At 65.8% G+C, this 113,459-nt stretch carries 105 protein-coding genes, 1 other RNA gene and 2 pseudogenes (2 of these 108 only partly in view); 62 read left to right on the top strand and 46 right to left on the bottom strand.

Features of this window, described 5'->3' with window-relative positions:
* Together LL972_RS01670 and LL972_RS01665 are read left to right on the top strand one after the other, a co-directional pair.
* Positions 1-569, top strand: partial view of a CheR family methyltransferase gene (locus tag LL972_RS01670; protein WP_228326134.1) — the end only. The gene continues 2,983 nt to the left of window position 1, outside the view; only the last 569 of its 3,552 coding nucleotides appear in the window; its start codon lies beyond the left edge, outside the window; it ends in the stop codon at positions 567-569.
* A gap of 265 nt (positions 570-834) precedes the next feature.
* Positions 835-1,407, top strand: coding sequence for a hypothetical protein (locus LL972_RS01665; RefSeq protein WP_228326133.1), 573 nt, complete (start codon positions 835-837; stop codon positions 1,405-1,407).
* 258 nt (positions 1,408-1,665) lie between these two features.
* On the opposite strand, the gene LL972_RS01660 is transcribed toward LL972_RS01665, so the two are convergent.
* Together LL972_RS01660 and LL972_RS01655 are read right to left on the bottom strand one after the other, a co-directional pair.
* Positions 1,666-2,565, bottom strand: a complete 900-nt coding sequence (locus LL972_RS01660) for a manganese catalase family protein (RefSeq protein ID WP_228326132.1) — start codon at positions 2,563-2,565, stop codon at positions 1,666-1,668.
* Between the two features lie 132 nt (positions 2,566-2,697).
* A complete protein-coding gene (locus LL972_RS01655; protein ID WP_016900918.1) occupies positions 2,698-3,204 on the bottom strand; it encodes a ferritin-like domain-containing protein in 507 nt (168 codons plus the stop codon).
* Between the two features lie 545 nt (positions 3,205-3,749).
* Here LL972_RS01655 and LL972_RS01650 point away from each other — a divergent pair.
* Complete coding sequence (locus LL972_RS01650) at positions 3,750-3,944, top strand: hypothetical protein (RefSeq protein WP_228326131.1); 195 nt, start codon at positions 3,750-3,752, stop codon at positions 3,942-3,944.
* Between the two features lie 23 nt (positions 3,945-3,967).
* On the opposite strand, the gene LL972_RS01645 is transcribed toward LL972_RS01650, so the two are convergent.
* On the bottom strand, positions 3,968-5,182 hold the full coding sequence (locus LL972_RS01645) for an FAD-dependent oxidoreductase (protein ID WP_228326130.1): 1,215 nt from the start codon (positions 5,180-5,182) through the stop codon (positions 3,968-3,970).
* A gap of 325 nt (positions 5,183-5,507) precedes the next feature.
* Here LL972_RS01645 and LL972_RS01640 point away from each other — a divergent pair, with 325 nt between their 5' ends.
* The 4 genes from LL972_RS01640 to LL972_RS01625 all read left to right on the top strand — a co-directional run bounded on the left by LL972_RS01640 (position 5,508) and on the right by LL972_RS01625 (position 9,743).
* The gene (locus LL972_RS01640) at positions 5,508-6,803 is read left to right on the top strand and encodes a sensor histidine kinase (protein ID WP_228326129.1); all 1,296 of its coding nucleotides are present in this window, start codon (positions 5,508-5,510) and stop codon (positions 6,801-6,803) included.
* Positions 6,800-7,579: a LytR/AlgR family response regulator transcription factor gene (locus LL972_RS01635; RefSeq protein ID WP_228326128.1), complete on the top strand. Its 780-nt coding sequence runs from the start codon at positions 6,800-6,802 to the stop codon at positions 7,577-7,579. Before LL972_RS01640 ends, LL972_RS01635 begins: the two co-directional genes overlap by 4 nt.
* A gap of 35 nt (positions 7,580-7,614) precedes the next feature.
* Positions 7,615-7,986, top strand: coding sequence for a hypothetical protein (locus tag LL972_RS01630; RefSeq protein ID WP_228326127.1), 372 nt, complete (start codon positions 7,615-7,617; stop codon positions 7,984-7,986).
* Positions 7,987-8,147: 161 nt separating this feature from the next.
* The gene (locus LL972_RS01625) at positions 8,148-9,743 is read left to right on the top strand and encodes an APC family permease (RefSeq protein ID WP_228326126.1); all 1,596 of its coding nucleotides are present in this window, start codon (positions 8,148-8,150) and stop codon (positions 9,741-9,743) included.
* 245 nt (positions 9,744-9,988) lie between these two features.
* Here LL972_RS01625 and LL972_RS01620 read toward each other — a convergent pair whose 3' ends face one another.
* The gene (locus LL972_RS01620; RefSeq protein WP_228326125.1) at positions 9,989-10,618 is read right to left on the bottom strand and encodes a hypothetical protein; all 630 of its coding nucleotides are present in this window, start codon (positions 10,616-10,618) and stop codon (positions 9,989-9,991) included.
* Positions 10,619-11,162: 544 nt separating this feature from the next.
* Between LL972_RS01620 and LL972_RS01615 the strand changes: the two genes are divergently transcribed.
* Entirely contained in the window at positions 11,163-12,089 is a 927-nt protein-coding gene (locus LL972_RS01615; protein WP_228326124.1) for an oxygenase MpaB family protein, read from the top strand.
* 271 nt (positions 12,090-12,360) lie between these two features.
* Here LL972_RS01615 and LL972_RS01610 read toward each other — a convergent pair whose 3' ends face one another.
* The 5 genes from LL972_RS01610 to LL972_RS01590 all read right to left on the bottom strand — a co-directional run bounded on the left by LL972_RS01610 (position 12,361) and on the right by LL972_RS01590 (position 18,424).
* Complete coding sequence (locus LL972_RS01610; RefSeq protein ID WP_228326187.1) at positions 12,361-14,430, bottom strand: M13 family metallopeptidase; 2,070 nt, start codon at positions 14,428-14,430, stop codon at positions 12,361-12,363.
* Positions 14,431-14,580: 150 nt separating this feature from the next.
* The gene (locus LL972_RS01605; RefSeq protein ID WP_228326186.1) at positions 14,581-15,276 is read right to left on the bottom strand and encodes a glycosyltransferase; all 696 of its coding nucleotides are present in this window, start codon (positions 15,274-15,276) and stop codon (positions 14,581-14,583) included.
* Between the two features lie 119 nt (positions 15,277-15,395).
* Positions 15,396-16,391, bottom strand: coding sequence for an aldo/keto reductase (locus tag LL972_RS01600; RefSeq protein WP_228326123.1), 996 nt, complete (start codon positions 16,389-16,391; stop codon positions 15,396-15,398).
* Between the two features lie 473 nt (positions 16,392-16,864).
* Complete coding sequence (locus tag LL972_RS01595; RefSeq protein ID WP_228326122.1) at positions 16,865-17,434, bottom strand: flavodoxin family protein; 570 nt, start codon at positions 17,432-17,434, stop codon at positions 16,865-16,867.
* 96 nt (positions 17,435-17,530) lie between these two features.
* Positions 17,531-18,424, bottom strand: a complete 894-nt coding sequence (locus LL972_RS01590; protein WP_228326121.1) for a LysR family transcriptional regulator — start codon at positions 18,422-18,424, stop codon at positions 17,531-17,533.
* Positions 18,425-18,529: 105 nt separating this feature from the next.
* Between LL972_RS01590 and LL972_RS01585 the strand changes: the two genes are divergently transcribed.
* The 4 genes from LL972_RS01585 to LL972_RS01570 all read left to right on the top strand — a co-directional run bounded on the left by LL972_RS01585 (position 18,530) and on the right by LL972_RS01570 (position 23,392).
* On the top strand, positions 18,530-18,940 hold the full coding sequence (locus LL972_RS01585; protein ID WP_228326120.1) for a DoxX family protein: 411 nt from the start codon (positions 18,530-18,532) through the stop codon (positions 18,938-18,940).
* Between the two features lie 31 nt (positions 18,941-18,971).
* The gene (locus LL972_RS01580) at positions 18,972-19,802 is read left to right on the top strand and encodes a DODA-type extradiol aromatic ring-opening family dioxygenase (protein WP_228326119.1); all 831 of its coding nucleotides are present in this window, start codon (positions 18,972-18,974) and stop codon (positions 19,800-19,802) included.
* A 315-nt stretch (positions 19,803-20,117) separates the two neighbouring features.
* Positions 20,118-21,362 carry a putative DNA modification/repair radical SAM protein gene (locus tag LL972_RS01575; RefSeq protein ID WP_228326118.1) on the top strand — a complete coding sequence of 415 codons (1,245 nt, stop codon included), beginning with the start codon at positions 20,118-20,120 and terminating at the stop codon, positions 21,360-21,362.
* A gap of 590 nt (positions 21,363-21,952) precedes the next feature.
* Positions 21,953-23,392, top strand: a complete 1,440-nt coding sequence (locus LL972_RS01570) for a UdgX family uracil-DNA binding protein (RefSeq protein ID WP_228326117.1) — start codon at positions 21,953-21,955, stop codon at positions 23,390-23,392.
* A gap of 476 nt (positions 23,393-23,868) precedes the next feature.
* Here LL972_RS01570 and LL972_RS01565 read toward each other — a convergent pair whose 3' ends face one another.
* Positions 23,869-24,426 carry a fasciclin domain-containing protein gene (locus tag LL972_RS01565; protein WP_228326116.1) on the bottom strand — a complete coding sequence of 186 codons (558 nt, stop codon included), beginning with the start codon at positions 24,424-24,426 and terminating at the stop codon, positions 23,869-23,871.
* 512 nt (positions 24,427-24,938) lie between these two features.
* On the opposite strand from LL972_RS01565, the gene LL972_RS01560 reads away from it, so the two are divergent.
* The 4 genes from LL972_RS01560 to LL972_RS01545 all read left to right on the top strand — a co-directional run bounded on the left by LL972_RS01560 (position 24,939) and on the right by LL972_RS01545 (position 29,714).
* The gene (locus tag LL972_RS01560; RefSeq protein WP_228326115.1) at positions 24,939-25,691 is read left to right on the top strand and encodes a hypothetical protein; all 753 of its coding nucleotides are present in this window, start codon (positions 24,939-24,941) and stop codon (positions 25,689-25,691) included.
* A 385-nt stretch (positions 25,692-26,076) separates the two neighbouring features.
* Complete coding sequence (locus LL972_RS01555; RefSeq protein WP_228326114.1) at positions 26,077-27,714, top strand: Na+/H+ antiporter; 1,638 nt, start codon at positions 26,077-26,079, stop codon at positions 27,712-27,714.
* Positions 27,715-28,011: 297 nt separating this feature from the next.
* Positions 28,012-28,956 carry an ABC transporter ATP-binding protein gene (locus tag LL972_RS01550; RefSeq protein WP_228326113.1) on the top strand — a complete coding sequence of 315 codons (945 nt, stop codon included), beginning with the start codon at positions 28,012-28,014 and terminating at the stop codon, positions 28,954-28,956.
* Complete coding sequence (locus LL972_RS01545) at positions 28,953-29,714, top strand: ABC transporter permease (protein ID WP_104535170.1); 762 nt, start codon at positions 28,953-28,955, stop codon at positions 29,712-29,714. Before LL972_RS01550 ends, LL972_RS01545 begins: the two co-directional genes overlap by 4 nt.
* Positions 29,715-29,967: 253 nt before the next feature.
* Here the strand turns inward: LL972_RS01545 and LL972_RS01540 are convergent, their stop codons facing one another.
* Positions 29,968-30,234 (bottom strand): DUF3297 family protein, encoded by a 267-nt coding sequence (locus tag LL972_RS01540; RefSeq protein ID WP_228326112.1) that lies wholly within the window; start codon positions 30,232-30,234, stop codon positions 29,968-29,970.
* A 166-nt stretch (positions 30,235-30,400) separates the two neighbouring features.
* Between LL972_RS01540 and LL972_RS01535 the strand changes: the two genes are divergently transcribed.
* Positions 30,401-30,952, top strand: coding sequence for a DUF6630 family protein (locus LL972_RS01535; RefSeq protein ID WP_228326111.1), 552 nt, complete (start codon positions 30,401-30,403; stop codon positions 30,950-30,952).
* Positions 30,953-31,433: 481 nt separating this feature from the next.
* Here the strand turns inward: LL972_RS01535 and LL972_RS01530 are convergent, their stop codons facing one another.
* The 5 genes and pseudogenes from LL972_RS01530 to msrB form a co-directional block, all read right to left on the bottom strand.
* Positions 31,434-31,718, bottom strand: coding sequence for a DUF4031 domain-containing protein (locus LL972_RS01530; protein WP_228326110.1), 285 nt, complete (start codon positions 31,716-31,718; stop codon positions 31,434-31,436).
* A gap of 10 nt (positions 31,719-31,728) precedes the next feature.
* Positions 31,729-32,410, bottom strand: a pseudogene (locus tag LL972_RS01525) (hypothetical protein).
* Positions 32,411-32,755: 345 nt separating this feature from the next.
* Positions 32,756-33,955 (bottom strand): flagellar motor protein MotB, encoded by a 1,200-nt coding sequence (gene motB / locus LL972_RS01520; protein WP_228326109.1) that lies wholly within the window; start codon positions 33,953-33,955, stop codon positions 32,756-32,758.
* A gap of 10 nt (positions 33,956-33,965) precedes the next feature.
* A complete protein-coding gene (gene motA, locus LL972_RS01515; protein WP_024940287.1) occupies positions 33,966-34,820 on the bottom strand; it encodes a flagellar motor stator protein MotA in 855 nt (284 codons plus the stop codon).
* Positions 34,821-35,253: 433 nt separating this feature from the next.
* Positions 35,254-35,718 carry a peptide-methionine (R)-S-oxide reductase MsrB gene (gene msrB / locus LL972_RS01510; protein ID WP_104649337.1) on the bottom strand — a complete coding sequence of 155 codons (465 nt, stop codon included), beginning with the start codon at positions 35,716-35,718 and terminating at the stop codon, positions 35,254-35,256.
* 426 nt (positions 35,719-36,144) lie between these two features.
* Between msrB and LL972_RS01505 the strand changes: the two are divergent.
* Positions 36,145-36,576: pseudogene (locus tag LL972_RS01505) on the top strand (hypothetical protein).
* A gap of 46 nt (positions 36,577-36,622) precedes the next feature.
* On the opposite strand, the gene LL972_RS01500 reads toward LL972_RS01505, so the two are convergent.
* Positions 36,623-37,102: an Lrp/AsnC ligand binding domain-containing protein gene (locus tag LL972_RS01500; protein WP_228326108.1), complete on the bottom strand. Its 480-nt coding sequence runs from the start codon at positions 37,100-37,102 to the stop codon at positions 36,623-36,625.
* 148 nt (positions 37,103-37,250) lie between these two features.
* Here LL972_RS01500 and LL972_RS01495 point away from each other — a divergent pair, with 148 nt between their 5' ends.
* Both LL972_RS01495 and alr read left to right on the top strand, forming a co-directional pair.
* On the top strand, positions 37,251-38,540 hold the full coding sequence (locus LL972_RS01495; protein ID WP_228326107.1) for a D-amino acid dehydrogenase: 1,290 nt from the start codon (positions 37,251-37,253) through the stop codon (positions 38,538-38,540).
* Positions 38,540-39,640, top strand: a complete 1,101-nt coding sequence (gene alr / locus LL972_RS01490) for an alanine racemase (RefSeq protein WP_228326106.1) — start codon at positions 38,540-38,542, stop codon at positions 39,638-39,640. Before LL972_RS01495 ends, alr begins: the two co-directional genes overlap by 1 nt.
* A gap of 216 nt (positions 39,641-39,856) precedes the next feature.
* On the opposite strand, the gene LL972_RS01485 is transcribed toward alr, so the two are convergent.
* Positions 39,857-40,432 (bottom strand): DUF3016 domain-containing protein, encoded by a 576-nt coding sequence (locus tag LL972_RS01485; RefSeq protein ID WP_102583541.1) that lies wholly within the window; start codon positions 40,430-40,432, stop codon positions 39,857-39,859.
* A gap of 250 nt (positions 40,433-40,682) precedes the next feature.
* Here LL972_RS01485 and LL972_RS01480 point away from each other — a divergent pair, with 250 nt between their 5' ends.
* The 5 genes from LL972_RS01480 (at position 40,683) to LL972_RS01460 (ending at position 45,405) form a co-directional block, all read left to right on the top strand.
* Positions 40,683-41,129 carry a hypothetical protein gene (locus LL972_RS01480; RefSeq protein WP_228326105.1) on the top strand — a complete coding sequence of 149 codons (447 nt, stop codon included), beginning with the start codon at positions 40,683-40,685 and terminating at the stop codon, positions 41,127-41,129.
* On the top strand, positions 41,116-41,406 hold the full coding sequence (locus LL972_RS01475; RefSeq protein WP_016903448.1) for a hypothetical protein: 291 nt from the start codon (positions 41,116-41,118) through the stop codon (positions 41,404-41,406). Before LL972_RS01480 ends, LL972_RS01475 begins: the two co-directional genes overlap by 14 nt.
* 107 nt (positions 41,407-41,513) lie before the next feature.
* Positions 41,514-43,547 carry a PAS domain-containing hybrid sensor histidine kinase/response regulator gene (locus LL972_RS01470; RefSeq protein WP_228326184.1) on the top strand — a complete coding sequence of 678 codons (2,034 nt, stop codon included), beginning with the start codon at positions 41,514-41,516 and terminating at the stop codon, positions 43,545-43,547.
* A 127-nt stretch (positions 43,548-43,674) separates the two neighbouring features.
* Positions 43,675-43,983 carry a DUF3247 family protein gene (locus LL972_RS01465; RefSeq protein WP_228326104.1) on the top strand — a complete coding sequence of 103 codons (309 nt, stop codon included), beginning with the start codon at positions 43,675-43,677 and terminating at the stop codon, positions 43,981-43,983.
* 87 nt (positions 43,984-44,070) lie between these two features.
* Entirely contained in the window at positions 44,071-45,405 is a 1,335-nt protein-coding gene (locus LL972_RS01460; RefSeq protein ID WP_228326103.1) for a PQQ-dependent sugar dehydrogenase, read from the top strand.
* Positions 45,406-45,507: 102 nt separating this feature from the next.
* Here the strand turns inward: LL972_RS01460 and LL972_RS01455 are convergent, their stop codons facing one another.
* Positions 45,508-45,768 (bottom strand): hypothetical protein, encoded by a 261-nt coding sequence (locus LL972_RS01455; RefSeq protein ID WP_104535155.1) that lies wholly within the window; start codon positions 45,766-45,768, stop codon positions 45,508-45,510.
* A gap of 192 nt (positions 45,769-45,960) precedes the next feature.
* Between LL972_RS01455 and LL972_RS01450 the strand changes: the two genes are divergently transcribed.
* Complete coding sequence (locus LL972_RS01450; RefSeq protein WP_228326102.1) at positions 45,961-47,028, top strand: class I SAM-dependent methyltransferase; 1,068 nt, start codon at positions 45,961-45,963, stop codon at positions 47,026-47,028.
* Positions 47,025-47,738, top strand: coding sequence for a pseudouridine synthase (locus LL972_RS01445; protein WP_228326101.1), 714 nt, complete (start codon positions 47,025-47,027; stop codon positions 47,736-47,738). The genes LL972_RS01450 and LL972_RS01445 overlap by 4 nt, the downstream gene beginning before the upstream one ends.
* A gap of 76 nt (positions 47,739-47,814) precedes the next feature.
* Here LL972_RS01445 and LL972_RS01440 read toward each other — a convergent pair whose 3' ends face one another.
* The 6 genes from LL972_RS01440 to LL972_RS01415 all read right to left on the bottom strand — a co-directional run bounded on the left by LL972_RS01440 (position 47,815) and on the right by LL972_RS01415 (position 53,172).
* Entirely contained in the window at positions 47,815-48,621 is an 807-nt protein-coding gene (locus LL972_RS01440; protein ID WP_228326100.1) for an SDR family oxidoreductase, read from the bottom strand.
* A 214-nt stretch (positions 48,622-48,835) separates the two neighbouring features.
* Positions 48,836-49,396: a DUF1415 domain-containing protein gene (locus tag LL972_RS01435; protein ID WP_228326099.1), complete on the bottom strand. Its 561-nt coding sequence runs from the start codon at positions 49,394-49,396 to the stop codon at positions 48,836-48,838.
* Positions 49,397-49,550: 154 nt separating this feature from the next.
* Positions 49,551-50,372, bottom strand: coding sequence for an alpha/beta hydrolase (locus tag LL972_RS01430; RefSeq protein ID WP_228326098.1), 822 nt, complete (start codon positions 50,370-50,372; stop codon positions 49,551-49,553).
* Entirely contained in the window at positions 50,359-52,098 is a 1,740-nt protein-coding gene (locus LL972_RS01425) for an ATP-binding response regulator (RefSeq protein ID WP_228326097.1), read from the bottom strand. The genes LL972_RS01430 and LL972_RS01425 overlap by 14 nt, the downstream gene beginning before the upstream one ends.
* Positions 52,091-52,552, bottom strand: a complete 462-nt coding sequence (locus LL972_RS01420; protein ID WP_228326096.1) for a hypothetical protein — start codon at positions 52,550-52,552, stop codon at positions 52,091-52,093. The genes LL972_RS01425 and LL972_RS01420 overlap by 8 nt, the downstream gene beginning before the upstream one ends.
* Before the next feature lie 134 nt (positions 52,553-52,686).
* On the bottom strand, positions 52,687-53,172 hold the full coding sequence (locus tag LL972_RS01415) for a YajQ family cyclic di-GMP-binding protein (RefSeq protein WP_016903460.1): 486 nt from the start codon (positions 53,170-53,172) through the stop codon (positions 52,687-52,689).
* 106 nt (positions 53,173-53,278) lie between these two features.
* On the opposite strand from LL972_RS01415, the gene LL972_RS01410 reads away from it, so the two are divergent.
* From LL972_RS01410 to LL972_RS01385, 6 genes are all read left to right on the top strand, one after another.
* Positions 53,279-54,175, top strand: coding sequence for a DMT family transporter (locus tag LL972_RS01410; protein ID WP_228326095.1), 897 nt, complete (start codon positions 53,279-53,281; stop codon positions 54,173-54,175).
* A 154-nt stretch (positions 54,176-54,329) separates the two neighbouring features.
* Positions 54,330-55,337 carry a methionine ABC transporter ATP-binding protein gene (locus tag LL972_RS01405; RefSeq protein WP_228326094.1) on the top strand — a complete coding sequence of 336 codons (1,008 nt, stop codon included), beginning with the start codon at positions 54,330-54,332 and terminating at the stop codon, positions 55,335-55,337.
* Positions 55,334-56,029, top strand: coding sequence for a methionine ABC transporter permease (locus tag LL972_RS01400; RefSeq protein WP_228326093.1), 696 nt, complete (start codon positions 55,334-55,336; stop codon positions 56,027-56,029). Before LL972_RS01405 ends, LL972_RS01400 begins: the two co-directional genes overlap by 4 nt.
* A gap of 136 nt (positions 56,030-56,165) precedes the next feature.
* The gene (locus tag LL972_RS01395; protein ID WP_024940265.1) at positions 56,166-56,969 is read left to right on the top strand and encodes a MetQ/NlpA family ABC transporter substrate-binding protein; all 804 of its coding nucleotides are present in this window, start codon (positions 56,166-56,168) and stop codon (positions 56,967-56,969) included.
* A gap of 63 nt (positions 56,970-57,032) precedes the next feature.
* Positions 57,033-57,109, top strand: a non-coding RNA gene (locus LL972_RS01390) — sX9 sRNA.
* 25 nt (positions 57,110-57,134) lie between these two features.
* Positions 57,135-57,692, top strand: coding sequence for a DUF1453 domain-containing protein (locus LL972_RS01385; protein WP_228326092.1), 558 nt, complete (start codon positions 57,135-57,137; stop codon positions 57,690-57,692).
* A 193-nt stretch (positions 57,693-57,885) separates the two neighbouring features.
* Here LL972_RS01385 and LL972_RS01380 read toward each other — a convergent pair whose 3' ends face one another.
* The 3 genes from LL972_RS01380 to LL972_RS01370 all read right to left on the bottom strand — a co-directional run bounded on the left by LL972_RS01380 (position 57,886) and on the right by LL972_RS01370 (position 59,900).
* A complete protein-coding gene (locus LL972_RS01380; protein ID WP_228326091.1) occupies positions 57,886-58,479 on the bottom strand; it encodes a hypothetical protein in 594 nt (197 codons plus the stop codon).
* Positions 58,463-59,068: a hypothetical protein gene (locus LL972_RS01375; RefSeq protein ID WP_228326090.1), complete on the bottom strand. Its 606-nt coding sequence runs from the start codon at positions 59,066-59,068 to the stop codon at positions 58,463-58,465. The genes LL972_RS01380 and LL972_RS01375 overlap by 17 nt, the downstream gene beginning before the upstream one ends.
* A 160-nt stretch (positions 59,069-59,228) precedes the next feature.
* A complete protein-coding gene (locus LL972_RS01370) occupies positions 59,229-59,900 on the bottom strand; it encodes an OmpW/AlkL family protein (protein ID WP_228326089.1) in 672 nt (223 codons plus the stop codon).
* A 142-nt stretch (positions 59,901-60,042) separates the two neighbouring features.
* Between LL972_RS01370 and LL972_RS01365 the strand changes: the two genes are divergently transcribed.
* The 6 genes from LL972_RS01365 (at position 60,043) to LL972_RS01340 (ending at position 66,380) form a co-directional block, all read left to right on the top strand.
* On the top strand, positions 60,043-60,606 hold the full coding sequence (locus LL972_RS01365; protein WP_228326088.1) for a DNA-deoxyinosine glycosylase: 564 nt from the start codon (positions 60,043-60,045) through the stop codon (positions 60,604-60,606).
* Between the two features lie 229 nt (positions 60,607-60,835).
* On the top strand, positions 60,836-61,630 hold the full coding sequence (locus tag LL972_RS01360) for a DUF2884 family protein (RefSeq protein WP_228326087.1): 795 nt from the start codon (positions 60,836-60,838) through the stop codon (positions 61,628-61,630).
* 128 nt (positions 61,631-61,758) lie between these two features.
* Positions 61,759-63,537: a dihydrolipoyllysine-residue acetyltransferase gene (locus LL972_RS01355; protein WP_228326086.1), complete on the top strand. Its 1,779-nt coding sequence runs from the start codon at positions 61,759-61,761 to the stop codon at positions 63,535-63,537.
* Entirely contained in the window at positions 63,534-64,181 is a 648-nt protein-coding gene (locus LL972_RS01350; protein ID WP_228326085.1) for a hypothetical protein, read from the top strand. Before LL972_RS01355 ends, LL972_RS01350 begins: the two co-directional genes overlap by 4 nt.
* Positions 64,182-64,197: 16 nt before the next feature.
* Positions 64,198-66,030, top strand: coding sequence for a dihydrolipoyl dehydrogenase (gene lpdA, locus LL972_RS01345; protein WP_228326084.1), 1,833 nt, complete (start codon positions 64,198-64,200; stop codon positions 66,028-66,030).
* A 62-nt stretch (positions 66,031-66,092) separates the two neighbouring features.
* Positions 66,093-66,380, top strand: a complete 288-nt coding sequence (locus LL972_RS01340) for a hypothetical protein (protein ID WP_126942533.1) — start codon at positions 66,093-66,095, stop codon at positions 66,378-66,380.
* Between the two features lie 136 nt (positions 66,381-66,516).
* Here the strand turns inward: LL972_RS01340 and LL972_RS01335 are convergent, their stop codons facing one another.
* On the bottom strand, positions 66,517-67,329 hold the full coding sequence (locus LL972_RS01335) for a hypothetical protein (RefSeq protein ID WP_228326083.1): 813 nt from the start codon (positions 67,327-67,329) through the stop codon (positions 66,517-66,519).
* Positions 67,330-67,859: 530 nt separating this feature from the next.
* Between LL972_RS01335 and LL972_RS01330 the strand changes: the two genes are divergently transcribed.
* The 10 genes from LL972_RS01330 (at position 67,860) to LL972_RS01285 (ending at position 76,003) form a co-directional block, all read left to right on the top strand.
* Entirely contained in the window at positions 67,860-68,225 is a 366-nt protein-coding gene (locus LL972_RS01330; RefSeq protein WP_016901016.1) for a hypothetical protein, read from the top strand.
* Positions 68,226-68,250: 25 nt separating this feature from the next.
* Positions 68,251-69,051, top strand: a complete 801-nt coding sequence (atpB, locus tag LL972_RS01325) for a F0F1 ATP synthase subunit A (protein ID WP_065468439.1) — start codon at positions 68,251-68,253, stop codon at positions 69,049-69,051.
* A gap of 72 nt (positions 69,052-69,123) precedes the next feature.
* The gene (gene atpE, locus LL972_RS01320; RefSeq protein ID WP_002814105.1) at positions 69,124-69,426 is read left to right on the top strand and encodes a F0F1 ATP synthase subunit C; all 303 of its coding nucleotides are present in this window, start codon (positions 69,124-69,126) and stop codon (positions 69,424-69,426) included.
* Between the two features lie 113 nt (positions 69,427-69,539).
* Positions 69,540-70,010, top strand: a complete 471-nt coding sequence (locus tag LL972_RS01315; RefSeq protein ID WP_016901014.1) for a F0F1 ATP synthase subunit B — start codon at positions 69,540-69,542, stop codon at positions 70,008-70,010.
* A 3-nt stretch (positions 70,011-70,013) separates the two neighbouring features.
* Positions 70,014-70,541, top strand: coding sequence for a F0F1 ATP synthase subunit delta (locus LL972_RS01310; RefSeq protein WP_228326082.1), 528 nt, complete (start codon positions 70,014-70,016; stop codon positions 70,539-70,541).
* Positions 70,542-70,588: 47 nt separating this feature from the next.
* The gene (atpA, locus tag LL972_RS01305) at positions 70,589-72,136 is read left to right on the top strand and encodes a F0F1 ATP synthase subunit alpha (RefSeq protein ID WP_115003856.1); all 1,548 of its coding nucleotides are present in this window, start codon (positions 70,589-70,591) and stop codon (positions 72,134-72,136) included.
* A 112-nt stretch (positions 72,137-72,248) separates the two neighbouring features.
* Entirely contained in the window at positions 72,249-73,112 is an 864-nt protein-coding gene (gene atpG, locus LL972_RS01300; protein WP_228326081.1) for a F0F1 ATP synthase subunit gamma, read from the top strand.
* Positions 73,113-73,234: 122 nt separating this feature from the next.
* Positions 73,235-74,641 carry a F0F1 ATP synthase subunit beta gene (gene atpD / locus LL972_RS01295; protein WP_046963369.1) on the top strand — a complete coding sequence of 469 codons (1,407 nt, stop codon included), beginning with the start codon at positions 73,235-73,237 and terminating at the stop codon, positions 74,639-74,641.
* Between the two features lie 143 nt (positions 74,642-74,784).
* Positions 74,785-75,207 carry a F0F1 ATP synthase subunit epsilon gene (locus tag LL972_RS01290; RefSeq protein WP_228326080.1) on the top strand — a complete coding sequence of 141 codons (423 nt, stop codon included), beginning with the start codon at positions 74,785-74,787 and terminating at the stop codon, positions 75,205-75,207.
* Between the two features lie 226 nt (positions 75,208-75,433).
* The gene (locus tag LL972_RS01285) at positions 75,434-76,003 is read left to right on the top strand and encodes a chorismate mutase (RefSeq protein ID WP_228326079.1); all 570 of its coding nucleotides are present in this window, start codon (positions 75,434-75,436) and stop codon (positions 76,001-76,003) included.
* A gap of 166 nt (positions 76,004-76,169) precedes the next feature.
* Here the strand turns inward: LL972_RS01285 and LL972_RS01280 are convergent, their stop codons facing one another.
* Entirely contained in the window at positions 76,170-76,553 is a 384-nt protein-coding gene (locus LL972_RS01280) for a GtrA family protein (protein ID WP_104583250.1), read from the bottom strand.
* Between the two features lie 145 nt (positions 76,554-76,698).
* Between LL972_RS01280 and glmU the strand changes: the two genes are divergently transcribed.
* Both glmU and LL972_RS01270 read left to right on the top strand, forming a co-directional pair.
* Complete coding sequence (gene glmU / locus LL972_RS01275) at positions 76,699-78,063, top strand: bifunctional UDP-N-acetylglucosamine diphosphorylase/glucosamine-1-phosphate N-acetyltransferase GlmU (protein ID WP_228326078.1); 1,365 nt, start codon at positions 76,699-76,701, stop codon at positions 78,061-78,063.
* Positions 78,064-78,175: 112 nt separating this feature from the next.
* A complete protein-coding gene (locus LL972_RS01270; protein ID WP_228326077.1) occupies positions 78,176-79,147 on the top strand; it encodes a NosD domain-containing protein in 972 nt (323 codons plus the stop codon).
* 23 nt (positions 79,148-79,170) lie between these two features.
* On the opposite strand, the gene LL972_RS01265 is transcribed toward LL972_RS01270, so the two are convergent.
* The 6 genes from LL972_RS01265 to LL972_RS01240 form a co-directional block, all read right to left on the bottom strand.
* Complete coding sequence (locus tag LL972_RS01265; protein ID WP_228326076.1) at positions 79,171-80,526, bottom strand: sensor histidine kinase; 1,356 nt, start codon at positions 80,524-80,526, stop codon at positions 79,171-79,173.
* 8 nt (positions 80,527-80,534) lie between these two features.
* Positions 80,535-81,890 (bottom strand): sigma-54-dependent transcriptional regulator, encoded by a 1,356-nt coding sequence (locus LL972_RS01260; RefSeq protein ID WP_228326075.1) that lies wholly within the window; start codon positions 81,888-81,890, stop codon positions 80,535-80,537.
* 437 nt (positions 81,891-82,327) lie between these two features.
* Entirely contained in the window at positions 82,328-83,536 is a 1,209-nt protein-coding gene (locus tag LL972_RS01255; RefSeq protein ID WP_228326183.1) for an ABC transporter permease, read from the bottom strand.
* 59 nt (positions 83,537-83,595) lie between these two features.
* On the bottom strand, positions 83,596-84,888 hold the full coding sequence (locus LL972_RS01250; protein ID WP_228326074.1) for an ABC transporter permease: 1,293 nt from the start codon (positions 84,886-84,888) through the stop codon (positions 83,596-83,598).
* Positions 84,889-84,900: 12 nt separating this feature from the next.
* Entirely contained in the window at positions 84,901-85,620 is a 720-nt protein-coding gene (locus LL972_RS01245; RefSeq protein WP_104583259.1) for an ABC transporter ATP-binding protein, read from the bottom strand.
* A gap of 104 nt (positions 85,621-85,724) precedes the next feature.
* Positions 85,725-86,996 carry an efflux RND transporter periplasmic adaptor subunit gene (locus tag LL972_RS01240; RefSeq protein WP_228326073.1) on the bottom strand — a complete coding sequence of 424 codons (1,272 nt, stop codon included), beginning with the start codon at positions 86,994-86,996 and terminating at the stop codon, positions 85,725-85,727.
* 204 nt (positions 86,997-87,200) lie between these two features.
* Here LL972_RS01240 and glmS point away from each other — a divergent pair, with 204 nt between their 5' ends.
* A complete protein-coding gene (gene glmS / locus LL972_RS01235; protein ID WP_228326182.1) occupies positions 87,201-89,030 on the top strand; it encodes a glutamine--fructose-6-phosphate transaminase (isomerizing) in 1,830 nt (609 codons plus the stop codon).
* 346 nt (positions 89,031-89,376) lie between these two features.
* Positions 89,377-89,850, top strand: a complete 474-nt coding sequence (locus LL972_RS01230; RefSeq protein WP_228326072.1) for a hypothetical protein — start codon at positions 89,377-89,379, stop codon at positions 89,848-89,850.
* 477 nt (positions 89,851-90,327) lie between these two features.
* Here LL972_RS01230 and gloA read toward each other — a convergent pair whose 3' ends face one another.
* The 4 genes from gloA to LL972_RS01210 all read right to left on the bottom strand — a co-directional run bounded on the left by gloA (position 90,328) and on the right by LL972_RS01210 (position 94,691).
* Positions 90,328-90,852, bottom strand: coding sequence for a lactoylglutathione lyase (gene gloA, locus LL972_RS01225; RefSeq protein WP_104583264.1), 525 nt, complete (start codon positions 90,850-90,852; stop codon positions 90,328-90,330).
* 217 nt (positions 90,853-91,069) lie between these two features.
* On the bottom strand, positions 91,070-92,401 hold the full coding sequence (locus LL972_RS01220) for a copper resistance protein B (RefSeq protein ID WP_228326071.1): 1,332 nt from the start codon (positions 92,399-92,401) through the stop codon (positions 91,070-91,072).
* Positions 92,398-94,209, bottom strand: a complete 1,812-nt coding sequence (locus LL972_RS01215) for a copper resistance system multicopper oxidase (RefSeq protein ID WP_228326181.1) — start codon at positions 94,207-94,209, stop codon at positions 92,398-92,400. Before LL972_RS01215 ends, LL972_RS01220 begins: the two co-directional genes overlap by 4 nt.
* 80 nt (positions 94,210-94,289) lie before the next feature.
* A complete protein-coding gene (locus tag LL972_RS01210; protein ID WP_228326070.1) occupies positions 94,290-94,691 on the bottom strand; it encodes a CopL family metal-binding regulatory protein in 402 nt (133 codons plus the stop codon).
* Between the two features lie 132 nt (positions 94,692-94,823).
* On the opposite strand from LL972_RS01210, the gene LL972_RS01205 reads away from it, so the two are divergent.
* Both LL972_RS01205 and LL972_RS01200 read left to right on the top strand, forming a co-directional pair.
* Positions 94,824-95,927: a PLP-dependent cysteine synthase family protein gene (locus LL972_RS01205; RefSeq protein WP_228326069.1), complete on the top strand. Its 1,104-nt coding sequence runs from the start codon at positions 94,824-94,826 to the stop codon at positions 95,925-95,927.
* Positions 95,928-96,026: 99 nt separating this feature from the next.
* Positions 96,027-98,051, top strand: a complete 2,025-nt coding sequence (locus LL972_RS01200) for a M3 family metallopeptidase (protein ID WP_228326068.1) — start codon at positions 96,027-96,029, stop codon at positions 98,049-98,051.
* Positions 98,052-98,148: 97 nt separating this feature from the next.
* On the opposite strand, the gene fabB is transcribed toward LL972_RS01200, so the two are convergent.
* Both fabB and fabA read right to left on the bottom strand, forming a co-directional pair.
* Positions 98,149-99,357, bottom strand: coding sequence for a beta-ketoacyl-ACP synthase I (fabB, locus tag LL972_RS01195; protein ID WP_228326067.1), 1,209 nt, complete (start codon positions 99,355-99,357; stop codon positions 98,149-98,151).
* Positions 99,357-99,872, bottom strand: coding sequence for a 3-hydroxyacyl-[acyl-carrier-protein] dehydratase FabA (gene fabA, locus LL972_RS01190; RefSeq protein ID WP_104649437.1), 516 nt, complete (start codon positions 99,870-99,872; stop codon positions 99,357-99,359). Before fabA ends, fabB begins: the two co-directional genes overlap by 1 nt.
* Positions 99,873-100,210: 338 nt before the next feature.
* Here fabA and dinB point away from each other — a divergent pair, with 338 nt between their 5' ends.
* The 4 genes from dinB to LL972_RS01170 all read left to right on the top strand — a co-directional run bounded on the left by dinB (position 100,211) and on the right by LL972_RS01170 (position 105,776).
* Positions 100,211-101,290, top strand: a complete 1,080-nt coding sequence (gene dinB, locus LL972_RS01185; protein WP_228326066.1) for a DNA polymerase IV — start codon at positions 100,211-100,213, stop codon at positions 101,288-101,290.
* A 182-nt stretch (positions 101,291-101,472) separates the two neighbouring features.
* A complete protein-coding gene (locus LL972_RS01180; protein ID WP_228326065.1) occupies positions 101,473-102,123 on the top strand; it encodes a phosphoglycolate phosphatase in 651 nt (216 codons plus the stop codon).
* 379 nt (positions 102,124-102,502) lie between these two features.
* On the top strand, positions 102,503-104,770 hold the full coding sequence (locus LL972_RS01175) for a TonB-dependent siderophore receptor (RefSeq protein WP_228326064.1): 2,268 nt from the start codon (positions 102,503-102,505) through the stop codon (positions 104,768-104,770).
* Between the two features lie 94 nt (positions 104,771-104,864).
* Positions 104,865-105,776, top strand: a complete 912-nt coding sequence (locus LL972_RS01170; RefSeq protein ID WP_323134199.1) for an alpha/beta hydrolase — start codon at positions 104,865-104,867, stop codon at positions 105,774-105,776.
* A 115-nt stretch (positions 105,777-105,891) separates the two neighbouring features.
* Here the strand turns inward: LL972_RS01170 and LL972_RS01165 are convergent, their stop codons facing one another.
* Positions 105,892-106,284 (bottom strand): TfoX/Sxy family protein, encoded by a 393-nt coding sequence (locus LL972_RS01165; protein ID WP_228326062.1) that lies wholly within the window; start codon positions 106,282-106,284, stop codon positions 105,892-105,894.
* Positions 106,281-106,763, bottom strand: a complete 483-nt coding sequence (locus LL972_RS01160) for a GAF domain-containing protein (protein ID WP_055824820.1) — start codon at positions 106,761-106,763, stop codon at positions 106,281-106,283. Before LL972_RS01160 ends, LL972_RS01165 begins: the two co-directional genes overlap by 4 nt.
* 117 nt (positions 106,764-106,880) lie before the next feature.
* Here LL972_RS01160 and bioD point away from each other — a divergent pair, with 117 nt between their 5' ends.
* Entirely contained in the window at positions 106,881-107,555 is a 675-nt protein-coding gene (gene bioD / locus LL972_RS01155) for a dethiobiotin synthase (RefSeq protein ID WP_228326061.1), read from the top strand.
* A gap of 310 nt (positions 107,556-107,865) precedes the next feature.
* Here bioD and LL972_RS01150 read toward each other — a convergent pair whose 3' ends face one another.
* Both LL972_RS01150 and queD read right to left on the bottom strand, forming a co-directional pair.
* Positions 107,866-108,201: a phasin family protein gene (locus LL972_RS01150; RefSeq protein WP_228326180.1), complete on the bottom strand. Its 336-nt coding sequence runs from the start codon at positions 108,199-108,201 to the stop codon at positions 107,866-107,868.
* Positions 108,202-108,394: 193 nt separating this feature from the next.
* On the bottom strand, positions 108,395-108,748 hold the full coding sequence (gene queD, locus LL972_RS01145) for a 6-carboxytetrahydropterin synthase QueD (protein WP_039529685.1): 354 nt from the start codon (positions 108,746-108,748) through the stop codon (positions 108,395-108,397).
* A gap of 278 nt (positions 108,749-109,026) precedes the next feature.
* Between queD and LL972_RS01140 the strand changes: the two genes are divergently transcribed.
* Together LL972_RS01140 and LL972_RS01135 are read left to right on the top strand one after the other, a co-directional pair.
* Positions 109,027-111,648, top strand: a complete 2,622-nt coding sequence (locus LL972_RS01140; protein WP_266104443.1) for a TonB-dependent receptor plug domain-containing protein — start codon at positions 109,027-109,029, stop codon at positions 111,646-111,648.
* A gap of 108 nt (positions 111,649-111,756) precedes the next feature.
* A protein-coding gene (locus tag LL972_RS01135; RefSeq protein WP_323134197.1) for a transferrin receptor-like dimerization domain-containing protein crosses the window boundary here: on the top strand, positions 111,757-113,459 show its 5' portion. The gene runs 583 nt beyond the window's last position; the window shows 1,703 of its 2,286 coding nt (coding positions 1-1,703); its start codon is at positions 111,757-111,759; its stop codon lies off the right edge, out of view.

Raw genomic sequence — 113,459 nt, 5'->3', positions numbered from 1 at the left:
TGATCACCGTGGTGCAGTCGGTCGCCAAGCAGACCGTACAGACCAGCCACAGCATGCCGGAGTTCGCCGGCAGGTTCGACGACCGGCTCTCTGCGTTATCGCGTGTGCAAGGGCTGTTGTCGCAGTCGGACAACGCGCCCACCACCATCGGTGCACTGCTGCGCATGGAGCTGGATGCGCTCGGTGCCGAGCCCGATCAACGGCGCATCGTGGTGGAAGGCCCGGATGTGGCGCTGCGCAAGTCCACGGTGCAGACGCTGGCGCTGGCACTGCACGAGCTCGCAACCAACGCACTCAAGCATGGCGCATTGGCAGTAGAGACCGGCACCTTGTCGGTGCGCTGGGATGTGGTGTCCCACAACGACGCCTCGGCGCGCCTGGTGTTGTCGTGGATCGAAGAAGGCGCCAGCCAGCAGCGACGCAACGATCGCGACCAGGCAGGCGGATTCGGCCGCCGCCTGATCGAAAAAGCCTTGCCGTACAGCCATGGCGCACAGACGCGTTACGAGCTCAGCGATACACGGCTGGAATGCGAGATCCAGTTGCCGCTGACCTCGCTGCACGATTAGTAACTCGCTGCACGCTCGCGTGCAGTGTCTGCGCACTCTGGCAGGCGCTGCCATGCCCATGTGCGAAAGGCTGTGCATCCCCACGCGCCCTCACGGAAAATCCTGCGCGTGCGTGCAGATGTTGCGACGGATTCGCACCTCGCAGCGCCGCTGATGCCACTGCTGTCACGCAAGACCGTTGCAGCGCGGCTGTGTGCAGCATCGAAAAACTTGGCGCGTATTGTGCGTAGCTCCTGCAGTCATCAAGCTGCACAGTGGAGTCAACATGATTACGCGCATTCTTCAGTTGTCAGGCCGCGTTGCGAGCAATGCCTGGGTCGAGATCGGTGTCGGTGCCGATGCCGACATTCTGGTTGCCGACCGTGGCGGCAAACGCGAGGAGCGTGCAACCTTTGGTCGACGCGCGCCGGGACAGCAGCGCTCGATCAATACCCAGGAGCCGGAATGGCTGGGGCGCGTCGACCTTGCCATCTGGGAAACCCAGCGCTGCCTGATCCCGCTGTGTGGATTTGTCTGCACTGCATCGACAGACGGCGCCACCTCGGCAACCTGGTTGAGCCAGGACGGTGGTGCGCTGTACGCCGCAGGCCTGCGCAATGTCATGGATATCGGCGGCCGCCTGCAGATGGGGTTCTCGTTGCTGGTTGCCTCCTCGACCAGCCTGCCTACACAGCGTCCGTTATGCGTCGAAGGCGATGCCACGCAATGGCTGCAGGTCAGTGGCGAGGAGGCGATGCGTCATCTCCTGCCATGGCGGCTGGAGCGTTGCACCACCGCAGCAGGCGTGCGGCCCGAGTGGGCCACTGAAGCGCAGGCCAAGCAGGCCGCGCCGGTGTGAGCCGCGTTGACAGGCAGTGACAGGAGGCCCGTCGGGCCTCTTTTGCTTTCAGTCGTCCGGTAACACGTTGCACACGCATCGTTTTTTTTTTTGCGAGCCATCCGCATTGCTTGGCCGCAGGTGGCGGCCGCCCTCACTGCGAAGGCCATCTGCAACATGACCAACTGCATGTCGCCTGCTGTCCACAGCAGGTCGCGCATGAAAAAGCCCGGATCGCGAACGACCCGGGCCAGTGTCAGCAATCGCTGCCGATGACGATCAGCGTTGGATGTCGCCAGTGGTGGAGCCGGCACCCGGGCCTGCGCCCAGGTCTGCACCGGTGACCCGATCCAATTCCGGATTCGACAGCAAGCGTAGTGACATCGCATCCAGTGCCTCGGTCTGGGTCGCATCCAGCGCAACCGTGGCCGACCCATCGCCGCCGTCGACCGCGGACTGCAGGTCACGGTCTGCCACTACGTCCCACTGCTCGCCGGCATTCCACGGGCCGACCGTGTCGCCTTCGCCCTGCGACATGTTGTAGTAGATGTCGGTGAAGCGCGGGTCGCCCGGCAGCTTGCCCGGCGGGAAGTTCGGCTCGATCGAGTACAGCGCCTTCTCGAACGACTTCTGATGCGCCACTTCGCGCGTCATCAAAAAGCGCAGCGCATCCACGATGCCCGGATCGTCGGTGACAGTGATCAAACGCTCATAGACCAGCTTGGCGCGTGCTTCGGCAGCGATGTTGGAACGCATGTCCGAGGTCGGGCAACCGATCGAGTCGACATAGGCCGAGGTCCACGGCACGCCGCTGGAATTGACCAGCGCCGGACCACCGCCATACAGGATCTGCTGGGTGTGGCTGGTGCTGTTCTGGGTCATGGAGCGCATCTCCATGGCCTCTTCCATGCCTTCGGACAACACGGCCTTCGGCCCCTTGTTGAGCATGGCGATGATCGAGCCGATGATTTCCAGGTGGCTCAATTCTTCAGTGGCGATATCGAACAGCAGATCCTTGCGGCCCGGATCGTCTTCGCCCAATGCCTGGGTGAAATACTGCATCGCTGCGGCAAGTTCGCCCTGCGGCCCGCCGAACTGCTCGAGCATCAACGTGGCCAGGTCCGGATTGGGTTCGGCGACGCGAACGGTGTACATCAAACGCTTGTTATGCATGAACATGGATCATGTTTCCTGGCTGGCGCCCGGGGACAACTGCAACGCGGCATGCGCGCAGAAACCCGAGGCTGGCGATGGGGGAGTTGCCCGCGAGATGCGGGCGAACGCAGGCGGCGGTGCCGCCTGCGCACTGCATCAGGCCGCTTTGCTGGCCTTGGATGCCTTTTGATTACCACCTTGCTCGGCAAGCAGGGTCAGCTTTTCATCGGTGGCCTTTTCTTCTTCCAGCGTCGACAGCAGCAAGCTGACCGCGTCGGTATAGCCCAGCTGCTTTGCGATCGCCGCGATGGTGCCGTACGAGGCGATCTCGTAATGCTCCACCTTCTGTGCGCCGCCGATCAGCGCTGCATCGCGAACCGGACCTTCTTCGATCTCGTCGATCACCTCACGGCTTTCCTCGACCAGACCTTCCATCGCGGCACATTTGATGCGCTTGAGCTTGATGCCGAGCAGTTCGACGATCTGATCGATACGCTCGATCTGGCCCTGGGTTTCTTCCAGATGCAGCTTGAACGCCTCCACCAGCTTGGGCTCGGTCGCCGCACGTGCCAGACGCGGCAGAGATTTGGTCAACTGCTTTTCTGCACTGTAGATGTCCGACAGCTCGTGGACGAAAAGCTCTTCAATTGTCTTGATCGCCATGGGCGGCTCCTTTGGATGGATAGATGGAAAAACAGTGCGGTGCACCGTATATGCGTGTTGCGGTCGATTGCGTGCGAGCCAGCTACCGCGTCATCTCGGCATCGCAGTACCTGATGTAACGCCAGGCCTGCAATGCGGCGTTGTTGTCGTGGTTGCTCATGCTGTCTCGCATGGTCGCTAGGCTAGTCGTCGGCGTGTTAGCGCGATCGGTGGATGCGGTGATCCCGATGCGATGACGACCTGTGCCGTAAGCCGCGCGCTGACGTCTTGCGGGCGGTCGATGCAGTAGCGCCGAGCCGTGGCGGTCGCACTGGACTGACCGAGGCTGCCGCCGGCTTCTTGAGATGCGTGCGTACAACGCGCATGGCCACTGCCAGCACGCGGCATCACTGACGCGCTTGCACTGATGTCGATTGCGCTGCCCGGATGTCGATGCTGACGAGCCGCGATTGCACCGGCACCGTGCAGCATGCACGACGGGGAATGCACCGCGTTGCGGACAGTTGCGCTACAACCGATGGCTCGTCCTTGCCCCGGAAGTTGCCATGACGCCGTTGGACAAACCGCTACGCCGCGAGCTGCAGATCGGCGATCAGGCCTATACCTTGATCATCGACCCGCAGGGATTGAAGCTGGTTGAAAAAGGGCGACGCAAAGGCGTGGCATTGCGGTGGGACGAGCTGGTCAGCGGCCATGCCGCACTGGCCCGCGCGCTGCAGGCCTCGCTTGGCGAGTCCTGATTGCAGCACGCAGGCGAGGCGACTCAGGCCTGAGGAAACAACCGTGCCAACTCGCGGACCGCTGCTGCAGATGCGGCGTGATCCGGCGTGGCATCGGGGTTGTTGAAATCGTTGGTGCCTTGCGCCTGCACCAGCACGCCATCGCGGCGTGGCACCACATTGAGATTGTGGCCGCGCCAGACCAGCCCGTAGGTCACTTCCGGTTGCGGAATCAGGCGCGCGGTCTGCCCGCGCACCGGGATGACGCTGTAGTCGCCAAGCAACGCGCGCGCACCATAGCCGGTGGCATTGACCAGGATCTTTTCGCGCAACTGGCCGAACTGGCGCGGATGCTCGAAGCTGCGCGTAGTCAGCTCGCCACCGGCCTGCAGAAAGTCGTCCATCAACAGCCGCGCATACGCACTGAGGTTGAAGGTCAGCTGGCTGTAGCGACGCACGAACGGCACCGGAAACGGATGATTGCCGGGGGCGACCGGCTGCGAGCGCGGGCCCAGATCACCGAGCAATTCGCGCTCCAGCGGCGGGTAGTCCGGCTCATGCGCTTCGGCCGATGCGCTCGGCTGGTCGAACGGCACATCCGACAGCGCGTAACCATCGCGCCATTCGATCGGCTCGCCCGGCAGGCCCAGCAGGGTCTGGTAGCGGCGGAACGAGATGCGCGCCATCTCTTGCCAGCGGGTCTTGAAATCGGCGCTGGCGTATTCGCTGGTGCACACCCGCGAGTCCGGCGACCACACGCCGGTGGCGTAGAACGAGCGCACGTCCGGCAGGCGCTCGCGCGCATAGATGCGCACGCGCAGGCCTGCGCGTTGCGCGACCAGCGCGGTGGTCAGCCCGATCGCGCCGCAGCCGATCACCGCCAGCTCGCGCACATCCGCATCGGCCGCGCGCACCAGCCGCAGCGCATGCTCGGCCGCGCCCCACGACAGCGACCATCCGCTGCCGCCATGTCCATAGTTGTGCACCACCGTCTTGCGACCGATGCGCTCGGCCTCGATCCGCGGTCCCTGCGCACGGAACGGGCGGGTGCAGCCGTTGATCGCAATGATGCGATCGACCGCCGCACGGATCGGCGCCAGCGGCAGCGATGCGGCGAACTGGTCGGGCGAGGCACCCGGCGGCATGGCGGGCAATGGCGAAGACGGCGCAGCGGCGACCTTGCCGGTCGCGGCCCAGCTCCCGCTGGAAGCGGCCGCAAGCGCAAGACCGGCGCTGTGCAGGAAATGACGACGGTGCATGCGACTCCTGAGCGATGCGGAGGAAATGATCGGGACCACGGCGCCTGTGCGACCTGCCCCACTGCGCACGCCACGCAGCATCCGTATACGCCAGGCCCTGCGCTGCGTGGCCGCGAGCGACGCCCGACGCCTGATGGCCGCCGGGTGCCGGTCACGGACGTCGAGCATACCGCGCGCGTCTGCACCTGCCACTGCCGACCAGGCCGGGTTTCGCACCGCGATCCGGGCAATTGGGGCCGCGCTGACGGCCATTCGTCGCCCGGGGCTTTCGTCCGATCGCTTGCCGGCTATGCTCGCCGCGTCCCTACCCGACGAGTCGCCCCCCGTGTCTGCCAGCGTCTTCCTGATCGTGCGTATCGTGTTCGCCTGGGCTGCGGCGTTGGTGGTGGCCGGGATCATGTGGGCGCAGCTGTTCGGCTCGACCGGCGCGTTCTTCGGGCTGATCTGTGTGGTGCTGCTGACACTGGCCCTGATGAGTGCGATCACGCATGTGCGGCGGGTGCGCCTGATCGCCGGGCGGCTGGATCACGACACCTTGTCGACCCGGCAGCGGCGCCAGATCGAAGTGCCGCTGGACGTGCAGGCCAGCTTCGCGGTGGTCGAAGAGGCGGTGCGCGTGCTGCCGCGCGTGCAGGACATCGAATGCGCGCCCGGCAGCCTGCTGATCCGCGCCAAGGTGCGCCGCATCGACCCCTACGAAGGACGCCAGCCCTCGCGTTGGAACCTGTTCGCGCGTTTTGCGATCAAGCGCAACCAGGTGCTGGTGACGATCACGCCGGGGCAGGGCACCAGTAGCGTCACGGTGCTGTGCGAGCCCGACGCCGGTGCCTGGGTGGACCTGTTCGCGGTGGACGAAGGCAGCAATTACGAGAACGCCGAGGCGATCAACCGTGCGGTGGTGCGTCGGGTCGGCGAGCAGCGCCGCGACGAGCAGGCCGCGGCCGAGCAGTCGGTGATGGAAAAGGAGCTGGCCGTGGCACGCCTGAATCTGCTGCATGCCCAGGTCGAGCCGCACTTTCTCTACAACACGCTGGCCAGTGCGCAGGTATTGGCGCGCACCGACCCGCCGCGCGCCGACATCATGATCGGCCATCTGATCCAGTACCTGCGCAGCTCGCTGCCCAGCGCCGACGGGGCCATCTCCACCCTGGGCGAGGAACTCGAACGCACCCAGGCCTATCTGGAGATCCTGCGCATCCGCATGGGCACGCGGCTGGCCCTGCAGGTGGAAGTGCCGTACGAGCTGCGCGCACTGCAACTGCCCTCGATGATGTTGCAGACCCTGGTGGAGAACGCGATCAAGCACGGGCTGGAACCCAAGCCCGGCGGCGGCACGATATGGATCCTGGCGCGTCGCGTCGACGACCATGCCACGCTGACCGTGGCCGACGACGGCCAGGGCTTCGGCACGCATACGCAAGGCACCGGCATCGGCCTGAAGAACGTGCGCGAGCGCCTGCAGCTGATCTACGCCGGCAAGGCCAGCTTTGCCATCGTGTCCAATTTCCCCAGCGGTGTGGCAGCCACCATCAGCCTGCCGCTGCCGGCGCAGATGCTGGCCACCCGCATGCCGCCGCCGTTGCCCGACGCGCACACCCGGCCCGCGCAGGTGCAGGCATGAACGCGCTGCGTGCGGTGATCGCCGAAGACGAGGCGCTGCTGCGGCAATCGCTGCTGACCCTGCTGGCCCAGGTGTGCCCGCAACTGGACATCGTGGGCGAATGTGAGGACGGCGCCAGCGCGCTGGAGACCATCGCCACCCAGCAACCGGATGTGGTGTTTCTGGATATCCGCATGCCCGGGCTCACCGGCATCGAAGTGGCGCGTGCGCTGCGCGAGGTCAGCCCGCGTACCCAGGTGGTATTCGTCACTGCCTACGACCAGTACGCCATCGATGCGTTCGAACACGGCGCGGTGGACTATCTGCTCAAGCCGATCAGCCGCGAGCGCCTGCAGGCCACCTGGCAGCGCGTGCAACAGCGCGCCGCCGCCGCCGGCCAGCCGGATGGCCAGCTGCTGGAGGCCTTGTTGCAGCGCCTTTCCGCGCGCCCTGCCGCCGCCGGCGCCGCGCCGCCGTTGGCCTGGCTCACCGCCAGCAGCGGCCGCGAGACGCGCCTGATCGCGCTGGACGAGGTGGCGTATTTCCAGGCCGACCAGAAATACACCACGGTGATGACCGCCGCCGGCGAGGCGATCCTGCGCACGCCATTGCGCGAGTTGCTCGACGTGCTGGACCCGCAGGTGTTCAAGCAGATCCACCGCTCCACCATCGTCAACATGAAGGCGGTCGCCTCGGTGGTGCGCGAGGACACCGGCAAGGGCCGGCTGGCGCTGCGCGGGCGCAGCGAAACGCTCACTGTCAGCCAGCCCTTCATGACCCTGTTCCGCGGCATGTAATTCCCCCGATCGCATCGACTGAAAGGATTGCTGATATGCGCCTGATCGCCTCCCTCGTGTATTGCCTGCTGGCATTGGCCGGTTGCCATGACCGCAACGGCACCACCTCCATCACCCGTGCCACCAGCAATGGCCAGGACGTGATTTTCAGCAAGACCCTGGCTACCGCCACCGACATCCATGTGCACTGCCTGGCCAGCAGCAGTGGTCGCTGCCATTACCTGGTCTACGAGGAGCACTGCGCCGCGCCTGCCGCAGGCGCGACGGCGCGCCCACCGGCCTGCGCACGCAGGACCCTGGACAGCTTTGCGCTGACACCCGGGCAGGTGCGCGAGCTGCGCGGCATCCCGCGTCAGGCGCACACCTGCGTGGATACCAGCGCCCCCGGCGCGGATTGCCATGGCTAAGCGGGTGTTGCAGGCCTGGCTCGGCGGAAACACGTTTCAGCTATGTAGCAAGCCATGCTGCAACCGGGCACAAGCCTGAATACGCACTGACGATCCGCGGCCGCTTCTGCGATCATTGCCGGCTTGTTGCCGGTTCACGGCGTCCTCACAGTCAGGCTCTCATGTCCGAACAATCGCTACGCCGCGACGTTGGCCCCTTCGCCCTCATGCTTACCGGCCTGGGCTCGATCATCGGTTCCGGCTGGCTGTTCGGCGCCTGGCGCGCCGCCGGCTTGGCCGGCCCCGGTGCGATCTGGGCCTGGATCCTGGGCGCGGCGATCATCACCACCATCGCGCTGTCCTACGCGGAACTGGGCGCGATGTTCCCCGAGTCCGGCGGCATGGTGCGCTACAGCCATTACTCGCACGGCTCGCTGGTGGGCTTCATTGCCGGCTGGGCCAACTGGATCGCGATCGTCTCGGTGATCCCGGTCGAGGCCGAGGCCTCGGTGCAATACATGGCGTCCTGGCCGTGGGCCTGGGCGCAGGGCCTGTATGTGCAGGCACCCGGCGGGGCGGGGGAGTTGTCGGTGCCCGGCCTGCTGATCTCGGCGGTGCTGGTGCTGGTGTATTTCTTCCTCAATTTCTGGAGCGTCAAGCTGTTCGCGCGCTCCAATACCCTGATCACCGTGTTCAAGCTGGTGGTGCCGGCGGCGACCGGCGTGGCCCTGATCGCCAGCGGCTTCCATAGCGAGAACTTCAGCGTCGGCATCCACGGCGATGCGCACGTGATCGACCTGGCCGCGGTGCTCACCGCGGTGGCCACTGCCGGCATCGTCTTCAGCTTCAACGGCTTCCAGAGCCCGGTGAACCTGGCCGGCGAGGCGCGCAACCCGGGCCGCAGCATTCCGTTCGCGGTGCTGGGCTCGATCGCGCTGGCCACGGTGGTCTACGTGATCCTGCAGGTGGCCTACATCGGCGCGGTGCCGCCGGACCTGCTGGCCAAGGCCGGCTGGCACGGCATCGACTTCCGCTCGCCGTTCGCTGAGCTGGCCATCATCGTCAACCTGCATTGGCTGGCGATGCTGCTGTACATCGATGCGTTCGTCAGCCCCAGCGGCACCGGCATCACCTATACCGCCACCACCGCGCGTATGGTCTACGGCATGGAAAAGAACGGCACCATGCCGTCGGTGCTGGGCAAGCTACACCCGGTCTGGGGCGTGCCGCGCATGGCGATGTTCTTCAACCTGGCGGTGTCGTTCGTGTTCCTGTTCTTCTTCCGCGGCTGGGGCACGCTGGCGGCGGTGATCTCGGTGGCGACCATCATTTCCTACCTCACCGGCCCGATCAGCGCGATGGCGCTGCGCCGTCATGCGCCCGAACTGCACCGCCCGCTGCGCATCGCCGCGCTGCCGGTGCTGGCCGGCGTGGCCTTCGTGATGGCGACCGAGCTGCTGTACTGGGCGCGCTGGCCGCTGACCGGCGAGATCATCCTGCTGATGGTCGTGGCGCTGCCGGTGTACTGCTACTACCAGGCCAAGCAGGGCTGGCCGGATCTTGGGCGCAACCTCAAGGGCGCGGCCTGGATGATCTGCTACCTGCCGACGATCGCACTGCTGTCCTGGGCCGGCAGCAGTGACTTCGGCGGGCATGGCTACCTCAACTACGGCACCGATCTGGCCGTGGTCGCGGCGGTCGGGGTGGTGTTCTACATCTGGGGCGTGCGCAGCGGTTGGCGCACGCCGTCGGTGGAGAAGGCCGTCGCGCAGGCGTAAGCGCCTGATTGCTGATGACGGATCGACCGGGCTCCAGCAGGCGCCGCAAACAACGACGGCCGGTGCACTGCACCGGCCGTTTTTGTTGGTCGCCACGCACGCCGTGATGTGCAGCGATTGACACTGTCTTGGCAGCGTACGCCGTGTTGCGATCGGGCATCGGGCGGATCAATCGGTCCGTTTTTTCGCCCCGCACGCGGTGTTGCCGACGCCTCCCGGCAAGCACCGTGTCCATCGTTTGCCCGCTACGCCAGCGTCCCCGCCGCGCTATGGGTGTTGGTACTGGTCACCAGGCGCGGCGCACCATCGAAGCGGTCCAGATCGCGCAACAGTTCGGTATAGCGGCGCAGCCGACCCATCTCGCGCATGTTGACGATGTCCTCGTGGCGCAATTCGCGCCTGGAACTGACCTCCTGCTTGTAGCGCAGCACTTCCGGGTAGCGACGGGTCATGTCCAGTGCATCGGCCACGCACTCGACCGAGTCGGCATCCGGTGTGAGCCGCGCGCGGCTGTTGAAGGCGCGCAGCCAGCGTTCGAAACCGGCGCTGTGGTCGAACAGATCGGCGATGTACCACATGACGAACAGGATCGAGGCCCACGAGGTAAAGATGATCACCACGCGGCTGAAGGTGAGGTGGTAGTCGTTCTGCCACAGCTGATGGGTGATCACGCCCAGCAACACCAGCGAGATCGCCTGCCAGCCGATGATCGAGGCGATCACCCACTGTTTCTTGGCCACCTTGAGCAGATTGAGCTCCTGGTCGAGCTGTTCGTCGGTCTTTTCGCGCCAGTGCGCGACCTGCTCGTCGAAGGAGAGCCGATGGAGTGCGTTGTCCTGCAATAGCAGGCCCAAACCCTGGAACAAAGCGATCATGACAAGCTCCTGACGGATGGCTGGTACGAACGACTTGCTGCACCCGGCAACACGCCGGTGCCCTGGAGCGACCGGGCAGATGCCTGACAGTGATGCAAGCCTGCGCTCGGACGGCCCTAGTTCTAGCACTTTCGCTGTGCATGGCAATGCCTGCTGCCACGCGATGGCTGGCCAATCCTGCGTACCCGCGCACAAATCGCGGTATTCAGGCGCTTTGCAGCGTTTGCCGAACGACTGCAGCGCTAATGCGTGGCCATTCTTGCTGCACTGCACACGCGCGCTTGCGTGCGTGCATCCGTAATCGAGGCGGTTGCGACCGGCGCGCAATCGATTCCGGCGTGCAGATCGCGTGAGCGCCGCGCAAGCATCCATGCCGCGCAAGGTCCGGCGACAGGCTGGCAAGCACCCGTCGAGACGGTCGATGCGCATGGGGGCGAGCAGCGAACACAGAGCCGCCTTTCGCCAATCCCAAATCCCAAATCCCAAATCCCAGCCCTTCACGGCCACGACGCGGTCTTGCAGCGGGCTCGGTTTGCTCGCATGCATGTCAGCCGTCCTGCGTACCCTCACCGCCCCTGCCGCCAGGCAGATCCACCGCTGGGTGCTGGGCGCGTTTCCGCGTGGCCAGAGCTCCATCGACTACGACCAGCCGCTCGGCGATCCCGGCATCTTCGGGCCCGACAGCGTCACCTGGCGGGTGCATTCGGAATTTCCCGGCATGTTGTCCGGCGGACTGTGCGCATTGATGCTGCAGCTGCTGCACCCACGCGCGCTGGCCGGGGTCTACGACCATTCCAACTTCCGCGCCGACCTGATCGGGCGGCTGCGGCGCACCACCAACTTCGTCGCCGGCACCACCTACGCCCCGCGCGCCGAAGCCGAGCAATTGATCGCCCGCGTGCGCAGCATCCACTCGCATATCCACGGTCAAACCGCCGACGGCATGCCCTACGACGCCAACGATCCGCAGTTGCTGACCTGGGTGCACGTCACCGAGGCCTACGGTTTTCTGCAGGGCTGCCGACGTTATTGCCGCGACGTGCCGGCAAGCATCGCCGACCGTTACTACGACGAAGCGCGACGCGTCGCCGAAGCGCTGGGCGCGGCCGATGTGCCCGCCAGCGAGGCGCAGGTCGATGCCTATTTCGCCACTGTGCGCGGGCAGCTGCGCATGGACACGCGCTCGCGCGAGGTGCTCGACATCCTCACCAGCATCCAGTTGCCGGTGCCGGCGGCCGGTCTGTCGCGCGGCGTGTTCCTCGGTGCCGGTACCGCCCTGTTGCCGGGCTGGGCCAGCGACATGCTTGGCCGCACCACCACGCAGCGCGCGCAGGCGCATGCATCGGCGCGGCTGCTGCGCAGTCTGTCGCCGCTGTTCCGCACTGCACTTCGCGACGGGCTGTCCGCACGCGCGTGCCGCCGCATGCAGCTGCCGCAGACGATGTTGCTGGAGTGGCCCGGGGCGCGATGAGTGCGCGTGCTTGCTGGTGTGCAGTGCGGTGGTGTGACGCGGGGGCTGGTGCACTGTGTGGCCGTCCCCTCACCCCAACCCCTCTCCCGGCGGGTCTCCCGGCGGGAGAGAAGGCCAGCCTGCTGCGCGTGTCGAACCCTGCTAAATCCTGCTCTCAAGCCCCTCTCCCATCGGGAGAGGGGTTGGGGTGAGGGGACGGTAGAGAGGAAGTGCTCTGGCCCATGGATCCAGCTCTACGTCACACGCAGCAGCCATCACCGCGAAACACCAGCTACCAGATCCGCACCCGCTGCTCGGGCGGCAGATACAACTGCTGGCCTTGCTGCACATCGAATGCCGGGTACCAGGCATCGAGGTTGCGCACGGTCTGCGCGCGGAAGCGTCCGGGTGCGTGCACGTCGGTGAGCACGGCGTTGCGTAGCGCCGCGTCGCGGTACTTGCCGCGCCAGGCCTGCGCAAAGCCCAGGAAGAAGCGCTGGTCCGGGCTGAACCCGTCGATGGTCTGCGGCTGCTTGCCCTGCAGCGACAGCTGATAGGCGTCGTAGGCGGTCGCCAGGCCTGCGACATCGGCGATGTTCTCGCCCAGCGTCAGCTTGCCGTTGACGCTCAGATCGTCGAACGGCTTGTACGCACTGAACTGCGCTGCGAGCGCATTGCCGGCAGCCTCGAATTTTTTCAGGTCCTGCGGCGTCCACCAGTTGTGCAGCTCGCCATGTTCGTCGAACTGTGCGCCCATGTTGTCGAAACTGTGGCTGATCTCATGGCCGATCACCGCGCCGATGGCGCCGTAGTTCACCGCATCGTCGGCTGCGGGGTCAAAGAACGGCGGCTGCAGGATCGCCGCCGGAAACAGCAGGCGGTTTTCCAGCGGCACGTTCAGCGCGTTGACCTCCTGCGGCAGCAGGTACCACTCGCGGTGATCCACGGCCTTGCCCAGCTTGGCCAGATTGCGCCGGTACTCGAACAGCTCGGCGCGCTGCACGTTGCCCAGCGCGTCGTCGCGGCGCACATCCAGCCCGCTGTAGTCGCGCCAGGTCTCCGGATAGCCCACCGCGACGGTCAGCCCGGCAATCTTGGCCTTGGCATGCTGCTTGGTCTCCGGACTCATCCACTCCAGCGCATCGATGCGTTTGCCGAAAGCGGTGACGATGTTCCTGACCATCTCCTCGGCACGCGTCTTGGTCTGGGCGCTGACGTACTTCTGCACATAGCGCTGGCCCACCGCTTCGCCCAGGGCCGCGTTGGTGGCGTCGATGCCGCGCTTCCAGCGCTGGCGTTGTTGCGGGGTGCCTTCCAGCGTGGTGCCGTAGAACGCAAAGCGCTCATCGGCAAAGGCCTTGGACAAATACGGCGAGGCGCGGTCCAGCGCGCGAAAGCTCAGGTAATCCTTCCAGGTCTGCAGCGATTCGGAGCGCACCAGCGCCGACAGCCCGGCCACCGCGCCAGGCTGCCAGACAATGAAATCCTGCTGCGCCTTCAGGCCGGCCGCTTCGAAGAACGGCGCCCAATCCAGGCCAGGCGCATTACGCGCGAAATCGGCCTGTTTCCAGGCATTGGCGCCGGCCTGCACGTTGTTGGTCTGTTCGGCGGTTGCATGCACGCGCGCCATCGCGGTTTCCAGGGCCAGGATGCGCTCGGCCCTGGCCGCCGCGTCGGCGATGCCGGCCAGTTCCAGCAGTTTGACGATGTGCGCGCGGTAGGCCTCGCGCATCTGCGTCATGCGTCCGTCGTCCAGATAGAAGCTGCGGTCCGGCATGCCCAGGCCGCCCTGCACCAGATACGGCACGTAGCGGCCGGGGTGATGCAGGTCCTGCGAGATCCACAGACCGAACAGCCGGTCGGTGTAGAAGTTGGTGGAGTTGAGCAGATCCACATCGGCGCGCAACTGGCCACCCAGGGTGCGCGCCAGCGCCTGCTTGTCGTCCAGCTGCGCGATGGCGTCCAGTTCCGGTTGCACCGGACGCACGCCCTTGGTCTCGATACCGGCTTCATCCATGTAGGCCGCGTAGTAGTCGCCAATCTGCTTGTATTCGCCGGTGACGCGGTCGTTGGCGGCAGCGCCTTCGATGATGTCGCGGCTGTGCTGCTCGGTCTCGATCGCGATGCTGACGAAGCTGTTGAAGCTGGAGCGGTCGTCCGGAATCTGGGTGGTCTTGACCCAGTTGCCGCTGGCGTAGCTGAAGAAGTCGTCGCCCGCTGCCACGCTGCGGTCCATGCCCGCCGCATCGAAACCGAAATCACCCAGCTTGGGCGTGGTGGGTGTGGCCTTGGCGTGCGTCGTCGTTGCCGGTGAGGCGCCATCGCGGTGGCACGCGGCGGTACTCAGCAGGGCAGCCGACAGCGCAGCGATCAGGACAGGACGGTGCAGAAGAGCCATGCGGTGCAACTCGGAAACGAAAAACAGACATACCAGTGTAAATTGCCACCGTCGCCACGTCCCGACGCGAGGGCAGGGTGCAGCAGGCACAGCAGCCCTGCGGACACGCGCGGTTCAGCGCCGGCGCTGGTACCAGAAGCCCAGTGCATCGCGGGTCTGCAGCATGCGGCGCCCACGCCACAGGAAGCGCAACAGCAGGCCCAGGTGCTCGCGCTTGGAAAAGCTGCGCAGCTTGCGGTCGGAGGTGTGCACGGTCTGGCGCAGGATCACGAACCGTCCGCAGCGTGCCAGCGCGCGACTCAATGCCACGTCTTCGCCGGCGTAGTAACGCGTATCGAAGCCGCCGGCGCTGACGAATGCGGCGCGCGTGCAGAACAGGAAGCAGCCCGGTGCGATGCCGCCGAGACGGAATAACCCGCCGAACATCGCCTGCGCCATGCGCTCGAACCACATGCGCCTGCCCTGCAGATGCACCTGCGCGCCACCGCCGACGGCGCCGGCATCCAGCGCCGCCAGCGCGGCGCCGACCACCTGCGGGTTCACCAGCGTATCGGCGTCCAGAAACAGCAGGCGATCGCCTTGCGCCTGCTGCGCGCCGGCATTGCGGGTGGCGGCGATATGGCGCAATTGCACCTCCAGCACCTGCGCACCGGCCGCGCGCGCGATGGCGGCGGTGGCGTCCTCGCAGGCATCGGCCACCACGATCACCTCGTAGTCCAGCTGCAGGCTCTGCGCACAGGCGTGCAGGCACTGCAGCGTCTGGCCGATCAGCGCGGCCTCGTCATGGGCGGGGATCACGAAGGACAGCATGGCAGGACGCGTCACTCGGGATGGCGGTGAGGCCCAGTGTGCGAGCCATGCCGGTGCGATGGCGTGAGCGCACGCCATCGCCGGGCCACCGCGGTGGCGTGGGCTTCCACGCGCACCGCTCAGCGGCTGAGCGCGCCCATCATCGCTTCCGGATAACGCGTACCGGACGCGGCCTGTAGCGGGAAGATCGCATCGATCCGTGCGAGCTCGTCCGGCATCAGTGCCACATCGAGCGCGCCGAGGTTTTCTTCCAGGTAGGCCAACCGCTTGGTGCCCGGGATCGGCACCAGGTCCTGGCCCTGCGCCAACACCCAGGCCAGCGCCAGCTGCCCCGGCGTGATGCCCTTGTCGGCGGCGATCGCCTTGACCTGCTCCACCAGTTGCAGGTTGCGGGTGAAGTTCTCGCCCTGGAAACGCGGCGAATGGCGACGGTAATCGTCGGCCTCGAAGTCGTCCGGGGAGGCGAAGGCGCCAGTCAGGAAACCGCGGCCCAGCGGCGAATACGGAACAAATCCGATCCCGAGCTCGCGCACGGTTTCGAAGACGCCATTGTCCTCGGGCTCGCGCGACCACAGCGAATATTCGGTCTGCACCGCGGTGATGGGATGCACCGCATGCGCGCGGCGGATGGTGGCTGCGGCGGCTTCCGACAGCCCGAGGAAACGCACCTTGCCTTGTTCGACCAGGCGCGACATCGCACCCACCGTGTCTTCGATCGGCACGTTGGGGTCCACGCGGTGCTGGTAGTACAGGTCGATATGCTCCACGCCCAGGCGGCGCAGGCTGGCTTCGCAGGCCGATTGCACATAGTCCGGGCTGCCATCGATGCCGCGCACCGACGGGTCGTTGGGATCGAGCTTGATGCCGAACTTGGTGGCCAGGAACACTTCGTGCCGGCGCGCGGCGATGGCCTTGCCGACCAGGATTTCATTGGTGTGCGGGCCGTACATGTCGGCGGTGTCGAGCAGGCTGACGCCGTGATCGAGGGCGCGATGGATCACCGCGATCGAGCCGGCCTCGTCGCTGCGATCGCCGTAGAACGCGCTCATGCCCATACAGCCGAGGCCGAGCGCAGAGACGGTGGGGCCGGAACGGCCAAGCGTGCGGGTTTGCATGGTGGGGAGAACTCCGAGCGGCAAGGAAGGCAGGGGGAGGATGCGGCGGTGCGCGTTAGCGCGATGTGGCCCGTGCGATGACGCGCTTTGGAGGCTGGCGTGCTGCGGCGGTGGCGCGTGGCGGCAGGGTGGGAACGGACGAGCGCACCAGGCGACAGGATCGCTGCCGAGTCGCTGCGGCATCCGGAAGTCGCCATCCAGGCGTTCGGCATCTTTCGGCGGGTGCACGCGCCTGCGCGGCGGAAGGACATTGGCGCAGCTTAGCCAGACCGCATTGGCCGCCAAGCGGCTTACGGCCAGTCAGGTCACAGGCAAGCGGCTCACTGGCAAGCACTCGGCATTACATCGCGCAAACCCGATTGCGCAAACCCGATCGCGTGTGCTGCGACCCCACGCAACACCCGCGCATGTCGGCAGACCAGGGCCCACCGCCATGCGCGGGTGTTCTTATACGGACATCAGCGCCCGCCGCTTCAGCCCTTGAGCTTGCCGGCGAACTCGGCCACCCGCTTGCCGAGCAGCTTGGCGGTTTCCAGATCGCCGCTGCGTGGCGCTTCTTCCGGCGAGGCATCGGAGGGCGAGATCGCCAGCGCGCCTGCCGAGCCGGCGGTCCAGTTGATGTCCTGCGGACCATGCGCCTTGGTGTTGGCCGGCAGCAGGCCGGTACCGACCCAGACCTGGCCGTGCTGCTGCGACAGCGTCCAGAAATACTGGATGGTGGCGTACTTGTCGCCGTTCACCGAGGCCGAGTTGGTGAAGCCGGCCGCGATCTTGTCCTTCCAGGCCTGCGCAAACCACGGCTTGGAACTGGCGTCGGCAAACTTCTTGAACTGCCACGCCGGCCCGCCCATGTAGGTGGGGCTGCCGTAGATGATGGCGTCGGCGGCGCCGATCGCCTCCCAGGCATCGTCGGGCAGGTTGCCGTCCTGATCGATGCGGTACAGCGTGGCCTCGCCGACACTGGCGGCGCCGGCGTGCACGGCTTCGGCCAGTTTGACGGTGTGGCCGTAGCCGCTGAAATAGATGATGGCGATCTTGCTCATGCGCAGTCCTGTTGGTCTGGGGGGGGACCCCGATTGTGACCACACAGGCGGCGTCAGGTTAATGACCATCGACGGGACGTACTGTTGCCGGCCTCATCAGCGCCCGGGATCGCCCATGCGCTCGACCAAGTAATCGATGAAGCTGCGCACCTTCGGGGCCAGGTGGCTGCGGCTGGTATAGACGGCGAAGATGCCGATCTCTCCCAGCGCGTACTGCGGAAGGATGCGCACCAGCCGGCCGGCAGCCAGATGCTCGTCGGCCAGGAAGTCCGGCTGGATCGCGATGCCCAGGCCGGCCACCGCCGCCGCGCTCAGCACATGCCCGTTGTTGGCACGCAGGTTGCCGTGGAGGCGCACCTCGCTATCGCCCTCGGGCCCATGGAAGCGCACCTCGTCGCCGTTGGGCGAGTAGTGGTATAGCAGGCAGTCGTGGCCGGCCAGGTCGGACGGATGCATCGGGGTGCCGGCACGGGCCAGGTAGGCCGGCGCCGCGCAGGGCACCAGGCGGACCGTGCCCAGGCGCCGGGCGATCAAGGTCGGCGCCGGCTGACGGGTGATGCGGATGGCCACATCGAAACCTTCCTCGACCATGTCGACCAACCGGTCCGACAGCGACAGGTCCAGCTCCACCTGTGGGTAGCGCGCGCAGAAGTCCGGCAGCAGCGCGGCCAGACGCTCGATGCCATAACTCACCGGCGCGTTGACGCGCAGCACCCCGGCCGGCTCCAGCGCCTGCGCGCCGACCGTGGCTTCCAGATCGTCCAGGTCGGCCAGCAGTTGCAGACAGCGCTGGTAATACGCGGTGCCGGCGCTGGTCAGGCTGACCCGCCGGGTGGTGCGGTTGAGCAGGCGCGTGCCCAGCCGTTGTTCGAGCGCGGCGACCTGCCGGGTCACGCTGGCGGTGGAACGGTCCAGCGCATCGGCGGCGGCGCTGAAGCCGCTGCGTTCGGCCACCGCGGCAAACACGCGCATCGCATCGAGGGTATCCATCAGCGTCCGATTGTTGCCTTGATCGCAATAAATTATCCGAATTAAAACTATTTATCAGAAATTTGTAAGTAATAGGCTGTGCAGGTCCTCACTGGAGTCCGTCCAATGTCCACCTCCCTCGCTTCCCCGCGTACCGCTGCCTATGGCGCCGCCTTGCTGCGCATCAGCCTGGGCGCGCTGTTTCTGGCGCATGGCCTGACCAAGTTGCTGGTGTTCACCCCGGCCGGCACCGTGGCCTATTTCCAGTCGCTCGGCCTGCCGGGCGCGCTGGCCTACCTCACCATCGCGCTGGAGCTCGGCCTCGGCCTGTCCCTGCTGCTGGGCATCTACGCGCGCTGGGTCGGGCTGCTGGGCGTGCCGCTGCTACTGGGCACCATCGTCAGCGTGCATGGCGGCAACGGCTTCGGCTTCTCCAATCCGGGCGGCGGTTGGGAATACCCGGCGCTGTGGGCGGTGTTGCTGGTCGTGCAATCGCTGCTTGGCGAGGGCGCGTTGGCGCTGAAGCCGGCGCGTTGAGGCTACCTGTCGTTCTTCTGAGGAGTGAGCCATGACCCGTTTGCCTTCCCTGTACATCTCGCACGGATCGCCGATGACGGCATTGCAGCCGGGGCAGGTCGGCGTGCGCCTGGCCGAACTCGCGCAGACCTTGCCGCGGCCGCGCGCGATCGTGGTTGCCTCCGCGCACTGGCTGGGCCGTCGCCCGCTGGTCAGCGGCGCGCTGCGGCCGCCCACCATCCACGACTTCGGCGGCTTTCCGGCGCCGCTGTACGAGCTGGACTATCCCGCGCCCGGCGAGCCGGTGTTGGCGCAGCAGATTGTGCGCCGGCTCGAGCAGGCCGGCCTGCATCCGCACCTGGACCCGCAGCGCGGCTTCGATCATGGCGTGTGGGTACCGCTGCGCCTGCTGTATCCGGCCGCCGGGATCCCGGTGGTATCGGTGTCGATCCAGCCCGAGCTGGGGCCGGCGCATCAGTTTGCGGTTGGCCGCGCGCTGGCGCCGCTGCGCGAGGAAGGTGTGCTGGTGATCGGCTCCGGCAGCATCACCCACAATCTGCACGACTTCCGCCATGGCTATAGCGCCGAGCGCGAGGCGCCGTATGTGCGGCCCTTCATCGAGTGGACCGAGCGCAAGTTGGTGGAGGACGACATCGCCGCGCTGCTGGACTATCGCCGGCAGGCGCCGCATGCCGCGCGGGCGCACCCCAGCGACGAGCACCTGTTGCCGCTGTACGTGGCGATGGGCGCGGCCGGCGGGGACCGGCTCGGCGCACAGCGCATCGATGCCGGCATCGATGCGGGGTATCTGGCGATGGATATCTACCGGTTCGATGGCGATCCGGACGGCGATCGCGCGCTTGCGGGCCCGGTCGCCGCATGAGCCATGGCGACCGCGGCACGCCTGCACCGTAGCCGTCACCGACGGTGCAGGCGGCATGCCGGCCCTGCAATTCCGAGGCACTGCCCAGCCGCCTGCAAGCCAAGGCATGTGGCCAGTTAGTGCCGCTGCAAACCGGTGTGGTGCGGTGGCTACACCAAGCAAGACCCGCAACGACACGGCTCGGTGCCTACGGCGCACCGGCCCGCAGCCAAGGCAAGCTGCCCACAAGAGCCGGCAGCGCAGCGCTCTGAAGCATTCACGATAAGGTGTCGTGCAGTCTCATAGGCTGAGACGCCTTCACGACATGCTGCTTGCGTGAAAATCCTCGACAAACTCGCAGTGCTGGCCGATGCGGCCAAATACGACGCGTCCTGCGCCTCCAGTGGCGCAAACAAGCGCAATTCGCTCGGCACCGGCGGGGTCGGCAGCACCGAGGGCATGGGGATCTGCCACTCGTACACACCCGACGGCCGCTGCGTGTCGCTGTTGAAGATCCTGCTCACCAACTTCTGCGTGTTCGATTGCGCGTATTGCGTCAACCGTGTCTCCAGCAACGTGCGCCGCGCGCGCTTCACGCCGGAAGAAGTGGTCACGCTGACGCTGGACTTCTACAAGCGCAATTACATTGAAGGCCTGTTCCTGTCCAGCGGCATCATCCGCAACTCCGATTACACGATGGAGCAGCTGGTGGAAGTGGCGCGGCAGCTGCGCGAGGTGCATCACTTCGCCGGCTACATCCATCTCAAGACCATTCCCGATGCCGCGCCCGACCTGCTGGCTGCCGCCGGCCGCTATGCCGACCGCCTGAGCATCAACGTGGAACTGCCGACCGAGCAGGGGTTGACGCTGCTGGCGCCGGAAAAAAGCGTCGGCGGCATCCGTTCGGCCATGGGCGAGTTGCGCTGGCGCATCGAAGAAAACCAGCTGGAGCGCAAGGCCGAAAAGGTGCGCCGCGCCAAGCCGCCGCGGTTTGCGCCGGCCGGGCAGAGCACGCAGATGATCGTCGGCGCCGACGATGCCAACGACCGCAGCATCCTGGACACCAGCCACAATCTCTACGGCAATTACCGGATGCGTCGGGTGTATTACTCTGCCTTCAGTCCGATCCCGGATGCCTCGTCCAAACTGCCGCTGCAGGCGCCGCCATTGCAGCGCGAGCACCGGCTGTATCAGGCTGACTGGCTGCTGCGCTTCTACGAGTTCAGCGTGGAGGAAATTGCGCCGGCGCAATCCAGCGGCATGCTCGATCTGGACGTGGATCCGAAGCTGGCCTGGGCGCTGCGCAATCCGGAGCGCTTTCCGGTGGACTTGAACGCAGCGCCGCGCGAGATGCTGCTGCGGGTGCCAGGCCTGGGCACCCGCAATGTGGAGCGTCTGTTGTTGTCGCGCCGGCATGCGCGGTTGCGGGTGGGCGATCTGGCGCGGTTGCGGGTGCCGATGAAGAAGCTGCTGCCGTTCGTGAGTGTGCTGGACCACCATCCGCGCCAGCGCCTGGACGATCCGGTGCGCTTGCGCGCGCAGTTGGCGCCGGCACCGCGACAGGCAAGTTTGTTCGATTGACGCCTGTCCCTTCTCCCGTCGGGAGAAGGTGCCCGAAGGGCGGATGAGGGTACGGTTGCGCGCGATCATGGGTGCTTGTGTCTTGTTCGACTCATCAAGTGCAGAGCTTTCGCGCCTGTCGGCGCGAGTCACTTTTGTTTCGGCAAAAGTAACCAAAACCATTTCGCCTGACGCGATCCGGTGCGATACAGCTGCACCGGTGCCCTGTGCTCCTCGCCATGCGCGGCACGGCGCCCAAACTCGCTGCGCTCAGACAGGGCGCCTCTTCGGCCACGCATGGCTGCGGTGCTCGGCTCGCTCTAAGGCGACTTGGTGCAGCAAAATCAACGGCGACAAGCGACAAGCGACAAGCGACAAGCGACAAGCGACAAGCGACAAGCGACAAGCGACAAGCGACAAGCAACCAGCAACCAGCAACCAGCAACCAGCAACCAGCAACCAGCAACCAGCAACCAGCAACCAGTAACCAGTAACCAGTAACCAGTAGCAGCAATAGCCGCAAAAGCCCGCGAAAAAATCGCAACAACGCAACGATAGTGCCGCCAGTAGAGCGATGGCGAGATCGGAAATCTTGAGGTCAGGTGTAAGCGATGTTCAGCGCTGAAGTTGAGCCAGGTTGGAGTCTTGATGCATGGCGTGCGCTGGCGCGGGCGGGGTGGTGTGCGCAGGTGGAGCCTGACTCCATCGCGTGGAATGGGGGGGAGCAGGGTGGCTTGTTGATGGGGCAGGGGCTGCTGGACTTGCCGGCCGTGGTTGCGGCGCCGCGGGTGTCGGCGGAGTTCCTGCAGATGGCGGGAGCGGTGCTGTGTCATCGCGATCCGCAGCGCTATGCGGTGCTGTATCGGTTGTTGTGGCGGGTGGCGTGCGGAGAGCGCGCGCTGCTGGAGCGGGCCACCGATGTCGATGTGCTTCGGGTGACGCAGTGGCAAAAGGCGGTGCAGCGCGACACGCACAAGATGAAGGCGTTCGTGCGCTTTCGGCGTTTGCCGGTGGAAGAGGAAGACTTCGTGGCGTGGTTCGAGCCCGAGCATTGGATCGTGGATCGGGTGGCGCCGTTTTTCGCGCGCCGCTTCGCCGGGATGCGCTGGGCGATCCTCACCCCTTATCGCAGCGTGCGCTGGGATGGCGAGGCGTTGACGTTCGGCGAGGGCGCCGTGCGCACCCAGGTGCCGGCCGACGATGCGCAGGAAACGCTCTGGCGCACCTATTACGCGCATATCTTCAATCCGGCGCGGCTCAATCCGACCATGATGCGGCAGGAAATGCCGCAGAAATACTGGAAGAACCTGCCCGAGGCGAGTCTGTTGCCGGAACTGATCCGCGAGGCCGGGGTGCGCGTGCGCGAGATGGCCGAGCGTGCGCCCGAGCCGGTGCGGCGGCGCGTGCCGGTGGCACCGGCGCCGGTTGCGGGAGTGGCCACGCAAAGCCTGGCGCAGTTGCGCGTGGCCGCGCGCGATTGCCGGCGCTGCGCGTTATGGCAACCGGCAACGCAAACGGTGTTCGGCGAAGGGCCGAGCGATGCGTCGGTGATGGTGATCGGCGAGCAGCCCGGCGACGAAGAGGATCTGAGCGGGCGTCCGTTCGTCGGGCCGGCCGGGCGTTTGTTCAACATGGCGCTGGGCGAGATCGGGATCGATCGCGCCACGGTCTATGTGACCAATGCGGTCAAGCATTTCCGTTTCGAGCAACGTGGCAAGCGGCGTCTGCATCGCAACCCGGAACGGTCGCATGTGCAGGCCTGCAGTGGCTGGTTGCAGGCCGAACGCGCGCAGCTGCGTCCGGCGCAGATCGTCTGCCTGGGCGCAACCGCGGCACAGGCGGTGTTGGGAAACGGCTTTCGCTTGATGCAGCAGCGCGGCCAGTGGCAGCGGCTGGACGACGGCACGCCGGTGCTGACCACCGTGCATCCCTCGTGGGTATTGCGGCAAGGCTCGGAGGCCGCGCGCGAAGAAGGCTACCGCGGATTTGTCGCCGATCTGCGCCAGTTGCTGGATGCGCCGAGCGCTGCAGATCGCGCTGTCCGGACATAAAAAATGCGCGTGCAAGTGCACGCGCACGGTGTCGGAGAACGAGACACCAAGTGGGACCACTGGCGAGCCAGTGATCCCCTCACCGCCGCTTCGCGGTGTGGTGGCGCTGCCTGGACCCTGTTTCCAGGCACGCGCGGATTCGCAATTCAACAATGTCTGCACGTCGTAACGTGCAGCCGATGCGCTGGCGTTGTAGTGCAACGCCGGCGCAGCCAAACACGTCAAGCAAGAACGGCCCGCAGGACGACTGCTACATAGCCGTCAGGCAGGCGCGGCCAGTGTTCGAAATCGGCATGTACCGCCGGTACGCCCGGCTTCGAGCGCAACGTCGGCACTTACCGGAGTGCTTGTCATGCCTCATCTCCACGCTTAAACCGTCGGCTTGCGCAAATCGTTGTCGATCCACCGACGGAACGGGCTCCGTTCCGCCGATGGAGGCATGTGCATGCAACCGCCTGCTTCACTGCAAGACCCAGTTACGGCATCAATACCTTGTCGACCACATGGATCACGCCATTGCTCTGCATGACATCGGCAATGGTGACGTTGGCGGTGTTGCCCTTGGCGTCGGTGATGGTGACCTTCTTGCCGTTGAGCTTTGCGGTCAGCGCCTCGCCCTGCACCGTGGTCAGCGTCGCGCTGCCGCCACCGGCTTTGATCTTGGCGATCAGCGACGCAGCGTCGACCTTGCCCGGCACCACGTGGTAGGTCAGCACCTTGGTCAGCGTGGGCTTGGATTCGGGCTTGAGCAGGGTTTCCACCGTGCCGGCCGGCAGTGCGGCGAATGCGGCATTGGTTGGAGCGAACACGGTGAACGGGCCCGGCCCCTTCAGCGTGTCGACCAAGCCGGCGGCCTTGACTGCGGCGACCAGGGTAGTGTGATCCTTGGAGTTGACTGCGTTGTCGACGATGTCCTTGGTCACCAGCATCGGCGCGCCGCCCACGGTCGGGTTCGATGCGGCATAGGCGGGGGCCATTGCACTGGTGAGGGCAATGGCAGTGGCGACGGCAAGCGACTGGAATGAGGTCTTCATGAGGCATCGATCCTTTGGGTAGGCGACTGCCTGGATGGCAATCGTAGTGCTGGATACGCGGGTAGATGCAGCGCGGATGCATCACGCAGTCTTTACACCGGCATGCCCGGCACCGCATCGCTCGAGATCGCCATAAGGCAGGCGTCGACGCCGCTTGTTGCGGTCGCTGCGCTCAGGCGGCAACTGCAATGCCAGTATCGGCCGGTTGTTGGATACAAGTGCTGCAGGTCGCGCTGCTATTGCAGATGGAGCGCGATCGACCTGCCGCTATCCCGGCAGTGCGGAACCAGCGGCAGGCGTTCTCAATGCGTTGCGAACCACGGTTATCGGCAAACGGGGAGATGGTTGGGCGGATTATCCACCGCGCTGCAGCATGATTATCGGATGGATGATTTCGTGATGGTTTTTGCGACATAAGTTCGTGCGTGAAGCCGGACTAAATAACCGCGGATAAAGTACGCTTCTGCCCGTGATCTACCACTTGCGTCATGTAACCTTCCGCCAATGCTCCAATGCTCCAATGCTCGTTGGTGACGCGTGTAGATAATGACTTTGAACGTCGTTGTCCGGCATCCGTATTCGATATGACTCCCCGAATCACGCAGAAAAGTTGTAGATACATGACGCAGAAAAAAATTGAAGTCACTCGGCTGGCGCTGGGAGCATGGTTGGCTGCAAGCGCGCTGACGCTGTGCAGCATCGCGCAGGCCTCGGACATGGCGCCTGCCTCCACGCCAATGCCGTCAAAGGCCGTTGCTTCGTCCAGTGAAAGCTATCGGCCAGGGCAGCAATGGATTGTTCCGGGCGAGTGGGAGTTCACTGTCACTGCGGTGCGCCCGGCCAAGGTGAACATCCACGATGATGGCGGTGGTGCCTGGCGGCCTACGCAGGTGCTGCTGGTAAGTTACAGCTACAAGAACATCGGGTTCGATGACAGCGCCAACTACAAGGACGGCGGGCCCTCGACGCTGGCGTTTTCGAAGGCCCACATCGATGTGGTCGACGCCAACGATGCGGACAATGGCGGCGCAGGCAATTACCCGGTGCACCTCAAGCTGGTGCAAGACACCAACGGCCAGAAGATCGGCCAGCAGATGGTCGGTGCACAGTGGCCGTATGCCTTCAAGAAAAAGCCCAAGGCAGTCAAGGTGACGGTGAGTCACTACGATTCCAGGCTCAAGCTGCACGAAGCAACCTTCATCGTCCCGGTCGAGACCACGCGGCAATCGACGCCGCATGCGAACAGGCACGTTCGCCACACCTGATTGCGTTCTGCCGGTGAGCTGCCTGGAAAGCGGCTAACGCAGCAACTGCGCCCCTCCGCAGGCGGTGTGTGCGGTGGGCAGCTTTCCCGTTGCTGGCGTTGCAGCGGCCGACCAGCGTGTCAGGCCGTGGGCCTCGGCAGGGCACTCCGGCACCATCGGGTCCGTGTCCATTCGCTGGCGTATCCAACGGCCTCGGGTCGATGCTGATCGGCAACGGTGTGGCATCGACAGGCCCTCATGGCAGATCTGCCGCGCCGTACCGCAAGCCGGGCGAGGTGGCGCAAAGGTTTCATCGCCGAGTGCAAACCGGTATGTTCCCGTTGGCACGTGATGGTGCGTTGCACTCTGCGATGCCGCGCGCACTGTTTCTTCTTCCGGGTTTTCCATGCATTCGATCGATGTCGTCCTCGCCATGTTGCTGGCGGTCGCGGCCAGCGGTTATCTGATCCGCATCCTGCCGTTCTCCTTGCCCCTGCCGTTGGTCCAGATTGCGCTTGGCGCAGTGGTCTCGGGCGTGTTCGATGCCGGGCATGAGCTGGAACCGGAGCTGTTCTTCCTGCTGTTCCTGCCGCCGCTGCTGTTTCTGGATGGCTGGCGCATTCCCAAACAAGGCCTGTTCCGCGACAAGGCGGCCATCCTCGAGCTGGCGCTGGGTCTGGTGGTGTTCACCGTGGTCGGCGCGGGCCTGTTGATCCATTGGTTGATCCCGGCAATGCCGCTGGCGGTGGCCTTCGCGCTGGCGGCGATCATCTCGCCGACCGATCCGGTGGCGGTGTCCTCGATCGCCTCCAAGGTGTCGATCCCCAAGCGGCTGATGCACATCCTGGAAGGCGAGTCCCTGCTCAACGACGCCTCCGGGCTGGTGTGCTTCCAGTTCGCGGTGGCCGCGGTGCTGACCGGCAGCTTCTCGATCGCCACCGCCTCGCTGACCTTCCTGTGGGTGGCCTTGGCCGGGTTGGCCCTGGGCGTGGCGACCACCTTCGGCCTGAGCCGCATCCAGGCCTGGATCTGGCGCCACTTCGGCGAGGAGCCGGGTTCGGCGATCCTGGTCAATCTGCTGACCCCGTTCGCAGCCTATCTGCTGGCCGAAGCCTTCCATGCCTCCGGCATCCTGGCCGCGGTGGCGGCCGGGGTCACCATGAGCTACGTGGAAATGGCCGGCAACGCGCCGGGCAATATGCGCCTGCAGCGCTCGGCGGTGTGGGACACGGTGCAGTTCACCTTCAACGGCATCATCTTCGTGCTGCTGGGCGAACAGTTGCCGGGCATCCTGGACGGGGCGGTGCGCAGCGTGCAGGAAGCCGGGCACCTCAATCCGTGGTGGCTGGCGGTGTACGTGGCCACCATCAGCGCCAGCCTGATGGCGTTGCGCTTCGTGTGGGTGTTCCTGTCGCTGCGCTGGAACATCTTCAAGGCGCAGTGGCGCGGCGAGCAGCATGTCAGCCCGCCGTGGCGCATCGTGGTGGCGGTCTCGCTGGCCGGCGTGCGCGGCGCGATCACGTTGGCCGGCGTGCTCACGCTACCGTTGATGCTGGAAGACGGCTCGCCGTTTCCGGCCCGCCAGCTGGCGATCTTCCTGGCCGCCTCGGTGATCCTGGTGTCGTTGCTGGTGGCCAGCGTGGCCTTGCCGCGGCTGCTGCGCGGGCTGGAATTGCCCGAAGAGGAAGACGAGCAGCTCAAGGAAGATCTGGCGGTGAAGGCGGCCTCGCAGGCGGCGCTGGAAGCGGTGGAAAAACTGCGTCAGCGGCTGGTGGACGGCAGCAAGCACGCCGAGCGCTACAACGCCGCCGCCAACCAGGTCAGCCAGCGCTATCAGCGCAAGCTCGGCGCGGTGGACATGGCCGAGACCGATCCGGAAGAGGCCGGCGCCTACGAACAGGCGCTGCGCCAGTTCCGCCATGCCGCGCTGGTGGCCGAGCGCAACGAGTTGTTCAAGCTGGCCCGGCGCCGCGAGATTTCCGACGACCTGTCGCGCCGGCTGGTGCGCAACCTGGATCTGATCGAGTCGCGCAAGCGCGCTTGAGCGCGCTGGCGCGCGGGAATCGGGAATCGGGATTGGGGAATCGCAAGGGCCACAGCGGTCGTGCCGCCTGGGTGTAGGAGCGCGCTTGCGCGCGATGGCGCTTTCCCGCAAACGCCCCATCGCGCGCAAGCGCGCTCCTACAGAAAGATGCGCCAACACACAGACGCAACGTGCGTGCGCAGCTGAGTTCGCTGACGGTCCCCGGCGCGCGTCGGGAGACACCATCCCATCCGCACTGCTCCCATCTTCATGGCGCACGGCCTACCCTGTGCGGCTGATCGTTCCAGTGCAGAAGACATGACTCCAATCGTTTCCATCCAGGGATTGAGCAAGACCTACGCTGGCGGTTTTCAGGCGCTCAAGCAGGTGGACCTTCAAATCCGGCGCGGCGAGATCTTCGCGCTGCTCGGTCCCAACGGCGCCGGCAAGACCACGCTGATCAGCATCATCTGCGGGCTGATCAACCCCAGCACCGGCACCGTGCTGGCCAATGGCCACGACATCGTGCGCGACTACCGCGCCGCGCGTGCCAGCATCGGCCTGGTGCCGCAGGAGCTGGCCACCGACGCGTTCGAAACCGTGTGGGCCACCGTGCGCTTCAGTCGCGGGCTGTTCGGCAAGCCGGCCAATGCGGCGTATCTGGAAACGGTGCTGCGCGAGCTCTCGCTGTGGGACAAGCGCCACAACAAGATTTCCACGCTGTCCGGCGGCATGAAGCGGCGCGTGCTGATCGCCAAGGCGCTGGCGCACGAGCCGCGCATCCTGTTCCTGGACGAACCCACCGCCGGCGTGGACGTGGAACTGCGTCACGACATGTGGCAGATGGTGCGGCGGCTACGCGAGCAGGGCACCACGGTGATCCTGACCACCCATTACATCGAGGAAGCCGAAGACATGGCCGACCGGGTCGGGGTGATCAACCGCGGCGAGCTGGTGCTGGTGGAAGACAAGCACACGCTGATGCGCAAGCTTGGCAAGAAGCAGCTCACGCTGAGCCTGCAGGGGCCGCTGCAGTCCATCCCGGCCGCGCTGGGCGATCTGCCGCTGGAACTGTCGGCCGACGGCAACAGCCTGGTCTACACCTTCGACACCCAGGCCGAGCAGACCGGCATCGGCGCGTTGCTGCGCCGGCTCAACGAGCAGGGCATCGATTTCAAGGACCTGCATTCCAGCGAGAGTTCGCTGGAGGAGATCTTCGTCAACCTGGTGCATGGCGCCCGCAACGTGGAGGTGCGCGCATGAACCGGCATGCGATCGCGGCGATCTACCGCTTCGAGATGGCGCGCGCCTTCCGCACGCTGACCCAGTCGATCGCCTCGCCGGTGTTGTCGACCTCGCTGTATTTCGTGGTGTTCGGTGCGGCGATCGGCTCGCGCATGGGCGACATCGACGGCATCAGCTATGGCGCCTTCATCATTCCCGGGCTGGTGATGCTGTCGCTGCTCAACGAGAGCATTTCCAACGCCTCGTTCGGCATCTACATGCCGCGCTGGGCCGGCACCATCTACGAGGTGCTGTCGGCGCCGGTGGCGTGGTGGGAGATCGTGATCGGCTATGTGGGCGCGGCGGCGACCAAGTCGGTGTTGCTCGGCTTGCTGATCCTGCTTACCGCGCGGCTGTTCGTGCCTTACCAGATCGCGCATCCGCTGTGGATGCTGGGCTTTCTGGTGCTCACCGCGCTGACCTTCAGCCTGTTCGGTTTCATCATCGGCATCTGGGCCGACGGCTTCGAAAAACTACAGGTGATCCCGCTGATGGTGGTGACGCCACTGACCTTCCTGGGTGGCAGTTTCTACTCGATCAACATGCTGCCGCCGCTCTGGCAGAAGGTCACCTTGTTCAATCCGGTGGTGTACCTGATCAGCGGGTTCCGCTGGAGTTTCTACGGCAAGGCCGACGTGCACATCGCGGTGAGCACCGGCATGACCTTCCTGTTCCTGCTGGTGTGCCTTGGCGTGGTGGCGGCGATCTTCCGCAGCGGTTATCGGCTCAAGGCCTGAGTGGTGAGTGCAGTGGTGTTGTCGGCCGCATGCTGGTGGATTCCGTCGGAAGTCCAGATCAAACGCTAAGTGGGTCGAGTGCGCGGTGCCCTCGCCGCTCGCGGGACACGCCGTGAACCCATCCCTGGGGGCTCGGTGGTGGCATCCATGCCGCTTAAGGTCCCGCGATCGTGGGCGGGCAAGGACCCTGCAGCCAGGGCACAGATCAGCCGGCCTGCAGTCGCCTGGCGTGAAGTGGTGTTGTCAGCCGCTCTTACTCGGCAGCAGGCTTGGCGTCGTTCTTGGTGTCCAGGAAGTAGGCCACCACCTCGCCCTTGATCTTCATCGTCATCGGGTTGCCGCGACGGTCGCGGGCCTTGCCGACCTGCACCTTGATCCAGCCTTCGCTGACCGAATACTCCTCCACGTTGTCGCGTTCGACACCGTTGAAGCGCACGCCGATGCCGCGGCCGAGCGCATCGGCATTGTGGAACGGGCTGCGTGCATCGATGGCCAGATGATCGGGAGGGGTATCGCTCATGGGAAAGGCGTCATGGCGGCCGGGATGGCCGTCTTCGGTCGCACAGGATACGGGCCCGCGCCGCGAAGATCAGCCCCGGCGCTGCATGCGCATGCGCCGACCGGTTTGCTTGCGCGCCGCCAGGCCTCCACACTTCACGCCTGCATTCCTGAGAACCCAGACCGCCATGCCTGACAACAGTGCCGATTACGAAGACGACGAAGGCCTGCAGCCCGAGGGCGACGAAGACGATGTCGACGACCACCCGGCGCGGGTGTGGAATCTGCTGGTGCTGATCAACCCCGGTGATGAAGACACCGCATTGGGCCAGTTCGATACCTGGCGCGAGGCGCAGGCCGACCTGGACGACGACGAGGGCGACGATGCCTGGTTGTGGGCCTTGAAGGATGCGATTGACTGGCGCTCGGGCTTCTTCGTGGACTGGAAGGACACCGACTCGTTCATTGCCGCCATCGACGAACTCAGCGCGCGCTGGAACCTGCGTATCGATTGGGGTGGCGACCTGGATGACGAGGAATTTTCTCGCGATCTGAGTGTGCCCGACCTGATGGCGGTGGCCTTCGATCGCCTGCGCGAGCACGGCTACTCGCTGTGGAACTGGAACACCGGCGGCGACGCCTATGCCGGCTGGATCGCGCTCAGCCGCGACGACGACGCCATGCTGGCGCTGACCTCGCTGCTGGGTGTCGAGGTGCGGCTGGGGAATGAGGCGTTCTGAGGGGCCGGGATTGGGGAGTTGGGAATCGGGAATCGGGAATCGGGAATCGTAGGAGCGATCTGTGGGTGTGGTTGTGTCGAGCCGCGGTGGTGCGTGCTGCTGCGGCAGCACGCCAAGCGCGTGGTAGCCGCTAGGGTCTACCGCGCAGGCATTGTCCACGGCCCGGCGATTGCCACGTAGGAGCGTGCCTGCGCGCGACGGGCGTTACCGGGACGGCTCCTCGCGCTCGGGCGCGCTCCTACAACGGCGTGCCGTCATGTGCAGAGGGATGCCGCCATTGCGCGTGCTGAAGTTGCAGGCCTCCTCCAGGCCAGAACACGTGCCACGTGCCACCAGCTGCCACGTAGGAGCGCGCTGGCGCGCGATCGGGCGTTACCGGGATGGCTCCTCGCGCTCGGGCGCGCTCCTACAAGGGCGTGCCGCCAATCAGGTTGCGGCCACTGCCGTGCGAATCCCCAATCCCGACTCCCCGATCCCCGCCTCAAGGCACCTCGCCGCGCGCCTGCGCACGTGCATTGGCGATCAAGGCCTTGAGCAAGACACGGTCGGTGTGACGGGAGATCGCAATGGCACCGAGTGCGATCGCCTCGGCACGTAATGGCGCCGGCACATCGTAGTGCGCGCCGCTGAGTTTGTTCTGGAAGGCGCGGCGGGGAATGCCCAGCCGCGCCGCCATCGCATGCAGCTCGTCCAGCGTATCGCCGAGCAGATGCGCCCAGCGCTGCTCGCGCCACGGATGCACCGCATCGTCGACGTAGACGGCCACCGGCAGGCCTTTAGGCCTTCTTGCCCTTCTTTTTCTTGCTGCCGTCGCTTGCGTCGTCGGCATCGTCCTGCGGCGTGTCGCCTGCGGTGTCGGCAGCGGCGTCTTCGGCGCTGGCGTCAGCGTCAGCATCTGCCTGGCCATCGCTTGCCTCGGCCTCTGCGTCTTCGGCTTCGCCGTCGTCGCCTTCGGCGTCGCTGTTCTCGAACTCGGACACCAGCGTGGTCAGGTATTCCTCGGCGGTCTTGCCGTCTTCGGCGGCCAGGTCGTCGATCATCTGCTGCAGCTGGGTGGAGTATTCCAGCGAGATGGTCTTGCCTTCCTTCTCCTGCAGATTGGCCAGGTGCTTGAGCATGGCCAGCATCGGCACCGGATTGTCGGCGCTGCCCATGGTCTGGCCGCCGATCGACAGCAGCCATTCGCTGTCGTTCTGCAAACCGATCGCCGCGACCACGCGGCCGTCGGCATCCTGCAGCACGGCATGGTTGGCGATCTGCGGCGCCTGGCCCAGACGGACGATCGGGCGCTTGGGTTGGGACTTCTTGCGCTTGTCGCGCTTGGCCTTGGAATTGCGGGACACGGTGTTCTCGACGCTGGGAATGGCCGACCATTCTAGGCGCTTGCGCGCGAGCCGGCTCGGGTACCGCCGCCAGGCCAGTGAATGCCGGCCGCGCCGGTCGACGCTTCTGTCGGATATTCCAGAGTTCCGCAGGTCACTGACGCCGGTAGTTCGGACAAGCCACAGACTGGCACCGCGCGTCTGCGCGCCGACAGACGCGCGAATGCTGGTCAGGATCGGAATAGAGGACTACAAGCAGCCCGACGAGCAGCCTGCCGGGCGGCCAGATTCGGTATGCAAGTCAGATTCGACATGTAAGACAACGTGCCGTCTGCAGGCTGCAGCCTGCAGCCGTCCGCAGCCGTCCGCAGCCGCCAACAACCGCCAACAACCGCCAAGCAACCGCCAAGCAACCGCCAAGCGACCGCCAAGCGACCGCCAAGCAACGCTAGCCAGGCTGGCCAAGCTCTCTCAGCCGCCGTCAGCGCCGCTGGGGCGCTTCACCGACGGCAGTGCGCGGTGCAGCCACGGCCGCTTCGGCAGCCTTGGCCAGCGCGGTGGCCGAGGCCACCTGAGTGCGTGTGGAGACGCGCGGTGCCACCAGCGCGGCGCTGGGGGCAGCGGTCGCTGCAGCGGGCGGTGTGGCGCTGGCCGCAGCCGCAGATCCGCCCGCCGCCGCCGCGGCCGTGGGCCCTGCCGCAGGCAGCGCGGCCGGTGTCCCCACCGCCGTAGTGGCCGCAGTCGCCGCGGCACTCAGATCCGGCACATGGGTGTCGGCATCGTGGGTGGGCTTGCCCAGCGCAATGCCCTGGCCGGCGCCGGCCAGCGCGGCCTGTTCGGCGTCCTGGGTCATCACCACGATGCTGATGCGGCGGTTGATCGGGTTCTGCGGGTTGGTCTTGTCGAACAGCACCGACGAGGACAGCCCCACCACGCGCGTCACCTTGGCATCGTCCATGCCGCCGCCCACCAGCGCGCGGCGCGCGGCGTTGGCGCGGTCGGCGCTGAGTTCCCAGTTGGTGTAACCGGCATCGCTGCTGTAGGCGGTGGTGTCGGTGTGGCCGGTGATGCTGATGTGGTTGGGCACCTGGTTGATGAAGCTGGACAGCTCGCGCAGGATCGCCACGGTATACGGCTTGAGCTGGTCGCGGCCCATGTCGAACATCGGCCGGTTCTGCTTGTCCACGATCTGGATGCGCAGGCCGTCCGGGGTGAGGTCGAGCAGCAACTGGTCCTTGAACGGTTCCAGCGCCTGGCTCTTGTCGATGGCCTCCTTCAGGTCCTGCATCAGCGCTTCCAGGCGCTTCTTGTCCTTGGCGCGGCTGTCTTCGCTGGTGTCGGCGGCGTTGTCGCGCTTGCGGCCCATCTCGTCCTTCTGCCCCTTGGCCATGTCGGCGGTGCCGCCGAGCTTGATCATCGAGGTGCTGGCGCCGCCGGGGCCGTTCATGCCCGGCGAGGGTGCCGGCGATTTGCCCGACAACGGGCTGGGATTGCGGAAGTATTCCGAGATCGCCGCGCGCTGTTCCTTGGTGGTGGCTGCCATCAGCCACAGCACCAGGAAGAACGCCATCATCGCGGTCACGAAGTCGGCAAACGCCACTTTCCAGGCGCCGCCATGATGGCCGCCGCCCTGCACCTTCTTGACCCGTCGGATGACGACGGTGGATTTGCCCTCGGCCATGATCGCGGCCCTACTTGATCGTCTTCAGGTGCGTTTCGAAATCCGCAAAGCTCGGACGCACGTTGGAGGGCAGTGTCTTGCGCGCGAATTCCAGCGCAATCTTCGGGTTGTAGCCGCGCAGGCAGGCCAGCAGCGCGGTCTTGACCGCCTCGTACATGCGCCCGTCCTGCTCGGCGCGCGCTTCCATCGCCGCGGCCAGCGGCGCGACGAAGCCATAGGCCAGCAGGATGCCCAGGAAGGTGCCGACCAGGGCGGCGCCGACGTGGTGGCCGATCTCCTCGATCGGCCCGCCGATCGAGCCCATGGTGATCACGATGCCGAGCACGGCCGCCACGATGCCGAAGCCGGGCAGGCCGTCGGACACCTTGCTCAACGCATGCGAGGGCGCCAGCGCTTCGTGGTGATGTTTTTCCAGCTCCAGCTCGAGCAGCGGCTCCAGCTCGTGCGGCTCGATGTTGCTGCCGATCATCAGGCGTAGGCAGTCGGTGATGAAGTCCAGCAGGTGATGGTCGGCGACCACCTTGGGGTAGTTGCCGAAGATGGTGCTGTCCTGCGGTTTTTCGACGTGGTCTTCCAGCGCCATGAAGCCGTCGCGGCGCGCCTTGTTGAGCAGCTCGTAGATCAGGCTCAGCGTGTCCTTGTAGTCGTCGGACTTGTACTGCGGACCCTTGAACACGCCCAGGATGCTGCTGAAGGTTTCCTTGACGATCTTGCCGGGCGTGCTGACCAGAAACGCGCCGAACGCCGCGCCACCGATGATCATCAGCTCGTACGGCTGCCAGAGCGCGCCCAGCTTGCCATGCGACAGCACATAGCCGCCGAGGACACTGACGATGACGACGATGAAGCCGATGATGATGAGCATGGCGCAGCCAAAAGCAAACAAGGTTGCTGTTGTTTCGGCTTGCGCGGCGGATTCTTGAAGCGCACGGCGTGAAGGTGTGCGGTGTAACTGAACGATCAGCCGGTGCGGCAGATCTTCACGCGGGAGGTTTGTGGCGAGGTCGCTGGTTGCATCACGTCGCGCTCAGGACGTCCAAGCCTTTGATCAAAGGCTTTTCGCGGCGCAGCTGCCTTCTGCAAGCAGTCTCTGCAGCGCTTGTCATGACGCAGCCCGGCTTAGGTGAATTGCACCTGGTTGCAGGGTTGGTTTGTCGCCTTGTCGCGGTCGCCGTGTTGCGTCGGCGATGCGCAGCGCCTGAGATGCGTAGCGTCTGACCGGTAGGCACGTGTACGGACGCAGGTACTACGCGACGGCGTCCGGCACGTATCACTCCAAGCCGGACGCATATGCCACGTCAGGCCGGTTGCGCTTCGGCACCCTCGCGCTGCAAGGGGTTGGGCAGGGCCTGACCGTTTTCGGTGAACCCCAGCGAGACTGAGTTCAGGCAGTGGCGTTCGCCGGTCGGCGGCGGGCCGTCGGGGAAGACGTGGCCCAGGTGGCTGTCGCAGCGCGCGCAGACAATCTCGGTGCGGATCATGCCGTAGCTGATGTCGCGGATCTCGCGCACATGGGCGGCGTCGTAGGGCGCGAAGAAGCTGGGCCAGCCGGTACCGGATTCGAACTTGGCGCTGGAGCGGAACAACGGCAAGCCGCACAGGCGGCAGGTGTAGACGCCGTCGAGCTTGTTGTCCAGGAACACCCCGCAGAACGGCGCTTCGGTGCCATGGTGCAGCAGCACGCGCTGTTCCTCGTCGCTGAGCCCGGCGATCAGGGCATCGCGTTGGGCGGGGGAGGGAGGGGTCAGATCGAACTGGCTCATGGGGTTCTCGCATGCGCGCGCTGGCAGGGTGCCGCGCCTGCACCTGTGATGTGGGCGTAGTCCGCGTGGTTCAAGCGTGCGGGGGGACCAAGCCCCTCTCCTGCCGGGGCGCCACGGCACAGCTTGCGCGCCACTGGCGCGCGTGCCTTGGTGCGCCTGCGCCGCTGGCGCAGGCCGGGGCGCGGAGCGGGGGGGTGGGGTGGGGTGAGGGTACGGCAGCGAAGCCGTGACGCAGTACTGGTTGCCAGGCTTCGTACACACCCTCATCAGGCGCTGCGCGCCACCTTCTCCCGATGGGAGAAGGAAGTGCTTTCGCGCCGCACTCATCTCGCGAACGCGTTCATCCCGCAGCCAATCCCCTGCATTGCCGCAGCACACCGGCGCCCCCATGCAGTCAGTACTCCTCGATCAAGCACGGTGTCCGTCATGGCGATCCCTTCTCCAACGCGCGGCCTGCTGCTGTGCGGCCTGCTGGCGATTGCCGGTGCGGCAGCGGCGCAATCGGCCACCACCACGCGCTCGTCCAATACCTTGCAGCCGATTACCACCCCGACGCCCGCCCAGCCCACGTTGACCGCGCCGCGCGCCGTGCAACCTGCGCCGGCCACGGCTCCGGTGCCCTCGCAACTCGGCCAACGCCCGTGAGCGCCCACCATCCCGACCCGTGGCCCGGCCCAGACGCCGGTGGCACCGGCCGGCAGCCAGGTTCTGCCGGCCAGCGCGCCGATGGTCTACGACCGCAATGGCCGCTTGCTGCAGGGCATGCAGCCGGCCGGCGCCAACCGGGTGCTGGATACCAAGACCGGGCGCTATTACGACGCGGTGCCGGCCGGCGACGGCATGCGCGTGGTGCGCTGATCCATGCCGTTACCAATCCCCAATCCCGCCTGCCGAATCCCCGCCATCAGCTCTCGATCGGCAACGCCAGGGTCTCCTTGACCTCTTCCATCACGATGTAGCTCTTGGATTCGCGCACATGCGGCATGGTCAGCAAGGTGCTGCCGAGCAGCTTGCGATAGGAGGCCATCTCGCTGATGCGCGCCTTGAGCAGGTAGTCGAAATCGCCCGAGACCAGATGGCATTCCAGCACGTTGGGCAGCTTGAGCGCGGCACGCCGGAACTCCTCGAAGATGTCGCCGGACTTGTAGGCCAGGCTGATCTCCACGAACACCAGCAGGCTGGCCTTGAGATAGTGCGGGTCCAGCCGCGCGTAGTAACCGGTGATGGCGCCATCGCGCTCCAGCCGGCGCACGCGCTCGGTGCAGGGGGTGGTCGACAGACCCACCCGCTCGCCCAGTTCGGTAAAGGAAATCCGCCCCTCCTGCTGCAGGATGCGCAGGATCTTGCGGTCGATCTTGTCCAGCTCGCGGGTGCGGGTCGTCATCGGGTCTGCTTCCACAAGTTTTGACAGGAGGATTCACTGCCAAGCTGCGCTGATTCCAGAAATGGCACTGCCTGGCTCGCAATATACTGCGTCTAACTATCCCCCTCGGCGCCTGGTTGTGGGGGAATACCCTTTCCAGGAGAACGACATGCGGGTGCTCATTCTCGGTAGCGGCGTCATCGGCACCACCACGGCCTGGTATCTGGCACAGGCTGGTTGCGAGGTCACCGTGGTCGACCGCCAGCCGGCGGCGGCGCTGGAAACCAGCTACGCCAACGCCGGCCAGCTGTCGTTCGGCTACACCTCGCCGTGGGCCGCGCCGGGTGTGCCCGGCAAGGCGGTGAAGTGGCTGTTCGAGCAGCATGCACCGCTGTCGATCCGGCCCACCCGCGACCTGCGTCAGCTGGCCTGGCTCAGCCAGATGCTGCGCAACTGCACCGCCGAGCGCTATGCGGTGAACAAGGCGCGCATGGTGCGCATGTCCGACTACAGCCGCGATTGCCTGAACGCATTGCGTGCCAGCACCGGCATCGAATTCGAAGGCCGCCAGCTCGGCACCACCCAGCTGTTCCGCACCCAGCAGCAGCTGGATGCCGCCGCGCAGGACATCGAGGTGCTGGCCCAGTACGGCGTGCCCTACGAGCTGCTGACCCCGGCGCAGATCGCGCAGTTCGAACCGGGCCTGGCCGGCGGTGGCGCGCAGATGGCCGGCGCCCTGCGCCTGCCCGAGGACCAGACCGGCGACTGCCGGCTGTTCACCCAGCGCCTGGCCGAACTGGCCGCGCAGGCCGGGGTGGAGTTCCGCTACGGGCAGCAGATCGAGCATCTGCAGCACGCGGGCGGGCGCGTCACCGGCGTGCAGATCGATGGCCGCATCGACACCGCCGACCGCTACGTGCTGGCGTTGGGCAGCTATTCGGCCGACCTGCTGCTCTCGCTCGGCCTGCATCTGCCGGTGTATCCGCTCAAGGGTTACTCGCTGACCATCCCGATCGTGGACGCGCAGCGCGCGCCGACCTCCACGGTGCTGGACGAGAGCTACAAGATCGCGCTGACCCGCTTCGACGACCGTATCCGCGTCGGTGGCATGGCCGAGGTGGCCGGCTTCGACCTGTCGTTGAATCCGCGCCGCCGCGCCACGCTGGAGATGGTGGTCAACGACCTGTTCCCCGGCGCCGGCGATCTGGCCCAGGCCGAGTTCTGGACCGGCCTGCGCCCGGCCACGCCGGACGGCACGCCGGTGGTCGGCGCGACGCCGTATGCCAACCTGTTCCTCAATACCGGCCATGGCACCCTGGGCTGGACCATGGCCTGCGGGTCTGGCCGCTATCTGGCCGACCTGATGCAGGGCCGCACGCCTGACATCGATAGCGAAGGCCTGGACATCTTCCGTTACCTGTCGCCACGCAGCGCACGCGCGCAGCAGGAGGCCGCGTAGTGCGTCCTGCGCAAGCGTTGATCGACCTGGATGCATTGCGCCACAACTACCGACTGGCCAGGCGCCTGGGCGGCAGCAAGGCCCTGGCGGTGGTCAAGGCCGATGCCTACGGCCACGGCGCGGTGCGCTGCGCGCAGGCGCTGGACGGCGAGGCCGACGGCTTTGCGGTGGCCTGCATCGAAGAAGCGCTGGAGTTGCGCCAGGCCGGCATCTGCGCGCCGATCCTGCTGCTGGAAGGGTTCTTCGAACACGACGAACTGCGCCTGATCGCCGAGCATGATCTGTGGACGGTGGTGGCCACGCCGCAGCAGGTGCGCGCACTGGCCGAATTCCAGAGCCCGCGTCCGTTGCGGGTATGGCTGAAGCTGGACAGCGGCATGCACCGCCTGGGCCTGTCGCCGGAAGACTTTCGTGCGGCGTGGTTGCGGCTGCGCGGGCTGCCGCAGATTGCCTCGCTGGTACTGATGACCCACCTGGCGCGCGCCGACGAGCTGGAGTGCAGCCGCACCGACGAGCAGGCGGTGGCGTTCGCACTCACCGCAGGCGGCATGCAGGCCGAAACCAGCCTGCGCAATTCGCCCGGCCTGCTCGGCTGGCCGGCGCTGCGCAACGACTGGTCGCGTCCGGGGCTGATGCTGTATGGCGCAAACCCGTTTGCGCAGGACACCGACACCACCGCGCAGCTGCGCCCGGTAATGACGCTGCGCTCGCGCATCATCTCCGTACGCGAGCTGCCGGCTGGCGAGCCGGTGGGCTACGGCGCCCGCTTCGTCGCCGAGCGGCCGACCCGCGTCGGCGTGGTGGCGATGGGCTATGCCGACGGCTATCCGCAGTTCGCCCCCAATGGCACGCCGGTGCTGGTGGATGGACAGGCCTGCCCGCTGATCGGCCGCGTGTCGATGGACATGCTGACCGTGGATCTCACCGAGCATCCGCAGGCCGACATCGGTGCGTCAGTGCAGCTGTGGGGAGATGCGCCGCGCGTCAGTCCGCTGGCAACGCAGTGCAATGTCAGCGCATATCAACTTCTGTGTGGACTCAAGCGCGTGCCGCGGGTGTATGTGGGTGAGGCTGCAGTGGGCGAGGGCCTCACGCGGTGAGGTGTGTCCCTTATCCCATCGGGAGAAGGTGCCCCCGAAGGGGCGGATGAGGGGACGTGCGAAGCCACATGCACTTGGAACAACAGGTGGGCTTGGCTCCGTACCCTCACCCCAACCCCCGCTCCGCGCCCCGGCCTGCGCCAGCGGCGCAGGCGCACCAAGGCACGCGCGCCAGTGGCGTGGCGCCCCGACGGGAGAGGGGCTTTCAGCGGCAGCTTACAGCCCGGCCGTACTCCGATCGCCGCGGAACTGCTTGCGCACCCAGTCGTCGATCATTGCCTTCTCGAAGCGCAGCGGATCGCTGTCGGTCAGGCGCGGGCCGCTCATCAGAAACGCCGAATCCACCAGCTTGCGTTCGCCCTGGTCGATCACCTGGCCGTCGGCACCGGTCAGCGTGTAGTTGAAGCTCAGGCGCGGCGGGTAGATGTCCTTGACGATGCGCACGTCCTGCATGCGCGGCCCGTGCCAGGGCTCGTATTGGCCGGCGCGGCGGATGTCGGTGATGGTCACGCTCAGGCGCTGGCCGTCGGGGAGTTTGCGCGCGGCGCTCTGCTGGAAGTAGGTCGCCAGCTGGGTCACCCAGTCACCGCGCTGCGCTTCCCAGCGGTTGCCGCTGAAGCGCACTTCGGAAAACTGCGCCGGATCGGTCCAGCGCACATCGACCTTGCCGTCGCCGCTCAACGCGCGCGGCGCCTGCGGGTCGGTGACGTTGCGTACACGTGCCTGCGCGCCGGTTGCCGCGAGCAGTCCTGCCAGCAACAGGCTGGCGCCGCAAAGGCTGGAACGTTTCATGGAAAGTCTCCGAGCGGAAGGTACCTGTGAGTACCGGGCGTCTATGCAGTGTGGGGGCGCGCCTACTCGCCGGCAACGCTTGCTGCGCAAGGGCTCGCCGGTGCGTTGCCACGCGGTTAATCCACCGCAGCGGCGCCATGACGGCGGGTTCACCGCGCCTGCGCCTGCGCTTCACGGCGCAGCCGGGAAGATCGCCAGCATGGACACCCACTCTTTCCGCACAAAGTCAGCTTCTTCGGCGCCGGCACACATGCCGTCGGACGTGCGCCTGCAGTTCATCGACTGGGCGAAGCAGCACGGCCATAACCCCGCCACCGGAGCCGCCGCCTTCGTCGCCCTGCAAAGCGACGTGGATCTGGATCTGGCGACGCGCACCTTGCGCCTGGAGCCGGGTACCTCGCCGCGCGAGGCCTTGCGCGAGCATCTGGCCGGGCTGGCACGGCAGGGCGATGTGGCAGTGCAGTTCCCGCCCGTCTACGCCTACACCGCTGCCAACGGGCTGGAGTATCGCTACTCGCTGATGCTGGTGATTGCCGAGGATTGCGTGGAGTGGACCGGGCGGGTCTGGCAGGACCTGGATTACCAGGGGGTGCTCACCGGCCGGGGCCAGGGCCCGCGCGCCAACTACACCCAACTGGCGCGGATGGCGCTGGAACACGAGCTTGATCAGGAGCGTCCCCGTTATGTCCAGGCATGAACTCGAATTGCAACTGCCGCTGGGCGCACAGGTCGCCACCGGCGAAGATGGTTTCAGCGAGCGCTGTCGCAGCGAATGCGCCAAGCTCGGCCTGTCGCGGGTGCGGCTGCTGTTGCTGGACGCCGAGTACGCGCGCTCCACTGCCTGGCGCGAAGAGGCGCAGCGCTGGATGGACGAGCAACTGCGCCGCGAGGGCGAGTGGGTGTTTCGCGGTGTGATCGCCGGGATCGTGGTGTTGGCGGCATGCATCGCGCTGTGCGCGGCGCTGCTGTGGTGATCGCCGGGGAGCCGGTTGGACGTGCGTGAACCGCGTTGGCTGGCTGTGCACCCGCTGACGACACCGTGCGTGCTTTCATCTGCTCGTCATCCGCCCTGGCATTACCCCTGGATCCCGATTTGAGCACCTCGACCACCAGCCCCGATCTGGCCATCGGCCTCCCGGCAGCATCCGCCGAGCCCTTCCTCGACCCGGGGATGTACCACGAGATCTTCCATAACCTGGACGCAGGGTTTTGCGTCATCGATATGGTGTTCGATGGCGACCAAGCCGTCGATTACGTGATCCGCATGACCAATGGCGCGTTCGAGCGCTACACCGGTCTGTCTGATGTATTGAACGTCTCCATTCGCGGGATGCTGGTCGATCACGAACAGGAATGGTTCGACCGCTACGGCCATGTCGCCCGCACCGGCAACCGGATCCACTTCGAAATGCAGGCCAAGGCGCTGCGCCGCTGGTACTCGGTGGATGCGTTCCGGGTGGGGCAACCGGAGCAGGGGCGTGTGGCGGTGTTGTTCATGGACATCACCGAGCGCAAGCGGGTGGAGCGCGAGCTGGCCGAGAGCGAGGCGCGCTTCAGCGCCCTTGCCGATGGCCTGCCGATGCCGGTCTGGGTGCTGGACGCGCAGGGCGTGGTGCGCTTCGTCAACAGCGCGTATGGCGAATTTTTCGGCATCGACATTTCCAGCGGCACGGTGTCGGCCTGGAGCGAGTTGCTGCATCCGGACGACCTGTCGATCTTCCAGTTCGAACTTGCCACGGCGCTGGAAGAACAGCGCGGCCTGCATGCACTGGTGCGTGCGCGTCGCCACGACGGGCAATGGCGCTGGATCGAGATGACCGCCACGCCGCGCTATTCGGCCGATGGGCGCTTCATCGGCCTGGCCGGCAGCAGCCCGGATGTGACCGAACAGCGCGAGATCGAGCTGGCGCGCGAGCAGCTGCTCGAATCCGAACGCAGTGCGCGCAACGAAGCCGAGAGCATGGCGCGGCTGAAGGACGAGTTCCTGGCCACCTTGTCGCACGAACTGCGCACGCCGCTGACCACCATCCTGGGGTGGAGCGAGCTGTTGCTGCAGCGGGTCGAGGAAGGCCATCCCAACTACAAGGGCCTGTCGGTGATCGCCAGCAGTGCCCGTGCGCAGAAACGCCTGATCTCGGACATGCTCGATCTCAGCAGCATGTTGCTGGGCAAGGTGCAGCTGGAGGTCGAATCGCTGGATCTGGCCGAGCAGGTGCGCGAAGCCTTGAACACGCAGGAGCTGGCCGCCGAGGGCAAGGACCAAGTGCTGGAGGTACATGCCCCGTCGACGCCGTGCCTGGTGCTCGGCGATGCCACGCGCCTGCAGCAGGTGCTATGGAATCTGCTGTCCAACGCGATCAAGTTCACTCCGGCGCATGGCCGCATCGACGTCACCATCGAGCGCGACGACGGTCACTTGCTGGTGTCGGTGCGCGATTCGGGCGACGGCATTGCAGCCGAATTCCTGCCGCACCTGTTCGGCCGGTTTCGCCAGGCCGACGGCACCACCACGCGCCAGCATGGCGGCCTGGGCCTGGGCCTTGCGATCGTGCAGCAACTGGTGGAAATGCATGGCGGCCAGGTCAGCGCCACCAGTGGCGGGCGCGGCAAGGGCGCCACGTTCACGGTGCGCCTGCCCGAGCATATTCCCGACCAGGCCAGGCGTCCGCGGCGCGAGCTGCGCCGGCGGCTGATGTCCGAGCAGATCATCGAAGCGCGTGCGCTCAATGGCCTGCGTTTGCTGGCGGTGGAAGATCAGCCGGACATGCTCGACTACCTGCGCCGCCTGCTGGAAGAGCAGGGCGCCGAAGTGGTCACCGCCGGCAGCGCCACCGACGCGCTGGCATTGATCGATCATCGCGGCCACGCACGCTTCGATCTGATGCTGACCGACATCGGCATGCCGGGCATGGACGGCTACGGGCTGATCCGCACCGTGCGCGACAACCTGGGGCTGGACGCGGCAGCACTGCCGGCGGTGGCCGTGACCGCACTGGCACGCGATGACGACCGCAAGCGCGCGCTGGACTCCGGTTTTCAGGAGCATCTGGCCAAACCCTACAGCGTTGCGCAACTGGTCACGGCGGTACGCGCAGCGCGTGAATCGATGGAGTGAGACGGCAGGCGGCGCCGATATCGTGCCGCTGCGTCGTCGAACCCGCAGCCAGGTGAAACAGGCTGTTTGCTGCCTCTTTCACAGTGTGTGGCCTAGCGTGGTGCACTCCCCCGATGGAGTTGACGCCATGTCCAGATACGCCCCGCATGTTTATTCGGAACAAGTGCAGATCGCCACGCTCGAACATTGGGTGTCGCTACTCGGTGGCCAGGAGCGTGTCCGCGTCGAGCTCGACGACGGCAGCATGATCAGCGGCACCGTCGCGGTGCGCCCGAGCATCCAGACCTATCTGGACGACCAGCAGCGCGAAGGCCTCAACGGCCAGCTGCGCATTGACCAGCTGGACGCCGCACAGGAGCCGCACTGGATCTGGATGGACCGCATCGTGGCAGTGCATCCCTTGCCGTTGGGCAGTGATCCGCACACTGTTCCCTGAGCGATGCATTGACGATGTGTTTACTTCTCGTCATGGCGTTGACGGCATGATGGCCGACTGTCGTAACTGTTCAGGATTGATCGCGCAATGAATGCTCCCGTGTTGAAGCTCGCTCGCTGGCCGCTGTCGTTATTGACCGTCGCCATCCTCGCCGCCTGCGGCGACACCGCCACGCTTGCCATCGAACAGGGGACCGGGCCGAACCCGCAATTGCCCGAGCCGGTCAAACGCCTGATCCCCACCGTCAAGGTGGCGCCGGTCAAGCGCTGGACCGAGAACGCCAAGCCGATCGCCGCCGACGACCTGCAGGTTGCCGCGTTCGCGCGCGATCTGGATCACCCGCGTTGGATCTATGTGCTGCCGAACGGCGACGTGCTGGTGGCCGAAACCGCCGAGCCGCCCAAGCCGGACAGCGCCGAAGGCGGCGGCATTCGCAAGAAGGTGCAGGGCGCGATGATGAGCAAGGCCGGCGCCGTGGTGCCCAGTGCCAACCGCATCACCCTGCTGCGCGATGTCGATGGCGATGGCGTGGCCGAAGTGCGTACCCAGTTCATCAGCGGCCTGTTTTCGCCGTTCGGCATGGCCCTGGTCGGCGATCGTTTCTACGTCGCCAATGCCGATGCGCTGGTGAGCTTTCCGTATAAGCCCGGCGAGACGCATATCACTGCCAAGCCGACCTTCGTGGCCAATCTGCCCGGCGGGCTGAATCACCATTGGACAAAGTCGCTGCTGGCCAGTGCCGACGGCAGCAAGCTGTATGTCGGCGTCGGTTCCAACAGCAATGTGGCCGAAAACGGCATGGAGGCCGAACTCAACCGCGCTGCGATCCTGGAGATCGATCCAGCCACCGGCAGCAGCCGCGTGTTCGCCAGCGGCCTGCGCAATCCGGTCGGCACCGCCTGGGAACCGCAGAGCAAGTCGCTGTGGGTGGTGGTCAACGAGCGCGACGAGATCGGCAGCGATCTGGTGCCCGACTACCTGACCTCGGTGCGCGACGGCGGCTTCTATGGCTGGCCGTACAGCTATTACGGCCAGCATGTGGACGAGCGGGTCAAACCGCAAAACCCCGAGCTGGTGGCCAAGGCCCTCAAGCCCGATTACGCGCTGGGCCCGCATACCGCCTCGCTCGGTCTGAGCTTTGCCAGCGGAAGCTTGCTGCCGGAGCGCTTCCGCCAGGGCGCCTTCATCGGTCAGCATGGCTCGTGGAATCGTGATCCGCCGAGCGGCTACAAGGTGCTGTTCGTGCCGTTTGTCGACGGCAAGCCCAGCGGCACGCCGATCACCGTGCTGGATGGTTTTCTGGATGCCGAGGGCAATGCGCAAGGACGCCCGGTGGGCGTGAGCCCGGACAATACCGGCGCGCTGCTGGTGGCCGATGATGTCGGGAACGTGATTTGGCGGGTGACACCGAAGACGCGCTGATCCAGGCGCTGCGCTGGTCCAGGCATTCAAACAAAAAACCGGGCCCAGGCCCGGTTTTTTCATACGCGTCCCGCGGTCATGCGCGGTGTCACGCCAGTGCGCTCAGCGCGGCGACTCCGGCGACGCACTGAATCGCCGCGCATACCCACGTTCTTCGGTGATTCGGCTGATGTCGTCATCGGCCATCTCCGGCGCGCCATACACCGCGTAGGCCACGCTGCCGTCGTCACGCTCGCCGACCTGGTGCAGGCGATAACGCGGCCGGCCCGCACCGGTGTTTTCGGGGTAATGCATCGGTGGCGGGGTGTCATCCAGATCCATTTCGCTGTTGTCGACCACTCCACCTACGAACAGGGCTCGCATCGCGTCTCTCCGGTATTGGTGTGATTCCAGCCTAGGTGGGCGGATGTTGCGTGCGCATCAATAGTCCGTATAGACATTGGAAGGGCCGCCGTCTGCAGGTCACGCAATCGAATGCCCGCCCAAGCGGGCGCCAGGGCGGGCGGCAGGCAGCGCTCCCTTACAATGGCGGCCTGTTCCCGACCCGATGATCCGATGGCTGGCCCGCACGATGCCCCGCTTCAAGCTCTGTTTCTGCCCTTCGCCCAGGGCGTGCTGCCATGGCCCAGCGGCCCGGTGCTGTTCCTGCGCGCGCGCGACGGGTTTCCGCTGCGCGAGCATGCGGCCGCCGATGCACTGACTTGCGAGCAGAGCTTTCGCCCGTTCGCCGAGGCGCTGGAGCGCAACGGCTGGAACGTGCGCGAAGAGGGCGAGATCGAGGCCGACAGCACCCGCTACGCCCTGGTGCTGGTGCTGCCGCCGCGGCAACGCGAGGAAGCGCGTGCCCTGTTCGCGCGCGCGGTGGCACTGGCCGCACCGGGCGGCCGCGTGGTGGCCTGCCAGTCCAACAACGAGGGCGCGCGCTCGGGCGAGGCGGATCTGCGTCAGCTCACCGGCCTGGCCGGCAGCCTGACCAAGCACCATTGCCGCACCTACTGGAGCGCGCCGCTGCCTGCCGACACCGATGCGGCGCTGCAGGCGCGCTGGGCCGCGCTGGATGCGCCGCGCACGATCCTGGACGGGCGCTTCGTCAGCCGCCCCGGTGTGTTCGCCTGGGACCGCATCGATCCCGCCTCTGCGCTGCTGGTCGAGCATCTGCCGAGCACGCTTGCCGGACACGGCGCCGACCTGGGCGCGGGCTTTGGTTATCTGTCGGCCGAAGTGCTGGCGCGTTGCCCCAAGGTCACCGGACTGGATCTATACGAGGCCGAAGCGCGTGCGCTGACCCTGGCGCAGCGCAACCTGCAGGCCATCGCACATCCGGCGCAGCTGCAGTACCACTGGCGCGACGTTACCGCCGGCCTGGGGGCGCAGTACGATTTCATCGTCAGCAACCCGCCGTTCCACACGCCTTCGCGCGCCGATCGGCCGGATATCGGCCAGCGCTTCATCGCCGTGGCCGCGCAGGCCCTGCGCCCGGGGGGACAACTGCTGCTGGTCGCCAACCGGCATCTGCCCTACGAGTACGTACTCAATGAAAGCTTCGGGCAGGTGCGCGTGGCCGCCGAACGCGACGGTTTCAAGCTGATCTCCGCCGTGCGCGGTCGCGGAGCGCGCGCATGAAGCTGGTCAAGCACATCGCCAACCTCGGCTACGGCAGCCGCAAGCAGGTGACCCAGCTGTTTCGCCAGGGCGCGGTCACCGATGCCGCAGGCGAGGTGCTGTATGCCGACGACCAGGTGGAGCACGATGCGATCCGCATCGATGGCGAGCCGCTGGATCCGCCACCGGGTCTGAGCCTGTTGCTGCACAAGCCCGGCGGCTACACCTGCTCGACCAAGGACACCGGCCGGCTGATCTACGAACTGCTGCCGCCGCGCTTCCGTTCGCGCGCGCCGGTGCTGGCGCCCGTCGGTCGGCTGGATCGCGAGACCAGCGGCCTGTTGCTGATGACCGACGACGGCGCGCTGCTGCACCGGATCATTTCGCCCAAGTCGGCGCTGGACAAGGTTTACGACGTCACCCTGGCCGAGGACCTGCGTGGCGACGAGGCGACGCTGTTTGCCAGCGGCACGCTCTTGCTGGAAGGCGAAACCAAGCCGCTGCTGCCGGCCGAACTGGACGTGCTCGGCCCGCGCCAGGCGCGCCTGACCTTGCACGAAGGCCGCTATCACCAGGTGCGGCGCATGTTCGCCGCCGCCGGCAATCACGTGGTGGCCTTGCACCGCAGCCGCATCGGTGGCTTGTCGCTGGATGGTCTGCCGTCCGGGCAATGGCGCGCGCTGGAGGCGGGGGATCTCGATGTGTTGTTCGGCCGCGGCGAGCAAGTCTGATCCGCATTGCCGCTGATCACCGATGCGGTGAGTCCGGCATGCGCGGTCTGCTGCAGGCCGCTTGCGCCGCAATGCCTCAGACGTACTGCATCTTGCGCGACATGCCGCCATCGACGATGAAGTCCTGCCCGGTCACAAAGCCGGACAGCTGCGGCGACAGCAGATAGACCGCCAGCTGCGCGATGTCGTCCGGCGTGCCGACCCGTCCGGCCGGATGCTGGGCATGGTCGCGCCGCGACAATTTCGGTGCGCGCCGGCGCTGCGGCGCGCGCCAGGCGTCGGTGCTGATCCAGCCCGGGCTGATGCTGTTGACGCGTACCTGCGGGCCTTCGCTCAGCGCCAAGGCGTGGGTGAAGGCCACCAGCCCGCCCTTGGCGGCGGCATAGGCCTCGCTATGCGGCTCGGATTGCCAGGCGCGGGTGGAGGCGATATTGACGATCGCGCCGCCGCTCGGGGCCTGCGCCAAGGCGGGCAAGGCTTGCTTGCTGCACAGGAATGCGCCATGCAGGCTGGCCAGCCGGCGATTCCATTCGTCCCAGTCCAGTTGCGGCAACGGCGCCACATGCGGATCGGCCACGCCTGCGTTGTTGACCAGGCCATCGAGTCGCCCGAAGCGTTTGAGCGCGGTGGCGATCAGGCGCGCTGCCTGCGGTTCGCGTGCGGCATCGCAACGCACGAAGGCACTGCGTCGCGGCAACGCCCACTCTTGCAGGCAGGCCTTGCCGGCATCGGCATCCAGGTCGCCGATCACCACGCTGCCGCCCGCGCCAAGCACCGCCTGCGCGATGCCACGGCCGATGCCTTGGGCACCACCGGTGATCACCACCACGCGGTCCTGCAACGGCGAGGGATTCCACGCGGAGACGGCGGGGGTCAGCGGCATCGGGCGCACCATGGCAGTGAGGTCGCGCGCACTGTAGCGCGGGCGCCGTGGTGGCCGTAGCAACGCGATCGCTACGCGCGATGCCGCCATGTTGGCGCCTTCGGGGTGCCTTGCCGCGCCGTCATCGGCGTGCCGAGCTATGACGCGCCGGCACGGCAGTACGCGTTTCCGACACCGCCTTCCGACACCGCCGCTGCCACACGCGATGCGGCGGTCAGTGCTGCGATGCGCTCAACAACTGTTCCCAGCCGTCCTGGCCCAGGCGTTCCAGCGTCTGGATATTGCGTTCGACAATCACGTCCGGGTCCGGAAACGCGGCCACCGCACGCTCCACGCTGTCTTCGCGCAGCAGGTGCAAGGTGGGGAAGGGCGAGCGGTTGGTGAAGTTGGCCACGTCATCCACCGCTGCGCCTGCGAACTGATAGTCCGGATGGAAGCTGGCCACCTGCAGCACGCCGTCCAGATCCAGCGCATCCACCGCCGCGTCGGCGTTGTCGAGGAAGTCGTTGTAGTCCAGGAAATCGGTGAGCACGTCCGGATGCACGATCAAGGTGGTGTCGATCTGCTCGGCCGGCGTGTCGCGCAGCAACACCAGTTCCTCGGCCAGTTGTTCGAGCAGCGCCTCGGGCGTGCTGGCATCGCTGAGCACCAGCCGCACCTGCTCCTTGACGTAGACCGCCTTGGCGAACGGGCACAGGTTCAAGCCGATCACCGCGCGCTCGATCCACTGGCGGGTGGCGGTCAACGGATCAAGCGTGGCAGGGGTGGGCGTCATCGTGGCGGCGGCGTGATGGTGGGCCAGTGTATGCGATCGCTGCCGGCGCGGCCGCCCGTGCCACTGCGGCGCCGCGCCGAGCGGGCGCGGCCGACACGGCGAGCGGAGTGCAGGGAAAACCCGCGGCAGTTGCAGCGCTCACGCGGACCCGGCGTCATTGGCGTTTGCTACTGTCGCCGACATGCGCGCGCAAGAATGCGATCGAGGCTTGCGCAACCTGATCGGCGTGCGGGGTCTTGTGCGGCGAGCCGATCGCATGCGCGCCGGTATCGAAGGCCATCGCGCAGGTGTGCCCTGACGCGGTGCCGAGCGCAGCGAACATGGCCAGCATCGCCGGCACCGAGGCGGTTGGATCCTCGTTGCCGTTGGCAGCGCGGTAATAGCCCAAAAACACCGGGCAGCGCACGCGTGGCCAGGGTGGATCGGTGGCAACCGCGTCGAACAGGCTGCGCAGCGCGCGGAACCCGTCCGGGTGGATGGTGCTCGACCAGAATGCCAGGGACGCGGCGGTGCGCGGGCGTGGGTCGGTCAATGGGGTTTGCGCGGCGCAGACCTGATCCAGCAGCGCCGGGTCGGCCGGCCGGATGCCCGGTGACCAGGCAATCACCGCGGCGACCGCGTCCGGACACTGCGCCGCCAGCCACAAGCCCAGCGTGGCGCCCATGGACGAGCCGACGATCGCCACGCGCGCGGCCATGCACTGCGCCTGCGCCAGGGCCTCCAGGGCCGAAGCCTGCAACAGCGCCGGCGTCAGCCCTTCCATCGCGTCGGCCGTGCTACGGCCATGCCCGGGCCAACGGTGCACGTACAGGTTGGCAGCCAGCGCATCGGCCATCTGTTCGGGCAGGTCGCCGGCTTCTCCCGGGCTGGCGGTGAACCCGTGCAGGTACAGAAGCGCCAATGGTGTGCGCGTCTGCGCGCCGGTATGCCAGTGCTGGCGCGCCGCGTTGCCCGGTTTCAGGTCAGCCGGTTGCATGGGAGGCGTGCGCGCCCAGGATGGCCAGCAACTCGTGCGCGTTGATCGGCTTGGACAGATAGCCGGCTACACCGGCAGCGGTCGCCTCGCGCATCGAATCGGTGCGGGTGTCGGCGGTCAGCACGATGATCGGCGGCAGGGCGGCGATCACCGCGCGCGCCTCGCGCAGCGCGTCCCAGCCCGAGGTGCCGGGCATGTGCAGGTCGAGAAACACCAGGTCCGGCGCCGCCTCGCGGATGCGCTGCACCGCATTGCTGCCATCGCTGAGAAAGCTCACCCGATGCCCGGCGCGGGTGAGCAGATTGCCGATCACCAGCCGATTGGTGTCCATGTCCTCGAACACCAGGCAATGCAGCGGCGGCACCGTCTCGGCATGCTGTTGCAGGGCTTCGCGCAGCGCCGGCGGTCGGCGGCCTTGCGCCGCGGCGGCGGACAGCTCGAAGGTCCAGCGAAAGATGCTGCCGCCGCCGGGATTGTCGCGCACGCTCAGGCTGCCACCCATCGCATCGGAGACCGACAGCGCAATGTACAGCCCCAGGCCGACCCCGCCTTCGGCACGGCTGAAACCGGTGCTGAGCTGGGTGAAGGGCGTGAAGATGTAGGCCTTCTGGTCGTCGGCAATGCCGATGCCGGTGTCGGTCACGGTCACCGCGATCGCCCAGCGCTGCTGCACCTGCGTGGCGGCGATCAGGACGTCGACCGACCCACCGGCCGGGGTGAACTTGATCGCGTTGATGACCAGGTTGGTGATGACCTGTTCGATACGCCCTTCGTCGCCGATGAGGTCAGGCGTCTGCACCGCCTCGCTGCGCAGTTCCAGCGCCACGCCCTTGGTGGACGCTACGCTCGCGCACACGGCTTTGACCGTGGTCAGCACGTCGCGCAGGCTCAGCGGCTTGCTGTGCAGTTGCAGCCGGCCACCGTCGATGCTGGCGACGTCGATCACTTCGTTCACGCGGTGGCGCAGCGCGATCGCATTGACCGTCATCGCCTGCATCAGTTCGCGTTGTTGTGCCGACAAGGTGTCGCCATCGATCAGCTGCGCGCAGTTGATGACCGCGTTCAACGGCGTGCGCAGTTCATGGTTCATGGTGCTGATGAAGCGGCTCTGCGCATCGCGCGAGGCCAGCGCCTGCAGGGCGATTTCCTGCATCGCGCTGACGATGCGCGCCACCAGCAGCGGCAGCACCACGCTCAGCGCCACCGCATACACGAAGTAGGCAGGGCGCGACAGCCAGTAGCCGGCCGGCGCGGTCAACAGCATCAGCACGAAGGTGCTGAGCAGCACCGGCAGCGTCGCCTTCTGCCCATAGCGCGCCACCGCGGCGATGGTGATGAAGGGCAGGAAGGCGTTCAGCGACATCAGCAGGATGAAGGCCAGACAGGTCTGGATGCCGATGAACAGCAGATTCATCGCAAACCCGATCGCATCCAGCCACTCGCCCGGCGGGATGATCCTGCGTCGCACCAGCACCATCCAGACCACCGCCACTCCCCACAGCGTCGCCGCGGTGGGGAAGACCGCCTGCGCATCCCTGACCAGCACCGGCTGCGGCCCGTACAGCCAGCCGAAGCACCACAGGGCCACGATGCTCTGCACGATCACCCGGCCGACGCAGGCGCGGTATTCCAGGAACGATTCGAACAGCCGCACGAGCCGGTCGTTGCGCAGCTGCCGGGCGGCCAGAATCAGGCCGGGCGCTGCACGGTTGGATCCATTACGCATCGGGTGCGGTGTCGTCGTTGGGGAGGGTGCGTCGGTAATTCTTGACCAGCAAGCCGGCCGCGGTGGCGATCGCGGTGTAGCGCTGCGCAAGCGCGCACCCGAGTTCGCCGCCGTCGACATCGCCGCGCAACTGGTCGCAGGCGTTCATCAGTTCGGCAGAGCCGGTCAGCGAGAGCGTGTTCTTGAGCGAATGGATCTGCTCCAGTGCCTGTGCCTGGGTGGTGCCGGCCTGGCCGAGCGTGCAGCTGGCGATGGCGCGCTGCACTTCCGCCGCAAAGGCACTGGCAAACGTTGCCGCCGCCACCGGGTCCAGCCCGGCCAGCGTGTGCAGCGTCGAGCCGGTTTCGATGCGCGGCTGTGCGTGGGCCACGGCGCATGCCGGCCCGGCGGCGCGCGGCTGGGGCACTGTGGCCGGGCGCGCGCGGTGCAGCAAGGTGGAGAACAGGCCGCGCATCTGCCTATCAGATCCGTAACGCGCTGGCGCGACCCTGACCGATGCCCGCATGTCGGACAGTCGGCCCGCCGCGCCGCGCGGTCTGCCTGCGCAGCGCGGCAGCACAAGGCGCCGTGTCAGCCACAACGCGCACGTCAGTCGCGGAAGTTGTCGAACTGCAGCGGTAGCTCGAAATCGGCCTTCTTCAGCAGCGCCATCGCATCCTGCAGGTCGTCGCGCTTCTTGCCGCTCACGCGCAGCTTGTCGCCATTGATCTGCGCTTCGACCTTGAGCTTGGCTTCCTTCAACTTGGCGACCAGCTGCTTGGCCTGTTTCTGCTCGATGCCCTGCTTGACGGTGACCTTCTGGCGCGCACCGGCCAGGTTGGTCTCCATGTCGCCGAACTCCAGGCAGCGCACGTCGATGCCGCGTGCCAGCAGGCGCGCGCGCAGGATGTCGGTCATCTGCTTGACCTGGAAATCGCTGGGCGCGGACTGGTTGATCGCCTTGCCGTCTTCCAGCTCGAACCGGGCTTCCACACCCTTGAAATCGAAGCGTGTATCCAGCTCGCGATTGGCCTGGTCCACCGCATTGGTCAGTTCGTGCTTGTCGACTTCGGACACCACATCGAAGGAAGGCATGCAAAGCTCCTGCTCTCTATAAACAGCCGCCATTCTAGGGCATCGCGTCGTCGCCCCTGTCGACACACGGTTGGCAGTCTGCGCGCAAGCGCAGCGATAATGGTCCATGCCCACCACCCGCTCTCCGCTTCCCGCCATCGCCTGGATGGTGGCCGCCGTGGCCTGCTTCTCGCTGATGGATGCGGGAATGAAGCTGCTGTCGGCGCATTACCCGCCGCTGCAGGTCACCTTGTTGCGGGGCGCCGCCTCGCTGCCGTTCGTGCTGGTGTGGGTATTTGCCACCGCCGGCCCGCGCTCGATCGTGCCGGTGCGCTGGGGCCTGCACCTGCTGCGCGGGGTACTGGGCATGGTGATGATCGGCTGCTTCGTCTACGGCCTGAAGCGCATGCCGTTGTCCACCGCCTACACGCTGTATTTCGTCGCCCCGCTGCTGGTGGCGGCACTGTCGGTGCCGTTGCTGGGCGAGCGGGTCGGGCCACGCCGCTGGACGGCGATTGGGATTGGCCTGGTCGGGGTGATCGTGGTGCTGCGCCCCGGGGTGGACGGGCTGATCTCGCTGCCCGGGCTGATGGTGCTGCTGGCGGCCACCGCCTATGCCATCGCCGCCATCAGCGTGAGTCTGCTGACCCGCACCGACACCCCGCAGGCGATGGTGGTGTGGTTTCTGCTGTTCATGGCGATCGGCGCCGGGGTGCTGGCCATCCCCGACTGGGTGCCGTTGCGGGGCGAGCATGCCTGGCTGATCGCCGGCATGGGCCTGGCCGGCGCGCTGGGGCAGATTGCGCTGACCCAGGCCTTCCTGCGCGGCGAAGCCTCGATGATCGCGCCGCTGGAATACACCGGCCTGGTCTGGGTGATCGGCTGGGACTGGCTGCTGTGGCGGACCCTGCCCGATGGCTGGACCTGGACCGGCGCCGGCATCATCGTCGCCAGCGGGCTGTATCTGCTGCGCCGGGAGCGGATACGGCAGGCGGATCGCCCGATGTCGTTGGATAAGCCGTGATTGGGGATTGGGGATTCGCTAGAGCAACGGCAAGGCGCTTTGGCTGTTACGAATCCCCACTCCCAAATCCCAAATCCCCACCTTAGAACTCAATGGAATATCGTCCGCAAACATTGACTGGTAGGCTTCACGGCCCCCCAATCGGCCACGCGCGGTGATCCAGTTTCAGCGCCTGCACAAGTCTTATTCCGTTGACGGTCGCCAGATCGTGGCGCTGCATCCCCTCGATCTGCGGATCGGCCCCGGCGAGGTGTTCGGCATCATCGGCCATTCCGGTGCCGGCAAATCGACCCTGATCCGGCTGATCAACCGGCTGGAAGAACCCAGCGGCGGGCGGCTGCTGATCGGCGAGGAGGACGTCACCGCGCTGGACAGCCAGGGCCTGCGCGCGCTGCGCCGGCGTGTCGGGATGATCTTCCAGCACTTCAACCTGCTGTCCTCGCGCACCGTGGCCGGCAATGTGGCGTTTCCGCTGGAACTGGCCGGTACACCGCGCGCCGAGGTCGATGCGCGCGTGGCCGAGCTGCTGGCGCGGGTCGGGCTGGAGCAGCACGCCGGCAAGTATCCGGCGCAGTTGTCCGGCGGGCAGAAGCAGCGCGTGGGCATTGCGCGCGCGCTGGCCACCCGGCCGCAGATTCTGCTGTGCGACGAGGCCACCAGCGCGCTGGACCCGCAGACCACCGCCTCGGTGCTGCAGCTGCTGGCGCAGATCAACCGCGAGCTGGGCCTGACCATCGTGCTGATCACTCACGAGATGGACGTGATCCGCCGCGTCTGCGACCGCGTCGCGGTGCTCGATGCCGGCAAGCTGGTGGAAACCGGCCCGGTGACCGAGGTGTTCCTGCATCCGCAGCACCCCACCACCCGGCGCTTCGTGTCCGAGGCCGAACACGTGGACGAAGCCGAGCTGCATCGCGACTTCGCTGCGGTGGGCGGGAGCATCGTGCGGCTGACCTTCCTGGGCAACGGCACCTACGAACCGGTGCTCGGCCGCATCGTCCGCGAGACCGGGGTGGACTACAACATCCTGTCCGGGCGCGTGGACCGCATCAAGGACACCCCATATGGGCAGCTCATCGTCGCCCTGACCGGCGGCGACCATAACGCGGCACGCGCCGGCTTCGTCGCCGCTGGCGTGCATGTGGAGGATTTGCGCACATGACCCTGTCGACCGCGACAACCAGCGGGTTTTTCCGCAATCTCGACGCCGGCAAGTGGGGCGACATCGGCCAGGCCACCCTGGACACCTTGCTGATGCTCGCCGGCGCGCTGCCGCTGACGCTGTTGATCGGGCTGCCGCTGGGGGTGGCGCTGTTCCTGTGCGGCGCCCCGCAGCTGCGCCGCCGCCCGGTGCTGTACGGCGCGCTCGCGGCGCTGATCAACCTGCTGCGCTCGGTGCCCTTCATCATCCTGATGATCGCGATGATTCCGCTCACGCTGATGCTGATGGGCACCTCGCTGGGCGTGCGCGGCGCGATCCTGCCGCTGGTGGTGGGCGCCGCGCCGTTCTATGCGCGGCTGGTGGAAACCGCCTTGCGCGAAGTGGACCGCGGGATCATCGAAGCCAGCCAGGCGATGGGCGCCACCACCCGCCAGCTGGTGCTGCGCGTGCTGCTGCCCGAAGCCCGCCCGGGCCTGATCGCCGGTGCCACCGTGACCACCATCGCGTTGATCGGCTTCACCGCGATGGGCGGTGCGATCGGCTCCGGCGGGTTGGGCGATGTCGCGTATCGCGAGGGCTATCTGCGTTCGCATTCGGACGTCGCGCTGATCACCGTGATCGCCCTGCTGGTGCTGGTGCAACTGCTGCAGATGCTGGGCGACTGGCTGGTGGCGCGCTATAGCCGGCGCTGAGGTCTGCCGCGACCGGGTGCCGCGTGGCGCGGAGGGCGGCGCATGCGGCATGCGCTTGCGAATCGCCGCTGCACCCGCGGTCTGCTAGGTTTACCTCTTGCGGCAGTGCCGCATTCCTCCTCCCACGGACCCCTACATGAGCACATTTGCGTTTCGTTCCCTCCTGGCTGCGGCCACGCTGGCCCTGGCCTCGTGTGGCGGTAGCGGCGGCAGCAGCGGCGGCGACACGCTGACGGTGGCCGCCACCGCGGTGCCACACGCCGAGATCCTGGAGGTGGTCGAACCGCTGCTGGCCAAGCAGGGCGTCAAGCTGGACGTGCGCGTGTTCAACGACTACGTGCAGCCCAACGACCAGGTCGTGCAGAAGCAGATCGACGTCAATTACTTCCAGACCGAGCCGTATCTGGACGCCTACAACCGCGACCGCAAGAGCCAGCTGGTGACCGTGGTCGGCGTGCATATCGAACCGTTCGGCGCGTATTCGCGCCGGTTCAAGGCATTGGCCGAACTGCCCAACGGCGCCGACGTGGTGATTCCCAACGATCCGAGCAACAACAGCCGCGCGCTGATCCTGCTGGACAAGGCGGGTGTGATCAAACTCAAGGACCCGAGCAACGCCCTGTCCAGCCAACGCGACATCGTCGAGAACCCCAAGCAGCTGAAGTTCCGCGAGCTCGACTCGGCGATGCTGCCGCGCGTGCTCGACCAGGTCGATCTGGCGCTGATCAATACCAACTACGCGCTCGACGCCGGCCTCAACCCGACCCGCGACGCGCTGGCGATCGAAAGCAAGGACTCGCCGTACGTGAACTTCCTGGTCTCGCGCCCGGACAACAAGGACGATCCGCGCGTGCAGAAGCTGGCCAAGGCCTTGACCAGCCCGGAAGTGAAGGCGTTTATCGAGCAGAAGTACAAAGGCGCGGTGTTGCCGGCGTTCTGAGAGCGGCTAACAAACCGACTGCGCTCACCGCCAGGCGGGGGGCGGTCGGTGCGCGGCGTCGGCATGCACCACGCGGACACGTCAGTTCCGAGCGCGCTGTCCACGTGCACCTGACGACCGCGCGCTATGTCGTGCTGGTCACTCCTTGCCGCCACCGAGCATCCGATGCCACTTCTCCTCGCCATTCCGCTGGCCGTGATCATCGCCCTGGCGGTACTCGCAGTGCTGCTGCCGTTGTCGCTGGTGCAGCGCTTCCGTGTCGGTACTGCGCGGCGACAGGCGCGTGGCTGGTTGTTGATGATCAATCTGGCCTCGGCTGCGCTCTCCAACGTGTTGTTCGTCATTTTCGCGCTGGTTGCTGCGGCGTTCTGGCCCGGCGCGATCAGCCACGCCGCATTCGGTTGGGCCTGCGGGCTGGCCTTGGGTCTGCTGGCGTTGCGGTTGACCCGCTTCGAGCGCACCCAGCAGGGCCTGTTTTACCGGCCCAATCTGTGGCTGGTGCTCGCGGTGACGGCGTTGGTGGTGGTACGCGTCATCGCCGGCATGGTGCAGGGCTGGCGCAGCGCCTGGCAGGGCGTGGCCTGGCCCACGGAAGGCTGGCTCAGTCATGCCAGTTTGCTGGGCGCGGCCGGCGTATTGCTTGGATATGCGCTCGCGTATGCCACCTTGCTGTGGTGGCGTTGGCGCAGTGCGCGCCTGCGTGGCAGCGTTTACTGGCGGTGATCCTTAAATTGAAGCCTTACCAACGCACAATTCCGAAATAACTGGCGTTTCTACAAACCTCGACTTTCAAGAAGTGCTCAGATTGTATATCACTAGGTACCATTTATCCGGTCAGGATGAGTAGTACTAAGGTGTAACCACTGTTACTGCCAGCCCTCTCGGTGCTGGCATTAACAATTTCAAGTATGCCTAATTAATTAAATGCTTCCGCAGCTTTGAGCATCTGCGCGTCTGCTGGTGCTATGCGAATGGCACTTAGGCAATCTGGAGAGGTTTCCGGGAACGAGAACTCCATCTTCTCCTGGTTTTTAACAACGGCTAAAGTTAATGTTTCTGAGCTACTCTGTCCTCTCGGAATATTTGAAATCAGATAATTTGGGTATTGGCTCTTAAAGTCCTGGCGAGAGACGCAGGAACCTTCCAGACTGAGTAAGACTGATTCGATATTTTTTTTATCGGCTGATATTGATATGGAAGAGTCCTTGGCAGTCAGATGATCGCCTATTTTTAATATTCCTCCGCTAACTTTATACGTTCCTTCGTTTTTCAGACTCGGCGTCGAAATTCTGGCTCCAGGCCATGAATTAATAAATTCAGAGGGTGATTTTTTGAGATTTCTCGAAATTTCTTCGGCTAGTTCAAACGTACGAGCAGCATCCGCTGCTGTCGCTGCTGTCGCTGCTGTCGCTGTTGAAATCTTAGTTGCATATAATGAAGGTGCAATCAGAGCAGCAAGCAGCGTTATTGTAAGGCGGGAATATGATGATCTGTTAAGGAAGTTTGTCATACTGCTCTCCATAATATGCGTTATAGTTCTGTCCTGTGGTTGAGGTTACGTTGTTCGCGCAGAAAGATTTTCCAACGTTTGATGCGACATTAGGTCCTCCAGCATAGTAAACCCCAAAAAGCTGATCGGGATTTGATGCTGCAAGCTTAATGTCTATGCTATTTTGAGTGGAACTCCATATTTCATTCCTTGCAACTATGTTATTTGTTACGGCAAGTCCTTCCATCTTGCATGCTTCATCTATATATGCTTGCCGAGTCGTTTTGGTAAACGAATAATTGAATTTCACATGGCCAAATTCATGGGCTAGGGCTGAGACTGTAAAATACATGCCCGGCATATCTTGACTCGCGCAGCTATAATTTCGGATATATACAACTTTATTTGGCATGTCCGTATAGCTGGCCGAGCCGTAAGCGATCTTGAAAGTGGTGCTGCTGTTTATCTGTGCAGTAAGTGTCGTTGATTGGGAAGTTATAAAGTCAATGCAGGTTCCAAGTCCTGTGGTAGGGACGGTTGTCTGAGCCTGAGCTCCAAAGGAAACGAGTGCAAGAAGAAATATCGCTGCCGCATGGCATCTTATTCTCATGGTATCTCCATATTTAATTGAAGAAGTCGCGCTGATTTCTACGCGATCTACCCCCCCGCAACGAAATCCTAAACGTAAAATTCCCTTCGAACTGAGGTTTTGATCAAAAAAACAGGCCCTTGCGGGCCTGTTTGGTGAGGTGCTTAGTCAATCGGTGTGCTTAGAAGCGCGCGCCGACACCGAAGCCGACGGTCCACGGATCCAGTTCCAGCTCGCTGCCGGTGCCCTGGCCGCCTTCGCGCAGTTCCGGACGCGAACGCATGTAGCGGGCGTCGGCACGTGCGAACCAGGTGGAGTTGATGTTCATGTCCACGCCGACGGTGCCGATGACACCCTTGGCGGTGTCCAGGCCCACGTGCTGGCCGCTGGCCGACGCCGCGTCGATCTTCTCGTTGCTGAAGTTCGACTCGTAGTAGCCCACGCCCACGAACGGACGGAACACGTTATCGGCCTGGCCGAAGTGGTACTGGCCACTGATGGCGATCGGCTGCTGCTCGACGGTACCGACCTTGCCCACGCCATCGGCGTTGACGCGGTGGTTGAACTTGTCGGCTGCGCCCCAGAGTTCAACGGCCCAGTTGTCGTTGATGTAGTAGCTGGCGCTCAGCGTCGGCGCCGGGCCGCCATCGACGTCCAGGCCCGGGGCCGGATCGTTCTTCGGCTTGATCAGAGCAACACCGCCGACCACGGCCCAATGCTTTCCGGAGGCGCTGTCGGCGCTGGTGGAAGCCGAGGTGGTATCGCCGGTGTAGGTGGTGTCTTGTGCAAATGCAGACGGGGCAAACGCAAGTGCGGATACGGCAGCCAGGCTCAGGATGGAAATGGCACGCATTGGGGGTCTCCTCAGTGTTCTTGTTAGGCCCGTGGAGTGGGCCGCGCCAAAGCTATTCCTGAAAATCTGAATCCACGCCCACCCGTGGCTCGCTAAAATTTCGTTTGTTCAGCAAGTTTCCGGAGAAGGCCGTGGCTACGACATGCAAGCTGAAAAAGACATTCACGCAGATGCGATCGCCGTGACGAAAACCGACGTGTTGCAGGGCCTTCCAGCGCACATTCCTAACGATTGCCGTGTATTGGTGCTCGGTTCGATGCCGGGTAATGCCTCGCTGCACGCGGCGATGTACTACGCCCATCCGCGCAACCGATTCTGGCCGCTGATGCAGGCATTGCTGGGCATCGATGCCGGGATGGCGTACCCGGCGCGCCTGCAGGCGCTGGCCGGCTGCGGGGTCGGCCTGTGGGACGTGATCGGCCAGTGCGAGCGGCGCGGCAGCCTGGACACCGCCATCGTTGCCAGCAGCATCGTGGTCAATCCGCTGGCGGCGCGGCTGGCCACGCTGCCGCAGCTGCGCGCGGTGGCCTGCAATGGCGCGGCCGCCGCGCAGGCATGGCGCCGGCATGTGCAGCCGTTGCTGCTGCCGGTCGCGTCGCAAACAGTGCCGGTGTGGGCGTTGCCATCCACCAGCCCGGCCAATGCGGCGTGGTCGCTGCAACGGCTGTGCGCGGCCTGGCAACCGCTGCGCGATGCGCTGGAGTAGCGACGTTGGATCGCCACGCAGCCACTCCACGATCGAGGCATCCGTAGGGCGAGGGGCGCCGTTGGCGCCAGCTACCTGCGGCCGGTCCAGCCAGCACGTGTGACCACCGCAGTGCCGGCCGTGCTGGCGACGGCGCAGCCACCGGCCGGAAGTCATGCCAGCCTCCGGCACGGGCAAGTGCGCCTCCTGCGCAGGCATGCTGCCCCCAACGCATAGCGGAAACGACCAGATGGCGATCAAGCACGCATTACCGAGGGCAGCGGGCCTGCTGCTGGGCCTGCTGGTCGCCGGACAGGCCGCCAGCGCCGACGATCTGCACTGCAACGTCAGCAGCGATTACGACCTCACGCTCAACCCGCGCAGCGTGATCCTGATCCGCACGTCGGGCACGTCGGGCACGTCGGGCACGTCGGGCACGTCGGGCGCGCCGCAGCGTCTGGTACTGCGTCAGGGCGCGTTGTTCGTCGACGACCACTGGGTCGCGTTGAGCGCGGACGATCGCGCCCGATTGATCCAGTTCGAGCGGCAGACCCGTGACGTGGTGCCGCTGTCGCAGGAGGTCGGGCGCGAAGCGGCCGATATCGCCGTCACCGCGCTGGGCGAGGTCGCGGCCGGCTTCAGCCGCAGTCCCGAGGCCACGCGCGTGCAACTGGCGGCCGTGCGCGAAAAGATCGACACCCGCCTGAAGCAGAGCTTCGGGAAAAGCCAGCTGACCTCGATCGATATCGATGACGACATCGGCGCGATGGTGGCCGAGCTGCTGCCGCAGCTGATCGGCGATGTCGTCGCCGGCGCGGTGCAGACGGCACTGACCGGAAACGATCTGCAGCTGCGGTCGCTGGAGGGGCTGGGAACGCGCATCGAGCGCCTGATCGAGCCACAGGCGCATGCACTGCGACCACGCGCGCAACAGCTGTGCGCACGGGTCGAAGCGCTCGACGGCCTGGACAATGCGCTGGCGTATCGTTTGCCCTCGGGCGAGCCATTGCAACTGTTGCGGGTCGATCGACACGCCTCGAAATGATCCGGCGCCTGCGCCTGCGAACGCTGCGTCCCGCCCGATGCGCGACTTTTTCCACGGCAATGGTTGGCGCTGCGGGCCGCAGCCGGCCACAATAGGGGTTTCCCCATTCTGTTGCCGGAGTTCCCCGTATGGCCGAAATCAAGGAAGCACTTGTCCCCGATATCGGTGACTACAGCGATGTCCCGGTAATCGAGGTGCTGGTGTCGGTCGGCGATACGGTCAGCAAGGACCAGAGCCTGGTCACGCTGGAATCGGACAAGGCCACGATGGAAGTGCCCTCGTCGGTGGCCGGCGTGGTCAAGGAGATCAAGGTCAAGGTCGGCGATTCGCTGTCGCAGGGCGCGCTGGTCGCGCTGATCGAAGTGGCCGACGCCGGCACCGAGACCGCCGCCGCGCCCGCAACGGCCGCCGCTCCGGCCTCCCCGGCCAAGGCCGCGCCCGCCGCCGCGCCGGCGCCTGCCGCCAAGGCTGAACCGGCGGCGCCTGCCGCGTCTTCGGAAGGTGGCCTGGTCGAGGCGCGCGTGCCGGATATCGGCGACTACACCGACATCCCGGTGATCGAGGTGCTGGTCGCCGTCGGCGATACCGTCGCCAAGGACCAGAGCCTGGTCACGCTGGAATCGGACAAGGCCACGATGGAAGTGCCGTCCTCGGCCGCCGGCGTGGTCAAGGAACTCAAGGTCAAGGTCGGCGACACGCTCTCGCAAGGCAACGTGGTGGCGATCATCGCTGCCAGCGATGGCGGCGCCGGTGCGGCGCAGTCTCCGGCCAAGCCCAGCACCGACACCGCCGAAACCGCCGGCAAGGTCGAGCCGGTCGCGGTGTCTGCGGTGCCGGACAAGCTGGCTCAGCGCGAGATCGCGCAGGTGCAGGGCGCTCGCTCCAGCGAGGCCGCACAGCCTGCGCAGGGCGGCCAACCGTCGGCCGGCAGCCCGTCCAGCCCGCCGGTGACCTTCGACGCCGACAGCGTGCTGCCGTCCAAGGTGGCCTACGCCAGCCCGGTGGTGCGCGTGTTCGCACGCGAGCTCGGCGTGGATCTGAACCAGCTCAAGGGCAGCGAAAAGGGCGGGCGCATCACCCGTGAGGACGTGCAGCGCTTCGTCAAGGCCGCACTCAGCGGCGGTACGCCTGCCGCAGCCGGTGCTGCGCCGGCCGGTGGCGGCAACGGCCTGAACCTGCTGGCCTGGCCGAAGGTGGACTTCAGCAAGTTCGGCGAGACCGAGACCCAGCCGCTGTCGCGCATCAAGAAGATTTCCGGTGCCAACCTGGCGCGCAACTGGGCGATGATTCCGCACGTCACCCAGTTCGAATCGGCCGACATCACCGACCTGGAAGCGCTGCGCGTGGCGCTGAACAAGGAAAACGAGAAGGCCGGCATCAAGCTGACCATGCTTGCCTTCCTGGTCAAGGCCAGTGCCGCGGCGTTGAAGAAGTTCCCCGAGTTCAATGCCTCGCTGGATGCGGCCGGTGAAAACCTGACGTTGAAGAAGTACATCAACATCGGCTTCGCCGCCGACACCCCTAACGGCCTGGTCGTGCCGGTGATCCGCGACGTCGACAAGAAGGGCGTGCTGCAGATCGCGCAGGAAAGCGGCGAGCTGGCCAAGAAGGCGCGCGACGGCAAGCTCGGCCCGGCCGACATGAGCGGCGGCTGCTTCTCGATCAGCTCGCTCGGCGGCATCGGCGGCACCGCGTTCACGCCGATCATCAATGCGCCGGAAGTGGCGATCCTGGGCGTGTCCAAGTCGGCGATGCAGCCGGTGTGGAACGGTAAGGAATTCGCGCCCAAGCTGATGCTGCCGCTGTCGTTGAGCTACGACCACCGCGTCATCGACGGCGCGCTGGCCGCACGCTTCACCACCTACCTCAGCCAGGTGCTGGCCGACATGCGCCGCGTCCTGCTGTGAGAGCAGCGCTGCTGACTTTCGCCCTGCTGGGCGTGCTGCCGTGGACATCCGCGGCAGCACGCCAGTGCGAGAGCACGCTCGGGCGCGGCTGGCCGCCGGCGGTGGGCAACTACGGCACTGCGGTGACCACGCTGCTCGACGCCGGCACCAGGCCGAGCCTGGCGTTGCTGACGCTGCCCACCCGTGGCGTGGAAAGCGGCGTTTCGCTGGTGCCAGGCAAGGATGGCGCCGACTGGACCTTGCGGCATAGCCGCGCCGACGAGCGCGTCTACAGCTGGGTCAGCCAGAGCGATCGCGGCAGCGTGCAGTTCCGCACCGAGCAGACTCCGGAAACGGTGGAGATCCCGATTCCGGCGGCGTTGGCAAGGCGCCTGGTCAGCAACTGGACTAGCGCACTGACGCAACTGGCGCCGAGCGGTCGCAGCGCGCCGGTGAGCGAGGGCGAGGTGCTGTCGTTCCAGGTCGATGGCGTGCGTTACAGCGGCACCCGCCCGAGCTGCGGCGCCGGCGAGCTGCTGCTGCAGCAGGCCGCGCTGCTGATCGAAGCCAGCGAAAGCAAGCAAAACAAGCGCGACAAGCGCTGGACCCAAGTCGAATCGTCGCTGGATGAACTCCAGCAGACGCTTGCCGGCACGGCCGGTTGAGCCACAGGAGAAGCAAATGGCGGTCATTGAAATCAAGGTTCCCGACATCGGCGATTACAGCGATGTCCCCGTCATCGAAGTGCTGGTCGCCGTCGGCGACAGCGTGGTCAAGGACCAGGGCCTGGTGACGCTGGAGTCGGACAAGGCCACGCTGGAAGTGCCGTCCTCGGCCGCCGGCGTGGTCAAGGAACTCAAGGTCAAGGTGGGCGACAGCCTGTCCGAAGGTGCGCTGGTGCTGCTGCTGGAAGCCGAAGGTGAGGCCGCCGCACCGGCTGCGCCCGCCAAGGCCGACAGCAAGCCCGCACCGGCGGCTGCGGCGCCTGCCGCCGCGCCCGGCAGCAAGCCGCCGGTGACGCCGTCGCATCGCGCCCCGGCCGAACCGGCGCCGTCCAAGCCGGCACTGGCCAGCGGCAAGCCGGCCGATATCGAATGCAAGATGGTGGTGCTCGGCGCCGGCCCCGGCGGCTACACCGCCGCGTTCCGCGCCGCCGACCTGGGCCTGGACACGGTGCTGATCGAGCGCTACGCCAGCCTGGGCGGGGTCTGCCTCAACGTCGGCTGTATCCCGTCCAAGGCGCTGCTGCATGCCGCCGCGGTGATCGACGAAGTGGCGCATGCCGGCGACTTTGGCGTGGACTTCGGCCAGCCCCAGATCACCCTGGACAAGCTGCGTGAGTACAAGGAAAAAGTCGTCGGCAAGCTCACCGGCGGCCTGGCCAGCATGGCCAAGCAGCGCAAGGTGCGCACCGTCACCGGCGTGGCATCGTTTGTGTCGCCGAACGAGCTGGAGATCGTCGGCGACGACGGCAAGACCCAGCTGCTGCGCTTCGAGCACTGCATCATCGCCGCCGGTTCGCAGGCGGTGAAGCTGCCCAACTTCCCGTGGGACGACAAGCGCGTGATGGATTCCACCGACGCGCTGGAACTGCACGACATCCCCAAGACCCTGCTGGTGGTTGGCGGCGGCATCATCGGCCTGGAAATGGCCACGGTGTACAGCGCGCTCGGCAGCAAGGTCACCGTGGTCGAGTTCATGGACCAGCTGATGCCGGGCGCCGACAAGGACCTGGTCAAGCCGCTGGCCGATCGGCTGAAGAAGCAGGGCGTGGAGGTCCATCTCAAGACCAAGGCCACCGACGTCACCGCCGACGCCGGCGGCATCACGGTGTCGTTCGAAGCGGCCACCGAAGGCGAGAAGCCGGGTCTGCAGGCCACCGCCTACGACCGCGTGCTGGTGGCGGTCGGCCGCACGCCCAACGGCAAGAAGATCGGCGCCGACAAGGCCGGCGTCACCATCACCGAGCGCGGCTTCATCCCGGTCGATCGGCAGATGCGCACCAACGTGCCGCATATCTTCGCCATCGGCGACATCGTCGGTAACCCGATGCTGGCGCACAAGGCCACGCACGAAGGCAAGCTGGCCGCCGAAGTGGCTGCCGGCGAGAAGAAGGAATGGGTGGCGCGGGTGATTCCGTCGGTGGCCTACACCAACCCGGAAATCGCCTGGGTCGGCGTGACCGAGACCGAGGCCAAGGCCAAGGGCCTGAAGGTCGGCGTGGCCAAGTTCCCGTGGGCCGCCAGTGGTCGCGCGATCGGCATCGGCCGCACCGAAGGCTTCACCAAGCTGATCTTCGACGAAGACACCCATCGCATCATCGGTGGTGCCATCGTCGGTGTGCATGCGGGCGACCTGCTGGCCGAGATCGGATTGGCGATCGAGATGGGCGCCGAAGCCGAAGACATCGGCCATACCATCCATGCGCATCCGACCCTGAGCGAGTCGGTCGGCATGGCCGCCGAGGTCTACGACGGCACCATCACCGACCTGTACATCCCGAAGAAGAAGTAAGCGCCGTTCCGCACAGGCTTGCCGCCGCGTGTGGTGCGGTCGCCGCGGTGGTGAGGCGACGCATGGAGGTCGTGATGGGGCAGGGCAATCTGTGTCCTGAACTGCAGGCGCTGCTGCAGCGCGAACTGGCCAGCGGCAACCGTATCGCCGAGCCGCCGCGGCGGACCGACTGGCCACATCCGGGCTCGGTGTTCGTCTCGCTGAAGCGCGACTTGCGCAGCGACGTGGCGTCGCTGCCGGCAACGGTGCAGCATGCGATCTGCACCGATCCGCACTACGGTTGGCACGACGAGTGCTACTGCACCACGCACCAGCATCTGTTGGTAGCTGGTGCGACCAAGCCGCCCTGAGCGTGTCCGCTGCTGCCATGGGTTGCAGCCGCGTCGGTTACTTGCCACGCATCCGTTGAACGACAGAACCCCGCATCGCTGCGGGGTTCTGCATGAAGCTGCTTTTTCGGGTCCCGGGTCCCGGGGCCCGAAAGAATCAGAACGCGAACGTCACGCCTGCGACCGGGCCCTTGAACTCCTGCTTCAGGCCGATCAGACCGTCGCTGCCGCGCTGGTCGACGTCGAGCTTGAACCAGTCGTAGCCGGCGAACAGACCGAAGTTCTTGGTGAAGCGGTATTCGGCAATCGCGTTGGCGCGGCTCAGGTCGCCGTCGTAATCGTCGAAGTTGCCCCAGCTGGTGTTGAGGTACTGGCCCTGCACGTTGAACAGCCAATGCTCGCTCGGACGCGCGGTGAAGCGGATACCGACCACCGGCGCAACGCCGTCGGCCTTCTCGTTCAGCACGTCGCCGGTGAACACGCTGCCCAGATCGGCATAGGCGTTGGCTTCGACTTTGGCGTACTCGGCACCGAGCTGCAAGCCCAGGCTGAATTCCGGCGAATCGATGACCGAATAGTCATACACCAGGGTGGCGACCTGATACTTCAGCTCACCCTTGATGAAGCTGCCGGTCGGCACGGTGACGCCACCGGCGCTCAGATCCTGGGTCAGGGTCTCGCGGCGATCCTTGTCGTACTTGAAGTAATCGAAGATCAGGCGCTGACGGGTGCTGATGCGGAACACGCCATCGATGCGCGGCTCCCATTCCTTGCCGCCGAGCTTGAAATCTTCGTTGACCGACACGTTGTTGCCCGCCACCAGCGTGTTGCCACGGATGGTGTTGTCGTTGTCGACGTTCATCGCACCGAGACGGAGCTGGAAGCGGTCATCGGTATCTTCGGCGTGCGCGGGCGCGGCATAGGCGGCAGCCAATACGCACGGGATGGCCAGTGCGAGGAGGTGTTTCATGGAGAGCTCCGAATTCTTGGAATGGTCAGGCGGTTGGGCCTGTGCCGCGCATCTTCGATAAGACGGCGTCTTCCATAAGTGAAGGAGCTGTCGCATTGCCGTGAAGGCCGAGATAGCAATCGGACAAAACGGTCCGCTGCTGGAGGCAGTCCGACTTTAGTCGTACGCCACGCAATTTGGGCGCCAATGGCGAAGCACGATGGCGGGTGCCGCGCCGCGACTGCACCGATTGGACCGCCGATGGGAAGGTCGCGGGGTGCGACAAAATGCGCAAAAAGCAGGAGCCCCGGTGGCCCGGGGCTCCCATACGCGACCTGCGGCAGGACCTTTCGACGAGGATGTGCAGGCCTCGCGGGATATGACCGCCGGTTTGTGGCAAAGTTCCCACCCGCTGCGGCAACCCCTGTATGGTGCGACGCAGCAACGGATGACCTCTGCCGGTTGTCTCGCAATTTGTCCCATTGCTATACTTTCGCGGCTCGACGAGGCGCATCTGCGCTTCCCACTCATTCACACGTAAGGTAACCGTAGTGCTGAACTCCGTTGACGCGGGTCGGCGGTTGATGCTGCGCGCTGCGGTATATCCGCTTGCTGCCGTAGCTATAACCAGTCTGGGGTTGCTGTTGGTCGGTCCCCGTTACTCTGCCGGTCTGGCATTGACCGGGTTTGCGACGGTGCTGGGCGGTTGGGTGGCAGCACGTACCGCGCTAGGTGGCGGTATTCAGGCAGCCGGCATTGCCATGGTCCGGCTGATTCTGGCGATGGTGTTGAAGTGGGTGTTGGTTTTCGTGGCGCTGGCGCTTGGCTTCGGCCTGTGGCGGCTGCCTCCTCTGGCCCTGTTGGCGGGTATCGCCATCGGGCTGATTTTTCAGGTTCTGGCTCTGGCCAGGCGTTGATTCGAACTTAAAGGGCTCCGGACACATGGCGGGCGAGGCAGCAACACCTACCTCCTATATCCAGCATCACTTGCAGAACCTGATCTATCCGGTTCGCGAGGGTGGCGGCACGTTTTGGACCATCCACGTCGACACCCTGGTCATGGCGGTGTTGATGGGCCTGGTCATGGTCCTGGCGTTCTGGACGGCGACCCGCAATGCCACCGCCGGCGTGCCGGGCAAGTGGCAGGCGTTCGTCGAGATCTGCCTGGAGTTCGTCGACCGCCAGGCCAAGGACACCTATCACGGCAGCAGCAAGCTGGTGACGCCGATCGCGATCACCATCTTCTTCTGGATCCTGTTGATGAACCTCATCAAGATGATCCCGGCCGACTTCATCGCCATCCCGCTGGGCTGGGCCGGCATCCACGCCTGGAAGCCGGTGCCGACCGCCGACGTCAATGCCACCCTGGGCATGTCGATCAGCGTGTTCTTCCTGATGATCGTGTTTTCGCTGCGCTCCAAGGGCGTGGGCGGCATGACCAAGGAATTCCTCACGGCGCCGTTCGGCAAGTGGATGATGCCGTTCAACCTGCTCTTGAACATCGTCGAGTGGCTGAGCAAGCCGATTTCGCTGGCGATGCGACTGTTCGGCAACATGTTCGGCGGCGAGATCGTCTTCCTGCTGATCTGGGTGCTGGGCGGTGCGGGCATCGCCGGCATGTTCGCTGGCGGCGTATTCGGCCTCGGCTGGATGCTGTTCCACCTGTTGGTGATTCCGCTGCAGGCCTTCATTTTCATGATGCTGTCGATCGTGTATCTGAGCCTTGCCGAAGACAGCCACTGAGTTTGCTGCACCCTTCATCTGCTTCATCCCGATTCATCCATCACCCTTAGAAACTTTCGTTCGGAGATCACCATGTACCTCGCCGTCCTGACCAACCTCGCTCAAGTCCAGAGCTCCACCGTCCTCGCCGTCGGCATCATGATCGGCCTGGCCGCGCTGGGTGCCGGCCTCGGTCTGGCCATCATGGCTGGCAAGTTCCTGGAATCTGCCGCGCGCCAGCCGGAACTGATTCCGGTGCTGCAGGTCCGCATGTTCATCACCGCCGGCCTGATCGACGCCGCGTTCATCATCAGCGTCGCTGTCGGCCTGCTGTTCGCCTTCGCCAACCCGCTGGCCCAGGTGTTCATCGAACGTCTGTCGCAGGCTGCCGGCTGATCCAGCGGTAGCAGGATGTGGAGGCAACCGCGTGCGGTTGCCCCCGCGGATGAAGGTCGGAAAGCGTCGCCCCGCGGTGGCGCTTTCACCCCTAAACAGCGATTGAGCGACCCATGGATATCACCCTTACCATCTTTGCCCAGGCGCTGGCCTTCGCCGGTCTGATCTGGATCGTCGCGACCAAGATCTGGCCGCCGCTGCTGCAGGCGATCGAAGAGCGTCAGCAAAAGATCGCTGAAGGTCTGGCTGCTGCCGATCGCAGTCAGAAGGATCTGGCGCAGGCGCAGGAAAAGGTCAACGAAGCACTGAAGGACGCACGCACCAAGGCCAACGAGATCATCGATCAGGCCCATGCGCGCGCCAACCAGATCATCGAAGCGGCCAAGCACGAGGCAATTGCCGAAGCCAACCGTCAGAAGGATCTGGCACAGACCGAGATCGACGCGTCCGCCACGCGTGCCCGCGAGGAACTGCGCAAGCAGGTGTCCGTGCTGGCCGTCAGCGGTGCCGAGAAGCTGCTCAAGCGCGAAATCGATGCCAACGCTCACAAGGCGCTGCTCGACGAGCTGGCGGCGGAGATTTAATCGATGAGTCAGGCCCTCACACTTGCCCGTCCGTACGGCCGCGCCGCGTTTGCGATCGCGCGTGAGGGCGGCAACTTCGCGGCCTGGTCCGATGCGCTGGCGTTTTCGGCGCAGGTGGCCGGCGACCCGCGCGTGGTCGCGCTGCTGCTCAACCCGGCCCTGCGCCAGGATCAGGCAGTGACGTTGCTGGCACCGCCGCAGGCGAGCGAAGACTATCTGCGTTTCCTCGGCCTGCTGGCCGACGCGCAGCGGCTGTCGCTGCTGCCGGAAGTGGCAGGACTGTACGAACAGCTGCGGGCCGACGCCGAACACGTCGTCAAGGCGACGGTGACCTCGGCGGCTGCAATGAGCCAGGCGGAAGTGGACACGATCGCTGCTGCGCTGAAGAAGCGCTTCGGCCGCGAGGTGGACATCACCACCGCGGTGGATGCTTCGTTGATCGGCGGCGCGGTGATCGACACCGGCGACGTGGTCATCGACGGCTCGCTGAAGGGCAAGCTTGCGCGTCTGCAAAGCTCGCTCGCCCACTGAATTCACATAAACGCATGGCCCTCGCGGCCGGCACCTAGGACTGAACGATGGCAACCACGCTCAACCCCTCCGAAATCAGCGACCTGATCAAGACCCGCATCGAGGCGGTCAAGCTGTCCGCAGAGTCGCGCAACGAAGGCTCCGTGACCAGCGTGTCCGACGGCATCGTGCGCATCTTCGGCCTGGCCGACGTGATGCAGGGCGAAATGATCGAACTGCCGAACAACACCTTTGCGCTCGCACTGAACCTGGAGCGCGATTCGGTCGGCGCCGTGGTGCTGGGCGATTACGAGAACCTGCGCGAAGGCGACGTGGCCAAGACCACCGGCCGCATCCTGGAAGTGCCGGTCGGTCCGGAGCTGCTCGGTCGCGTGGTCAACGCGCTGGGCGAGCCGATCGATGGCAAGGGCCCGCTGGGTGCCACCCAGACCGCACCGGTGGAGCGTGTGGCGCCGGGCGTGATCTGGCGCAAGTCGGTCGACCAGCCGGTGCAGACCGGTTACAAGTCGGTCGATGCGATGATTCCGATCGGCCGCGGCCAGCGCGAGCTGGTCATCGGCGACCGTCAGACCGGCAAGACCGCGCTGGCGATCGATGCGGTGATCAACCAGAAGGGCACCGGCATCAAGTGCGTGTACGTGGCGATCGGCCAGAAGGCCTCGACCGTTGCCAACATCGTGCGCAAGCTCGAAGAGAACGGCGCGCTGGCGCACACCGTGGTGGTGGCTGCGACCGCGTCCGAATCGGCCGCGATGCAGTACATCAGCCCGTATGCCGGCTGCACCATGGGCGAGTACTTCATGGACCGCGGCGAAGACGCGCTGATCGTGTATGACGATCTGTCCAAGCAGGCCGTGGCCTACCGCCAGATCTCGCTGCTGCTCAAGCGCCCGCCGGGTCGTGAAGCCTATCCGGGCGACGTGTTCTATCTGCATAGCCGTCTGCTCGAGCGCGCTGCGCGCGTGTCCGAGGAGTACGTGGAGAAGTTCACCAACGGTGCGGTGACCGGCAAGACCGGTTCGCTGACCGCGCTGCCGATCATCGAAACGCAGGCCGGCGACGTGTCCGCGTTCGTGCCGACCAACGTGATCTCGATCACCGACGGCCAGATCTTCCTGGAAACCGACCTGTTCAACGCCGGCATCCGCCCGGCCGTGAACGCCGGTATCTCGGTGTCGCGCGTCGGTGGTGCGGCCCAGACCAAGATCATCAAGAAGCTGTCCGGCGGTATCCGTATCTCGCTGGCGCAGTACCGTGAGCTGGCCGCGTTCGCGCAGTTCGCCTCGGACCTGGACGAAGCCACCCGCAAGCAGCTCGAGCGTGGTCAGCGCGTCACCGAGCTGATGAAGCAGAAGCAGTACGCGCCGATGTCCATCGCCAACCAGGCGCTGTCGATCTATGCCGTCAACGAGGGCTACCTCGACGAAGTGCCGGTGAACAAGCTGCTGGCGTTCGAAGAAGGCCTGCACGCGCACTTCGCCAACACCCAGGGTGAGCTGATCTCCAAGATCAACACCACCGGCGGCTGGGACAACGACATCGAAGCTGCCTTCAAGAAGGGCATCGAAGAGTTCAAGACCACGGGCAGCTGGTAAATCCAGCTGCGGGAATCGGGAATCGAGAATAGGGAATCGTCAAAGCGGGTTGGCTGTGCCAATTCCCGACTTACGATTCCCCATTCCCACTAAGCGAGCGAAGCGAGCGAGTATGGCAGGCGGACGCGAAATCAAAACCAAGATCAAGAGCGTGCAGAACACCCGCAAGGTGACGCGCGCGCTCGAAATGGTCTCGGCCTCCAAGATCCGCAAGGCGCAGGACCGCATGAAGACCTCGCGTCCGTACGCGCAGGCGATGAAGCAGGTGATCGGGCATCTGGCGCAGGCCAGCACCGACTACCAGCATCCGTTCCTGGTCGAGCGTGAGCAGGTCAAGCGGGTCGGCTACATCGTGATCTCTTCCGACCGCGGCCTGGCCGGCGGTCTGAACAACAACTTGTTCCGCAAGATGCTGGGCGACGTGCGCCCGTGGCAGGAGCAGGGCGCCGAGATCGACGTGGTGACCATCGGCCAGAAGGCCTCGGCGTTCTTCCGTCGCATCAAGGTCAACATGGTCGGCAGCGTCACCCATCTGGGCGACAGTCCGCAGATCGAGCAGTTGATCGGCGTGATCAAGGTGATGCTGGATGCGTTCGTCGAGGGCAAGGTGGACCGCGTGTATCTGGTCTACAACCGCTTCGTGAACACGATGACGCAGAAGGCCAGCTTCGATCAGCTGCTGCCGCTGCCGGCCGCCGAGCACAAGGTGGCCCACCACGATTGGGATTACCTCTACGAACCCGATGCCGCGACCGTGCTGGAGCACGTGATGACGCGTTACATCGAGTCGCTGGTGTACCAGGCCGTGCTGGAAAACGTGGCCTCTGAACATGCCGCGCGCATGGTGGCGATGAAGGCCGCCAGCGACAACGCCAACAAGATGATCGGCACCTTGCAACTGGTCTACAACAAGGCGCGCCAGGCGGCGATCACCCAGGAAATTTCGGAAATCGTCAGCGGCGCGGCCGCCGTATAGCCGGGAATAGGGAATGGAGAATCGGGAATGGTCGAAGCAGCAGCACTTGATCTTCCCATTCCCGACTCCCGTTTCCCTATTCCCGACACAAGAATCGAACAGACATTAGTGGAGTTATCCAAATGAGTCAGGGCAAGATCGTTCAGATCATCGGCGCGGTCGTCGACGTCGAATTCCAGCGCAATGAAGTGCCGAAGGTCTATCACGCGTTGAAGGTCGAAGGTACCGAAATCACCCTGGAAGTGCAGCAGCAGCTCGGCGATGGCGTGGTGCGCACCATTGCGCTCGGCTCCACCGACGGCCTGAAGCGCAACCTGCTGGCCACCAACACCGAGCGTGCGATTTCGGTGCCGGTCGGTGCCGGGACGCTGGGCCGCATCATGGACGTGCTGGGTCGTCCGATCGACGAAGCCGGCGACGTGCAGGCATCGGACCATTGGGAAATCCATCGCGCTGCGCCGTCGTATGAAGACCAGTCGTCCAGCACCGAACTGCTGGAAACCGGCATCAAGGTCATCGACCTGATGTGCCCGTTCGCCAAGGGCGGCAAGGTCGGCCTGTTCGGCGGCGCCGGCGTCGGCAAGACCGTCAACATGATGGAGCTGATCAACAACATCGCCAAGGCGCACTCGGGTCTGTCCGTGTTCGCCGGCGTGGGCGAGCGTACCCGCGAGGGCAACGACTTCTACCACGAGATGAAAGACTCCAACGTGCTGGACAAGGTCGCGATGGTGTACGGCCAGATGAACGAGCCGCCGGGCAACCGTCTGCGCGTGGCGCTGACCGGCCTGACCATGGCCGAGTACTTCCGCGACGAAAAGGACGAGAACGGCAAGGGCAAGGACGTGCTGCTGTTCGTCGACAACATCTACCGCTACACGCTGGCCGGTACCGAAGTGTCCGCGCTGCTCGGCCGCATGCCGTCGGCAGTGGGCTACCAGCCGACCCTGGCCGAGGAAATGGGCGTGTTGCAGGAGCGCATCACCTCGACCAAGAGCGGTTCGATCACCTCGATCCAGGCCGTGTACGTGCCTGCGGACGACCTGACCGACCCGTCGCCGGCGACCACCTTCGCCCACCTGGATTCCACCGTCACGCTGAGCCGTAACATCGCCTCGCTGGGTATCTACCCGGCAGTGGATCCGCTGGATTCCACCAGCCGCCAGATGGACCCGCTGGTGATCGGCCACGAGCATTACGACACCGCCCAGCGCGTCCAGCAGACCTTGCAGAAGTACAAGGAACTGAAGGACATCATCGCGATCCTGGGCATGGACGAGCTGAGCGAAGAAGACAAGCAGTCGGTGTCGCGCGCGCGCAAGATCGAGCGCTTCTTCAGCCAGCCCTTCCACGTGGCCGAAGTGTTCACCGGCTCGCCGGGCAAGTACGTCTCGCTGAAGGACACCATCCGCGGCTTCAAGGCGATCTGCGACGGCGAGTACGACCACCTGCCGGAGCAGGCGTTCTACATGGTTGGCAGCATCGAAGAAGCCGTCGAGAAAGCCAACAAGATGAGCGCCAAGGCGTAACAGCCGGGATTTGGCATTCGGGATTCGGGATTTGGTACGGCGGTGAGCGGGGTGCGGAGACGAGGTGAGTGGCCACAGTGAAAGCTGCGGTTGCCAATCCCGAATCCCCAATCCCCAATCCCCGCCTCACAACGTGAGGCACCATGAGCACTATCCGTTGCGACATCGTCAGCGCCGAGAAGGAAATCTTCCACGGTGAGGCGACGCTGGTCGTGGCCACCGGCGAGCTGGGTGAGCTGGGCATCGCGCCCAAGCACGCGCCGCTGATCACTCGCCTGAAGCCGGGCAAGGTGGTGGTCACCACCGCCAGCGGCGAACAGCTGGACTTCGCCATTTCCGGCGGCATCCTGGAAGTGCAGCCGCAAGTGGTGACCGTGCTGGTCGACACTGCGGTGCGCGCGCAGGACATCGACGAAGCCGCCGTGCGCAAGGTCAAGGAAGAGGCCGAACGTCTGCTGGCCAACCGTGGCGACACCGTGGACGTGTCCGATGCGCAGCGTCGGCTGGCCGAAGCGACCGTGCAGCTGCAGGCACTGGAACGGCTGCGTCGCACCCTCAAGCATTAAGCACGCGGGCTCGCGCCCGTTTGCTCGTAACGCGATGCCCGCTGCACCGCCACACCCAGGTGTGGAGTGAAAACGCCGACCCTCGTGTCGGCGTTTTCGTTTCTGGCGCTGCGCATGCGTGGCGCGGCCTCCATGCCTGGGTGCGGCAGGCACACTGCCTGCCTTACGCTGTGCCGCCGGCTGCAGGTGGCGCAGCATCTCACTCATGCATGTCGAGGAACACCCGATGACCCGCACGATCGATGGCTTTCGTGGTTATGCGCTGAGCGGCCTGCTGGCCGTGGCGATGCTGGGATGTGCGCTGCCGGCCCGCAGCCAGCCGCCGCTGGATCCGTTGCTGGATCGCATCGTGCAACGCAACGCCATCGGCGATGCGGTGGCGCTGAGCAAATGGGACAGCGGCAAGCCGGTGCTGGACCAGACCCGCGAGGCGGCGGTGCTGCAGAGCGTGCGCGAGCAGGCGCCTGCGCACGGGCTGGATGCCGACGATGCGGCGCGCTTCTTCGCTGCGCAGATCGAGGCCAACAAGTCGGTGCAGTACGCATTGTTGAACCACTGGCGCGAACGTGGGCGCGCGCCGGACACGGCGCGTCCGGATCTGGCAAGCCTGCGCACGCGTCTGGATCAACTGCAAGGCGAATTGCTCGACGCACTGGCCGGTGTCGCGCCGGCACGTGCAGCGCCGCAATGCCCGGCCAATACGGCGCATGCCGCCGCCCGGTACGCTGCACAGTGGCAGCTGGACGCGCTGCATCGCGCCGCACTGGTGCGCAGCCTGGGCGATTTCTGCCGCTGAACCCCCGCACCGCCACCAGCACTCAAGCGCCGACCGTCCCCTTGGGGGAGGGGGACGCCCTACCAAGCAAGCGATCAGCGATGCATTGGCTGATCTGCACATGGTGGCGACATAGATCGCGTTTTCTTCAGTCGAAAGCAGCAGCGTCTTCGGTCACTGCGCTCGCTCAGCGATACACCACGTGCCGGCCCAGGAAAAACGACACGATCGCCAGGCCGCCTTCCACCAGCGGTTTGGCCAGCCAGGCCTGGCGCAGGCCAACCAGATCCACCGTTGCCGACAACAGCCAGGTGCTGATGAGGGTCAGTGCCAGCCACATCAGCGCAAAGCGGCGAAAACGCGGCCAGCCCAGGCGTGCACCGCCGTCCTGGGCGAAGGTGTAGCGGCCGTTGAGCCAGAAGCCCAGCACCGCGCCGCTGATCCGCCCGAGCAGATTGGCCGGCACGGCAGGCATGCCCGCCGCGGTGGCGGCGATGAAGATGCCGCAATCCACCGCCAGCTGCAGGGCGCCAATGATCATGAATTGGCTGCCTTGGCGGAACAGACTCATGCAGGCCGGGTCATCGTGGAGGGGCGCTCATGCTAACGGCAGCGACGCTTGAAAAGTGTCATCGTCGCGCGTGCTGCAGGCGGAACACCACGCATTGCCGGGACAGCGACTAGAATTTGGCGCTCCCACATTCTGGAACGCTTCGATGACTCTGCCCTTGCACGTCGTGATCCTGGCCGCGGGCGAGGGCAAGCGCATGCGCTCGTCCCTGCCCAAGGTGCTGCAGCCGCTGGCGGGCCAGCCGATGCTGGCACATGTGATCGCCACCGCGCGGCAGCTGCAGCCGGCAGCGATCCATGTGGTGCACGGGCACGGCGGCGAGCAGGTGCAGGCGGCGTTTGCCGCGCACGGCGATCTGCACTGGGCCGAACAACGACAGCAACTGGGCACCGGGCATGCGGTGCAACAGGCAATGGATGCAATTCCGGATGCGGCGACAGTGCTGGTGCTGTACGGCGATGTGCCGCTGATCCAGTGCCAGGACCTGCTGCAGCTGCTGCACGCACCCGGGCGCATGGCAGTGCTGGTGGCCGATGTGCCCAATCCCACCGGGTACGGCCGCATCCTGCGCGATGCCGAAGGCAAGGTCGCCGCGATCGTCGAGCAGAAGGACGCCAATGACGAGCAGCGCCGCATCCGCACCATCAACACCGGCATCCTCACCGCCGAGTCCACGGCGCTGCGCCGCTGGCTGGCCGGTCTGTCCAACGAGAATGCACAGGGCGAGTTCTATCTCACCGACGTGTTCGCCAGCGCCGCCGCCGATTTCACTCCGGCCGACATGGTGCACGTGGCCGATGCGCAGGATGTGGAAGGCGCCAACGACCCCTGGCAGCTGGCGCAGCTGGAGCGCGCCTGGCAACTGCGTGCGGCGCGTGCGCTCTGCCTGCAGGGCGTACGCATGGCCGACCCGGCGCGCGTGGAGCAGCGCGGCTCCGTGACGGTAGGCAGCGACGTGCAGCTGGACATCGATGTGGTCCTGGAGGGCGATGTGACACTTGGCGATGGCGTGGTGATCGGCCCCTTCGTGCGCTTGCGCAATGTGACGCTGGGCGCCGGCACGCAGGTGCGCGCCCATTGCGATCTGGAAGGCGTGGTGACCGAAGGGGCAGTGCAGATCGGCCCGTTCGCGCGGCTGCGTCCTGGCACCGTGCTGGCCGATGGCGTGCATATCGGCAACTTTGTCGAGACCAAGAAGGTCACGATGGGCGTGGGCAGCAAGGCCAACCATCTGACCTACCTGGGCGATGCGGTGATCGGCAGCAAGGTCAACATCGGTGCCGGCACCATCACCTGCAATTACGACGGGGTGAACAAGTCGCAGACCAGCATCGGCGATGGCGCCTTCGTCGGCTCCAACAGCGCGTTGGTGGCACCGATCGAGATCGGCGCCATGGCCACCATCGGCGCGGGCTCGGTGATCACCCGCGATGCGCCTGCCGGCCAGCTCAGCGTCACGCGTGCGCGTCAGACCGTGGTCGAAGGCTGGGAACGCCCGACCAAGAAATAGCGTGTTTTCTAGGCGTGCGGCGTGGCTGCACGTCGCTGCAAGGGGCGGGCCGCCGCTGTGCAGCGGTGCCATGCACAGGCCACCCCCGTCACGACCGATCACGAGGTGCACGATGCAAACGTCACGTTGCGCGTTGCGGGTGACATTACTGCTGACATTGGCGGCATTGCTGCCCATGTCAGCCTATGCGCAGACCCACCGGCTGTATCTGGCGCCGGATGGCAACGATGCGGCGGCGGGCACCAGCGCAACGACCGCGTTGCGGAGTCTGGCGGGCGCCCAGCAGCGGTTGCTGGAGCAGCGGCCCAGCGGCGCGGTGGACGTGGTGATTGCCGCAGGCACGTATCTGCGGCAATCGGTGCAATGGACCTTCACCAACGGGGCGCCCATTCGCTTCATCGCTGCGCCGGATGCGGCCGCGCCACCATGGTTCGACGGACGCGGCGGTGCGACCTGGTTCACGCTGAAGGGCGGCGGCGATACCGCTACCCGGCTGACCTTCGCCGGGTTGAAGGTGAGCAATTACTGGATGGCGATGGACCTGGGCAGCAGCAAGCGCAGCGCCGACGGCAACAGCGGCAACGTCATCCGCAACATGAGCTTCGAGCGGATCGGTGGCATCCATGGCAGCAGCAGCGAGGCCGCCTATTCGTTCGCGGCGATCCGCCTGCAGAACTCGCGCGACAACCGCATCGAACGCAATCGCTTCATGTCCATCGAAAACGACACCCGGACCTCTGGCTTCGTGCACGCGATCTACCTGGCGCGCCACTCCTCCGGCAACCGCATCGAAGGCAATACCTTCACCGAGGTCAACGGCGATGCCGTGCGTACCCGCGATGCCTCCGACAACACCTACGTGGCGTCCAACCGTTTCGTCCGGGCCGGCAAGTACGCGGCGTTTTCGGACTGGATCAAGCCCGATGGCGAATGTCCGTCGCAAGGCGGGCAGTTCGTCGACAACACCGTGGGGGCTGGCTATTACGGCGCCATCGCCGCCACCCGCACCAGCGGTGCCGACGATGCCTGTGGCGCGTTGAAACAGCCGCGGATCCAGGAGCGCGGGACGCTGCGCGGCGATTGAACGCTGCGATCGCTTGCAGCGAACTAACCGGCCGCCGCCGCCGGCAGCAGCAAGGTGACGCACAAGCCGCCGTGTTCGCGGTTATGCAGCGAGATGCGCCCGCCGTGCGCTTCGGCGATCTCGCGGGTGAGCGCAAGCCCGAGCCCGGTGCCATTGCGCTTGGTCGAGTAGAACGGCATCAGTGCGTTGTGCAGCACGGCCTCGTTCATGCCGTTGCCGCGGTCCAGCACTTCGATCCGCAGCCATTGCGGCACGCGCGTGACACGCACGGCGACATCGCTGTTGGGCGGCTGCGCTTCGCTGCAGGCCTCGTGTGCGTTCTTGAGCAGGTTGAGCAGCGCCTGCTCGATCTGCGCGGCATCGATGCGGCTGGAGACATCGCTCAGTGCGCCTTGCAGCTGGAACGGAATCTGCTGCCGCAAACGCTCCAGGAACGGCGCCCATTCGATGGTCTGCAATTGCGGCTGCGGCAATTTGGCAAAGCGGGCGTAGCCGCGGATGAAGCCTTCCAGATGACGGGCGCGTTCTTCGATGGTTTCAAACACCGTGCCAAGCCGGTCGGTGCGTTCGCGGCGCAGCAACTCGGCGCCGGAATGCGCCAGCGAGGCGATTGGTGCGAGCGAGTTGTTCAATTCATGGCTGATCACGCGGATGACCTTCTTCCAGGTCTGCACTTCCTGGCGCCGCAATTCGGTGGTCAAGGTGCGGATCAGCAATAGCTCGTGGCCGCGTCCATTGAGATGGAAACTGCGGCGTGACAGGTGATAGATCTGCTCGTCGTCTTCGTCATCGCCGTCCTCGCGGACCGCAAACAGGCAATCGCCGCCGCGTGCCAGCGCATCGCGCAGTTCGCCGGGCATGCGCGCGAGCACGTCGTCCAGGTGCTGGCCTTCAAGCTTGCGGCCGTCGTGCAACAGCTTGCGTGCGGCGTTGTTGGAGAAACCGATGCGGCGCACCCCATCGCCACCGGCCACCACCAGCAGCATCGCCACCGGGGTGTTTTGCAACATGGTGTCGAGCATCAGTTCGCGCTGCACCAGATTGCGCCGTTGCGCGCGCAGCACCTCGCCCAGTTCCGCATGCGCCTGCACCAGTTGCGCCAGTTCGTCGCTGCCGCGCCAGTACACGCCGAAGTTGTATTCGCCATCGCGGTAGCTGCTGGTGGTGCCGGCCAGGGCGCGGAACAGCGAGCGCATCGGTGCAGTGGCGCGTTGCAGGCTCCACCACATCGTCGCCAGCAGCACGATGGCGGAGATCAACGCCACTTCCCAGCCGCGATCCAGCCAGTACGCGGTGAACCAGGGCAGGGCGGCGGCCAGCACCAGCACCGGCAGCAGGCGCAGGAACAGCGAGAAGGTGAAGGAACGTGGCTGCCACATGCTCAGGCTTACTCCTGGCTGATGCCGTAGCGGTCCATGCGCCGGTACAGCGCCTGCCGGCTCAGCCCCAGCTCGGCAGCGGCCTGGGCAATGACGCCCTGCGCGCGCGCCAGCGCCTGCTCGATCCGGGCGCGATCCGGTTCGCCGGTGGTCGGCGCGGCCGGGCGCGCTGCGGCCGCGCGCGGCAGGTTCAGATCGCCGGCTTCGATGCGCGCACCTTGCGCGAGCAGGAACGCACGTTGCAGCACGTTGCGCAGCTCGCGCACGTTGCCGGGCCAGGCGTGCCGCTGCAGGGCATCGCGTGCCTGTGTGGACAAGGGTTTTTCGCCGGCCAGGAAGTGCTCGGCCAACGGGCCGATATCGCCAGGGCGTTCGGCCAGGGCCGGCAACGCGATTTCCACCGTGTTGAGGCGGTAGTACAGATCTTCGCGGAAGCTGCCATCGCGGATCATCGTCTGCAGGTCGGCGTTGGTGGCGCTGATCACCCGCACCTTGGCATGACGCTCGCGGTTGGAGCCCAGGCGCTCGTAGCGGCCGGTTTCCAGCACGCGCAGCAGCTTCATCTGCCCTGCCAACGGCAGGTTGCCGATTTCGTCCAGAAACAGCGTGCCGCCATCGGCGGCTTCGAACTTGCCTTCGCGCGCCTTGTTGGCGCCGGTATACGCGCCAGCCTCGGCGCCGAACAATTCGGCTTCGATCAGTTCGCCCGGCAATGCGCCGCAATTGAGCGCAATGAAGGGGCCGTGTCTGGCAGGCGAGTTGGCCTGGATGATCTCGGCGATCTTCTCCTTGCCGCTGCCGTTGGGGCCGGTGATCAGCACCGGCAGGTCCGAGCGTGCGACCTGGCAGGCAAGCGCGATCGCGCGTTCGCTGGCCGGGTCGGCGAACACCGCGCCGCGCAGATCGTAACGCTGTGTCAGCTGCTCGCGACCGCGCCGCTCGCGCGCGCGCCGACGTTCCAGCTCGCGGCGCGCTTCGGACAGCTCCAGCAGGTTGTTGACCGTGGTCAGCAGCTTGGTGTCGTCCCAGGGCTTGGCGATGTAGTCGGCCGCACCGGCCTTGACCAGGCCCACCGCGCTGCCCAGATGGGTCCACGCGGTGAGCAGGATCACCGGCAGATCCGGGTGGCGCTGACGGATCTGGGTGAACAGTGCTTCGCCTTCCTCGCCGGAGGTGGTGTCGGCGGTGAAGTTCATGTCCTGGATCACCAGGTCGAACACCTGCTCGTCCAGCAGCGCCAACCCGGCCTGCGGCGAATGCGCGTGCCGCGCCTCGATGTCGTGCAAGGAAAACAGCACCTCCAGCGCAGTGGCCACGGCGGTGTTGTCGTCGATGATCAGGATCTGCGGCATTGCGATACTCATGATGGCGCGGGCGAGAGTGGCTATCAGAACAGGATTCGGTGCGCGGCGGAACTGCGCTGCGCGTCGCTCATGAATGTCTGGTGCACGCGCATGGCCGACCTGCCTGCTAGCGGAGTTTTCGGGCGATGCTGCGAGTGCGGCAATGGAACCGGTACGCCGGACAGGCTGCGTGACTGCATCCGCGCTGCCGGACTCAGGTATTCGCGGCGCGTGCCGTGCTGCTGCCTGCCGGTGAGAACGGCGGTGCTGCATGCCTCGGCGATGGAGTCAACGAGGCATACGCGTCACTGACTCAGGTTAAGTACCAACCTTGATATGTGCTGCCGGGACAGCCTGCAGCCGCGCATATCGCATTGACCCATCACGCAATCTGGCCCAACGCCAGCGGCAGATCCGGCACAGCGTCGGCTGCATTGCCCGGCGCTGTACCGCCCACTTCATGCGCTACGCGTTGCCACTGCCGGCGGCACCAGCGCGGCGCGCCTGGCCGGCCAGAACACCGCGATCTGGCCGAGTGCCCATAACAACAGCGCGCCGATCGGCAGATAGATCAATGGAAGGCGTGGCAATTCGTAGCGCGCCATCAGCCACACGTTGATGGAGTAAGCCATGAGCATGCCGAGCACAATGCCGATCGAGGCCAGCAGGAAGTTCTCGATCTGGAAGTAGCGCAGGATCTGCCCGCGTGTAGCGCCCAGTGCGCGACGGATGCCGATCTGCTTGGTGCGCTGCTGCACCCAGAAGCTGGCCAGGCCAACGATCCCCAGCGCGGTGACGATCAGCAGTGCGATGCTCATGGTGACCAGTAGCCAGGCCATCGAGCGATCCTGTCGATAGAAATTTCGACGCATCTGCTCGAAGACTCTTGGTTGCTCGATGATGCGACTTGCACTGTTCTTCTCCAGTGCTGCCACTGCCTGACGCAGGACCTCGTCACGGCGCGCCGGATCGGTGCGTAGCAGGTAGCGGCCGCCGTCCTTGTAGGTCGTCTTGACCGGGGTCAGCATCGAATCGTCGTAAACGGCCGCGCCACCATAGTTGTTGACACGCGCCAGATGCTCCACGATGCCGACGACCTTGATGGGCGTGGCGTCGCGATAGATCGATTTCCCCAATGCGGATTGGCCTGGGAACAGCTTGTCGGCCGCGCTTTTGGTCAGGATGGCGCTTGGGATGATGGCCGTCTTGTCATCCGACCAGGTGAATTCGCCTTCCGTGAAACGGCGCCCCTGTATCAATGTCAAGCCCATCGTGTCCAAGGTCTGACTGTCGCCGGTGTAGTCGTTGACGTCGATCGTTGAGTTTTTCTGGTCAGCCGTCAGTTTGAGGCCGCTGACCCACATGCTGTCACCATAAGGAATCTGGCTGACGCTGGAGGCATATTTGACGCCGGGAATACGACGCAGCGCAGCCAAGTCCGTATCGGTGAGTGCACGTGCGTTTTCGTCGCGGCCGATGCCGCTGATGGTGAGCGTCACCAGTTCAGTTTCTGCCAGACCGCTGGGGCGTTGTGTGCGTTCCAGGCGATCGCCGATCAGGAACAAAGCGTTGGAGATGATGGCGCAACTGAGTGCCACCTCGAGCACGATCAGGGCAGCAGTCGTCTTGTGGCGCCGTAGCGTGGACAGAATGGGTCGGATTTCCATGGGCAATTCCTTGAGGGGCTGGCGAACGGTGCGAGAGCACACGCGGTTCAGAGGTCAGCTCACTGGGCCTTGAGTTGAATGGCTGGAGGCACAGTGCACGCGCGCCATGCGGGGAGCAGCCCGGCCACGATGCTGGCCGCCAGTGCAAGAGCAAAAGTGGCCAGCAACATTGCCGGATCAAGCCTTGCCAGATCGGCATATTGAGCCGGTTGTTGACGCACTCCCCACAGGCCCAGCGTGGCAAGAGCCAGTCCCAGGATGCCGCCGGCCAGACCGATGGTTCCTGCTTCAACCAGGGACTGCGCGAAGATGCTGCGCTTGGTTGCCCCCAATGCTCGCCGCACGCCGATTTCTCCACTGCGGCGCATGAACTTGGCCAACAACAGACCGATGGTATTGACCAGACACACCAGCAGGAAAACGAACGCCAGCCAGGTCTGCAGGCGCACATCGCTGGGAACAACCTTCTTAAAGTCCAGCCATTCCATGATGCTACGCAGCTGGACATTTGCCGGTTGCTCGAAGCGTCCCGCGCGCCGCTGCTGGTCCGAATAGTTCTCCAGATACTGGCGGTACGCGCTGACCTTCTGCGGAGTGTCCAATTGCACCCAGTATTGGACCCAGGAGCAGGCAGCATTGAGATCTTCCGGCGGAGTGCTTTCGCCCCAGCACGAACGTTGTCCACTGCTTGAGAGTTTCAATTCGATTGCAGTGCTGAACGGCAGGAAGACCTGCTCGGACTTGTCGTAGGCCCCGCCACCCAAGTTGTAGAACGTTGGTGTCAGACGCCATTCGCGAACCACGCCAACGACCCGCATGATGTTCCGATTGAAGTTCACCGTGCGGCCGACGCTGTCTTCACCATTGAAGAGCTTCTTATTGAGTGCTTCGGAGATCACCACCACCCGTGCACGGCTTTCATCGTCATTGGCAGTCCATGGGCCGCCATAGAGGAACGGCACATCGAACATGGGAAAGAAATCGACAGACGTGTAACGCGCGTCCAGCATCATCGGTCGCAATGAGGTGTTGTCCGGCTCCAGTGGGACGGTACCCGCGGTCATCATGACCTGACGATCTCCACGCTTATCCCGTAGCAGCGCCTCGGCATCGAACCGGGTCAATTGATCCAGTGCATCGTCGTCCTGATAGCCCAACGAACGTGCATCGAGCTGTGGATGAAACAGTACACCGCTTTTTTCGGGAATCGGATCGCCCGACAGCACATAGAACACCGTCAAGGTGGTCATGCTGGCGCCGATGCCCAGCGCGATCGCAAGCACCATCAGTGCGGTCAGTATCTTGTTGCGGCGGAAGCTGCGTAACGCCAGATTGAAGTAGTAGCCGAGCATGGGATGTGCCTCTTATTCGGCCAGGGTGGGTGCGCTGTGGCGCGCGCGCATCAGGGCGGGGTTGCGTTCCAGATCGGTGGCCTGGCCATCGACGATGTGCACGTTGCGTTGCGCGCGTGCGGCCAGTTCCGGGTCGTGGGTGACCATCACGATGGTGGTGCCCTGGCTGTTGATCTCTTCCAGCAGTTCCATCACCCCACGTGCCATCTGCGAGTCGAGGTTGCCGGTGGGTTCATCGGCCAGCAGCAGGCGCGGGCTGCCGGCCAATGCGCGGGCGATGGCGGCACGTTGCTGCTGGCCGCCGGACAGCTCGGTGGGGTAGTGCTTCAGGCGCGAACCCAGGCCGACCTTGGTCAAGGCTTCCTCAATGCGCTGCTTGCGCTCGGCCGCAGCCATGCCGCGATAACGCAGCGGCACATCGACGTTGTCGAACAGGTTGAGGTCGGGAATCAGATTGAAGCCCTGGAAGATGAAACCGATCTTGCGGTTGCGCAGGCGCGAACGCGCATCGTCGGACAGATGGCTGACGTCCTCGCCGTCGAGCAGGTACTGCCCGCTGGTGAAGGTCTCCAGCAGCCCGGCCAGGTTGAGGAAGGTGGTCTTGCCCGAGCCCGAAGGGCCGGTGACCGCGACGAATTCGCCTTCGCGCACATGCAGGTCCAGCGAACGTAGCGCGTGCGTTTCCACCTGTTCGGTGCGGAAGACCTTGGAGACCGATTGCATCTTGAGCATTGCCGATTCCTTTGCAAGAGATATGTGCGAAAGAGCTTTAGAGTGGTGATCGCAACGTGGCGCGCGGTCGTCAGGCGTGTGTAAGGCTGCGTAGTGGCTGCTTTCTAGTGGACGGTGACGCGCGGCGCATCGCCAAAGTTGTCTGCACCGGAGACCACCACGCGGTCGCCGGCCTGCAGCCCGGACAGCACCTGCACCTCGCCCAGGCTGCTGACACCCATGCGCACCGGTCGGCGCACCGCGGTGTTGCCATCCATCACATAGGCGTAGCTGCCGCCGGATTGTTCGACGAACGGGCCGCGCTCGACCTTGAGCACGTTGCGGCGCGTGTCCATCACCACCCGTGCGCTCATGCGCTGGCTCTGGCGCAGGCCCGGCGGCTGCTTGTCGGCAAAGCGGATGCGTGCGGTGACTTCGCCGTTGACCACTTCCGGCGACACCGCCGAGATGGCGCCGGGGAACGGTTCGCCGCTGCCGCTGGTGAGCTGCGCCGGCATGCCGATGGCCAGGTCGCGCGCAAAACTTTCCGGCACCTTGATCTCGACTTCGAACTTGGACAGGTCGACCACGCCCAGGATCGGCGCGTTCGCCGCGACCTGGGTGTGCTGCACCGCCTGCACCTGGCCAACCTGGCCATCGAACGGCGACAGCAGCGTGAGCGCATCGACCTGGCGCTGCACCTCGGCCACCACCGCGCGCTGGCGGTCTGCGAGCAGGCGCTTGTTGCGCGAATCCAGGTCTGCCCCCTGGCTCTTCAGCGACGCATCCCGCTCGGCGTGCTGCAGGTCGATGTCGGTCTTCTTCAAGGTGTCCTGCGCCTTGGCCAGTTCCACCTGCGGCACCGCGCCGCCATCGTAGCCGCGCTGGTAGCGCTCCAGGTCGCGCGCGGCAGCCTGCTTGTCGATCTTGGCCTGGTCGGTGAGCTTGCTGGCGTTGGCGCGGGCCAGCGTGGCGTCCAGCCCGGCGCGGCTGGATTCGGCTTCCAGGCCTGCCAGCGTGGCCTGCTCCTGGGCCAGCTTGCTGCGCAGTTCCGGGCTGTCGATGCGCGCCAGCTCCTGGCCCTGCTTGACCACGTCGCCGGCCACCACGCTCAGCGTCACCGTGCCGGCAGAAATGGCGTACAGCACGGGGCTGTTGGCGGCGATGACGCGGCCATCGGCGGCGATGTCGCGCACCAGGTCACCCTGGCTGACGGTGGCGATCCGCACCCGGCTTGCATCGAACGAACGGCTGCCGGCGCTCCACGCGGTGACCGCCCAGCCAATGCCGGCCAGTACCGCGACCACGGCGACGCCGGGCCATAGCCAACGGCGCCAGGGCGCGTGCCGGGCGGGTGTACGGAGAACCTGGTCCTGGGCGGAGGTATCGCGAATCATGGTCGGCTGGCTCGGTGGCGTCACTGCGATAAAGCAGGACGTATGCCAATCTTCAAGTGATTGAAAGCAATCATCTTTATGGGCTGGCGAGCGGTGTCCGCAGTGTCCGCGGACACCGCTGCGGACAGGTTGTCCGGGCATGGTCATGCAGCGGACAAGAGCGGACACGCTAAAATGCGCGGCTTCGTCCTCAAGGGTTGTCCTATGTGCGGCATTGTCGGAGCGATCGCCGGGCGCGATGTGGTTTCGGTCCTGATCGAAGGACTCAAGCGTCTGGAGTACCGCGGCTACGATTCCTCCGGCATCGCCGTGCTCGATGGCGACCAGGTGCGCCGCGTGCGCCGCACCGGGCGCGTGGCGGAGATGGCGCAGGCGGCGCAGGCCGAGCAGTTCGGCGCGACGCTGGGCATCGGCCACACTCGCTGGGCCACCCATGGCGGCGTGACCGAGGCCAATGCGCACCCGCACATCAGTGCGGGCGTGGCACTGGTGCACAACGGCATCATCGAAAACCACGAGCAGCAGCGCGAGAAGCTGCGCGCGCTCGGCTACACCTTCGAGTCGCAGACCGATACCGAAGTCATCGCGCACCTGATCCATCACCATCTGGTCAGCACAGGTGACCTGTTGACAGCGCTGCAGCGCACGGTCAAGGAGCTCACCGGTGCCTATGCGCTGGCGGTGATGAGCCAGGCCGAGCCGGAGCGCTTCGTCTGCGCGCGCATGGGCTGCCCGCTGCTGATCGGGGTGGGCGAGGGCGAGAACTTCGTCGCCTCCGATGTCTCGGCCATCGTGCAGGCCACCCGCCAGGTGATCTTCCTGGAAGAGGGCGACACCGCCGAATTGCGCCGCGATGGCGTGCGCGTCTTCGATGGCAACGACGCACCGGTCGAGCGCCCGCTGCATCTGTCGGACGTCTCGCTGGCATCGCTGGAACTGGGCCCGTTCCGCCATTTCATGCAGAAGGAAATCCACGAGCAACCGCGTGCGCTGGCCGATACCATCGAAGCGGCGATCGATGCCAAGGGCTTCCCTGCGTCCCTGTTCGGCCCGACTGCCGAAGCGGTGTTGCGCGACATCGAAGGCGTGCAGATCCTGGCCTGCGGCACCAGTTACTACGCCGGCATGACCGCGCGCTACTGGATCGAGGCGATCGCCGGGCTGCCGTGCAGCGTTGAGATCGCCAGCGAATACCGCTATCGCGCCGCCTATGCCAACCCGAAACATCTGATCGTCACCATCTCCCAATCCGGCGAAACGTTGGACACGATGGAGGCGCTGAAATACGCCAAATCGCTGGGGCATCTGCACACGCTGTCGATCTGCAACGTGCCCGAAAGCGCGATCCCGCGCGCCAGCGAACTGGTCTGCTACACGCGTGCCGGCGCAGAGATCGGCGTGGCCTCGACCAAGGCGTTCACCACCCAGCTGGCGGTGTTGTTCCAGCTGACCATGGTGCTGGGCAAGTTGCAGGGGCGCATCAGCGAGGCCGAGGAAGCGGAGTATCTGGAGCAGCTGCGCTTTCTGCCGGGCAGCGTGCAGCACGCGCTGAATCTGGAGCCGCAGATCATGGCCTGGGCCGAGCGTTTTTCGGCCAAGGAAAACGCATTGTTTCTCGGTCGCGGCCTGCATTACCCGATCGCGCTGGAAGGCGCGCTCAAGCTCAAGGAAATTTCCTATATCCACGCCGAAGCGTATCCGGCCGGCGAGTTGAAGCACGGCCCGCTGGCGCTGGTGGATGCGGCGATGCCGGTGGTGGTGATCGCGCCCAATGACCGCCTGCTGGAGAAGGTCAAGTCCAACATGCAGGAGGTACGCGCACGCGGCGGCGAGCTGTTCGTGTTCGCCGACCAGGACAGCCACTTCAGCGAGTCCGAAGGCGTGCATGTAATCCGCACCCCGCGCCACGCCGGCGTGCTGTCGCCGGTGATCCACACCATCCCGGTGCAGCTGCTGGCGTATCACACCGCATTGGCGCGCGGCACCGATGTGGACAAGCCGCGTAACCTGGCCAAGTCGGTGACGGTGGAGTAACTAGGCGCAGCTGATCGAAGGGCTGCGCTCGGTGCAACGCGAGCGCAGTCGCGGCCAGCTACGGCACCCACCCACGTGCATGGCGGTTATCCACCGCACCCGCCAACGACTGCCCGCCAGGTCTGGCCAGACTCCCCTTGGTTACGCCCTGGCATCGGGTAACGGATGCACCGGCTTGCGTCGCCATTTCCCACAGGTGGATGGGCCACCGCGTCGCGCCACCGGGCGCAGGGCGCTATCGGTGCCGCAGCGATACAAGATTGGCAGACGACAGACCCGGCTGCCAACGCGATGGCCCAGGTTATGCATACGCTTCCTGCGAGGGTCCCATCACGCAGGAGGACGTATGCACCAGTCTTTCAAACAGGGCGCGCCGGCGGAATTGTGGCAGGCGTTGGTACGTGAGGCGGGGCAGCGGATCGCGCATCCGCTGGACGAATCGCGCGAGCACTATCTGGTGTTCGTGTTGCTGCGCCTGCAGCGCGATGCGCAGCTGTTCTCGCGCACGCAGGCGCTGGCCTGGCTGCATGCGCAGGACCAGATCGGCAGTCTGCGCGCGGATGCATTGCGTGACATCGGAGATCAATGCCTGCTGATTGCAGGCCTGTTTCCCGGGATTGCGCAGCGCCGACGGCTCAACGTCGACTACTTCATCGAGCTGGGCCGCGGCGCGTATTTCGAAGTGGCCGACACGCGTTACAGCGATGCAGGCCTGTTCGCACAGTTGGCCGCCACCTATCGCGAGCTGGTCCACACGCTTGCTGCACTGCGCCCGCCGCGCGAGTGGCAGCGCAGTCACGGCGGACTGCTGCATGCATAGATAATCGCCACTTCCGGGGCGGTCCCGACAGATGTGGGGACCGCCCCGACTGCCAATTGCGCACGATGCGCGCACACTCAGTCCGCAACTGAGCGTTCTAGCCGACTGCGGGCCGTTGTCTGATGGACCAACGCACTGTGCCGTTGATCGCTGTCCGCGCGATCTGACAGTGCCATGTCGCATTGCGTGGGGGACACGCAATGCGACGCTCTCCAGGGGAAGGAATCCATGAAAGCGTTTATTGCAGTGGCGATCTCGGCGCTGAGTGGCGTCGCACTGGCTGGCGATGTTCCGCCCGGCGTCGTGGCGCACGATGGCACCCGCATCTGGGTGCATTGCGCGGGCACATGCGTGGGCGGTGGTCCCCGCTGGCGCAGCCTGTTAGCACGCGGCGTTCGGTGACAAGTGCCGGTAGCGGAATGCTTGAAATAGTCGGTGCCCGGGAACCCCGGGCACTTCGTCCTGCGGTGTTATGCGTTACGCCAGCGGCGTATTGGAAATGATCTCCACCCAGTAGCCGTCCGGGTCCTTGATGAAGGCCAGGTGTTTCATGCGGCCGTCTTCCAGGCGTTTCTGGTACGGCACGTTGAGGCTGTCGAAACGCGCGCAGGCGGCGTGGATGTCGGGCACGGAGATGCAGATGTGGCCGAAGCCGCGCGGATCGCTGTTGCCGTCGTGGTAGACCGGGCCGTCCTGGGTTTCGGTGCCGTGGTTATGGGTGAGTTCGAGCACGCCGGGGATGCCGGCCATCCACAGCCGACGCGCGGCATCGTCGTCGGGAATCGCGGTGCCGTCGGGCAGCAGGGCCAGGAAATACAGGCTGAACTGTGCATCGGCAAAATGGCGCGCATCCAGCAGGCGGAAGCCCAGCACGCGCGTGTAGAAGTCCAGCGAGCGTTGCGCATCCTTGATGCGCAGCATGGTGTGGTTGAACACGAAGCCGGCGGTGTCGGCAGGTGCGGCGCTGGCGCCGGGGACGTGTTGCAGGTCGGTCAAGGGCATTGTTGTCTCCTCAGTGGAATGTGGTGGCAGGTCGGGCTGCGCTGGGCGCCGATGGTAGCGGGGCAGGGGTTGTCGGTATGTCTGCAGGGGGCGCGTCGGTGATCTGGCATCTTGCTCTGATCGATCGCGCGCGACAGCACGACTTGCGCTGGTCAAGCGCGTGGCATGGGCCTGCATTGGAACCCCAATGGCCAGGCCCATGCGCACACCGGCTGTCTCAGAACCAGAGGCGCACGCCGGCGACGAACCGGCTGTCGCGTGCCGGTTCCTCGTCGCTCGCGGCGCGGCGGGCGGTGTCGCCGAAGCTGCGGCTGTGCACCCAGCCGATATAGGGCGCGAAGCGGCGGGTGATTTCGTAGCGCAGCCGCAGGCCGACCTCGACCTGCTCCAGGCCGCTGTCGACGCCGCGCCGGTCATCATCGGTGAGGGCGATGCTGGCTTCCACACGCGGTTGCAGGATCAGCCGGTTGGTGAGCAGCACCTCGTACTCGCCCTCCAGCCGCAAGGCGGCGCGGCTGCCACTGCCGACGTAGAGCGTGGCTTCGGTCTCGAACTTGTAGGGTGCCAGTCCCCGCACGCCGAAGGCGGCCCAGTTGCGATGCTCGCCCGCCCCGATGTCCTGGCGTGCACCGACCAGCAGATCCCACCATGGCGAGATGGCGTGGCCATAGAACGCCTCCACCGATGCGGCCTGCGTGCGCCCGTCCTGCCGCTCGCCTTCGCTGCGCAACCAGAGCCGGTCGATATCGCCACCGATCCAGGCGCGTGCTTCCCAGTCCTGGCCACTGCCACGCGTGGTGTCGAAGGCTTCCAGCCGATCGAGCAGTACGTAGTGATAGATGCCTGGCGCGTGCATCGCATGGTGCTGCAGGGGTGCGAATGCCGCAGCGATTTCCTCGGCCGTGGGCTCGGGGATCGGCGTGCGTGGCACTGCGCTGGCGGTGGGTGATGCCGGTGTTTGCGTCGTTGCTTCGGGATGCGGCGCGTGTTCCATCGCGCTGTGATCCATCGCCCCGTGCTGCGCCTGTCCATGTTGCATTGACACATGCTCCATGGAAGCGTGATCCATCGACGCGTGCTCCATCGCGTCGTGGGCGCTGTCTACCTGTGATTGCAGGGTGTGGTCCAGGCGTGGATCGGCAGAGGTCTGGTGTGCGGCGTGCTGGACATCGGCGTGCTGCATGCCGGCGTGGTGCGTCGATGTCGGCACTGCCGAAACGTCGGCGTGTACCGCGCGTTGCGCAGGCGTGCTGTCAGCAGCGTTTGTCGATGCCGATGCCGATGTAGTGCTGGAGTGCTGCGCGTGGTGCAGATGCGCATGATCCATCTGCATTGCATCTGCGCTCACCTGCGCGGATGACGGCGATGTCTCTGACGCGATGGACGTCTGCGGCTGGGAAGCCGTCGCCTGCTCAGCCATCTGCATTGCATGCGCGTCATCGGCATGCGCGGATGACGCCATCACCGCATGCGCATGCTCCTGTGCAGCAGCCGATGCGCTCAGCAGTAGTGCGAGCAGCGCCACGTGTTGCGTATGCAGTGCGCTCATGCCTCCACCCGCACTTCGCGCATCATGCCCGCTTCCATGTGGTACAGCAGATGGCAATGGTAGGCCCAGCGGCCCAGCGCATCGGCGCGGACGCGATAGCTGCGGCGCGTGCCGGGCGGCATGTCGATGGTGTGCTTGCGCACCTGGAAGTTGCCGTCAGCGTCTTCCAGATCGCTCCACATGCCGTGCAGATGGATGGGGTGCTGCATCATGGTGTCGTTGACCAGCACGATGCGCAGCCGCTCGCCGTACTGCAGCCGCAAGGGCTCTGCCGACGCGAAGGCGATGCCATCGAACGACCAGGCGAATTTCTCCATATGCCCGGTCAGATGCAGTTCGATCTCGCGCCCTGGCTCACGGCCGTCCTGATCCTCGAACAGGCTGTGCAGGTCGGCGTAGCACAGCACCCGGCGGCCGTTGTCGCGCAGGCCAACGCCGGGGTCGTCCAGGCGCGGTGCGGTGGCATCGCTGCGCATGTCGATCAAGGGGTTGCCATCTTCGCTGGCAGGGTGGCGTGGCGTCCTGTCGTGCGCCTCCGCCGGGGCAGCGTCATGCGTGTGCATGGAATGCCCCGCATGCGCGGCCTGCATCCCGGCGGCGCCGTGCATCGGCGGTACCTCATGGTGCATGCCATCGCCGTGCCCCATGTCCTGCATGGTCAAGATCGCGCGCGGGTCCAGCGCAGGAATCGGCGCCTGCAACCCCTGCCGCACCGCCAGCGTGCCGCAGGCGAAACCGGTGCGGCCCATGTCCTGCGCGAACAACGTAAACGCATCCTGGCCGATGGGTTCGACCAGCACGTCGAAGGTTTCGGCGGCGGCGATGCGCAGCTCGTCCACGCTGACCGGATGCACGTACTGGCCGTCGGCGGCCACCACGGTCATGCGCAGGCCGGGGATGCGGATGTCGAAGTAGGTCATCGACGAGCCGTTGATGAAACGCAGCAGTACCTTCTCGCCGGGGGTGAACAGTCCGGTCCAGTTGCCTGCCGGGGCGACGCCATTGAGCAGGTAGGTATAGGTGTTGGCGTTGACGTCGGACAGGTCGGTGGGGGTCATGCGCATGCGCCCCCACATGCCGCGGTCGGCCAGCGTTGCGCGCAGGCCACCGTCGCGCGCATCGCGCAGGAAATCGCCCACCGTGCGCTGTGCGTAATTGTCGTGGCTGGGCATCTGCTTGAGCCGCCGGAACAGCGCGGCCGGATCCAGGTCGGTCCAGTCCGAGAGCAGCACCACATGCTCGCGATCGTGCCGATACGGCGGCGGCGCCAGCGGGTCGATGACGATCGCGCCGTAGAGGCCGGCCTGTTCCTGAAACATCGAATGGCTGTGATACCAGTAGGTGCCGGACTGGCGCAGCGCAAAGCGGTAGTGGTACTCCTGGCCCGGCGCGATGCCGTCGAAACTCATCCCCGGCACGCCGTCCATGTTGGCCGGCAGCAACAGGCCGTGCCAATGCACCGAGGTGGGTTGGTCGGCCAGCGCGTTGCGCACGCGCACGCTGACCGTGTCGCCCTCGCGCCAGCGCAGCGTGGGCGCCGGCAGGCTCTGGTTGACGGTGATGGCGCTGCGCGTGCGCCCGGTGAGGTTGACCGGCATGCGGCCGATCTGCAGCGATTGGCTACCGCCGCGCAGGACCGGCGTGCGCATCGGGTTGGATGCACGCGCATCGCTGCGCCACAGGCCGCCGGTGGCGGCAACACCGCCCAGGGCAAGGCCTTGCACGAAGCGGCGTCGGCTCAGGCCCCCATTGGAGGGTGGATCGAAAGAAGTTGGATCGAAAGACATGACATCTCCGCTGCGGCCCACCACTGAAGGCGGGCGCATGCATCGCTGGGAAGCCCACGCAACACGCGCGCGGGACCGATGACGGCCAAGGCCGTCAGCGCTCAGGCGATGGGAGGTCGAACCGGTTGCTCGGGCACCGGGCTGCTGCGTCCCTCGGCCAGGGTGGCAGGCAGCGTGGGGCGGCCAGGCAGGCTGGCGGGCACCGCAGGCAGGGTCAGCAGGGCGAGGCTGCAGTGCTGCAGGCAATCGCAGCTGCCCAGCTTGCAGCAGTCGGCCGCGTGCGCGTGCTGGGTTTTATCGGGGGTATGCGCCGCAGCGGGTGGCGGCATGTCCTCATGGCACGGCAGCGCCGCCGGCATCGCCGCATGCGCCATCGCTGCGGCCGACGCCGCCTGGGCCGACGCCATGGCCGGCAGTGCCATGCCCACCGACGCCCACGCGCCGGTGGCCGTATTGGCAATCAGGCACAGGCACAGCAGCAGGCGAAGCAGGCAACGCAGCACGGGCAGTCAGGGCGGCGGACAGGTGCGGCCAGCATAGCACCGGCGCCCAGCTGTCCGCCCGATGACCCGCCCGCCGTGGCCGCGCGCCCGGCAGCGGTAGAATTGACGCTTCCTACGCCGCACAGTCCTGCCATGTCGCAGCGCCAGTGGGTGGCCGCCGCCATCCAGAAGATCGAGGCCGATTTCAACCGTTCGGCCGATACTCACCTGATTCCGATGGACCTGCCGGGCTTTCCGGGCATCGACCTGTATTTCAAGGACGAGTCCAGCCACCCGACCGGCAGCCTCAAGCACCGGCTGGCGCGCTCGCTGTTTTTGTATGCGCTGACCAACGGCTGGCTGCGTGCGGGGCGGCCGGTGATCGAGGCGTCCAGTGGCTCGACTGCCATTTCCGAGGCCTATTTCGCGCGGCTGCTGGGTGTGCCCTTCATCGCGGTGATGCCGGCGTCGACCTCGCCGGAAAAGATCGCCGCGATTCAGTTCCAGGGCGGCCGCTGCCACCTGGTCGAACGTGCCTGCGATCTGGACAGCGCCTCGCACCAGCTCGCGCGCGAGACCGGCGGCCATTTCATGGACCAGTTCACCTACGCCGAGCGCGCCACCGACTGGCGCGCCAACAACAACATCGCCGAATCGATCTTCAAGCAGCTGGCCGAGGAGCCGCATCCGATTCCCGAGTGGATCGTCTGCAGTCCCGGCACCGGCGGCACCAGCGCCACGCTGGGCCGCTATGTGCGCTATCGACGCCACGCCACCCGCATCCTGTGCGCCGACCCGGAAGTATCGGTGTTCTTCGACGGTTATTGCCGCGCGGTGGACGGGCAGTGCCCCAAGGAGCTGGCCATCACCGGCGGCTCGCGCATCGAAGGCATCGGCCGCCCGCGGGTGGAGTCCAGCTTCATCGCCAGCTGCGTGGACATGATGATCAAGGTGCCCGACGCCTTGAGCCTGGCGGCGATGCGCCATGTCAGCGCCACGCTCGGCCGCCGCGTCGGGGGTTCCACCGGCACCAATTTCGTGGGCGTGCTGCAGGCCGCCCAGCGCATGCGCCAGGCAGGCCGCAGCGGCTCCATCGTCACCATTCTGTGTGATGCCGGCGAGCGCTACGCGCACAGCTATTACGACCCGGCCTGGTACGCGGCGCGCGACATCGACGTTACCGACAGCGATGCGGCCATTGCCGTCGCTGTCAACGGCGGCGACTTGCCGGCGCTGCCTTGTGCGGCGCTGGAATGACCGCCATATCCTGCACGCCGCTGGCAAAGCCGTTGCGTATCGCAACCTCTGCCAGCGCCTCATCCTGATTCCTGATCCAGTCCACTGCCGGAGCGCCCCATGACCAACCCGCTGCTCGACCTGTCCGGACTGCCGTCCTTCGATGCGATCCGCCCCGAGCACGTGGGCCCGGCGATCGATCAACTGCTGGCCGACGCCGAGGCCGCAGTGAAAGCGGCCGAGCAGGTCAGCCCGGTCAGCTGGGACAGCTTCGTGGTGCCGCTGGACGACGCCACCGAGCGGCTATGGCGTGCCTGGGGCCAGGTCGGCCATCTGCAGGCGGTGGTCAATACGCCGGAACTGCGCGAGGCCTACAACAGCAACCTGCCCAAGCTCAGCCGCTTCGGCAGTGCGCTGGCGCAGAACCTGGCGCTGTATGCGCAGTACAAGGCGCTGGCCGACGCGCCGGAAGCGGCGCATTACGACGCCGCGCGGCGCAAGGTGCTGGAAAACGCGCTGCGCGATTTCCGCCTCGGCGGTGCCGAGCTGGATGACGCGTCCAAGGCCCGGTTTGCGCAGGTCCAGGAAGAACTGTCCGCGCTGGCCGCCAAGTTTTCGCAGAACGTGCTCGATGCCACCGATGCATGGTCGTACGTAAGCGAAGACGAAAGCGAGCTGTCCGGCCTGCCGGCCGAAGTGGTCGCCGCGGCACGCGCCGCCGCCGAAAAGGACGGCGTGCCGGGCTGGAAGCTCACCTTGCAGATGCCGTGCTACCTGCCGGTGCAGACCGATGCGGACAATCGCGAACTGCGCGCGCGGCTGTATCGCGCCAACGCCGAGCGCGCCTCCGAGTTCGGCGATGCGGCGCTGGACAACAGCGCCACTATCGATCGTATCCTGGCCCTGCGCGCCGCGCTGGCGCAGCTGCTCGGGTTTGCCAGTTACGCGGAGTATTCAGTCGCCACCAAGATGGCGCAAAGCCCCGATGAAGTGATGGGCTTCCTGCGCGATCTGGCGGCGCGCGCCAAGCCGTATGCGCAACGCGATCGCGCCGAACTCGAAACCTTTGCACGCGATGCGCTGGGCCTGGACGAACTGCAGGCCTGGGATCTGGCCTACGCCAGCGAAAAACTCAAGCAGGCGCGCTACAGCTTCTCCGAGCAGGAGGTGAAGCAGTACTTCACCGAGCCGAAGGTGTTGGCCGGCCTGTTCGATGTGATCCACAGCCTGTATGGCCTGACCGTCAAGCTCGATCGTGCGCCGGTCTGGCATGAGGACGTGCGCTTCTATCGCCTGGAAGATGCGCAGGGCGCGCTGGTCGGCCAGTTTTATCTGGACCTGTACGCGCGCGAAGGCAAGCGTGGCGGCGCGTGGATGGACGATTGCCGCAACCGCCGCGACACCGCCAACGGCGTGCAGACGCCGCTGGTGTATCTGGTGTGCAACTTCGGTCGCGGCAGTGGCGATACGCCGGCCACGTTCCGGCATGGCGAAGTCACCACGTTGTTCCATGAAATGGGCCATGGCCTGCATCAGTTGCTCACGCGCATCGGCGAGTTGGGCGTGGCCGGCATCAATGGCGTGGAATGGGACGCGGTGGAACTGCCGAGCCAGTTCATGGAGAACTTCTGCTGGGAATGGGAGCGCGTGCAGGCGATGACCGCGCACGTGCAGACCGGCGAGCCGCTGCCGCGCAACCTGTTCGACCGGCTACTGGCTGCACGCAATTTCCAGAGCGGCATGTTCACCGTGCGCCAGCTGGAATTCGCATTGTTCGACATGCAGCTGCACAGCAGCTTCGACCCGACCCAGGACAACGTGCTGCAACTGATCGAACGGGTGCGCGACGAGGTGGCGGTCAACCGCCCGCCGGCATGGAATCGCTTCCCGCACCAGTTCAGCCACATCTTCGCCGGCGGTTACGCAGCCGGTTACTACAGCTACAAGTGGGCCGAAGTGCTCAGCGCCGATGCCTACGCCGCCTTCGAAGAAGCGCCCAAGCAGGTGGCCGACACCGGGGCGCGTTTTCGCCATGAAGTGTTGTCGCGTGGCGGCAGCCGCAGCGCGGCCGACAACTTCCGCGCCTTCCGTGGGCGCGCGCCGAGCATCGATGCGCTGTTGCGGCACAACGGCATGGCCGGCTGAGCCGGGATTGGGGGATCGGGAGTGGGGAGTGCCAAGAGCGCGCTCTCGGCACACCGACCCCCAATTCCCGGTTCCGCGCGGCGCCTTGCGCCGCGCCTCACACCCGGCCGAACACCAGCGCCGCGTTGGTGCCGCCGAAGCCGAAGCTGTTGGACATCACTGTATTCAAGGTGGCGTCCCGGGTCTGCCGCAGGATCGGGAAGCCTTCGGCGCGCGGGTCGAGTTCGTCGATATGCGCCGAGCCGGCCATGAAGCCGTCGCGCAGCATCAGCAGGCTGTAGATCGCCTCGTGCACGCTGGCCGCGCCCAAGGAATGGCCGGACAGCGCCTTGGTCGAGGACAGCGGCGGGACGTTGTCGCCGAACACCTCGCGGACCGCGCCCAGCTCGGTCACATCGCCCAGCGGCGTGGAGGTGCCATGCGTGTTGAGGTAGTCGATCGGCTGCGTCAGGCCCTGCATGGCCATGTGCATGCAGCGCACCGCGCCTTCGCCGCTGGGCGCCACCATGTCGGCGCCATCGGAGGTCACGCCGTAGCCGAGCAGTTCGGCATGGATGCGTGCGCCGCGTGCGATGGCGTGGTTGTAGTCCTCCAGCACCAGCATGCCGCCGCCGCTGCCGATGACAAAGCCATCGCGCTGCGCATCGTAGGGCCGTGATGCCACCGCGGGGCGATCGTTGAAGCCGGTGGACAACGCGCCCATTGCATCGAACATCACGCTCATGGTCCAGTGCAGTTCTTCGCCGCCGCCGGCGAACATCACATCCTGCGCGCCATGCCGGATCAGATCGGCGGCCGCACCAATGCAATGCGCTGAGGTCGCGCAGGCCGCCGACAGCGAATAGCTCAGGCCGCGGATCTTGAACGCGGTTGCCAACGAGGCGGAGACCGACGAGCACATCGTGCGCGGCACCATGTACGGGCCGACCTTGCGCACGCCGCGGTTACGCAGCAGATCGGCGGTTTCCACCTGCCACTGGCTGGACCCGCCACCGGAGCCGGCAATCAGGCCGGTGCGCAGGTCGCTGACCTGCTCGGCATCCAGTCCGGCATCGGCGATCGCATCGCGCATGGCCAGATAGGCGTAAGCTGAGGCATCGCCCATGTAGCGTTTGAGCTTGCGGTCGATCAGGCTGTCCAGATCCAGCGCCACCGCACCGCCGACCTGGCTGCGCAGGCCGGCCTCGGCATGATCGGGCAATGCGGTGATGCCCGAGCGGCTCTCGCGCAAGGCGCTGGAGACGGTGTCTAGATCATTGCCCAGACAGGACGTGATGCCCATTCCGGTGACGACGACACGACGCATCAGAAATTCTCCGTTGAGGTGAACATGCCCACGCGCAGGTCGTTGGCCGTGTAGATTTCGCGCCCGTCCACCAACATGCGTGCATCGCTCTGCGCCATCACCAGCTTGCGGTTGATCACGCGGCTGACATCGATTTCGTAACTGACCAATTTCGCGCTGGGCAACACCTGGCCGGTGAACTTGACCTCGCCGCAGCCCAGCGCGCGGCCGCGGCCTGCGGCGCCGATCCAGGTGAGGAAGAAGCCGGTCAGCTGCCACATCGCGTCCAGGCCCAGGCAGCCGGGCATCACCGGGTCGTCGATGAAATGGCAGCCGAAGAACCACAGGTCCGGGCGCACGTCGAGTTCTGCGCGGATCACGCCCTTGCCATGCGCGCCGCCGCTGTCGCTGATCTCGGTGATGCGGTCGAACATCAGCATCGGATCGTTGGGCAGGCGGGCACTGTCGGGCCCGAACAATTCCCCGCGCGCGCTGGCCAGCAGCTGGTCGCGCGAGTACGCACTTTGACGAGTCATGACGAACGTTTCCTGCAAGAAGCGAAAGGCGAGGCGGGCAAGGGTGCATGAGGGCGCGCGGTTCAATCAAACGTTTTATCCGTACGCATGCGTGCTGTTTTCAGCCGCGCGCGCAGTGCGGCAAGTGTGTGTTGCAGACAGGATCCAACGCAGATGACGGCATTCAGCGGGACGCGATCAGGCATGCCTGCTCGGCGTGGATCAGCACACAAACAGACGCAGCAGAGCGTCCCGCCAGCGCTTGCGTCCGTTCGCGCCCGGGCTGCCTGACCCGGCGCAAGGCGTGAGACGCGGCTGATTTATCATTGCCGGTACGCTTTCGGAGAGATGCCAGCTTGATGCGCAAGATCGTGCACGTGGACATGGATGCGTTCTACGCGTCCGTGGAGCAACGTGACGATCCATCGCTGCGCGGCAAGCCGGTGGTGGTGGCCTGGCGCGGTGCGCGCTCGGTGGTGTGCGCGGCCTCGTACGAAGCGCGCACCTATGGCATTCGTTCGGCCATGCCGGCGCTGCGTGCCGAGCGCCTGTGTCCGGATGCGGTGTTCGTGCCGCCGGATTTTGCGCGCTACAAGGCGGTGTCGCGGCAGGTGCGCGAGATCTTTCATCGCCATACCGATCTGGTCGAGCCGCTGTCCCTGGACGAAGCCTATCTGGATGTCACGCAGGCCAAGACCGGCATGCAGCTGGCCACCGAAATCGCGCAGCTGATCCGCAGCCAGATCCGCGAGGAGACCCGGCTCACCGCATCGGCCGGCATCGCACCGAACAAGTTCCTGGCCAAGATCGCCTCGGACTGGCGCAAGCCCGACGGGCAGTTCGTCATCGCCCCCAGTCGTGTGGATGCGTTCCTGCTGCCGCTGCCGGTCAACCGCATTCCCGGCGTGGGCAAGGTGATGGATGGCAAGCTGGCGGCGCTGGGCATCGTCACTGTCAGTGATCTGCGGCTGCGCCCCCTGGAAGAATTGCAGGCGCATTTCGGCAGCTTCGGGCAGAGCCTGTACCGTCGCGCGCGCGGCATCGACGAGCGCCCGGTCGAGCCGGATCAGGAGGTGCAGTCGGTGTCCTCGGAAGACACCTTCAGCGAAGACATCGCGCTGGAGGCACTGGATCCGCACATCCTGCGCCTGGCCGAAAAGACCTGGCTCGCCACGCGGCGCACCGAGCGCATCGGGCGCACCGTGGTGCTCAAGTTGAAGACCTCCAACTTTCGCATCCTGACCCGCTCCTACACGCCGGATCAGCCACCGGCCTCGCTGGAGGCGTTGGCGGAGATCGCGCTGGCGCTGACCCGGCGCGTGGAGTTGCCCGAGGACACGCGCTATCGCCTGGTCGGGGTGGGATTGAGCGGTTTCAGCGACGCGGAAGCGGGCGCGGTGCAGGGCGAGTTGTTCGGCGAGATGCCGCAGGCGCAGTGAGTGCGCGTGTCATACCCACGTTACTGCGGGCGTGGCGTGCTGTGTGCAGCGATGACGGCAACCACGCACGCATGGGCACCTGCATCGACGCTTGCATCGAAAATCTGCATCGCGCCACGGTGACGCGCCCTGAATCCCCTAGCTCGTACACTGCAAACCGCTTCCCCAACGAGACTGTGCGCATGTTTCCGTATCCGCTGGTGATCTTCGACCTGGATGGTACGCTGGTGGACAGCGCACCCAATATCGCCGAAGCGCTCAACGCCACCTTGCAGGAACTCGGGCTGCAGCAGTTCAGCGAGGCGACGATCCGCAGCTGGATCGGTGAAGGGGTGCATGTGCTGCTTGCCACCGCCCTGCGCGAAGCCGGCGGCACGCACGATGCCGATACCGAGATGCCGCTGATGATGCGTCACTACCAGGCCAGCCTGCTGCACAACCCGCAGCTCTATCCCGGTGTTGCCGAGGCATTGGCCAGCCTGCGCGAGGCCGGTGCCACACTGGCGCTGTGCACCAACAAGCCCGCGCGCTTCATCGCGCCGCTGCTGGAGCATCTTGGCATTGCTGCGCATTTCAGCAGTGTGCTCGGTGGCGATTCGCTGCCGCAGCGCAAGCCCGATGCGGCGCCGCTGCTGCACCTTGCCAGGCAGTTCGGGCACACACCGCAGCAGTGCCTGATGGTCGGCGATTCGGCCACCGATGCGGCGGCGGCAAACGCCGCGGCAATGCCGCTGGCGATGGTGCGTTACGGCTATCTGCGCGGCTTTGATGTGCAGAGCTCCGGTGCGGTGGCCATTGTCGATGACATGCGGCAATTGCTTGCATTGAAGTAAGGCCCACGGCGATGCCAGCGCGGTGCAGGCATCGTCCACGACGCCGTGCAACGACGAACACCGCCGTAGATGGCTGCGTTTGCCGCCCTGGATGAAGGTCTTTCACGCGACGACCGCATCGTCAGCCAGCTGACGCGCACGGCTGCCTCCGATCGTGCGCTTCATCGGTGACGCATGAGCTGCCCGGCGCTGCAACGCCCGCACACGGACGCGCCAGCGCAGCCTTTCGATTTGAGAATGAATCGCATCTGTGTAGAATGCGCGGACACACTTGACCGCGTCAGCCGCGCACGCAGGTCGCGCGCCTGCTGCACGCATCACCCCATCGTGTCACCTCAAGCCGTCGCCAGAGGTCCATCTCCTGTCGAGAGGTTTGAGAATGTCCGCATCACGCCGGTCATGGACGTCTGCGTCTGCACGTCGTCCCGTGTTGTCCCACCGTCAGCTGGTGCTGGCCATTGCGTTCGGCTGTGGCAGCGGCATTTGCAGCGCATCGGCCGAAGACGCCGCGGCCGAGCCGCAGTCGCTGGACACCGTGCACGTCACCGCCGCGCAGATCGCACGCCAGGCCCTGGGGTCATCGGTGATCACTGCCGAAGACATCGAACGGCGTCCGCCGGTCAACGATCTATCGCAGTTGCTGCGCACCATGCCGGGCGTCAACCTCACCGGCAACAGCGCCTCCGGCCAGTACGGCAACAACCGCCAGATCGATCTGCGCGGCATGGGCCCGGAAAACACGCTGATTCTGGTCGATGGCAAACCGGTGGGATCGCGCGATGCGGTGCGCATGGGCCGCAGCGGCGAGCGCAATACGCGCGGCGACACCAACTGGGTGCCGGCCGAAGCGGTGGAGCGCATCGAAGTGCTGCGCGGCCCGGCCGCGGCACGTTACGGCTCCGGTGCTTCCGGTGGTGTGGTCAACATCATCACCAAGAAACCCACCGGCGATCTGACCGGCTCGATGAGCATGTTCGGCCTGGTGCCGCAGCACAGTGCCGAAGGCGGCGGCCAGCGTGCCGGCTTCCAGCTCAGCGGACCGCTGAGCGATACGTTCTCCTTTCGCCTCTACGGCAATCTCAACAAGACCGATCCGGATTCGCTGGAGCTCAATCGCCGCTTTGCCAGCAGTGCCGCCGCAGTGCCGCCGGCCGGGCGCGAGGGCGTGCGCAACAAGGACATCAACGGCCTGCTGCGCTGGGATCCGATGGAGGGCCAGGTGATTGAACTCGATGCAGGCGTCAGCCGCCAGGGTAACCTGTACGCCGGCGATCGCGCGGTCAGCGCCGATGGCCTGGCCGGTGCCGACCTGTGCGCCTTGTTCGGCAGCGAAACCAACACCATGATCCGCCGCACCGCCTCGCTGACCCATCGCGGCGCCTGGGCGCTCGGCACCTCGCGCCTCACCGCCGCCTATGAAGGCACCGACAATACCCGCCTTAACGAAGGCCTGGCCGGCGGCCCGGAAGGCTCCATTGCCGCCAGCCTGCTCAATTCCACCGCCACGCTCGACAACCTCAATATCGACGGTGAGTTCAACATGCCGCTGCAGGCCTGGGCCGAGCAGGTGCTGACGCTGGGCTTCGAGCGCCGCCAGAGCCGCCTCAGCGATGCGTATTCGATGTCGCAGACGGTGAGCGCCGGCGGCGGCTTTCCCGGTCTTGCCAATGGCACGCGCAGCCCGCGCAGCGAGGCCACGCTCAGCGCGGTGTATCTGGAAGACAACATCTACGCCAGCGAGCGGCTGACGCTGACGCCGGGTGTGCGGCTGGATCACCACAGCCAGTTCGGCAACAACCTCAGCCCCAGCCTCAACGTGCAGTACAAGCTCAGCGAAGACTGGTTGCTCAAGGGCGGTATCGCACGCGCCTTCAAGGCGCCCAACCTGTACCAGTCCAACGCCAATTATCTGTATTACACGCGCGGCAATGGCTGCCCGGTGCTGTTCCCCAATCTCGGCTCGGGCTGCTATATCCAGGGCAACGACAACCTCGATCCGGAGACCAGCATCAACAAGGAGATCGGCATCGAGTGGGCACCGCAGACCGGTCACCACGCCTCGCTGACGTACTTCCACAACGCCTACGACGACAAGATCGTCGCCGGAATGGTGCCGGTCGGGGTCACGGTCGACCGGCGCGGGCAGGTATTCCAGTGGACCAACGCATCGGAAGCGATCGTGCAGGGGGTGGAAGGCAATCTCACGTTGCCGCTGCTGGGCGAGCAGGGCCGCGTGTTGAAGTGGAACACCAATGTCACCTACATGATCGAGAACAAGAACACCGCCACCGATCAGCCGCTGTCGGTGATCCCGGAATACACGGTCAACACCACGCTGGATTGGCAACCGACCCAGGCCTTGTCGTTGCTGCTCACCGGCACGTTCTACGGCAAGCAGGAGTCGGCCACGCAATCGAGCACCAGCGGCGGTGCCATCGCCCCCGACTCGCGCGACCCCTACGATCTGTGGGGCGTCAGCGCGCGTTACCGCATCACCCGCAAGGTCAGCGTGGGCGTTGGTGTGGACAACCTGTTCGACACCCGTCTGTTTCGCGAAGGCACCAACAACACCGGCGGCGCGGCGGGTGCGGCCACCTACAACGAACCGGGTCGCGCGTATTGGGCGAGCCTGAGTTTCGGTTTCTGACAGCGATGCGGCACCGGGTGCAAACGTGCGCGCGCAACAGGAGAGTGCAATGACCCGACAGCATCCTTGGCGGCTTGCGTGTGTCGCCGCGCTGATGTGGATCGCCGGCGCTATGCCGGCGTTCGCACAGCCGGACCTGAGCCGCACGATCGGCAGCACCGTCGCCGATCGTCCCAGTGCCTCGTATGACTTCAGCGCGTTGCGCCTGGATTCGGCCGATGGCCAACGCCATTACCGCGTGCGCATTGCCACCCCCAAAGCGGCGCCACCGACGGCGGGATATCCGGTGGTGTATCTGCTGGATGGCAATGCGGCATTGATGGAACTGGATGAGCGCCTGCTCGACAGCCTGCCTACCCAAGGCCATGCGCCGGTGCTGGTGTTCATTGCCGACGACAGCGCGTTGCGCATCGATGCGGTGGGGCGCAGCCTGGACTACACGCCGGCGCGCTACAGCGACGGGCGGGTGGAAACCGATCCGTTGAATCCGCAGCGCAGAACCGGTGGTGCGGCGGCGTTCGCGCAACTGATCGCAACACGCATTCGCCCGCAGGTGGAAGCGCGCGTGGCGGTGGATCGTCAGCGGCAGACGCTGTGGGGCCATTCGTATGGCGGGCTGTTCGTGCTGCAGGTAGTGCTGACGCAGCCGCAGCTGTTCCAGCACTACGTCGCGGTCGATCCGTCGCTGTGGTGGGGCGATGGGTTTGTCGTGCAGCAGGCGCAGCGTGTGGTCGAGCATGCACGGGAAGTTTCGGCAGGCACGCAGCCATCCAGGTGTCGGCTGACGCTGATGGCAGGCGAGGGCGCACCACCAGCGAAGAATGCAAAACCGGATCGTCCGGGGCGGCCGCGTGCAGATCCACAGGCCGCACAACGCCTCGTCGCGCTGCTGTCGTCGTTACCCGGCCTCACCGCCGACTATCAACCGCTGCCAGGCCTCAGCCATGGCCAGACGTTGGGCGCATCGCTGGCGCCAACGTTGCGGGATGCAGCGACGCGTCGATGACGTTCCATCAAGCAGGCGATCGAAGATAAACCGCTCCAGACATCGACGAGCACGCTGTTGCTGGTCGCAGCGCGGGCGCCGCGCGCATGCAGCGACGGCAACTCGGCGCAGGCACTCAATCGTCGCGCGTGTCGCTCAGGTCCGCAGCGTCGTCGGCAGCCTCGCTCAGGTCGCCGTGCGTGTCGTCGTTATCGGCGCGTGCGTAGTGCACGGTTTCCACCGGCCCACCGACTGCGCGGCCGCGCACCGGCAACAGCGCGCTGGCCGCTTCGTATTCGGCCAGCAGGGCATGCCGGCGCGCTTCCGGCACGTCCTGCCAATGGCAGTCGGTCAATGCGCCTTCCAGCGAATACAGCAGGTTGAGGCTGGGCTTGAAGCCGGCGCGGCGTACCTTGACGAATGCGCCCACCGCGCCCACCGCCTGCAGATCCTGCTGCGTGCGCAGGCCGACCTGGCGCAGCCACGCTGCACTTTTCGGGCCGATGTTGCGCAGCCGTTCGGTGGTCACGTCAGCGCGCCGACAAAGACCTGCGCGATGGCTTCCAGGCCGCGCTGATCGTCGGCGTCGAAGCGATCCAGCTCCGGGCTGTCCAGATCCAGCACGCCGATCAGCGCATCGCCCTTGACCAGCGGGATCACCAGCTCCGAGCGCGAGGCCGAATCGCAGGCGATATGCCCGGGGAAGGCATCCACGTCGGCAATGCGCTGACTCTGCCGGGTGCTGGCGGCCGCGCCGCACACGCCCTTGTCCAGCGGAATGCGCACGCAGGCCGGCAAGCCCTGGAACGGCCCCACCACCAGTTCGCGGCCGTCGTAGAAATAGAAGCCGGCCCAGTTGAGCGAAGGGAGCGAATTGAAGATCAGCGCAGCCAGGTTGGCGGCATTGGCGATCCGATCCGGCTCGCCGTGCACCAGTGCCTGGGCCTGGGCGGTGAGCTGGGCGTATTGTTCCGGCTTGCTGCCGGTCAGCGAAGAGGTGGCGAACATGGCCGAAGTTTAGCAGCGGCCGTCCGCAGCGGCATTGCGACTCAGCCGCGCGTTCGGATCCGCACGCTATGCTGCGCGCCCCCACGGCAACCGCGGCGCGGCCGCAGGAACACACGCATGCAGCTTCCGGCGTTGTATGTCACCGGCACCGACACCGGCATCGGCAAGACCATGGCTAGCACCGCTCTGCTGCACGCACTGCGCGCGCAAGGCCGCACGGCGGTAGGCATGAAGCCGGTGGCCAGCGGTTGCGAGAACACGCCGCAGGGCTGGCGCAACGAGGACGCGCTGGCGCTGCAGGCCGCCAGTGCCCCGCAACCCGACTACGCCACCCTCAATCCCTATGCCTTGCCCGCACCGCTGGCACCGGAACTGGCTGCCGCCGACGTCGGCGTGACCCTGGCGCTGGAGCCGATCGCCCAGGCCTTCGCGCAATTGCGCGCGCAGGCCGAGGTGGTGGTGGTGGAAGGTGTCGGCGGCTGGGCCGCGCCCTTGAGCGCCGACCTGGACCAGGCCGATCTGGTAACTGCGCTCAAGCTGCCCGTGGTACTGGTGGTCGGCATCCGGCTGGGCTGCATCAATCACGCGCGCCTGACCGCCGCGGCGATCGCCGCCGACGGGCTGGACTGCATCGGCTGGATCGCCAACGAGATCGACCCGCAGATGGAGCGCATCGAGGAGAACATCGGCATGTTGTGCCAGCGCCTGGCGATGCCGTGCTGGGGCCGGATCCGCTGGGCACCCGGTGCCGACGCCGCCCGCCAGGCGCAAGGGCTGCAGCTGCCAGCCTAGTTGGAGGCGGTCATTGCGTGTTCTGCTGCTGCGGACAGGCTCTTCATCGGCCCGGGCTGCGGCCCGCGCACGCGCCGCCGCTGAGATCAGGGCCGTGCTTCACCTCGCGCCCTGCGCCGGCAAGCGGACGTTGCGCTGTCGGTCCCGGGCGCCCGGCTCCGGTACGCTCCCTGCCGCAGCCCGCATGCCGGCGCTGCATTGAAGACGCCCGCACAGAAAGCAATAAAAAAGCCCGACAGAGGGAGGGATCTGTCGGGCCGGATTGCATGGGGGGAGGGACCCATGCAAAGGCGCTGAATGTTGGCGGCCGTTACTTGCGCCGGTTCTTGCCTGTTGCGCCGGCCTGTTTGCTGCCGGTGTCGAACTGCTGCTTTGCAAACTGTCCAAGCTCGCTGGACATCTTCAATCCCATCCCAACCACTTCCTGATTGGCCGAAGCCAGCCGTTCCAGGTTGTCGCGGGCCAGTTGCAGGCCTTTTGGCCAAAGCGTCTGGTAGGCACCCAGATCGCGTGCCTGCGCAAACTCACCGAAAAACGTGGTGGTTGCGTGGACGTTCTGTTCCAGCGTGTCCAATGCCAACTGGTTGGCACGTGCTGCGACAGAGGCGAACTGACTGGTAAAGCTGTTTTCGAACTGCGCCGACATTGCGAACCCCTTGGGGAAAGCCGTGACCGTTTGTTGCGTTGCAGCATACGCGGATATTGTTGCGATGCAACACGTTTGCTGAAAATTTTCGAAATCGCCTGGAAAGTGGCGTGGAATCAATCAATTATTCGTGCCGCAGAAATGGAAAGGCCGCCCAGCAGGCGGCCTTGGGTCACACGACTGCGCGACACGATCAGCCGCGATAGCGGCAGCCGGAGGTGCAGGTTTCATGCACCACGATCTCGCTCAGCTGCGGCAGTGCCGGCTTGAGCTGGTTCCAGATCCAGATCGCCAGCCGCTCGCTGGTCGGGTTTTCCAGTCCCTCGATGTCATTGAGGTAGTGGTGGTCCAGGCGGTCGTAGATCGGTTGGAAGGCGGCCTTGATGTCGCCGAAATCCATGATCCAGCCGGTCTCGGCACCGGGTTCGCCGCTGACATGCAGCTCGACCCGGAACGAATGCCCGTGCAGGCGGGCGCACTTGTGGCCGGGCGGCACATTGGGAAGCCGGTGCGCGGCTTCGAGCGTAAAGACTTTGAAGATATCCATGCGCGCCATTGTAAGTGCGCCGGTGCCTGCCGGGCTGACCCGATCGCGGCGACACAGCGGACTGGCGCGCTCGCATCGCACCCACAACACGGGTTGGCCGCACCGCGCCGGAGCACCACACCCGGCCGCACGAAGTCCGACGCGCGTCCTACCGCGTCTGGCCAACGGCGTGTGTCACCGCGCGTCATATCTCTATGCAGATCTGTAATTTTTGTTAATCGATTGCACGTGGCCCACTGCAACACCCCCATTCATGGAGGCCGTGCGTGAAGCGCCCGATGCCTTATCTGCTGTCTGCTGCCGTTCTGTCGGCGCTGATTCCCCTCGCCCATGCCGATGACGCGACACCCGGCGCGGGCAAGACCCTGGCCACCGTCAGCGTCACCGGCTCCAACATCAAGCGCACCGATAGCGAAGGCCCGAACCCGGTGCAGGTGATCGACCGCCAGCAGCTGGAGCAGTCCGGCAAGGTCACCGTGGCCGACGCGCTGCGCGCGATCTCGGCCAACACCGGCAACGCCACCAACGAAACCACCAACAACGGGTGGGCCTCCGGCTCGGCGGGCATCGGCCTGCGCGGGCTGTCGCAGAAGAACACGCTGGTGCTGCTCAACGGACGCCGCCTGGCCAACTACGGCTTTCCTGTCAATGGCCTGGGCGACACCTTCGTCAACCTCAATGCGCTGCCGCTGGTGGCGGTGGAACGTATCGAAGTGCTCAAGGACGGCGCCTCTGCCGTGTATGGCTCCGATGCCGTGGCTGGCGTGGTCAACATCATCACCCGGCAGGATTTCCAGGGTGCCGAGCTGGGCCTGAGCGGCGGCACCTCCGATCAGGGCGGCATGGACACCCAGCGTGCCAAGTTCATCGGCGGCATCGGCGACCTGGATAGCGACGGCTACAACATCCTTTTCAGTTTCGACGCCTACAACCGTGATCGGCTGGATCAGGACCAGCGCGCGCTGACCCGCTCGGGTATCTACACCGACCTGCCCGGCGGGCGCTGGAACGGCTGGTCGGCCAAGGGCGCGCGTTACCTGGTCGGTGGCCGCTCGGTGCCGATGCTGGATGCGCAAGGCAACTGTCCCGCCGGGACGGTATTGACCGCCAGCGCACCGATCGACGGCCTGGCCGGCGACACCTGCGGCTTCAACCAGGCCCCGTTCACCACGCTGATCCCCTCGACCAAGCGCTATCAGGCCTACACCAACGCCACCTTCCGGCTCAGCGACACCGTCGAAGCCTTCGGCGAGGCGCTCTACAGTGAGGTCAAGGGCGTGTCGATCTTCGGCTCCAGCCCGTACTTCACCCTGGAAGGCGGCCGCTTCGCCTTGAACGCCAGCAGCGGGCTGGCCGAGCCGGTGTCCAACCTGCTGCCGGCCTCCAGCCCGTACAACCCGTACGGCAGCGCGGTGCCGATCGAATACACCTTCTTTGATCTGGGCCAGACGGTCAAAACCAATCGCTCGCAGTCCTACCGCTTTCTCGGCGGCGTGCGCGGCAAGACCGAGCGCTGGGATTGGGAAGCGGCGGCGTTCGCCGCGCGCAGCACCGAGCATGAGACCGTCTCTGGCGGTTTCGCCAATCGCTTCACCCTGGCGCAGGCGCTGGCCGACGGCAGCTACAACCTGCTCGATCCATCGGCCACGCCGCAGTCGGTGATCGACGGCATCAACCTCAGCACCTTGCGCCCGGCGCAATCGACGCTGCGCGGCGTCGATGCCAAGGTGTCCGGCAACCTGTTCGAGCTGCCGGCCGGCAGCGTCGGATTCGCCGCCGGCGCCGAGTGGCGGCAGGAGGAGCTGGTCTCGCGTAATCCCTGGCAGATCGACCAAGGCCTGCAGATCCGTCCCGCAATCGCCGCGGTGGATGGCGAGCGCAGGGTGTCGGCGCTGTATGCCGAGGTCAACCTGCCGCTGCTGCAGTCGCTGGAACTGCAACTGGCCGGGCGCGGCGATCATTACAGCGATTTTGGCGAGGCGTTTTCGCCCAAGGCCAGCCTGCGCTGGCAACCGCTGGACGCCGTGCTGGTGCGCGCGGCCGCCTCGCGCGGATTTCGCGCACCGTCGTTGTCGGAGAATGCGGCCAGCACCAATATCTCCTACGGCTCGGTGGTCGACCCGTTCGATCCGGACGTGCCGGGCTCGCGCCAGAACCCGACCTTCTTCACCGTCGGCAACACCGCGCTCGAACCCGAGCGCACGCGCAGCTACAACCTCGGCGTGGTGCTGTCGCCGTGGGCCGACACCAGCCTGAGCGTGGACTGGTACAAGATCGAGCTGGAGAATCTGGTCGGCACCGGCAACAACGCCACCATCGTGCAGAACAACGACCCGGCCGACGTCATCCGCGACGCGCGCGGCACGCTGGTGGCGGTGTACAACCGTTACCAGAACCTCAGCGAACTGACGACCTCGGGGATCGATGTGGAACTGCGCCAGCGCTGGCGCACCGAAGCAGCTGGCAACTTTGGCCTCAACACCGCCTATACCCATGTGCGCGATTACCGCCGCCCCACCGTGGTCGGTGGCCCGTTGCAGGATTACGCCGGCAGCAATCTCGGCCCGTCGCTGCCACGCAACAAGGCCACCACCACGCTGGACTGGAACCTGGGCACCGTCAGCGCCGCACTGACCTGGTACCACACCGGCGGCTACGACCAGAAGGCCAGCGCCGCGGCTACTGCCGTGCAGTCGCGCGTGGGCGACTACAACCAGTTCGACCTGTATCTGGGGTACACCGGGATCGACAAGCTCACCCTGTACGCCAAGATCGAGAACCTGGCCGACAAGCAGCCGCCGGTGGATGCCTCGTTCCCGGGCATTCGCGCCCCTTACGACTTCACCCAGTACGACCTGCGCGGGCGTTATTTCACCGTGGGCCTGGACTATCGATTCTGACTGGCACAGGCACGGCCCATGCACGCCCGTGCAATGGTGCGTGCGTGCTCCAGCGTGCTGTCTCAACCCAATCGCCGTTCGCCCCCGGACACTCTTCAAGGAACTCCGATGATGTCTTCGCAGCACGCCTGGCTGCTCGCCCTGGCTTTTGTCGCACCTTCCCTCGCGGCCCAACCTGCGGCCCAACCCGTTGCGCTGCCGGGTTACGACACCGCTGCCGCACAGGCGCAGCGCGCGCTGGAAGCGCGTTTCGATAGCGGCCTGAAGGACGCCGATTACCGCGGCTGGTTGAAGCAATGGGCGTCGGCGCCCAATCACGTTGGCTCGCCGCACAACCTGGAGAACGCCCGCGATCTGCAAAACCGCTTGCGCGGCTACGGGTGGGACGCGCGCATCGAAACCTTCCAGGTGCTGTGGCCCTCGCCCAGGAGCTCGCAGCTGGAATTGCTCGGGGCCAAGCCGTATGTCGCGCGTCTGAAGGAGCCGCCGCTGCCAGGCGACAGCACCTCCACTCAAACCGAGAACGTCTTGCCGCCCTACGTCATCTACGGCGGCAATGGCGATGTCACCGGCGATCTGGTCTACGTCAATTACGGCATCGCCGAAGACTACGAAGCGCTTGCGCGCAACGGCGTGGACGTGCGCGGCAAGATCGTCATCGCCCGCTACGGCAAGGGCTGGCGCGGGCTCAAGCCGCGGCTGGCGCAGGAGCATGGCGCGATCGGTGCGATCATCTATTCCGATCCGCGCGACGACGGGTATTTCCAGGATCGGGCGCATCCGGATGGCCCGGCACGCAATCAGTGGAGCGTGCAGCGCGGCTCGGTCGCCAATTTCGCCATCTATCCCGGCGATCCGCTCACTCCGGGCGTCGGCGCCAGCAAGGGCGCCAAACGCCTGAGAATCGACCAGGCCGGCAGCGTGTTGAAGATCCCGACCCTGCCGATCAGCTGGGGCGACGCGCAGCCCTTGCTGGCCGCGTTGGGCGGGCCGGTGGCGCCGGAGGACTGGCGCGGCGCGCTGCCGATCACCTACCGCATCGGCGGCGACGACACCGCGCGCGTGCATCTCAAGGTGGATGCGGACTGGGGCAGCAAGACCATCTACAACGTCATCGCCACCCTGCGTGGCAGCGAGTATCCGGACCAGTGGGTGGTGCGCGGCAATCACCGCGACGGCTGGGTGTTCGGTGCGGCCGATCCGCTCTCGGGGACTACTGCCTTGCTGGCCGAAGCCAAGGCGATCGGCGAACTGGCCAGGCAGGGGCAGCGCCCCAAGCGCACGCTTGTCTACGCCAGTTGGGATGGCGAGGAGGCCGGCCTGCTCGGCTCTACCGAATGGGCCGAACAGCATGCCGACGAACTGCGCCGCAAGGCGGTGCTGTACGTCAACACCGACGGCAACGGGCGCGGCTTTCTCAATGCCGGCGGCAGCCATGCGCTGCAGCGCCTGGTCAACGGCGTGGCGGCGGACCTGCGCGATCCCGACAGCGGCGTGAGCGTGCTCGAACGTCAACGCGCCCGCGCCCGCATCGATGCGCTGGCGCCCACCGCCAAGCCGGCGCAGAAGGACATCGCCAGGCAGGTCGCGGCCGGCGGCGACGTGCCACTCAAGGCGCTCGTCTCGGGCAGCGACTACAGCCCGTTCCTGCAACATCTGGGGCTGACCACGCTGGATCTGGGCTATGGCGGGCAGGGCGGCGGCAGCGGTGTCTATCACTCGCTGTACGACTCCTACGACTATTTCGCGCGCTACATCGACCCGGACTTCAGCTATCTGCCGCTGTTGTCGCAGACGGTCGGCCGCACGGT

Source organism: Xanthomonas campestris pv. asclepiadis (genome assembly GCF_020784175.1).
Taxonomy (GTDB): domain Bacteria; phylum Pseudomonadota; class Gammaproteobacteria; order Xanthomonadales; family Xanthomonadaceae; genus Xanthomonas; species Xanthomonas campestris_D.
The sequence above is the reverse complement of the archived record's forward strand: the minus strand, read 5'-3'. Positions and strand labels throughout refer to the sequence as shown.

Bases quoted from the DNA above. Each gene is read 5' to 3' on its own strand.
- LL972_RS01615 (WP_228326124.1), top strand. From the start codon at position 11,163: ATGTCAGCCGTCCTGCGTACCCTCACCGCCCCTGCCGCCAGGCAGATC.
- LL972_RS01535 (WP_228326111.1), top strand. From the start codon at position 30,401: ATGCCTGACAACAGTGCCGATTACGAAGACGACGAAGGCCTGCAGCCC.
- LL972_RS01635 (WP_228326128.1), top strand. From the start codon at position 6,800: ATGAACGCGCTGCGTGCGGTGATCGCCGAAGACGAGGCGCTGCTGCGG.
- LL972_RS01315 (WP_016901014.1), top strand. From the start codon at position 69,540: ATGGATATCACCCTTACCATCTTTGCCCAGGCGCTGGCCTTCGCCGGT.
- LL972_RS01655 (WP_016900918.1), bottom strand. From the start codon at position 3,204: ATGGCGATCAAGACAATTGAAGAGCTTTTCGTCCACGAGCTGTCGGAC.
- LL972_RS01500 (WP_228326108.1), bottom strand. From the start codon at position 37,102: ATGACGACCCGCACCCGCGAGCTGGACAAGATCGACCGCAAGATCCTG.
- LL972_RS01465 (WP_228326104.1), top strand. From the start codon at position 43,675: ATGTCCAGATACGCCCCGCATGTTTATTCGGAACAAGTGCAGATCGCC.
- glmS (WP_228326182.1), top strand. From the start codon at position 87,201: ATGTGCGGCATTGTCGGAGCGATCGCCGGGCGCGATGTGGTTTCGGTC.
- LL972_RS01285 (WP_228326079.1), top strand. From the start codon at position 75,434: ATGACCCGCACGATCGATGGCTTTCGTGGTTATGCGCTGAGCGGCCTG.
- gloA (WP_104583264.1), bottom strand. From the start codon at position 90,852: ATGCCCTTGACCGACCTGCAACACGTCCCCGGCGCCAGCGCCGCACCT.
- motA (WP_024940287.1), bottom strand. From the start codon at position 34,820: ATGCTCATCATCATCGGCTTCATCGTCGTCATCGTCAGTGTCCTCGGC.
- LL972_RS01380 (WP_228326091.1), bottom strand. From the start codon at position 58,479: ATGACAAACTTCCTTAACAGATCATCATATTCCCGCCTTACAATAACG.
- LL972_RS01645 (WP_228326130.1), bottom strand. From the start codon at position 5,182: ATGCACCGTCGTCATTTCCTGCACAGCGCCGGTCTTGCGCTTGCGGCC.
- LL972_RS01250 (WP_228326074.1), bottom strand. From the start codon at position 84,888: ATGCTCGGCTACTACTTCAATCTGGCGTTACGCAGCTTCCGCCGCAAC.
- atpG (WP_228326081.1), top strand. From the start codon at position 72,249: ATGGCAGGCGGACGCGAAATCAAAACCAAGATCAAGAGCGTGCAGAAC.
- LL972_RS01265 (WP_228326076.1), bottom strand. From the start codon at position 80,526: ATGTGGCAGCCACGTTCCTTCACCTTCTCGCTGTTCCTGCGCCTGCTG.
- LL972_RS01205 (WP_228326069.1), top strand. From the start codon at position 94,824: ATGTCGCAGCGCCAGTGGGTGGCCGCCGCCATCCAGAAGATCGAGGCC.
- LL972_RS01545 (WP_104535170.1), top strand. From the start codon at position 28,953: ATGAACCGGCATGCGATCGCGGCGATCTACCGCTTCGAGATGGCGCGC.
- LL972_RS01430 (WP_228326098.1), bottom strand. From the start codon at position 50,372: ATGCAACCGGCTGACCTGAAACCGGGCAACGCGGCGCGCCAGCACTGG.
- lpdA (WP_228326084.1), top strand. From the start codon at position 64,198: ATGGCGGTCATTGAAATCAAGGTTCCCGACATCGGCGATTACAGCGAT.
- dinB (WP_228326066.1), top strand. From the start codon at position 100,211: ATGCGCAAGATCGTGCACGTGGACATGGATGCGTTCTACGCGTCCGTG.
- atpD (WP_046963369.1), top strand. From the start codon at position 73,235: ATGAGTCAGGGCAAGATCGTTCAGATCATCGGCGCGGTCGTCGACGTC.
- LL972_RS01410 (WP_228326095.1), top strand. From the start codon at position 53,279: ATGCCCACCACCCGCTCTCCGCTTCCCGCCATCGCCTGGATGGTGGCC.
- atpB (WP_065468439.1), top strand. From the start codon at position 68,251: ATGGCGGGCGAGGCAGCAACACCTACCTCCTATATCCAGCATCACTTG.
- LL972_RS01270 (WP_228326077.1), top strand. From the start codon at position 78,176: ATGCAAACGTCACGTTGCGCGTTGCGGGTGACATTACTGCTGACATTG.
- LL972_RS01550 (WP_228326113.1), top strand. From the start codon at position 28,012: ATGACTCCAATCGTTTCCATCCAGGGATTGAGCAAGACCTACGCTGGC.
- atpA (WP_115003856.1), top strand. From the start codon at position 70,589: ATGGCAACCACGCTCAACCCCTCCGAAATCAGCGACCTGATCAAGACC.
- LL972_RS01150 (WP_228326180.1), bottom strand. From the start codon at position 108,201: ATGTCGGCGCAGTTCGAAAACAGCTTTACCAGTCAGTTCGCCTCTGTC.
- queD (WP_039529685.1), bottom strand. From the start codon at position 108,748: ATGGATATCTTCAAAGTCTTTACGCTCGAAGCCGCGCACCGGCTTCCC.
- LL972_RS01255 (WP_228326183.1), bottom strand. From the start codon at position 83,536: ATGGAAATCCGACCCATTCTGTCCACGCTACGGCGCCACAAGACGACT.
- LL972_RS01365 (WP_228326088.1), top strand. From the start codon at position 60,043: ATGCAAGCTGAAAAAGACATTCACGCAGATGCGATCGCCGTGACGAAA.
- LL972_RS01565 (WP_228326116.1), bottom strand. From the start codon at position 24,426: ATGAAGACCTCATTCCAGTCGCTTGCCGTCGCCACTGCCATTGCCCTC.
- LL972_RS01180 (WP_228326065.1), top strand. From the start codon at position 101,473: ATGTTTCCGTATCCGCTGGTGATCTTCGACCTGGATGGTACGCTGGTG.
- LL972_RS01230 (WP_228326072.1), top strand. From the start codon at position 89,377: ATGCACCAGTCTTTCAAACAGGGCGCGCCGGCGGAATTGTGGCAGGCG.
- LL972_RS01335 (WP_228326083.1), bottom strand. From the start codon at position 67,329: ATGAAACACCTCCTCGCACTGGCCATCCCGTGCGTATTGGCTGCCGCC.
- LL972_RS01660 (WP_228326132.1), bottom strand. From the start codon at position 2,565: ATGTTCATGCATAACAAGCGTTTGATGTACACCGTTCGCGTCGCCGAA.
- LL972_RS01175 (WP_228326064.1), top strand. From the start codon at position 102,503: ATGTCCGCATCACGCCGGTCATGGACGTCTGCGTCTGCACGTCGTCCC.
- LL972_RS01160 (WP_055824820.1), bottom strand. From the start codon at position 106,763: ATGTTCGCCACCTCTTCGCTGACCGGCAGCAAGCCGGAACAATACGCC.
- LL972_RS01585 (WP_228326120.1), top strand. From the start codon at position 18,530: ATGTCCACCTCCCTCGCTTCCCCGCGTACCGCTGCCTATGGCGCCGCC.
- LL972_RS01455 (WP_104535155.1), bottom strand. From the start codon at position 45,768: ATGCGAGCCCTGTTCGTAGGTGGAGTGGTCGACAACAGCGAAATGGAT.
- LL972_RS01440 (WP_228326100.1), bottom strand. From the start codon at position 48,621: ATGCCGCTGACCCCCGCCGTCTCCGCGTGGAATCCCTCGCCGTTGCAG.
- LL972_RS01540 (WP_228326112.1), bottom strand. From the start codon at position 30,234: ATGAGCGATACCCCTCCCGATCATCTGGCCATCGATGCACGCAGCCCG.
- LL972_RS01140 (WP_266104443.1), top strand. From the start codon at position 109,027: ATGCCTTATCTGCTGTCTGCTGCCGTTCTGTCGGCGCTGATTCCCCTC.
- fabB (WP_228326067.1), bottom strand. From the start codon at position 99,357: ATGCGTCGTGTCGTCGTCACCGGAATGGGCATCACGTCCTGTCTGGGC.
- LL972_RS01650 (WP_228326131.1), top strand. From the start codon at position 3,750: ATGACGCCGTTGGACAAACCGCTACGCCGCGAGCTGCAGATCGGCGAT.
- LL972_RS01600 (WP_228326123.1), bottom strand. From the start codon at position 16,391: ATGCAAACCCGCACGCTTGGCCGTTCCGGCCCCACCGTCTCTGCGCTC.
- LL972_RS01200 (WP_228326068.1), top strand. From the start codon at position 96,027: ATGACCAACCCGCTGCTCGACCTGTCCGGACTGCCGTCCTTCGATGCG.
- msrB (WP_104649337.1), bottom strand. From the start codon at position 35,718: ATGAGCCAGTTCGATCTGACCCCTCCCTCCCCCGCCCAACGCGATGCC.
- LL972_RS01620 (WP_228326125.1), bottom strand. From the start codon at position 10,618: ATGATCGCTTTGTTCCAGGGTTTGGGCCTGCTATTGCAGGACAACGCA.
- LL972_RS01495 (WP_228326107.1), top strand. From the start codon at position 37,251: ATGCGGGTGCTCATTCTCGGTAGCGGCGTCATCGGCACCACCACGGCC.
- LL972_RS01415 (WP_016903460.1), bottom strand. From the start codon at position 53,172: ATGCCTTCCTTCGATGTGGTGTCCGAAGTCGACAAGCACGAACTGACC.
- LL972_RS01435 (WP_228326099.1), bottom strand. From the start codon at position 49,396: ATGACGCCCACCCCTGCCACGCTTGATCCGTTGACCGCCACCCGCCAG.
- LL972_RS01475 (WP_016903448.1), top strand. From the start codon at position 41,116: ATGTCCAGGCATGAACTCGAATTGCAACTGCCGCTGGGCGCACAGGTC.
- LL972_RS01400 (WP_228326093.1), top strand. From the start codon at position 55,334: ATGACCCTGTCGACCGCGACAACCAGCGGGTTTTTCCGCAATCTCGAC.
- LL972_RS01485 (WP_102583541.1), bottom strand. From the start codon at position 40,432: ATGAAACGTTCCAGCCTTTGCGGCGCCAGCCTGTTGCTGGCAGGACTG.
- LL972_RS01425 (WP_228326097.1), bottom strand. From the start codon at position 52,098: ATGCGTAATGGATCCAACCGTGCAGCGCCCGGCCTGATTCTGGCCGCC.
- LL972_RS01480 (WP_228326105.1), top strand. From the start codon at position 40,683: ATGCCGTCGGACGTGCGCCTGCAGTTCATCGACTGGGCGAAGCAGCAC.
- glmU (WP_228326078.1), top strand. From the start codon at position 76,699: ATGACTCTGCCCTTGCACGTCGTGATCCTGGCCGCGGGCGAGGGCAAG.
- LL972_RS01445 (WP_228326101.1), top strand. From the start codon at position 47,025: ATGAAGCTGGTCAAGCACATCGCCAACCTCGGCTACGGCAGCCGCAAG.
- LL972_RS01240 (WP_228326073.1), bottom strand. From the start codon at position 86,996: ATGATTCGCGATACCTCCGCCCAGGACCAGGTTCTCCGTACACCCGCC.
- LL972_RS01360 (WP_228326087.1), top strand. From the start codon at position 60,836: ATGGCGATCAAGCACGCATTACCGAGGGCAGCGGGCCTGCTGCTGGGC.
- bioD (WP_228326061.1), top strand. From the start codon at position 106,881: ATGCAGCTTCCGGCGTTGTATGTCACCGGCACCGACACCGGCATCGGC.
- LL972_RS01450 (WP_228326102.1), top strand. From the start codon at position 45,961: ATGGCTGGCCCGCACGATGCCCCGCTTCAAGCTCTGTTTCTGCCCTTC.
- LL972_RS01605 (WP_228326186.1), bottom strand. From the start codon at position 15,276: ATGCTGTCCTTCGTGATCCCCGCCCATGACGAGGCCGCGCTGATCGGC.
- LL972_RS01590 (WP_228326121.1), bottom strand. From the start codon at position 18,424: ATGGATACCCTCGATGCGATGCGCGTGTTTGCCGCGGTGGCCGAACGC.
- LL972_RS01370 (WP_228326089.1), bottom strand. From the start codon at position 59,900: ATGCGTGCCATTTCCATCCTGAGCCTGGCTGCCGTATCCGCACTTGCG.
- LL972_RS01595 (WP_228326122.1), bottom strand. From the start codon at position 17,434: ATGAGCAAGATCGCCATCATCTATTTCAGCGGCTACGGCCACACCGTC.
- LL972_RS01630 (WP_228326127.1), top strand. From the start codon at position 7,615: ATGCGCCTGATCGCCTCCCTCGTGTATTGCCTGCTGGCATTGGCCGGT.
- fabA (WP_104649437.1), bottom strand. From the start codon at position 99,872: ATGACTCGTCAAAGTGCGTACTCGCGCGACCAGCTGCTGGCCAGCGCG.
- LL972_RS01625 (WP_228326126.1), top strand. From the start codon at position 8,148: ATGTCCGAACAATCGCTACGCCGCGACGTTGGCCCCTTCGCCCTCATG.
- LL972_RS01260 (WP_228326075.1), bottom strand. From the start codon at position 81,890: ATGAGTATCGCAATGCCGCAGATCCTGATCATCGACGACAACACCGCC.
- LL972_RS01340 (WP_126942533.1), top strand. From the start codon at position 66,093: ATGGAGGTCGTGATGGGGCAGGGCAATCTGTGTCCTGAACTGCAGGCG.
- LL972_RS01280 (WP_104583250.1), bottom strand. From the start codon at position 76,553: ATGAGTCTGTTCCGCCAAGGCAGCCAATTCATGATCATTGGCGCCCTG.
- LL972_RS01355 (WP_228326086.1), top strand. From the start codon at position 61,759: ATGGCCGAAATCAAGGAAGCACTTGTCCCCGATATCGGTGACTACAGC.
- LL972_RS01460 (WP_228326103.1), top strand. From the start codon at position 44,071: ATGAATGCTCCCGTGTTGAAGCTCGCTCGCTGGCCGCTGTCGTTATTG.
- LL972_RS01170 (WP_323134199.1), top strand. From the start codon at position 104,865: ATGTGGATCGCCGGCGCTATGCCGGCGTTCGCACAGCCGGACCTGAGC.
- LL972_RS01570 (WP_228326117.1), top strand. From the start codon at position 21,953: ATGTTCAGCGCTGAAGTTGAGCCAGGTTGGAGTCTTGATGCATGGCGT.
- LL972_RS01290 (WP_228326080.1), top strand. From the start codon at position 74,785: ATGAGCACTATCCGTTGCGACATCGTCAGCGCCGAGAAGGAAATCTTC.
- motB (WP_228326109.1), bottom strand. From the start codon at position 33,955: ATGGCCGAGGGCAAATCCACCGTCGTCATCCGACGGGTCAAGAAGGTG.
- LL972_RS01665 (WP_228326133.1), top strand. From the start codon at position 835: ATGATTACGCGCATTCTTCAGTTGTCAGGCCGCGTTGCGAGCAATGCC.
- atpE (WP_002814105.1), top strand. From the start codon at position 69,124: ATGTACCTCGCCGTCCTGACCAACCTCGCTCAAGTCCAGAGCTCCACC.
- LL972_RS01555 (WP_228326114.1), top strand. From the start codon at position 26,077: ATGCATTCGATCGATGTCGTCCTCGCCATGTTGCTGGCGGTCGCGGCC.
- LL972_RS01560 (WP_228326115.1), top strand. From the start codon at position 24,939: ATGCTCCAATGCTCGTTGGTGACGCGTGTAGATAATGACTTTGAACGT.
- LL972_RS01385 (WP_228326092.1), top strand. From the start codon at position 57,135: ATGCCACTTCTCCTCGCCATTCCGCTGGCCGTGATCATCGCCCTGGCG.
- LL972_RS01420 (WP_228326096.1), bottom strand. From the start codon at position 52,552: ATGCGCGGCCTGTTCTCCACCTTGCTGCACCGCGCGCGCCCGGCCACA.
- LL972_RS01310 (WP_228326082.1), top strand. From the start codon at position 70,014: ATGAGTCAGGCCCTCACACTTGCCCGTCCGTACGGCCGCGCCGCGTTT.
- LL972_RS01580 (WP_228326119.1), top strand. From the start codon at position 18,972: ATGACCCGTTTGCCTTCCCTGTACATCTCGCACGGATCGCCGATGACG.
- LL972_RS01375 (WP_228326090.1), bottom strand. From the start codon at position 59,068: ATGAGAATAAGATGCCATGCGGCAGCGATATTTCTTCTTGCACTCGTT.
- LL972_RS01220 (WP_228326071.1), bottom strand. From the start codon at position 92,401: ATGAGCGCACTGCATACGCAACACGTGGCGCTGCTCGCACTACTGCTG.
- LL972_RS01395 (WP_024940265.1), top strand. From the start codon at position 56,166: ATGAGCACATTTGCGTTTCGTTCCCTCCTGGCTGCGGCCACGCTGGCC.
- LL972_RS01245 (WP_104583259.1), bottom strand. From the start codon at position 85,620: ATGCTCAAGATGCAATCGGTCTCCAAGGTCTTCCGCACCGAACAGGTG.